Here is a 115,343-nt window from a genome sequence, read left to right on the forward strand (position 1 = left end):
GCGCCGGCCCTGGCCGGACCCTGTCGAGGGGTCCGGCCAGGGCCGGCGCATTGGCCCGAGCACGGTCTTCACGGCCGTCAGGCGCGCACCGGCTGACCGATCCCCAGTACGTTGCCCTCGCTGTCACGGAACCAGGCGCCCCGCTCGCCTGTCGCGCCCTTGCCGGGATAGTTCCCCTCGATCTCGGCGACCCCGTCCACGGTGCTCATCCCGGGTACGTCGACGTCCTCGAAGAGGACCCCGCGTGACCTCAGCTCCGCCATGACGGCCTGAAGGTCGTCGACCTCCCAGGCCATCTGGGTGAAGGTGCCGGGTGAGCTCCCCGTGGACCGGAACAGGACGAAGTCCGTCCCTCCGCAGCGGTACAGCAGCCCGCCCGGTCGCTCGTCGACCGGATCGAGACCGAGTTTCTCGTGGTAGAAGCGCCTGGCTCGCCCCAGGTCCTGTGCGGGAAGCCTGGTGGCCACACGGCCGTTGCCGAGCTTGCTCATGCCGTCTCCCGTTGCGTCGTCCGCTCGGATACGACTGCAGTAACGGCGTGCGCGGCACCGAGGCAACGGGGAGACGGCCGGCCCCGGGGACCGGCCGACCGCCGGATGGCCTCACGCCTCACGGCATCGCGTACGGGCGTCCGGCCCCGACGACGCACAGCGGGGCCGGACGCCCCTCGTCACACAGGGGGCAGTTGCGGTGCCGGTGCCGGTGCCGTCGTGGGCTGCCCGGCGGAACGCTGATGCGGAATCGGCAGCTCTCCCTGCTGCACGGAGATGGTCCGGACCGGGGCGGGAACGCTGATGCCCTCGGCACGGAAGCGCCGGTGCAGACGTTTGATGAACTCGTGCTTGATCCGGTACTGGTCGGCGAACTCACCGACCCCGAGGACCACGGTGAATCCGATCCGCGAGTCGCCGAACGTGTGGAAGCGGACCGCCGGTTCATGGTCGGGTACACCGCCCTCGACGTCGTTCATCACGCTCTCGATGACCTCGGTGGTGACCTTTTCCACATGGTCCAGGTCGCTCTCGTAGCCGACACCCACCTGGACCGTGAGCGTCATCTCCTGCTCAGGGCGGTGGTAGTTGGTCATGTTCGTCCCGGACAGCTTGGTGTTCGGGATGATCACCAGGTTGTTGGAGATGTGCCGCACCACGGTGTTGCGCCAGTTGATGTCGACGACGTAGCCCTCCTCCCCGCTGCTCAGCTTGATGTAGTCCCCGGGCTGCACGGTCCGGGACGCGAGGATGTGCACGCCCGCGAACAGGTTGGCGAGGGTGTCCTGCAGTGCGAGCGCCACGGCCAGACCGCCCACGCCGAGGGCGGTGAGCAGCGGGGCGATGGAAACACCCAGGGTTTCCAGCACGACGAGGAAACCCATGGCCAGCACCACGACGCGCGAGATGTTCACGAAGATCGTGGCCGATCCGGCGACACCGGACTTGGACTGCGCCAGGGCCTGCACCAGTCCGGCCACGATCCTGGTGGCCGTGAGGGTCGCGGCCATGATGAGCACGGCCGTGAGCGTCATGCTGACGCGGTGTCCGACCGTGGGATCCAGCGGCAGCACCGAAGCGGCCACCGCCGCCCCACCGGTGACGGCGGCCCACGGGACCAGCGCCCGCAAGGCGTCGACGATGATGTCGTCCCCGCCCCAGCGGGTTCTGCCGGCACGGATGCCGAGCCATTTCAGAACCACCCGCAGCAGCAGGGCTGCTGCGATTCCGGCGGCCAGGGCGATACCGGCGACGATCAGGTCGTGCGGCGTGAGGTCCCGGGTCAACGCGTCCCTCCCGTGGAACGGGGGAGCATGCGCGCGGCGGTGGTTGCCGCTGTGAACCGGTTGTGCTGTCTCGTCACCTTGCCACCTGTGCATTCTGGGAGTGCCGTTGTACGGTCCGCGCCGCCGCGTAAGAATCCGGCGCGGCGCGAGATCTGACATCCTGCCGCACGCGGCGGGCGGTGGTGCGAGTGGGCCATGTCCCCTGCGCGGGCACCCGTTCGGGCGCCGCGCACGGCGTACGGGTACTCCGGGGCGCGCTGTCGGCACGCACGCGGGTGACACCACGAGTAGGCCCACCCGCCCCGGGTAACGGGGGGTGCATGCCGCGTTCGTGGCGGTCGTGACGAGTGATCGCCGCGCGCCACCACGTCCAGCACGACGGCCACGGCAAGGAGCGGATATGAGCATCCGATTGGAAACGCTGCTTGATCAGGTCCAGGAAAGGGGCCGCTACACCCTGCGGCAGGAGGCCGCACGGGCCACCGAGATCGTCCTGGACGTGCTCGGAGCACATCTCGTGGGCGATGACCGTCGTGATCTCGCCCGTCTGCTGCCGCAGCGGTGCGGCCCGTTGCTGACCGTCGGGGAGCCCGCCAGCGAGCCACTGACGCCGCGCGGGTTCATCGAAGCGGTCGCGGCGCGTGACCACGGTGACTTCGGCGAAGCCCGACGGGCCGTCACCGCTGTGCTCGGCATCATCGCCGAGACGGCGGACGACGCACTGCTGCGGCGTATCCTCACCCAGCTTCCGCCGGGCCACGCAGGGCTGTTCGGCCGGATGGAGCCGGTCTGACCCGCGACGCCCGACAACGACGCCGGGGCCCGTGCACCGACGGAAGCGCGACCTGCTTCCACCGGCGCACGGGCCCCGGCCCGCTGCGGTCGTCAGTCGGCTGCCGGCCGGTACACCGTCAGCGCCTCGTCGAGCTTGTCGATCATCAGTGACGAGGGCGCCGGTACGACCTCGCCGTCGTACGCCATGCGGGTGCCCTCGGGGAGGTCCGAGAGGAACAGCCGTCGTGAGCGCGCCGAGGCATAGAGCCTGGTCCTGGCGAGTCCACCGGCCACGGCGGTGGCCAGCAGCCGGGTACGGGCGAAGCGTCCACCGTGGGCGATGCGGACATCGAGCAGACCGTCGGACAGATCGTGGCGGCGTGCCGGAGCCATGCCGAAACTGCGGTAGGCGCCGTTGCCGGCGAACAGCAACCAGATCGACCGGGGTTTCCCGTTCACCCGGGCACGCAACGGCCGTGTCGTGCGCAGCACCCGGAGCACGGAGACGAGCGCGGCCGGCGGGCCGCCGATACGTGGTGACCAGCGTTCCCGCGTCCGGACGAGCTCCGGGTAGATCCCGATGCTGAAGGTGTTCAGGAAGTACCGGGGCTCCTCGGCTCCCGGCCGGAGAATCCGGCGTTCGGGGAACCGTCCGTCCGCGTCGGTGAGCGGCCTGACCCGTCCCACGTCGGCCCGGATGGCGCTGCCCGCCTCCACGGCCGCGCACGCCGCCGCGATGGTGTCGGCGCCGAGGTCGGCGGCGAAGTGGTTGAAGGTGCCGCCCGGGAGCACGGCGAGCGGGACGTCGAACCGGAGTGCGCAGGCGGCGGCCGCGTTCACCGTGCCGTCACCGCCGCACACGCCCAGGGCGCCACCGTTCTTCGCGGCCGTCCGTGCGGCTTCGGCGAGCACCTCGGGCAGCGGGCCCGCGTCCGGCTCGTAGACCACCACATCGGCCTGGGGAAGCGCCGCCCTCAGCTGCCGCACCGGATCGATCAGCTGGGGCTGGGCCCCGGACGACGGATTGACGACCACGGTCAGACCTTTGCCCTCGGGCAGAGCGGGGGCATCGGCCCGGGGTCTGCCGGGTGCCGGGAGCTGGGAGCGTGACGGGACCATCCCCCGCACCGCGTACGCCGCCCCCACCCCGAGCGCCGTGCCGACCAGCACATCGCTCGGGAAGTGGACACCGGTGTAGACGCGCGAGAACGCCACCGAGGCGGCGACCGGCACCAGCACGGCTCCCCAGCCACGCGACTCCATGGCGACACCGGTGGTGAACGCGGCGGCCGAGGCGGCGTGCCCGGACGGAAAAGAGCTGGTGATGGGCTGGTGCGGCAGATGCCGGATGAACGGGACGTCGTCGAGGAGGGGGCGGGCGCGCCGCACCGCACCCTTGGCCAGGGTGTTGACCGTCGCGGAGGCCAGAGCGAGGGACGCGGCCCCGCGTACCGCGGCCCGCCGGCCCCGGACGCCGCCGAGCGCCCAGATCCCGGCGCCGATGCCGAACCACAGCAGCCCGTGGTTGGCACTCCGGCTCAGTCGGGGCAGCACGGGCTCCGCTCCCGGCCAGCGCCGCGAGGCGACCAGGCCGAAGAGCGCCAGGTCCTTTCCGTGGAGGAACCGTCGGACCTTTCGCACCCGGAGAGTGTTCATGGGCTCCCCTATACCCAGGCCGTCGCATTCCCATCATGCCTGTTCATCCCGTCGCACGGACGGTCCGGCGGCCGCTCGCAGATGCGGTGCATCCGGGAGCGGCCCAGGCGCCGAATCATGAGCAGAGGCAGAGGCAGAGGCAGAGGCAGTGACAGCCGCGGAACCCGCCGCGGAACCAGGAAGAGTGGCCGACAATGGGGAAAGCAGACGGCACACACACGACGGTGACGCGGATCGGAGGAATCCATGACCGGCCGGCAGACCCCGCAGGACACCCGGCGCCCGCACTGCCTGGTGACAGGCGCGTCGGGCTACATCGGAGGAAGGCTGGTGCCCGAGCTGCTGGCGGCCGGGCAGCGCGTGCGCTGTTTCGCCCGCTCGCCGGACAAGTTGCGCGACCACCCCTGGGCGAACGGCACGGAGGTGGTGCGCGGGGACGTCACCGACCCGGACGCGGTCGGCAGGGCCCTGGAAGGCATCGACGTGGCCTACTACCTGGTGCATGCGCTGCGCTCCGGACGCGGCTTCGAGGAGACGGACCGCGCGGCTGCCCGGATCTTCGCGGAGCGCGCCCGTGCCGCCGGCGTACGGCGCATCGTCTACCTGGGCGGACTGACCCCCGCGGACGTGCCCGCGGCGGAGCTGTCACCCCATCTGCGCTCGCGTGCCGAGGTGGGCGAGATCTTCCTCCGCTCCGCCGTGCCCGCGACCGTGCTCCGCGCGGCGGTCATCATCGGGTCCGGTTCGGCGTCGTTCGAGATGCTGCGCTACCTCACCGAGCGGCTGCCGGTCATGGTCACCCCGAGCTGGGTCGGCACCCGAGTCCAGCCGGTCGCCGTGCGGGACGTGCTGCGCTGTCTCGTGGGAAGTGCGCGGATGCCCGACGAGGTCAACCGGGCCTTCGACATCGGTGGACCCGACATCATGACGTACGAGGAGATGATGCGGCGGTATGCGGTGGCGGCCCGGCTGCCCCAGCGCCTCATCCTGCGCGTACCGGTGCTGACACCACGTCTGTCCAGCCACTGGATCGGCCTGGTCACCCCCGTCCCCCGGTCGCTCGCCCGGCCGCTGGCCGAGTCGCTGCGCCACGAGGTGGTCTGCCGCGAACACGACATCGCGCGCTTCGTCCCCGATCCGCCCGGGGCCCCGATCGGCTTCGACGAGGCCCTCCGACTCGCCTTGCGGCGGGTGCGCGACGCACAGGTCACCACACGCTGGTCCTCCGCCGCCCTGCCCGGTGCCCCGAGCGACCCCCTGCCCACAGACCCCCACTGGGCCGGGGGCAGCCTCTACACCGACCGGCGCGCCCTTACCGTCGACGCCTCGTCACAAGCCTTGTGGCAGGTGATCGAAGGCATCGGCGGAGACAACGGCTGGTACTCCTTCCCGCTCGCGTGGGCCCTTCGCGGCTGGCTCGACCGGCTGGTCGGCGGCGATGGACTGCGCCGCGGGCGACGGGACGCGAACCGGCTGCGGGTGGGGGACTCCCTGGACTTCTGGCGGGTGGAGGAGGTCGACCCCGGCCGGATGCTGCGGCTGCGCGCGGAGATGAGACTGCCCGGACTCGCCTGGCTCGAGATGTACGCGGAGGACGACGGGGCCGGCCGGTCGCGCTACCGGCAGCGCGCGCTGTTCCACCCGCACGGTCTGCTCGGCCACGCCTACTGGTGGAGCGTGTCCCCTTTTCACGCCGCCGTGTTCGGCGGAATGGCTCGCAACATCGCCCAGGCCGCACACCACGCCGACGCCGCGGCGAAGACGCCTGCGGACCGTGCCGCTGCCACCGCACCCGCCCGGGCGCCCCGGGCGGGCTGAGAGCGCATCCGGCCGGCCCGTACGGCCGGAAGTACCGCATGAACACCTCTGCCAGAACCTCCCGGGAGTGGCCCCATGACCGCTGCGGTCGTCCTCTTCACCTCCGACCTGCGTCTGCACGACCACCCGCCGCTGCGCGCGGCCCTCTCCTCGTGCGACGAGGTGGTGCCGCTGTTCGTACGCGACCGCCGTATCGAGGTCCTGGGCTTCTGCGCACCCAACAGGGACGCGTTCCTCGCCGACTGCCTCGGGGATCTCGACCGAGGGCTGCGGGAGCGGGGCGGCAGGCTCGTCGTGCGCTCGGGAGACGTCGTCGACGAGGTGTGCGCCGTGGCGTACGAGGCGGACGCCGGCGATGTGCACATGGCCGCCGGCGCCAGTGGCTACGCCCAGGACCGCGAGGAGCGTCTGCGCAGGGCCCTGGAGGCGGAGGGAATCCGGCTCCACATCCACGAGGCGGTGGCCGCCGCCGTCGGCCCCGGCGCCGTCGTCCCCGCCGGCTCGGACCACTTCGCGGTCTTCACACCGTACTTCCGCCGCTGGTCGCAGCAGGAGATCCGGGGCACGCTCGGCGCACCGCGGGCGGTGCGCGTACCCGGCTCCGTCCGTTCGGGGCCCGTTCCTTCCCGCAAGGACGTCGCGGGGGTATCGGCCGGACTGGCCCGCGGCGGGGAGAACGAGGCGCGCAAGCGGCTGAACGCATGGCTGCGCAGCCCGATCCGGCGATACGCCGAGCTGCACGACGACCTCGCGGGTGACGCCACCTCGCGGCTCTCGCCGCATCTGCACTTCGGCACGCTGTCACCGGCCGAACTCGTCCACCGCGCACGATCGGCCGATGCAGACGGCGAAGGGGCGCAGGCGTTCGTACGACAGCTGTGCTGGCGGGACTTCCACCAGCAGGTACTCGCCGCACGGCCCTGGGCCGCCCGCCTCGACTACCGGACCCGCAACGACCGGTGGCGCCAGGGCCGCGATGCGGAGGAGGAGACCGAGGCGTGGAAGACCGGACGCACTGGATACCCCGTCATCGACGCGGCCATGCGCCAACTGCGGCACGAAGGGTGGATGCACAACCGGGGACGCCTGCTGACCGCGAGCTTCCTCACCAAGACCCTGTACGTCGACTGGCGCGTCGGCGCCGGGCACTTCCTCGCGCTGCTGGCCGACGGTGACCTCGCCAACAACCAGCTCAACTGGCAGTGGGTGGCCGGCACGGGCACGGACACCCGCCCGAACCGCGTACTCAACCCGGTCCGCCAGGCCAGGCGCTACGACCCGGACGGCACCTACGTACGCCTCTGGGTGCCCGAACTCGCGGGCATCGAGGGCCCCGCCGTGCACGAGCCCTGGAAGCTGCCGGGGTGCGAGCGCGCGCGATACGACTACCCCGAGCCGCTGGTCGCTCTCGCCGACGGTCTCGGGAGGTTCCGGAAGGGCCGGGGCACACCGGCTGACCCGGTCGTGGCCGTTCGTCGCAGCGCCGCGGAAGCCCCTGCGGGCCGCGTACGCACCTCGTGCAGCGATCGCGCGTCGTAAAATGACCGGGTGACCGCCGACCGGCCATCCGGTAGTCCCACCGCGGGCGCCGCCCCCGCCGCTCTGAGCACCGGGGCCGTGGCCAGGCGGCTCGGGGTCGCGCCGACCACACTCCGCTCGTGGGAGCGTCGCTATGCGATCGGTCCCGCGACCCGTGAGAGCGGGCGCCACCGACGCTGGACCCCCGAGGACATCGCACGGCTCGAAGAGATGTGCCGGCTCACCGCCCGGGGTGTCCCGCCGGCCGAGGCCGCACGCGCCGCTCTGCACGGCGCCGCGCCGGGTCACCAGCCTCGGCCGCCCCGGCAGCCGGAGCGACCCGAGGGGCCGGAGGGACGTCATGATCCCCGCGGGTCCCGCGGGCCGCGACAACCTTCCCCGGAGCGGACGTCCGGCCCGGACGCGGTGGCGCGGAAGCAGTCGCGTGGCCTCGGCCGGGCGGCCGTCAGGCTCGACGCGCCCGCCGTCGCGGAACTCCTCGAAGCCGCGCTCGCCGAGCACGGCCTCGTCACCGCCTGGGAGGAGGTCGTCGCGCCGGCGCTGCACGCCGCAGGGCGCACCTGGGCGTCCTCGGGGGAGCGGTACGTGGAGGTCGAGCACCTGCTGTCCTGGCACGTCGTCTCGGCACTCCACCGTGTCCGTACGGTCGCGCCGACGAGGGGTGCGCCGCCGGTGCTGCTCGCCTGCGTCCCCGGCGAACAGCACAGCCTTCCCATGGAGGCGCTGGCCGCCGCGCTCGGCGAGCGCGGTCTGCCCGTCCGGATGTTCGGAGCGGCACTGCCGGCCGAGGCGATGTACGAAGCCGTTCGCCGGCTCGGGCCGTCCGCGGTGGTGCTCTGGGCCCAGTCGAGGTCGACCGCGGACCGGGCGCTCGTCCACTTCATCGCGGGGACGGAATGGGGGCTGCGGGGCGCTCGGACCCGTCCCGCACTCCTCCTCGCGGGTCCGGGCTGGTCCGGCGCGCCCTGTCCGGGGACGGAACGGCTGCACGGTCTGCGTTCGGCGGTCGAGGCGATCACGTCACTGCACAGGCGCCGGGCCCCCGTCCCCGAGCCCGACGCCGAAACGCCGGCCGCCGCGGGAGGCTCAGAGGCCGCCGGGCCCGTCGGTCAGTGACCGCCGGACGGCACGCATGGCCCGGCGCATATGGCTCTTCACCGTCCCGAGCGGGAGACCGGTCCGCTCGGCGATCTGGGTCTGGGTGAGATCGCCGTAGAACGCGAGCCGGAGGACCCGCTGCTGCGGCGAGGGAAGGCGTGCCAGTGCGCCGAGGAGCAGCACCCGGTCCACCACCCCTTCGGGATCCCCGCCCGGGTCCCGGGCGACGGACGGGGCCGCACGGAGGGCACCGGCCGCGGCCAACAGATCGGCGCGCCGGGCCCGGGCCGCGAGCGCGTCGGCGATCTTGTGGCGGGTGATGCCGACGATCCAGCCCGGGAGACCGCCACGGCCCCTTCGGTACCCGTGCCGGCCCCGCCAGGCGGAGAAGAACACCTGCTGGGCCACGTCTTCCGCCTCCCGCTCGTCGTCCAGTGCCCGCCTGGCGAGCGAGAGGACCAAGGGGCCCAATCGGCGGTAGACCGCCTCCAGGCACTGCTCGTCACCGGCGACGAATCCGGTGGCGAGCCGTTCCTCGGCACGGTCGTCCGCACGCTCGCCGTCGCCCGTGTCGGGAAGGACGGCCGGTGCCGTACGGGATCCGACAAGGACCATGGCGCGGCTCCCCCGTACCGGGTTCGGCGGACCGGGGCCCGCGGGCGGTTCGGGCGCATCGGGTGTGTGCGCCCCAGCCCGCCCAGCGTCACCGGAGGCACGCCGCGCCCGCAACGTGCAGCGATTCTGCGTCGTATACGGGCGGCCACCCGGTGCGCGGAGCCGTGGTGAGCGGGCACTTACATCACCGCGCACGAGCCCGCCGGGTTCGTGCGTATATCACCTGAACGGCCCACGTCGGCTGTTGCCCGGCTCCGCCGTTCGCTATCCCTGAGCGTATGGCCGGTACTCCATCCGGAGCACCGGCGCTGCGGACGCCCGGCGCTCCGTCGGCGGACCGGGCGGTGCCGGTCACCGAAGCCGGTGACGGCCGCGACCTCACCGCATCGCCCCCGATCTCGTCACCTCCGGAAGTGAGACCAGAGGATGAAGACAGCCAACAACGCCTTGCGGCACCGGAACGGCTTCCGGGTGCCCGAACTGATGGCCGATCCGCTGACCAACCGTGGAACCGCCTTCACCGCGGGGGAACGCGACCGCTACGGGCTCGTCGGACGCTTCCCCGACGCCGTCCTCACCCTGGAACAACAGGCGCGCCGCGCCTGGGAGCAACTGCGGAGCCAGCCCGGGGACCTCGCCAAGAACGTGTACCTGGAGCAGCTGCACGACCACAACGAGGTCCTCTACTACCGGCTGCTGGCGGACCACCTCACCGAACTGCTTCCGATCGTCTACGACCCCACGGTGGGCGAGGCCATCAAGCGTTACTGCCACGAGTTCCGCCAGCCCCGCGGCGTCTACCTCTCCATAGACCGGCCCGAAGACGTCCGCCGCTCCTTCGAAGCACTGGGACTGTCCGCGGACGACGTCGATCTGGTCGTGGTCACGGACGCCGAGGAGATCCTCGGCATCGGCGACTGGGGCGTCGACGGGGTGCAGATCTGCGTCGGCAAGCTCGCCGTCTACACCGCCGCCGCCGGCATCCACCCCGATCGCTGCATCCCCGTCGTGCTCGACGTCGGCACCGACAACGAGCACCTCCTCAACGCCCCGCTGTACCTGGGCGCACGCCACAGCCGGGTACGCGGACAGCGCTACGACGACTTCGTCGCGACGTACATGGACACCGTGCGTGAGCTCTACCCGCACGCCCTGCTGCACTTCGAGGACTTCGGCCCGGGCAACGCGCGCCGCATCCTGGAGCAGTACGCCACCGAGGCCCGGATCTTCAACGACGACATGCAGGGCACCGGTGCCATCTCCCTGGCCGCCGTGGTCTCCGCGCTCAAGGCGCTGCAACAGCCCTTCCGTGACCAGCGTGTCGTGGTCTTCGGCGCGGGTACCGCGGGTGTCGGCATCGCCGACCAGCTGCGCGACGCGATGGTGCGCGACGGACTGAGCGCCGAAGAGGCGACCGGGCGGATCTGGCTGGTCGACAAGCAGGGTCTGCTCCTGGACGACATGAAGGACCTGCGTGACTACCAGCAGGGCTATGCGCGGCCTGCCGCGGAGGCCGCCGCCTTCGCACCCTCCGGCGGCGGGCCGGTCGGACTCCTGGAGACCGTGCGCGGGGCGAAACCGACCATTCTGGTGGGCACGTCGACGGCGCACGGCGCCTTCACGGAGGACGTGGTGCGGGAGATGGCCGCACATGTGGAGCGGCCCGTCATCCTCCCGCTGTCCAACCCGACCGAGCGGATCGAGGCGATGCCGGCGGATCTGATCGCGTGGACCGACGGCAAGGTGCTGTGCGCCACTGGCATCCCCGTCGATCCGGTGCGCCACAACGGCACCGAGTACGCCATCGGTCAGGCCAACAACGCCCTGTTGTATCCCGGTCTCGGCCTCGGCACCGTCGTGGCCCGCGCCGACCACGTGACCCCGGGCATGCTGCTCGCCGCTGCCGAGGCGGTCGCGGGCCAGGCCGACGCGAGCGGGACGGGCGCGGCCCTGCTGCCCCCCGTCGCGGATCTGAGGGCTTCCTCCGCGACGGTGGCCGTGGCGGTGGTGGAGGCCGCCCGGCGTGATGGCGTTGCGCGTGCACAGATCGACGACGTGGTGCAGGCAGTACAGGACGCGATGTGGATGCCCGAGTACGTACAGCTTCCGGAGGGCGCGCGACGATGACCGCCACCGAACGGGCCGGGGCCGTCGCCGACGCCCCCGCCGTCCTGAAGCTGACCGTCGGCATCGACGCCACCGGCACCCGCCGCGAGAGCGACTCCATGGGCGAGGTGAACGTCCCCGCCGACCGCTACTGGGGCGCGCAGACCCAGCGTTCGCTGGAACACTTCGCGATCGGCGACGACCGGATGCCCAAGGCCGTCTACCACGCCTACGGGTACGTCAAGAAGGCGGCCGCGCAGGTCAACGGCCGTGCCGGGCGGCTGCCACGATGGCAGGCGGAGCTGATCGCGCAGGTCGCCGACGAGGTGATCTCGGGCGCGCTGGACGCCGACTTCCCGCTGTACGTGTGGCAGACCGGTTCCGGCACCCAGTCGAACATGAACGTCAACGAGGTGATCGGCAACCGGGCGATCCAGCTGGTCGGCGGAGTGCTCGGCTCCAAGGCTCCCATCCACCCCAACGACCACGTCAACATGGGCCAGTCGTCCAACGACACCTTCCCCACGGCGATGCACATCGCCGCCGTCCTCGCGCTCCACGACCATCTGCTGCCCGAGCTGCGCCGGCTGGCCGGCACCCTCGAGCGGAAGGCACGGGAGTGGGCGGACATCCCCAAGACGGGACGCACCCATCTGCAGGATGCGGTGCCGCTGACAGTGGGTCAGGAATGGTCGGGGTACGCGGCGCAGACGCGTGACGCGATCGTCCGTGTCGAGGCGGTCCTGCCCGGACTTCACCAACTGGCCGTCGGCGGTACGGCCGTCGGTACGGGCCTCAACGCTCCGCCCGGGTTCGCCGATGAGGTGGCGGAGCGTATCGCGGAACTGACCGGACACCCCTTCGTCACCGCCCCCAACAAGTTCGCGGCGCAAGGCGGGCTCGACGCCATGGTCGCGGCCTCCGCCGGGCTGCGCGCGGTCGCCGTTCCGCTGATGAAGATCGCCAACGATGTGCGCTGGCTCGCCTCGGGACCGCGCTGCGGCCTGGGCGAGCTGAAGCTGCCGGCCAACGAGCCGGGCAGCTCGATCATGCCGGGCAAGGTGAACCCCACCCAGTGCGAGGCGATGGTGATGGTCTGCATCCAGGTCCTCGCCGACGACGGCGGCGTTGCCTTCGCGGGCAGCCAGGGCAACTTCGAGCTCAACGCGATGCGCCCGATCGTCATCAACAACTTCCTTCACTCGGCGCGCATCCTCGCCGACGCCTGCGGGAAGCTCCGGACGTTCTGCATCGAGGGCACCGAGCTGCACCGCGAACAGATCGACGCCTTCGTCGACCGTTCGCTGATGCTGGTGACCGCCCTTTCCCCGACGCTCGGATACGACAAGGCCAGTGCCATCGCCCACAAGGCCGACGACGAGGGCACGACGCTGCGGGAGGCCGCCCTGGCCACCGGCTGGATCTCCGCCGGCGACTTCGACAGGATCGTCGACCCCCGGGCGATGACGGGCCGCGGCGCAGGCACCGCGGCCCATGGCCCGGACGGTGCGCACGGCCCGGACGGTGCACACGGTCCGAATGGTGCGCACGGCTCGAAGGATTCCGGCTCGAAGGATTCCGGCGCGGGGAGATGACGCGGAGAGACGCCGTCGCGGTGCGGGCGACCGCGTCGCGATGAGGAGGACGTCCTTTGCCAGGAGCCGGTTCGGGCGAACGGCGGTCCGCGGGCACGAGGTCGTGCCGGCGGACCGCCGGACGTCGTACGCCGTGAAGCGGAACTCACATGGAGCGGAGTTGCGTTGGAGGGTGGTGCACATGATGGGATGAAGCGATGCGACCCCCCACACGCATTTCCGCGCGTCCCCCCAACCCGTATGAGGAACTCGCTCAACTAGCTGATCCAAAGACCGAGTTGGACGAGTACCCAGCACGCAACCGCCGAATGCGGCCCGCCGCACCCGGACTGCGCTCGGACGACGATCATCAGGAGTGGACGCCCCCCGACCACCGCGGCCGCAGCCGGCTCGCGGCCCTGCCCGTGATGCTCAAACTGGCTGTCGCCGTGGTGGTGTGCGGCCTTCTGTTCGTGGTCTGCGACCGGCTGTCGGTGGCCTACGCCGAGGACAAGGCGGCGGAGAAGATCCAGCACTCGCTCGGTGGGGGAGCCCGGCCCGACGTCGACATCGCGGGCTTCCCGTTCCTGACCCAGGTCCTGCGCCAGAGGATCGACAGAGCCGACGTGACGGTCCCGGACGTGGCCGCCGACAAGATCTCGATCGCCGAGGTGCACGCCACGGCGGAGGACGTCCGCATCGTCGGGGATCTTCCGACCTCGATCGAAGGCGCGGTCGTCGACCGCATGGACGGGGACGTCCTGCTTTCCTTCGACGATCTCAATCGTGAACTCGGCGCCTCCCGGGTCCGCTTCACCGAGACCGGCTCCGGTGGGATCCGTATCGCCGGATCGATGCCGGTGGCCGGCCGCGAGGTGAGCCTGCGGGCGGAGGCCCACATCCGGCAGCACGGCGACCGTGCCGTGTCCACCACGGTCGAGAACATGAGTCTCGATGTGCCCGGACTGTTCACGTACCGGCCCGGAAAGGATCCGAAGCGCGCGGGCCTGCGCCTGCACGCCGAAGCCGCGGAGCGCATCAGCCGCGAGGCGGCCCGCGCCAAGTCCCTGCTCGCGCTGCCCGCGGTGGTCGAGCGCCTCGGAATCCCCGCGGCGCAGATCGACCGCGCTGTGCGCAGTGAGAAGAAACTGAACGAACTCACCGGCTCGCCGCGCTTCCTCCGGCAGTTGATGAAGGTCAACCTCGTCGATCTCGTCGTCGACCACCCCTGGTTGCTGGAAAAGGCGGGCATCGACCCCGAACTGATCGGATCACTGCTGAAGCTGAGGCCGCCGCAGTTGTCCGACAGGCTGTCGCTCTCGTTCGAGTTGCCGAAGGTCTCGACGGGTGACATACGGCTGCGCGACATCGTGGTGGAACCCCAGGGCATCCGGGCGGATCTGACGGGGACCGGGCTCACCTTCGGACGGCCCGACCGATCCGGCAAGAGCCACGCCCGCTGACGTCGTTCGCCGTTTCTCCCGGTGTGATGGCGATTCCGGGAGGAACGGCGGCAGATAGGCACATAGGTTGCTCCGATCATCATTTCGCAACCTGTCCCTCCGCACCTTCCGTGCCCCCGTGTGGCGGGGAAGGAGATGGCGGGCACACGTAACTCCCGCGCGGTAAATCGGCCGTTCGGCTGATAGTTCCGCTGCGATCGAATGGACGTGAATGCGCAGAGTCATGAGCCGTCACGGCTTGTGATGTATTTTGCGCAGCCCTTTCACCGTCCTGTGATCATTCCAGGGAGTTCGCCATGTCCGCATTCAGACCCCCTGGGGGATCCCCAGCAGAGGCCCGGAAAGCGTGGACATCCGCTTCCCGGGCACGTCGTTGCTGGGCCGGTGTGCTCGGAGCCCTGCTGGTGCTGGGACCTGCGCCCTCGCTGTCCCTGGCGACCGAGCGAAGCGCCGGCGTCGCCGGTGTGGCCACGGGCGGCAGTACGGCACAGGCGAAGGGCCACGGCGGTACCGGGTCGGCCAAGGCGGCGGCCCTGCCCCTGGACTGTACCGGCGACAGGATCTACGCCCTCCAGAACGGTGCCAGTGCCTCGGACTTCGGCACCCTGCTGTCGCTCGACGCGAGCACCCTCGCGGGACCGACGCCGACGGTGACCGCGACGGTGGTCAGCAAGATCCCCTCGGGGGGAATGACCAACGCACTCGGCATCCTCCCGGGCGGCACCGGCGCCTATGTCGTCAACCGGACGGGCGGCGCCTCCTCCATCGTCGTCCACGGCTATGACGCGGCGAGCGACACCTGGACCAGCTACAGCGGCACGACACCCGGCAACGGAGTGGTCGTCGTCGCCGGCGCGGTCGACCCGGCCAGCGGCATCTACTACTACGCCGCCCTCAATCCCTCCTCGGCTCCGGGCAAGGTCAAGGTCTACGGCTTCAACACCGTGACCCACACGGCGATCCAGGGTGTGATCGCCACCTTCGACCTGCCCATCAGCAGTACGTCGGGCGCCAACGGCGACATCGCCTTCGACGCCGCCGGCAACCTCTACATCGTCACGTCCGCCAACGGGGTCAACGACGCCGCGATCGGTGTCGTCGACGGACCCCTTCCCCAGACCGGCTCCGCCACGGGCGTCGCACTGCCCGTCACGGTTCTGGCGGACATCGACAATCCCCAGCAGCGCCAGTACAACGGGATCGCCTTCGACAACGGTGGGAAGCTGTTCATCGAGTACAGCACCGGCACCACGACGTTCCTGCAGGCGGTCAACCCGAACAACGGGCAGCTCATCGGTCAGCCGAAGCGCCTGTCGGATCAGGCGTTCGTCTCCGTGGACCTCGGTGCCTGCTCGACCAACCCGACGCTGACGCTCCAGAAGAACATCGTCGGGCGGTTCATGGAATCGACCACGTCCAACGACCAGTTCGAACTGTCGATCGACGGCGGTGGCATCAGCGCAGGCAACACCGCCACCACGACAGGGAACACGACCGGCGTCCAGCCGGAGAAGGTCGGACCGGTCATCGGCGTGGCGAACACCACGTACACCCTCGCCGAGACCGCGGCGTCGGGCGGCGACCTCGACAACTACACCACGACGTACGACTGTGTCGACACGGCCAACGGCAATGCTCCGGTGACCTCCGGTGCCACCACGTCCTTCACACTGCACTTCCCCGCCGCCGAGTCGGGGCGCAGCAGCCCGCGCATCCTCTGCACCTTCACCAACACCCCCGACGACCCCGACCCGTCACTGTCGCTGACGAAGTCGGCCGGTCCGGAATCGGTGACGGCCGACGGGCAGCCGGTGACGTACACACATGTGGTGACGAACACCGGGAACGTGACGCTCACCGGTGTGACGGTGGCCGAGACGGCGTTCTCGGGTACCGGGACGGACCCGGAAGTCTCATGCCCGAGCACCTCCCTCGCCCCGGGTGCGTCGATGGAGTGCCGGGCGACGTATGCGGTGACGCAGACCGATGTGAACGAGGGAGAGATCGAGAACACCGCGACGGCGACCGGCACTCCGCCGTCGGGCCCCGCGGTGACGGCGACGGCGGAGGAGACGGTCACCGCCGACCAGCAGCCGTCGCTGTCGCTGGCCAAGACGGTGGTCGGGGACGGTGGTGTGTTCCGTGCCGGTGAGGTGCTGACGTACTCGTACCTGGTGACCAACACCGGCAATGTGACGGTGTCGAACGTGTCCGCGAACGATGTCTCCTTCTCCGGCACGGGACCCGAGCCGGAGATCTCCTGCCCGCCGGGACCTCTCGCTCCCGGTGACGCGGTGACCTGTACGGCGACCTACACGGTGACACCGGACGACGTGGTGGCCGGGGAGATCACCAACACAGCGGTCGCGACGGGCACCCCGCCCTCCGGCCAGACGGTGACGTCGAACCAGTCGTCCGCCGTGTTCACCCCGCAGCGCAGACCGGAACTGAGGCTGGTGAAGACGGCTTCGCCGACCGTGGTGACACAGGCGGACCAGCGCGTCGACTACACGCTGGTCGTCAGCAACACCGGCAATCTCCCGCTGAGCCAGGTGAGCGTGACCGACATCGCCTTCTCGGGCACGGGGACGGCTCCGGTGGTCTCGTGTCCGGCCACCGCACTCGGCCTCGGCGAGTCGATGACGTGCACGGCCTCGTACCTCGTGACACAGACCGACATGAACACGGGCACCGTGACCAACACGGCCCGCGCGACCGGCACTCCACCGGGGGGTCCCGCGGTGACGTCCACGTCGAGCGAGACGGTGACCGCCGACCGGGATCCCTCGCTGTCGTTGGAGAAGTCGGCCGATCCGGAAACGGTGACGGCCGAGGGGCAACGGGTGACGTACACGCATGTGGTGACCAACACCGGGAACGTGACGCTCACCGGTGTGACGGTGGCCGAGACGGCGTTCTCGGGTACCGGGACGGACCCGGAGGTGTCGTGTCCGGGCACGTCCCTCGCCCCGGGTGCGTCGATGACGTGCACGGCGACCTATGTGGTGACGCAGGCCGACGTGAACGAGGGGGAGGTGCGGAACACGGCCCGCGCCACCGGCACCCCGCCCTCCGGTCCCGCCGTCACTGCGACGTCGGGCGCGACGGTGACCGCGGCGCAGACCCCCGCGATCGCGCTGGTGAAGACGGTGGTCGGGGACGGCGGGGTGTTCCGCTCCGGTGAGGTGCTGACCTACTCGTACCGTGTGAGCAACACCGGCAATGTGACACTGTCCGCGCTGAACGTGGCGGACGTCGTCTTCTCCGGATCGGGTCAGCCGCCCGAGGTGTCGTGCCCGGCAACGACCCTCGCGCCAGGTGACTCGATGGTCTGCACGGCGACCTACACCGTCACCCAGCAGGACGTCGACGCCGGTTCGATCGACAACACGGCCCGTGCCAGCGGGACTCCGCCGAGCGGCACTGCGGTGTCGGTGCAGTCGTCGGCCGTGTTCACACCCGTCGTCAACCCCGCCCTGGCGCTGGCGAAGACGGCGACCCCGGTCACCGTGACCGCGGTCGGTCAGGTGGTGTCGTACGACTTCGTGGTCACGAACACCGGCAATGTGACGCTGTCCGGCGTCAGCGTGAACGAGACCGCGTTCTCGGGTACGGGCCAGGCGCCCCAGGTCTCGTGCCCGAACACGTCCCTCGTCCCCGGCGCGTCGCTCACCTGCACGGCGTCGTACGCCGTCACCCAGGCCGACTTCAACGCCGGCTCCGTGACGAACACCGCCCGCGCGACGGCCAGTCCGCCCACCGGACCCGCCGTGGCCACACCGCCGTCCACCGCGACCGTCACCGCCCGGCAGGCCCCGGCCCTCTCCGTGGTGAAGGCGGCATCGCCCACCACGGTGACCGCGGCCGGTCAGCAGATCGACTACACGCTGGTCGTCACCAACACCGGGAACGTGACGCTCACGGACGTCCGGGTGGACGAAACCGCGTTCACGGGAACGGGCCCGGATCCCAACATCGTGTGTCCCGCGGGCCCTCTCGCCCCCGGCCGGTCGAAGACCTGCACGGCCACGTACACGGTGACGCAGGCGGACATGAACGCCGGAGCCGTGACGAACGGTGCCATCGCCACCGGGACGCCCCCTTCCGGCCCCGCGGTGACGGCGACCACGGAGGAGACGGTGACGGCGCTTCCGGATCCCGCGCTGTCGCTGGTGAAGACGGTGGCCGGGGATGGCGGTGTGTTCCGTGCCGGTGAGGTGCTGACGTATTCGTACCGCGTGACCAACACCGGCAATGTGACCGTGTCCGGTGTCTCCGCGACCGACCTCTCCTTCTCGGGTACGGGACCCGAGCCGGTGATCTCCTGCCCGTCCGGGCCCCTCGCTCCGGGCGCTGCGCTCACGTGCACGGCGACCTACACGGTGACACCGCAGGACGTGGCGGCGGTGCAGATCATTAACACCGCCGTCGCCAGGGGCACGTCCGCCTCCGGCCAGGGGGTGGAGTCCAACGAGTCGTCCGCGGTGTTCACCCCGCGGCGCAACCCGGAGCTGAGGCTGGTGAAGTCGGCTTCGCCCGCCGTGGTCACCGAGGCGGGCCAGCGCGTCGACTACCGGCTCGTCGTCACCAACACCGGCAATCTGGCACTGTCGGACGTGGGCGTGGCCGAGATCGCGTTCTCGGGGACGGGAACGGCTCCGGTGGTGTCGTGTCCGGGCACGTCCCTCGCCCCGGGTACGTCGATGACCTGCACGGCGTCGTACGTGGTGACACAGGCCGATGTGAACGAGGGATCGATCGCGAACGCGGCCCGTGCGACGGGCACTCCGCCCGGTGGGACGGCGGTGACCTCCACGTCGAACGAGACCGTGACCGTGCAGCAGGCCCCGTCGCTGTCGCTGGCGAAGACGGTCACGCCGGCCACGGTGACCGCCGTCGGCCAGCGCGTCACCTACCGCTTCGTCGTGACCAACACCGGCAATGTGACCCTGACCGGGGTCGGCGTCGTCGAGCCCTCGTTCACCGGAACCGGAACCCGGCCGGAGGCGACGTGTCCGAGCACGTCGCTGGCCCCCGGCGCCTCGCTGACCTGTACGGCGACCTATACGGTGACCGCGGCCGACATCGCCGCAGGGGCCGTGTCCAACGGAGCCACCGTCACCGGCAGACCGCCCACCGGTCCGCCGGTGACGGCGACGTCGGTCACGACGTTCACCGCCACCGTCGTCCCCGTCACGGCGATCACCCTCGTCAAGACGGCGTCGCCCACCAAGGCCACCCGCCCGGGCACGCGCGTCGAGTACCGCTTCGTGGTCACCAACACCGGCACGGTGGGGCTCTCGCGGGTGCGGGTGGACGAGACCTCGTTCACCGGCGCCGGCACCCCACCGGTGGTGTCGTGCCCCGGCACCACACTCGCCCCCGGTGAGTCGATGACCTGCACGGCGGCCTACACCGTCGGGAAGGGCGACATCCGGGCCGGCAAGGTGAAGAACACCGCCACGGCGACCGGTACGGCGCCTGACGGCCGCACGGTACAGGCCATTTCCGGAGCGACGGTGTCGACGGCCCACCACGGGGGAGGGCACCGTCCGAAGCCACCGCACGGGGGAGGGCACCGTCCCAAGCCGCCACACGGCGGTGGGCACCGTCCCAAGCCCCCGCACGGCGGTGGTTCGCACCCGTCGTCTCCACACGGAAGTGGTTCCCACTCGTCGTCTCCACACGGCGGACACCGGCCGCGGACCGGTAGTTGACCCGGTGCCCGGCCGGGAACGGCGGTGACCCCGCCGCCGGCCGGGCGGACCGGTGCCGGTACGACGCACCCATCGGACTGGCCCCGAACCTTCACGTTCGGGGCTGGTGGGCTTCTGATGGATCTCCGCGGCGTCGCGACGCCCGGCACTCACTCTCGCCGCACCGGCCGAAAACCCAAGTACGTCCAGTACGAGGGCTTCCAACCGGCACCCCGAGAGCACGCACCGGACGCCGCTCCTTCCTCCACGGAGATCCATCAGAAACCCCCCAGTCCCATGTCGGATTCGGCTCCCACCCGCGCGCGAACCCCGGGAAACGCACTCGGCGGGGCCGGTTGCCCGAATTCCCTCCGCTCCGAGTGGTTTTGCCGTCGGGAGAGTGCCCGTTTCCCCGACAGGCGTCACGCTCAGGTCATTTGTGAGGGGTGGGGTGCAGACGAGTGTGGTGGGGGAGTACTGTGCGCGGCACCAACCCCGTTGTTACACATGTTGCGTGGAGGATTGATGAAGGTACCCACCCGTGCGTGGAAGCGCTCGGGCGCTCTCATAGCGGGCACGGCCGCCGGGCTCGTCGGCGCGGGGCTGTTCGCCGCCCCGGCTTCGGCTCACACTCCCGTGTGGACGGTGACCTGCTCCGAGGTCACCGTCGATCTGAAGGCGTACAAGGACTACGTCACCAACACGGTGACCATCACGGTCGACGGCAAGGACCTGCTGCCCACCACGAAGTTCGGGCGGCAGTTCCACCAGGAGCTCAAGCTGCCCGACCACAAGTCCGACGTGAAGGTGCGCCTCGTCGTGAAGGCGGGTGACGGCGACCAGTTCTCGCGCGACGAGACCAAGACCGCTCCGCCCTGTGAGACACCGAAGCCCTCCGAGCCCCCGAAGCCCTCGGTGCCTCCGAAGCCTTCCGACACCCCGAAGCCGTCGGACACCCCGAAGCCCTCGGTGCCTCCGAAGCCTTCGGACAAGCCGGAGCCGCCCAGCTCCGCCGCGCCCGTTCCGTCGCCCAGCGCGACGAAGCCGGGTGGCCTCGCCGAGACCGGTGGGTCCAGCACCACGCCCGTGATCGCCGGCGCCGCTGCCCTCGCGGTCCTGGCCGGTGGCGGCATCCTGGTGGCGACCCGCAAGCGGCGCGCCGCGCGCGACTGACCGCTTGAGGCCGTATGTGCCCTGTGGCCCTCGGGCCGCAGGGCACATCGCCGTTTCGGGAGGCGGCGGGCATTTCAGCGCGCGAGCGCCAGCATCCCGAGCCGCCGCCAGTCCAGCCGGGGCCGGACCCTGGGCACACCGGGCCGGTGACGCGGCACCCGTACGCGCAGAGCTCCCGGTCTGATCGTGCAGCGCACGGGAGTCGGCAGGGTGAGCGCCTCACCGTCCAGGCCCACGTCGACCTCGGGGGCATCGGCATCCACGACCACCTCAGGGGCCGCGGCCACGGTCAGACCGGGTGCCCGCTCACCGCGCAGCAGATCCGCGGCCTGCGCCCCGCTGTCGACCCTGACGCACACCAGACCCAGTACGCCGCCGTCCAGCCGGTCCCGGCGGCCGAGTGAGGCCATGTCGCCCATCCGGTACGGGTTGTTGCTCACCAGAGCCGCCTGCGGGGCCTCGACGGTGTCCTGGGCCGCCCGGACGGTCAGCCGGGGACCGGCCCGGTGTGTCAGCACATCGGGGAACAAGTCGAGCGTGGTGCGCACCTTGTCGTCGCGGTACGCGTCACTCTGCACCACTGCGGCATAGGCACCGAACGACGCGTTGTTGACGAACACCCGGTCCCCGATGCGGCCGAGGTCCACCCGGAGCTCGACGCCGTCCGTCAGGGCGTCCAGTGCGGCGGCGGGATCCTCCCGGTCGAGCCCGAGATCCAGTGCGAAGTGGTTCCGGGTTCCGGCGGGGACGACCAGGAACGGGATGCCGTGCTCCGCCGCGACGCCCGCCACCAGCGCCTGGGTGCCGTCCCCGCCCGCCACCCCGAGCAGATCCGCTCCCTCGGCCACGGCCTGGCGCGCAAGAGCGGCCACATCGACCGGATGTGCCGGATCCAGCAGGACGATCCGGGCGCCGGCCCCCTCCGCCTTCTCCTTCAGCCCGAACCGCTCCACCTTGCCGCCGCCCGATCGGGGGTTCATGATCAGGAACGGTCGCTCGGGCCGGGGCGCATCGGAGACGGGCTGCTTCCCGGGCCCGGCCTCCATGGCCAGCGCCTCCCACCCGGCCGTCGCGGCGAGAGCCCCGAGCGCCAGACAGACCACCAGCAGCCACAGCAGACCCGAGGCAAGCCCCAGCCAGATCACCACCACCGGCGCGGCGACGGCCAGCACCGCGGCGCAGACCCGCACCACACCCCGGCGGGTCAGCGCCCACCACAGGGCGGCCGCCGTCACCGCCGTCCCCACCACCACGACGGCCACGAGCGCGATGCCCCTCAGGCCGGAGACCAGGACGAAGAGAGCCACCGCCGCGAGCGCGGCCACGATCGCGAACCGCGCGGCCCAGCGCTGCGCACGCATCCGCCTGCCGTCGCCGTGGCCCATGGCACCTCCGTGCTCGCCCGGTCCGGCTCCGGCTCTGACCGGACCGGATCCCAAGGCCATTGCACTACGGCGCGCCGCACGGCGCCTCCGCTGCACCTATGTCGTCCACCCCGTGCCACACGCCTGCACCTGCCGGCTCCGAGCCGGTCGGCAGGTCATTGCCGGTGTGCGCCGGTGAGTCGCACACACTCGGTGACCACGTCGCGCAGATTGCCGGTCCGCTCCATGAGCGCGCGCTGGACGGTCGCCCCGTTGCCCCTGCGCAGAAGCCCGTCCAGCGCTTCCTGCGCGGGATCGGCGTCCCCGGAGGCGTCCAGGGCCTCCCCGACATGGTGGAACAGGGCGCGTACCACCGATTCCGCCGGAGCGGGCCGCATCGTCAGCGGGTGGAGCAGCCGGTCTCCGAGGCCGTACCGTGCCGCCTGCCAGGCGCCGAGCCTGAGCAGTGAGATCTCGTGCCTCGGCGGAGGGTCCCCGGCCTGCCACTGGCGAGAGGCGGTCTCCACCAGCCCACGGACGAGGACGGCGAGAAGCACCGTCGCGTCCGGGTCCAGACACACGTCCGAGACCCTGATCTCGACCGTGGGGTACCGGTGCGACAGCCGGGCATCGAAATAGATCATGCCTTCGTCCCGGAGCACTCCGGTGCCGATCATGTCCCGCACCTGTTCGTGGTACCGGTCGGCCGACCCGAAGACCTTCGCGGGCCCGGCGGACGGCCACCGGCCCCACACCTGGCTGCGGTAGCTCGCGTACGCGCTGTCCCTTCCCTGCCAGAAGGGCGAGTTGGCGCTCAGGGCCAGCAGTACGGACAGCCAGGGCCGGATCCGGTCCAGGACGGCGACGCCCTCCTCGTCCGAGGCGACCGAGACATGGACGTGGCACCCGCAGGTGAGCTGCTCGTGCAGCGTGAGGCCGAAGCGCTCCGCCATCCACTGGTACCGCTCGTCCCGGGCCACAGTGGGGCTGACGGGCAAAGGAGACGTCGCAAGAGCGGCAACGGCCACCCCCGTCTCCTCGGCATGCCGCGACGCCTCGGCACGGCGCCGCCGGATCTCGACCGCCAGATCCTCCATCCGGGTCTGCGGCCGGGTGGCGAACTCCAGCTGCTGACGCTGCAGTTCCGCTTCGAGGACCGGGTCCTCCTGCGTACCCTCGTGCGATGCCGCGGCCAGCACGGCCGCCGACACGGCCCGGGGCTCACCGGTCTCCGCGTCCACCAGGAGGAGTTCCTCCTCCACACCCACGCTACGCACGGCCTGCACCTCTCGTCCGTGCACCCGCTCCGGGGCGTCCGGCGCCGATGGGCTGCGTGCCCATCAGCGCATCCATGGTCCACTCTCCAGCAAACCTCCGCCCACTTCCACGAGCCCGGCGACGGGCGGCGGAGGGGTGTGGGGGCCTCGCGGGGAGGAGCTGCCGGCGTCGCCCCGGATCGCGCGGCCCCCGGCAGCTCCCAGACGCACGTCTCGCGTCCGCTGAAAGCATCCTGAACACCCTGCGCACCACCATGCTCACCGAGCACTGAGCCGGCAGTCCTCCGCATGCGAGAGGCCCTGGGCCAGGAGTGGCGGTGGTATGCCTCCGGGGTGATGCTGGACCTGCCGGCTCCTTGCGGTTGGGGCCGGACCGGACGGGCGCCACGACAGCCGATGGACCCCACGGTGACAGACAGGAAGCCCGGCGAGAAGCCGGGTAGGTGTGGGAGTTGCGGGTGGGTCCTCGGAAGAGGGCCCACCCGCACGCGCATGGCCCGAGGACCGTCCCCGCGCACGTCGGTGCGAGGCGAAGTGCCGCAGGCCACGCAGGGCCACGACACAGGTCACGCAGCCAGGAAACCGGCCATGAACCAGGAAGAGCTCGACAGCGCCGCCGCCGCACTGCCCCCCGACCACACCCAGGCGATCCTGGAGACGACCAAGTACGTCGGCGAATGCGTCCTGCTCTCCGGCACCGTCTCCACGGACGAGCAGCGGAACGAGATCCTGCGGGTCGTACGGGAGGAACTCGCCGGAACACCCGTGCTGTCCGACCTGCTCGTCGTCTCGGCGAGTGCCCCCGACCACCCGGGGGAGCTTCCGTGATCCGGGTGGCGGCGGTCGGAGACATCCACCTCGGCGAGGACAGCCACGGTCTGCTGCGGCCCGCCTTCGACACCCTGGGCGCGTGCGCGGACGTCCTGCTGCTCGCCGGCGACCTCACCCGCCACGGAACCGTCGCCGAGGTGACCGGGCTGCCGGTGCCCGTCGTGGGTGTGCTGGGAAATCACGATTACCACAGCGATCAGGAGGCCGAGGTGACGGCCGCACTGCAGGCGGCCGGCGTCACCGTTCTCGAGGGTGACTCCACCGAACTCGACATCCGCGGTACCAGGGTCGGAATCGCGGGCACCAAGGGGTTCGGCGGCGGTTACGCCGGCCGCAGCGGCAGTGAGTTCGGCGAGCCGGAGATGAAGGCGTTCATCCGTCACACCCGCCACTGCGCGGCGGGTCTGCGCAGGTCGCTCGAAGAGCTTGCCGCGGGTGGCAGCACGGTGCGCATCGCGCTGACCCACTTCTCCCCGGTGCCGGACACCCTCGCCGGCGAACCGCCGGAGATCTATCCGTTCCTCGGCAGCTACCTGCTGGCTGAAGCCGTGGACGAGGCGGGTGCCGACCTGGCGGTCCACGGTCACGCTCACCGGGGAGTGGAGCACGGGATGACGGCCGGCGGAGTGCGCGTACGCAATGTGGCCCAGCCCGTGATCGGCAGGGCGTTCGCCGTCTACCACCTCGCCGCGCCCTGACGGGCACGGAGGAGCCGCCGCCCGCGCGGGCACCGAGTGCCGCCGTCCGCCCGGGCGTCCGATGGCGATCATGCCGGGCCGCTGGGATCATGGTCGCGTCAGTGCACCGGAAAGACGGGACCGTACGACGGTAGAAGCCATGGCCGACGACGCCCAGCCGGATCCGAGCGGCGATCCGTTGCTGGCCACGAAGTTCGCGGTAGCCGCCGTGCCGCCCGCCTTCGTGGCCAGAAAGCGCCTCCTGGACCGGCTCTCCGAGGGGACCGGGGGCCCGCTCACCGTGATCACCGGCCCGGCCGGTGCCGGAAAGACGACCCTCGCCGCTTCCTGGCACCAGGCCAAGCGCGCGCCGGGACCCGTCGTCTGGCTCACCGTCGAGAGCGATGACAACGCCCCCGGTGTGTTCTGGACGTACGTCCTCGGCGCGTTCCGCTACCACCGGGTGAGGTTGCCCGACATCGGCACCCCTTCCAGTACCGGCGCGGTGGACCGCTCCCTCATCGTCCGGCTCGCGTCCGCGCTGGCGCAGCTTCCCCAGCCCGTCGTCCTGGTCCTCGACGGGCTCGAACGCGCCACCGACCGCCAGGTGGCGGCCGATCTCGAGTTCGTCCTGGCCCATGCGGGCCCCGCCCTGAGGCTCGTCCTCATCGGACGGGTCGATCCGGTGCTGCCGCTGCACCGCTACCGCGCCGAGGGCCGGATCTGCGAGATCCGCCGGTCGGAACTGGCGTTCACCCCGCGCGAGACCGCGCAGCTGCTGCGCCACCACGGGCTGACGCCCTCGCACGAGAGCATCGGCGCACTCACGGAGCGGACCGAGGGCTGGGCCGCGGGTCTGCGGCTGTGCGCGCTCGCGATGCAGCGGGCCGAGGACGCCGAGCACTTCGCCCAGTCCTTCGCCGCCTCGCAGAACGCGGTCGCCGACTATCTGATGGCCGAGGTCCTGGACGCCCAGCCGGCCGCGGTCCAGGACCTTCTGGTGCGGACCAGCATCCTCTCGCACATCCATCCGGGGCTCGCCGACGCCCTCACGGGCCGCGGTGACGGAGCGGCCGTACTCGCCCGACTCGCCCGCGAGAACGCGTTCGTCGAGCCGATCGCCGACACGGACTGGTACCGCAGTCATCCCCTGTTCGCCGAGGTGCTCCGTGCCCATCTGCGCAGCCGCGACCCCGGGCTCGGCCCGGACCTGCACCGCCGCGCGGCACAGTGGTACGCCGGCGACGACCGGCTGACCGATGCGCTCGAACACGCCGTGACAGCCGGGGAATGGGACTATGCCGCCACGCTCCTCGTCGACCGGCTCGCGATCGGACGCCTGATCACCGGCCCGGACAGCCACGGTCTCGAGCGGCTGTTCCGGTCCATGCCCGAGGATGTCCCGGGCGCCGCTCCCGCACTCGTCGCCGCAGCCGCGGCACTCGCCCGGCACGACACCGAGGAGAGCCGCAGACGTCTTCGCCGTGCGGACGAGTCCACCCGGCACGGTGCCACTCCCGAAGAGGGGCTCGGCCGTGCGCTGCTGCGTCTCCTCACCGACGCGGGCAGGTGCACGGGCGATGCCGGGGACGTCGACGGCGGCGTGCGTGCGTGCATGGCGCAGATGCCCGACGCCCGGCTGGAGCAGCGCCCGGAGATCGAGGCCCTGTGCCGTTACGGCAGGGCTCAGGCGCTGCTCTCCGCGGGCCACCGTGCCGAGGCCCGGGACGCCTTCGCATCGGCGCTGGAAGCGTCGGCCGACGAGCGCACCACCACCGTGCGGTACCACGCCCTGGGCGCACTCGCCCTGACCGAGGCCGTCGACGGCATGCTGTGCGAGGCGGAGGCGCACGCGCGCGAAGGCCTGCGGACGGCCGAGGAAGCAGCCGTACCTGTCGACTGCCGCACCGGACTCTGCGATCTCGCACTGGCCGCCGTCGCGTCGGACCGCGGCGACCTCCTGGGAGCCCAGCGGCACATCGACGCCGCGGCGCACTCCCGGTGCACCGCACACGATCCGCTGGGAGCCGCCGAGATCGCGGTGCTGCGCGCCCGTCTGGCCCTCGCCCAGGGCCGTACCGCGCACGCGCTGGACGCGCTGGACGGCGCGCACTCGTCCGTCACACCGAACGGCAACCACAACGACGCACCGCACAACGGCACAGCCCGTAGGCGCGCCTCACACAACGGCACCCCGCCCGTCTGTGCCGAGGCCGAGCGCAGGGTCGCCGTGGCACGCTGCGCCGTCCATCTCGCCCGTGGCGACCCGCCGTCGGCGCTTGCCGCACTGAACGGCACGGCCCGCGACGGCTCCGCGTACACCCTCGCGTCGGCGGCCGCCCATCTGGCGGCCGGTGACACCGCGCGGGCACGCCGACTGCTGGCACCCCTCGGCAACGGCGCGGCCCCCTGCCCCGCCGACCGTGTCCGTGCCCGGCTTCTGCAGGCTCACGCCGCCGTACGGGACGAGGCGACGGGACACGCCGTGGTCCTTCTCGGCCAGGCACTCGAGGCCGCCCGTCCGCAACGCCTGCGCGCACCCTTCACCGAGTCCGGGCCCTGGCTGCGGCATCTGCTCGCACAGACCCCGGAACTCGTCGCCGAACACCCCTGGCTGACCGAGCGCCCTGATGACGTCGACGGCCGCCCGGTGATCGTCGAGCACCTCAGCCGACGGGAGCTCGACGTCCTGCGGTACGTGGCGCAGATGATGTCGACACAGGAGATCGCCGCCGAGATGTTCCTGTCGGTCAACACCGTCAAGACCCATCTGAAGAGCATCTACCGGAAGCTGTCCGTCTCCCGCCGCAGCGAGGCGGTACGGCGCGCCCGGGAGGCCGACCTGCTGTGACGCCCCCGGACGGCGGATCACCTCGTCCGGGTGATGCGCCGTGATCCGCGGGCGGGCCAGCATGTGGTTCCAGAGGTTCCCGAGGTTCCCGAGGCACGAAGGGGCCATGGCCCACGGGGAAGTGTCGGTATGCGATACGAGTTCCGCGTCTCCGGTCATCTGTCCACGGCGGTCGCCGGTGCTTTTCCCGAGCTGGAAGAGGCGACGGTGCCGGAGGAAACGGTCCTGTACGGACCGGTCACGGACGAGGCCCATCTGTACGGGCTCCTCGCCCGCTTCCAGGATCTCGGCCTGCACGTGGTGGAGATGCGCAGGCTCCCCGACTGAGCGCGCTGCGTCGAGCCTTCCCCACGGGGCGGTGTCCGGGTCCGGCTTCAGGGCCTCTCCGCGTTGGGCCCGGCCTCGCGCAGGCGGGGGCCGCGAGCCGCCGTCCGCTCGAACCAGGACCCGTACCGGTCACTGAGCCGGACCGCCGACAGCCCGTGCAGCAGCACGCTCAGCGCCACCGTCAGAGCGACCACCTCCAGCAGGGTGCGCGCGGCGGGGACGTGCTCCTTCACGGCGAGCAGACCGAAGACCAGTGAGGGAAGTCCGCGGGCCCCGAACCAGGCGGCATAGGCCACCGTCGGAAGCCGCAGCCCGCTTCCCACCAGGGCGATGGCGGCGGTCAGCGGACGCACCACGATGACGCAGAGCACCGCGTACACCACCACCCGCCAGTTGAGATGCTGCAGCGCGGGTCCGAGCATGACGGCGCCGAACGCCAGGAAGCTCATCGCCGCCAGCAGGGACGCCACGGCCTCGGTGAACCGGCCCACCTGGTCGACGCTGTGCACGCCGCTGCCCGTACCCTCGCGTGCCGTTCCGCGCCTCAGCAGTGCGGCGAAGGTGAACCCGGCGACCCAGGCCGCGACGAAGCCGCTGCCACCCGTGGCCGCGGCCAGTGTGTACGACGCCAGGGCGACGGCCAGCACCACGGCCTGGCCCCACTCCCGGCTCACCCAGTCGGCCACCCAGGCCCTGTGGAGCAGCATTCCGGTCACGGCGCCCACGGCGAGTCCGAGTGCGCCGCTGAGGACCAGCGAACGCCAGAACACTCCCACCAAGCCGTGCTGAGACGACAACGTCCCCGAGATGGCGGCGAGGAAGAGCAGGAAGAACGGCAGGACGACTCCGTCGTTGAGCCCGGTCTCGACCGTGAGGCCGTGCCGCACGAGCGGAGGCACCCGCCGGTTGGTGACGGCGGCCTTGCACACGGGGATGTCGGTGGGGGCGAGGATCACCGCGATCAGCGCGGGCTCCCAGCCGCTCAGTCCGGGCAGAAACAGCAGCGCCAGCGCCCAGCTCGCGCCGATCGCCAGCAGCAGCCCGATCGTCACCAGGCGTACGGCCAGCAGCCGGCCGAGATGCAGATCCCGCCCGCGCAGTTCGAAGGAGTCGGTGAACAGGACCAGCGTCAGCGCCGCTTCCACGAGGACGAGGACGGGTCCCGCGTCCCGCTGCGGATGGAGGATGCCGAGTCCGACCGGCCCGATGAACACCCCGCATGCGGTGAAGACGATCGGCGCGGTGACCGAGGCGCGGGCGAGCCTCCCGGAAGCCAGCGCATAGCCCGCGGTGACGGCTGCCACCGCGACCCCGGTCCACGCGGCTCCGCCGCTCATGTGCGCTCCGCGCTGCCCGCATCCGTGGGGCGCGTACCCCCCGGGAGACACACCGTCGCGTCCGCCATACGTCACCCACCACTACCCAAGGCATCACGGCCCGCCCATCGTGGTCGACGCCGGCGGACGCGGTGGGCACCGACACGGCCCGCTCACCCACGGGAGGCGCGAGTGCGCTCTGTCCGGTGCCCTCCGCCCGTCGGCGGTTCGCCCGCGACCGGCTGCGCGCCCCGTGCCAGCGCCCGCCACGCCACCGGTGGCGCCCGCCACGCTCGTGCCTTCCGCGCCGAATCACCCCTGCCGGGTGAGGGCCACGCCGCCGGGCCGTCCCACACTGGCGGCGAGCGGACGCCCGGCGTCCGACGAGAACGGCAGGAGGACGGCGATGGACGGCACTGTCTACCTCGCGTACGACTATCCGGTGCTGGGCGCGTTCTGGACCGTGATGTGGATCTTCCTCTGGGTCATGTGGCTGGTGATCCTCTTCCGGGTCATCGTGGACATCTTCCGCGACCACGAGATGAACGGCTGGATCAAGGCCCTGTGGCTGCTGTTCGTGCTGATCATCCCGTTCCTGGGCGTGCTGATCTACGTGATCGTGCGCGGCGAGGGCATGGGCAAGCGCGAGATCCAGCACGCCCAGGACCAGCAGGAGGCCTTCAACGCCTACGTCCGGCGGACGGCGCAGGGCACCGAGGGCACCACGGCCGAGCTGACCAGGCTCTCCGAGATGAAGGCCAGGGGAGACCTCTCCGAGGACGAGTTCCAGAAAGCCAAGCAGAAGCTGCTGGGCTGACCCGGGTGGCGGCCTTGGTACCCCGGGCCGCCACCGCGGGCTCCCGCCCGGGGCACCGGGGCACCGGGCGAGCGGCGTCCGGGCGCTGCGCGGAGGGACCGGATGTGATCCGATCGCCTGACACGATCATGTACGGTCCCGTCCGTGAACAGACACATAGCGTTCGAGAGGCTGCACAACTTCCGTGACCTGGGCGGTTATTGCACCGAGGACGGCAGCTCCACCGTCCGCTGGGGTGTGCTCTACCGTGCGGACTCCCTCGGCAAGCTCGCCGACGCGGGGGAGGCGGACCGGGAGCGGTTCGCGGCGCTCGGTGTCCGTACGGTCATCGATCTGCGTTATCCGTGGGAGATCGAGGCCAAGGGCCGCGTCCCCGGGTATCCCGGGCTCGACTACCACAACCTCAGCATTGAGCACCGGCCGTACGACCAGGCCGCGTTGGGGCCGGAGGTGGAGCCCGGACCGTATCTCGCCGAGCGGTACGGGGAAGTCGCCGAGGACGGGGTCGAGGAGATCCGCGACGCCCTCGAACTCATCGCCACGGGGAGCGGCCCCGATGCCCCGCTGGTCTTCCACTGCGCATCAGGCAAGGACCGCACCGGCCTGATCGCCGCCCTCGTGCTCCGTCTCGTCGGGGTGTCCGAGGAGGACGTCGTCGCCGACTTCGCCCTCACCGAGCTCGCGACCGCCCGTCTCCTGGCGGACTGGCACTCCGCCAACCCCGGCCGCGAGCCGCGCTGGCCCGGCTACGGGAGGGCGCCTGCCGATGTCATGCGGCTGTTCCTCGCGGCCCTGAGCGGCACCTACGGCTCCCTGCGGGCCTACGCGGCCGAGCGGCTGGGTGTCGACGACGTCCTTGTGTCCGCGCTCCGCGCGCGGCTGCTGCAGCCGGCGGGCTCGGCGGTCGCGGCGGCCTCGGCAGGAGAAGACACCGCCTGAGCGCCGTTGCGGCGCGCTGAATCGCGTCGGCGCGCCGCCGGCGCGGTGAGGGCGCGCGCCCGGCTTCGAGCCCGAGCGGGCCCCTCTCTGCTGATAGAATAGGCGCGTTGGCCTTCGGCGCCCCAACGGGTGCGTCCGGAGGCTTTTTTCATGCCTTCCGACACGTCCGCGTCCAGCACGCTTCCCGTCACCGGTTACCGTGACCTGCTCCTCAACCATCGTGAGTTCGCCGGGTTGTACGTCAGTTTCACCCTGACGGTCGCCGCGAGCACCTGGTCGGGCTTCGCGCTCGGCACGCTGGTCGCTCACCAGACCCGGTCCCCGTTCCTGACAGCCGTGAGCATGTACGGCGCCACGTTCGCGACGGTGCTCGGTGCGTTGACGCTGATGTCGGTCGCGGATGGAAGCCGTCCTCGCCGGACCCTCGTCGCGCTCCAGTGCGTCTCGCTCGTGGGTGTTGCCGCACAGGCGGTTCCGGGGCTGCCGCTGGCTGCCCGGTTCGGTCTGCTCCTGGTGCTCGGGTTCTTCCAGTCCCTGGGGACCGGAACGCGGATGGGGCTGCTCGCCGAGGTGGTGCCGACCTCTGCGTATGCGCTGGCACGTTCGCTGATGAACATCACCTCGGGCGGCATGGCCATCCTCGGCTACGCCACCGGCGCCGTACTTCTGCGGTACCTGAGCCCGGCAGGGGTCTTCGTCGCCGCGACGGCCCTGACCGGAGTCGGATTGATCGTTGTGGTGGTGACCGTGAGGGAACGTTCGATCCGTCTGACCCGTCGCCCCGGACTGCGCCAGACCCGGACAACGAACATCGCGCTCTTCTCCCACTCCGGCCAACGCGCGCTGCTGCTGAACCTGTGGGTTCCCAACGGCCTGATCGTCGGCTGCGAGGCTCTGTTCATCTCCTACGCCCCAGATCACGCCGGTGTCTTCCTGGCCACCGGATCGGCAGGCATGCTCCTCGGTGACCTGGCTGTCGGACGCCTGCTCAACGCCGACCAGCGACGCCGCTGTGCATTCGCGCTGCGACTGCTGCTCGCCATCCCTTACCTGCTGTTCGCCATCCATCCACCCGTGCCGGTGGCGACAGTCGCGGTGTTCATCGCCAGTGCCGGGTTCGCCGCCACCCTGCCGCTCCAGGAGCAGCTACTCGCGCTGACCCCCGATCCGGTCCGTGGCCAGGTCCAGGGAGTTGAGTCGGCCGGCCGGATGACGTGGCAGGGGATCGGAGCCGCGATCGCCGGCGGCGTTGCCCAGCACTTCACCCCCGGCACGGCCATCACCGCTGTGGCCGCGATCTCCGTCGCCGTCACTGTCTTCTCCCGGCCCTTCGTGGTCAGCGCCCGAGCCGTCCCGGCCGGGCTCCACACCGGCACCGCTGCCGCCGGACCGTCCGCATCATCCTGACCGCAGATCAGGCGCCTTCCTGGTGGTCGGTGCCCACGCGGTCAGGCCGGCGCACACCATCAGGACGACGGTCGGCACCGCGGCCCACCCGGGAGCTGTCTTCAGCAAGGCCGCGGAGACGGCCGCACCCACGATCATCGCGCCGAACCTCATCGGAATCCATGCGCTCGGGTGCGCCGAGCCCACTCCCTTCACGATGTAGGTGGCCAGGGTGCCGGTCAGATAGGTGGTGGGCGCGGCCGTACTGCCCGCAGCCACCATGGCCGCGGACTGAACACCCATGGCCAGAGCAGCCGCGAACTGCAGCATGCCTCGTGTGATCCCGTACGGCGACCCACCGGCGGCAGCCCAGACTCCCGCGATGACGGCGAGCACAACCGTCTCCGCGGCAAGGCAGTGCAGCACTCGTGACGGCCAGTGCGTGGTGGAGTGGCTGCAGCTCCGGGTGAACCACGCGGCCCCCGCGACGCCCACGCCGTAGCCGGCCAACGCCACCAGCGCCGCGGTGACATGCATGACCTGACTCTGCCCGAGGGCCATACCCAGCAGGGCGAGATTGCTCGTCATCACCCCGGCGAAGACACGGTCCAGGCCGAGGAAGGAGATGGTCTCCAACGCCCCGGAGGCCGCTACCAGCAAGGTGACCGCGATGTGCATCCGCAGTGTCGGCTCGGACGGTGGCTGTAGGCGCTGTTCCATTGTCTTTCCGATGGGCTCAATGGTGGTTCGTCATGTTAACTCCGGATTCCAGCGATTCGGGCGATTCGGGGCAGGGGTGGCGGTGTCCATACGCGGTCGCACCCGGTGGGATCGCGCCCCGGCCGTGTGGCGCGCGCCCACCCGAACGGACCAGCCCGGAGCGCACCGCCGTGCGTACCGCGCTGCAATGGACGGGTGACGGCGATCCCGGTCGCCCCGGCAGGGGTGACCGCCACGACACCCGACGACTGTCTCGCACGCAACGAATGGATCTGCGGTGCCTATCTGACCAGCCGCCGCGAGATCCTCGAGGCCGCGGTGGTGCAGCACCTCCAGCTGACCCTGGCCTCGGTCGCCCTGGCGCTGCTGCTCGCCGTGCCGCTCGCCGTCGCGGCCCGGCGCTGGCGCCACGCCGCCGGACCGGTCCTCGGCGTGACGACGATCCTCTACACCATTCCGTCGCTGGCCATGTTCTCGCTGCTGCTCCCGCTGTACGGGCTGTCCGCGTCACTCGTCGTCGCGGGACTCGTCCTCTACTCGCTCACCCTGCTCGTACGCAATATCCTCGCCGGGCTGCGCGCCGTGCCCGAGGAGACCCGCCAGGCGGCCCGGGGGATGGGGTACGGACCCGTGCGGTTGCTCCTCACCGTCGAGCTGCCTCTCGCCGTCCCCGCCGCCATGGCGGGACTGCGGATCGCGACGGTCTCCGCCGTCTCGCTGGTCACCATCGGAGCGATCGTCGGCTTCGGCGGTCTCGGCAACCTCATCTACTCCGGGATGAACACCTACTTCAAGGCCCAGGTGCTCACCGCTTCGGTGCTCTGCGTGCTCATCGCCGTCGTCGCGGACCTGGTGCTGCTCGGTGTGCAGCGGCTGCTGACCCCCTGGATGGCACGGTCGGGGAGGTCCGGGGCATGACCCGGTACGGACGGGCCGCGTGAACGTCATCGCCCAGACCTGGGACTGGCTCACCACCTCCGCCAACTGGTCGGGGGCGAACGGGGTCTGGGTGCGGCTCGGCCAGCACCTCTTCCTCACCGCCGTCTGCCTGCTGATCAGCTGTGCGATCGCGCTGCCCGTCGCCCTCGTCCTCGGACACCTCGGCAAGGGCGGCGCGCTCGCCGTCAACATCTCCAACGTCGGACGCGCCGTCCCCACCTTCGCCGTCCTGGTCATCCTGCTGCTCAGCCCGATCGGCAGCTGGGGAGACTGGCCGACGATCGTGGCGCTGGTCCTCTTCGCCGTGCCGCCGCTGCTCACCAATGCCTATGTGGGCATGCGCGGCGTCGACCGGGACATCGTCAGGGCGGCGCAGGGCATGGGCATGACCGGTCCTCAGATGCTGCTGCGCGTGGAGCTTCCTCTGGCGACCCCGCTGATCCTCACCGGCGTACGGATCGCCGCCGTCCAGCTCGTGGCCACCGCGACGATCGCGGCACTGGCGGGCGGAGGAGGTCTGGGCCGGATCATCACCGCCGGCTTCAACCTCGCTTCGACTCCACAGGTCGTCGCGGGCGCCGTGCTCGTCGCCCTGTTCGCACTGATCGTCGAGACGGTCTTCGAGGTCGTGGAGCGGCTGGCTCCCTACCGGGCACGGGAGCGAGCGGGATGAGAGGGTGTGCCCGTGCCCTGGCCGTCGCCGCTGTCCTCGCCGTGGCCGGCTGTACCACCGGTCCCTCGCTCGAGAAGGGGAGCGCGGTGACCGGATCGCCCGGCGACAGCAAGCATCTGACCATCGGGTCCGCCGGATTCACCGAGAGCGATCTGCTGGCCCGGATGTACTCCCTGCTCCTCGAGCGCGCCGGCTACCACACCGAGATCATCTCCGTGAACAACCGGGAGATCTACGAGCCCGCGCTGGAGAACGGTCAGATCGACGTCGTGCCGGAGTACGCCGCGACGTTCGCGGACTGGCTGGGCGCCAAGGCCAACGGGCCGAAGGCGGCGCCGGCCGGTTCGCCCGACCTCGAAAGGACCATGGCCGCGCTGCGTTCCCTCGCGGGTCCACGCGGGCTGAGCGTCCTCGACCCGGGCCAGGCCGTCGACCAGAACGCCTTCGCCGTCACCCGGGAGTACGCGCGGCGGCACCACCTCAGAACACTCAGCGACCTGGGACGATCCGGACTGCCCGTGCGCCTGGCCGCCGGTGACGAATGCGTCCAGCGGCCCTACTGCGCCCCGGGGTTGAAGAAGACGTACGGAATCGACATCACGGGCGTCGACCCCAAGGGCGTCGGCACCACCCAGGCCAAACAGGCCGTCCAGTCGGGACAGGACCAGATGGTGCTGACCACGACCACCGACGCGACGCTGGACGACTTCGGTCTGGTGCTGCTCGCCGACGACAAGCACTTGCAGAACGCCGACTACATCGTCCCGGTCGTCAATCGCGCCCGCGCCGGCAGCCCCGGCGTCACCAAGGCCCTCGACCGGCTGAACTCCGTGCTCACCACGAAGGACCTCGCCAGGCTCAACGAGGAGGTGGACGGCCGGCGCAGGCTGCCCGATGACGTCGCCAGGGAGTACCTGGAGTCGAAGGGACTGCTGCCACGCTGATCGCTACGTGCCGGACCGACCCGCGCCGGACCGACCCGCGCCGGACCGACCCGCGCCGGACGGACCCGCACCGGACCGACCCGGACCGACTCGCACCGGACCGGCCGGCGCAGAACCGCCGGTGTCGTTCAGGCGTCCGACACCGAGTCGAAGTCCACCTGGCCGCGTGCCACGCCTCGTGCGTCCGCGTCCACCGATCGGCGCAGCGCCTCGTGCAGCTTGGCCGGTGTCAGCACTCCCGCGAACCGGGTGCCGTCCACCACCGCGACCCACCCCGCGTCGTGCTGCAGCATCTCGCTGAACGCCTGCTTCAGCGGCGCGCCGAGCGGCACCCAGGCCTCCATCCTGCGCGCCAGTGCGGCGACCGTGCCCCCGCCCTCTGCCGTGGACAGGGCGTCCGCCGCGACCCAGCCGTGCAACTCGCCCGAGGGACCGAGCACCACGGCCCAGCGCGCGTCCTCGTCCCGCAGCCTGACGGCCGCCTCCCGGGCCGGCTCGTCCAGACGTGCCACGGGCGGCTGCTCCAGATCGTCCGTCTCGATCACCGTCACCGACAGCCGCTTGAGACCGCGGTCGGTGCCGACGAACCGGGCCACGTAGTCGGTTGCCGGCGCTCCGAGCACGGCTCCCGGGGTGTCGAACTGTTCGATGCGGCCCTGACCGTAGACGGCGATGCGGTCACCCATCCGCACCGCCTCCTCGATGTCATGGGTGACCAGCAGAACCGTCTTGCGCACCGTCTCCTGGAGGCTCAGGAACTCGCTCTGCAGCCGCTCCCGGACAACGGGGTCGACGGCTCCGAACGGCTCGTCCATCAGCAGGACCGGGGGATCCGCGGCGAGCGCCCGTGCCACGCCGACGCGCTGGCGCTGGCCGCCCGACAGCTGAGCCGGGTAGCGAGGGCCGTAGGTCTTCGGGTTGAGCCCGACCAGGTCGAGGAGCTCAGCCGCGCGGGCGCGGGCCCTGGCCTTCTTCCAGCCGATGAGGGACGGCACGGTCGCGGTGTTGTCGAGGACCGTGCGGTGCGGGAACAGCCCGACCTGCTGGATGACATGGCCGATGCGACGGCGCAGCCGGACCGGGTCCACCCGGGAGATGTCCTCGCCGCCGACCAGAATGCGTCCGGACGTCGGTTCGATCAGCCGGTTCACCATCATCATCGTGGTCGTCTTGCCGCAGCCCGACGGGCCCACAAGAGTGACCAGCTCACCCTCCGCGACCTCGAACGAGAGGCCGTCGACGGCGGTCGTGCCGTCCGGGTAGACCTTGCTGACCTCCTCGAACCGGATCATGCGTCCACGCTAAGGGCTGTCCCGCAGGCGCGCCGCGACCGGGGCGCACACGGCCCATGACGGCACCGGCGCGGACGGCGACGGCCGCAGCCGGCCACGCGCCCAGCCGATTGGGCCGGTCCCGGACGACCGCCGCCCGGCCGTGTGGTGCACTGGGTCCTGTCCGGGCCCGAGAAGTTCGCCCGGACAGGACCCAGGTGGGCGGGGGCGCATCAGCAGGGACTCAGAGCGGGAGCATTCATTGACCAGCTACCGGCAGCCGGGCCTCGTCCTCACGGACCGCCACTTCACCGTCCCCCTCGATCACGAGGACCCGTCAGGCGAGCAGATCCGTCTCTACGGCCGCGAGGTCGCCTCCAGCACCAGGGCGGGCGCGGAGCTGCCCTGGCTGGTGTACCTCGAAGGCGGCCCCGGCTTCGGAGTACGGCGCTTCCACGGCAAGCAGGCATGGCTCGGCCGCGCCGTCCAGGAGTTCCGGGTCCTGCTGCTCGACCAGCGCGGCACGGGACTGTCCACGCCCGCCAACCGTCAGACCCTGCCGCTGCGCGGCGGCCCCGAGGCACAGGCGGACTATCTCGCGCACTTCCGCGCCGACAGCATCGTCCGCGACTGCGAGGCCGTCCGGCGCCAGCTCACCGGGGGCGCCCGCTGGACGGTACTCGGCCAGAGCTTCGGCGGCTTCTGCGCCACACGCTATCTGTCGACGGCGCCCGAGGGCCTGCGGACGGTGCTGATCACGGGCGGGCTGCCCTCGCTGGACGCCCGCGCCGACGACGTCTACCGCGCCGCCTATCCCCGGATGCAGCACAAGACCGAGGCCCACTACACCCGCTATCCGCAGGACGTCGAGCGCGCCCGCCGCATCGCCGCGCATCTGGCCGAGCACCGGCCCGTGCTCCCCGGCGGATACACCCTCACACCCGAGGCCTTCCAGTCGCTGGGCATCCAGCTCGGCACCGCGGACGGCAGCCACCAGCTGCACTATCTGCTCGAGAACGCGTTCGTCGACGGGGCCCGCGGGGAGGAGCTCTCCGACTCCTTCCAGGAAGGGGTGTTCGCGGTCCTGTCCTATGCCGCCCACCCTCTGTACGCCGTACTCCACGAGGCCATCTACGCCCAGGGGCAGGCCCCCACCGACTGGGCGGCGGAGCGGGTGCGCGCCGAGTTCCCGCAGTTCGACGTGGCGAAGACGCTCGCGGGGGACGCTCCGCTGCTCTTCACGGGTGAGTCCGTGCATCCCTGGCACTTCGAGACCGACCCCGCCCTGCGCCCCCTGCGCCAGGCGGCCGAGCTGCTCGCGGCCCGCACCGACTGGCCCGCCCTGTACGACCCCGAGCGCCTGGCGGCCAACGAGGTGCCCGTCGCGGCGGCCGTCTACCACGACGACATGTACGTCGACACGATCCATTCGCTGGCCACCGCGCGGGCCGTTCGCGGGCTGCGCACCTGGGTCACCGACGAGTACGAGCACGACGGTGTCCGCAGCTCCGGCGCCCGTGTCCTGGACCGCCTGCTCGCACTCGTACGGGACGAGATCTGAGAGGAGCCGCCAACCGCGGCACCCGGCGGACGGGGGCCCGGACGGACTGCGGGCAGGATCCGCGAACGCCCGGCCCGCGAACGCCCCGCCGTGAACCGGGCGCACCGTCCGCCTCCCGGCTACCCTCCGCATATGACCGGTTCTCAGCTCGCAGCGATGCCCGACGACTGGACCCGTGCGCTCGCCGTCGTCGCCCACCCAGACGATCTCGAGTACGGCTGTTCCGCGGCCGTCGCCGGCTGGACGGACGACGGCAAGGAGGTCACGTATCTGCTCGCGAGCCGTGGTGAGGCCGGTATCGACAGCATCGAGCCCGCGGTCTGCGGTCCCCTGCGCGAACGGGAGCAGCGGGCGAGTGCCGCGGTCGTGGGAGTGGCCGCGGTGGAGTTCCTCGACCACCGCGACGGTGTCATCGAGTACGGAACGGCGCTGCGCCGTGACATCGCCGCTGCGATCCGGCGCCACCGCCCCGAACTCGTCATCACCCTCAACCACCGGGACACCTGGGGTCCCGCGGTCGGCGGCAACTGGAACTCCCCGGACCACCGCGCCGTCGGGCGGGCCACTCTCGACGCGGCCGCCGACGCCGGGAACCGGTGGATCTTCCCCGAACTCCTCACCGACCACGGCCTCGAGCCGTGGAACGGAGTGCGCTGGGTCGCGATCGCGGGCTCCGCAACGCCCACCCACGCGGTGGACGCGACCGCCGGACTGGAGCGTGCCGTACGGTCGCTGATGGAGCACCACACCTACATCGAGGTCCTGACGGACGAGACGCCGGAGCTCTACTGCCGTAACTTCCTTACCGAGAGCGTCCGTTCACTGGCCGACCGGTTCGGCGGCAGGCCGGCCGTGGGCTTCGAGGTCTTCGGCCGCTGAGTATCCGTTCCCGGCTGATCCCCCCGGCTCAGGGCGTCAGATACGAGTGGAAGACGCCCTCCGGGTCGTACTGGGCCCTGAGGGCCTGGAGCCGGCGCCAGTCCTCGGGGGTGAACGAGCGCTCGGCGCGGTCCGGGGCGGCGGTGAGATCGGCCTCGGCGATGTAGTGCCCCGTGCCGAGCGGCTTGACGGTACTCATCGCCTCGCGCAGCCAGCGGATGTTGGCCGCGTCCTCCTCGGCGTCGTCCCAGACGGCGTAGGGGACGACATAGCTCTCGCCGAGCACCGAGAACGCCATGTCGCGCAGCAGATCCTCGCGGTGCGACACCGGGACGACGGGTGCGAGGACGAGTGACTTCTCGGAGGGGGCGCTGTCGATCGCGCTACCGAGCTTGGCCAGCAGTGTCCCGAGACTCGCATCCGACCACAGGGTGTCGGCCACATAGCGGTGCTGCGCGGGCCAGGTGCCGGCTGAGACCTCGTACAGGCCGTCGGACGACGTCGGCTTCTCGTTCTCCCGGAAGAGCGCACGATCGGCGAAGGGGCAGTCCCGGAGCGGCCGGAGAGCCTCGATGGCCCGCTCGGCCGATTCCGCGAAGGCCGTGGCCGCCGCGACGACCACTTTGGGCCGCGGCTGCTCCTGTGTCATGTGGGGGGCGGCGGTAGCCAGCACCAGGGCCAGTTCCACCGTCGGTTCGAGTTCCCCCGCCTTCTCCACGGCCCAGTCCGACACGGCCTCGGCATCCGCGACGGGAAAGGCGAGCGTGGTCGACATGATCGACTCCGGACGCCGGTACAGATCCAGGTGGAACGCGGTGGCGATGGCGAAGAATCCGGGTCCGGCTCCTCGCGCGGCCCAGAACAGATCGGGATGCTCCGTCTCGTTGCACCGGAGCACCTGGCCCTGTGCCGTCACCACGTCGACCTCGCGGACGCTCCGGCAAGCCGGGCCCATGGCACCGGAATTCCACCCGAGCCCACCACTGAGGAGATATCCGCCGACCGCCACCGAACCGCAATGGCCGGTGGGGAAGGCCAGGCCCCGCGCGGCGAGTTGGGGAGCGAGTTCGCTTCCGGTGACCGCGGGCTGCACCGTCGCCCGGGCCGCGTCGTTGTCGATGTCGTACCGACGGAGCCGGGACAGGTCGATGAGCATGCCGCCGTCGCGCACGGGTGAACCGAACCAGCTGTGTCCGCCCGACCGTACCGCGATGCGCAGTCCGCGGGAGCGGGCCAGCCCCACGGCCTCGGCGACGTCGTCCGCCGATGCGGCCTGGACGATGACCTCCGGGAAGCGTCCGGGCTTGAGTGCGTTCCACACCATGCCTGCCCTGACCGCTTCGTAGTCCGCGTCGCCCCGCTGGAGGACCCTTCCCGCGATGCTTCGGACGGACCCGTGTCTGCTCATCGTGGACTCCAGGAGTTGCACGAGCTGCGGCTGCCGATCAAGCTGAATTCCGGGTGCGCGGTACTCACCGGGGCCTCACCGGGCGCGATGGGGAGACGGGATCATTCTACCGGCCCCGTCGTACGTGCGCGGCCCGAGGGAAAGCGTCCTGGAGCATGCCCAACGACACCATGAAAGCCTTTGTACTCAGGCGGGTGGGCGAGGTTGGCGTCATCGGGAAACCCGTCCCCGAACCCGGACCCAATGACGCGGTCGTGCGTACCACCGCGGCCATGGTGTGTACGTCCGACGTGCACACCACGAAGGGAGCGATGCCGGTCGCACCCGATGTCACCCTGGGGCACGAGGCGGTCGGGGTCGTCCACGCACTGGGTTCCGCGGTCGAGGGCCTCGTCAGGGGCGAGCGGGTCGCGGTGGGTGGTGTGACGCCGTGTTTTCAGTGCGACTACTGCCAGCGGGGTTTCTCCTCGCAGTGCCGCGGCAGGATGATGGGTGGTGCCGTGTTCACCGTCCAGGCCGACGGGAACATGGCGGAGTACTTTCTCGTCCGCAACGCGCAGGCCAATCTGGCGCCGATCCCGGCGGAGCTCAGTGATCACCAGGCGTTGTACGCGACGGACATGCTGTCGACCGGATTCGTCGCCGCCGAGCACGCGGAACTCGAGATCGGGGAGACCGTGGCGATTTTCGCCCAGGGCGCGGTGGGACTCTCGGCGACGATCGGCTGCCGTCTGCGCGGCGCCGGCCTCGTCATCGCCGTGGAGTCGCTGCCGCGGCGTCAGGAGCTGGCGAGGCACTTCGGCGCGGACGTCGTCGTCGACCACACCCGGGACGATCCTGTACGGCGCATTCTCCAACTGACCGGCGGCGAAGGGGTGGACGCCGCGATCGAGGCGCTCGGTACTCCGCAGACCTGGGAGGCGAGCTTCCGGGTCACCAAGCCCGGGGGACGTGTCTCCAACGTCGGATATCACGGTGAGGTCCCCGAACCGCTGGAGATCCCGTTGGAGCCCTTCGGATACGGGATGTCCGACAAGCAGGTCTACGCCGGGCTGAACCGCGGGGGGCGGGAGCGACTGCTGCGGATCTTCCGGCTGATGGAGCACGGCAAGGTGGATCCCACGCCGATGACCACGCACGAGTTCGGCTTCGGCGAGATCGAGCGGGCCTTCCGGATGATGGAGGCGAGGAAGGACGGGATCATCAAGCCGCTGATCCTTTTCGACTGCTGATCCGTTTCGACTGGTGCCCAGGTCAACCGGAGTGGCGTGCTGGTGTGACGTGAGTGCCGGGAAGGGGCGACGGATGTGCCGGGTGTCGAGCGGTTCAGGCCGCGCCGGGGACCACACTGAAGACGGCGACCAGAACCAGGTAGCACACCACCACGATGGCCGCTCCCGCCATGTGGACGCGTGGCGACTTCGCACGGCTGGGCAGCAGCCAGAAAGCGAAGAGCCGGTTGACCAGGGGCATCAGCAGCCACGTCAGAATGCTGACACTCAGCACGTTGCTGAGGAACAGGGCCGCGTACCCGGGTATGCCCAGAGCCTTGAACCATACGCCGGCGGTCAGGTTCAGGATCACCACCGTCGGATACAGGGCCAGGACGACCGACATGGCCTGCTTCCAGTTGGGCGGGACCCCCTCGTCCGCGCCCTCACCGAAGCGGAACCAACCCCCGAACGCCGACCCGATCTTGCGTACGTCGTAGGAGCCGAAGTAGGCGCTCCCTTCATCGAGGAGCTTCGCCCGGGCCTCGGATTCGAGCCAGGTGTCGAGGTGTTGGCGCGTGTCGAAGCGGAAGGCCACCACCCAGTGGTCCTGGACGCCTTCGATCGGTTTGAACAACTCCGATCCCATGAAGCCGGGAAACTTCTCCTGCGCCTTCATGATCTTGTCCTGCCAGCGCACGAAGTCCCTCTCCCGCCCCGGCAGCACCTCGTGAGAGATCACGGCGGTGTAGACGTCCTGGACGGGCCTCCCGCCCGTGAGCACCTCCTGGGTCGGAGGTCCGTCGAACAACTGGCTTCCCTCGGCGAGGAGTTGTTTGCGGGCGCTCGAGTCCAGCCAGGCGGTCAGCTGGTCGACGTCCGCGAATCGGAAGACGACGACCCACTCGTTCTCGTCCTCGGAGCCCGGTGGATACACCTCCGTGCCCTGAAAGCCCTGGAAACCCCGCACGACGTGGTCGGTCTTCTCCTGCCAGCGCTTGTAGTCGTCGTCCCGTCCAGCCCGGATCTTCTGGGACGTGACGACCGTGGCGCTGCCGTCGGGGCCCCGGATTGCGCGGCTACTCATACGGAGTAGTCTAGAACTAAAGGGAGTTATCGGACAAATGGGGGGGATTCGCTGCGGTTGCGGGGCTCCGGACAGCAAGCGGGAGGATCTGAGATGGGACACACCGAATTCATGGCGGAAGCGTGCCGACTGGCCACCGAGTCGGTGGAGCACGGCTGGGGCGGCCCGTTCGGAGCCGTGATCACCCGGAACGGCGACATCGTCGCTCGTGGTCAGAACCGTGTTCTCCTGACGGGTGACCCCACGGCGCACGCCGAGGTGGAGACCATTCGCAACGCGGTCCAGCGCCTGAACCCCGAAGCTCCCTCCATTTCGGAGGAGCATCAGAACGAGAGCACGCTCGAGTATGTGCCGCGCCCGGACGGATCTCCCGACCCGGTGCCCGAGCGCGCCCGGATGCTCCAGGGGTGCTCGATCTACATCAGTGGTGCGCCGTGCCCGATGTGTATGAGTGCCATCTACTGGTCGCGGATCGACAACGTGTACTTCAGCAGTGATCTGACGGCCACTCGGGAGATCGGCTTCGATGACGTCTTCCAGTACGAGGACTTCGGAAAGCCGCTGGAAGAGCGGCGCATCCACATCGAGCAGATCCACCCGGAGCTGGGCGCCAAGGCCTACGCTGCGTGGATGGGCAAGGCCGACCGTCACTCGTACTGAGGGCTGACGCTCTCGCGGAGACCACCACCCGGGAGAGCGGTCATCGGCCCGGACAGGGCCTGGTCGCCGACCGCTGTGAGACGGTCCCGTCGTGCCGCCGTTGCGGCAGCGGCGGGACCGTTTCGTCTGCGCCGGCCCAACCGGTTCCGCGGGACCGGCCGGGCTGAGGCGCCTGGGGTCTCCGGCGTGCCGTCAACGGCCGGCCGGTACCCCCGCGGCCCGCATGGTCGAAGGACTGGCCGGACAGGTGGTTCCCCTAAGGCAAGCGACCGCTTAGTATGCGACCCGGTACGGTACCGGTCGAGTCTTTGTGGAGGACCTCAATGCAGGCATGGCGAGTCCACCGGAACGGTGAGCCGAGCGAGGTGATGCGGCTCGACGAGGCCACCCGCCCGGAGCCGGGGGAGGGGCAGCTCCTGCTGAAGGTGCGTGCCGCGAACATCAACTTCCCCGACGCGCTGCTCTGCCGCGGCCAGTACCAGATCACCCCTCCGCTGCCGTTCACCGCGGGAGTGGAGTTCTGCGGTGAGACCGAGGACGGGAGGCGGGTCATCGCGACCGCCGCACTGCCCCACGGAGGCTTCGCCGAGTACGCCGTCGCCCATGCGGCGGCCGTGCTGCCCGCGCCGGACGCACTCGACGACGCCGAGGCCGCAGCCCTGCACATCGGCTACCAGACGGGGTGGTTCGGACTCCACCGCCGCGCGCACCTCCAGGAGGGCGAGACCCTGCTCGTGCACGCCGCGGCAGGCGGTGTCGGCAGCGCCGCGGTCCAGCTCGGCAAAGCCGCGGGAGCCAGGGTCATCGGTGTCGTCGGCGGACCGGAAAAGGCCCTCGTGGCACGGGAGCTGGGCTGTGACGTCGTCATCGACCGGCGCACCGACGACATCGTGAGCGCCGTGAAGGAAGCGACGGGCGGCCGCGGCGCCGATGTCGTCTACGACCCCGTCGGCGGCGACGCGTTCGCCAAGTCCGCGAAGTGCGTGGCCTTCGAAGGCCGCGTCCTGGTCGTCGGCTTCGCGAGCGGCGCCATCCCCAGCCCCGCACTGAACCACGCGCTCGTCAAGAACTACTCCATCGTCGGCCTGCACTGGGGCCTGTACAACCACAAGGACCCCGGGGCCGTACTGCGCTGTCACGAAACCCTCAGCGAATACGCGGCCAAGGGCCTGATCAAGCCCCTCATCAGCGAGCGTGTCCCCTTCGCCGAAGCGGCCGCGGCGGTGCAGCGGGTCGCCGACGGGGCCACGACCGGCCGGCTCGTCGTGCTCCCGGAAGGAGCCGAATCATGACCGACGCCGCGGAACTGCGGGCACGTACACGCGAGTTGCTCGCCGCGAAGCCACCCGCCGACACCGGCTCCGCCGAATTCCTCGCCGCCCGCTTCGACGCCGGCCTCGCCTGGGTGCACTACCCGCCCGGGCTCGGCGGGCTCGGCGCGCCGCGCGCCCTCCAGGCCGTCGTCGACGCCGAACTGGAGGTGGCGGGAGCCCCCGACAACAACCCCCGGCGGATCATGATCGGTCTCGGCATGGCCGCGCCCACGATCCTGGCCTACGGCACCGAGGAGCAGAAACGGCGCTTCCTGCGCCCGCTGTGGACCGGCGAAGAGGTGTGGTGCCAGCTGTTCAGCGAGCCCGGCGCCGGCTCCGACCTGGCCGCACTGGGCACCCGTGCCGTCCGCGACGGCGACGACTGGGTGGTGTCGGGCCAGAAAGTGTGGACTTCCGTCGCCCATGTCGCCCGCTGGGCCATCCTGATCGCCCGCACCGACCCAGAGGCCCCCAAACACCGCGGCATCACCTACTTCATCTGCGACATGACCGACCCCGGGGTCGAGGTCAGGCCCCTGCGGCAGATCACCGGCGAGGCCGAGTTCAACGAGGTCTTCCTCACCGACGTGCGCATCCCCGACGCGCACCGCCTCGGCCCCGTCGGGGACGGCTGGAAGGTCGCCCAGACGACCCTGATGAACGAGCGCTTCACGATCGGTGGCATGCGGTTGCCACGCGAGGGCGGCTTGATCGGCCTGCCCGCCGCCACCTGGCGGGCCCGCCCCGAGCTGCGCACCCACGAACTGCACCAGCGACTGCTCACCCTGTGGGTGGAGGCCGAGGTCGCCCGCCTCACCGGCGAGCGCCTGCGCCAGCAACTCGTCGCCGGACAGCCCGGCCCCGAAGCCTCCGGAACGAAGCTCGTCTTCGCCCGCCTCAACCAGGAGATCAGCGCTCTGGAGGTCGAGCTTCGCGGCGAGGAGGGCCTGCTGTACGACGACTGGACGATGCGCCGCCCCGAACTCGTCGACTTCATGGGCCGTGACAGCGGCTACCGCTATCTGCGCGCCAAGGGCAACTCCATCGAGGGCGGTACGAGCGAGGTGCTCCTCAACATCGTTGCCGAGCGGGTCCTCGGACTGCCCGCCGAACCGCGCACCGACAAGGACATCGCCTGGAAGGACCTCGCACGATGAGCACAGCGAGCACCCAGCCGGACCTGCTGTACTGCGAGGCCGAGGACGATCTGCGCGCCGCCGTGCGCGCCCTGCTCACCAACCGAACGGATCCCGCAGCGCTGCTCGCCCGCATCGAGAGCGGCAGCCCGTACGACCCCGCGCTGTGGAAGTCCCTCGCCGAGGGCATCGGGGCCGCGGGGCTGCTCGTACCGGAGAAGCTCGGCGGACAGGGCGCGAGCCACCGGGAGGCCGCGGTGGTGCTGGAGGAGCTCGGGCGCACGGTGACCCCGGCTCCGTATCTCAGCAGCGCGGTCATCGCCACCGAGACCCTGCTCGCCCTCGTCGCCCTCGGGGGAGAGTCCGGGCGGACCGGTGAAGTCGCCGAGCTGCTCGGCGGGATGGCCGCCGGCCGCACCGTCACGGTCCTGGCGCTGCCGCTCTCCACGGCCCCCGGCGCCGAGCCGCCCGGTGGTCCGGCGGTCACCGCGGTCGCCGACGCGCTGATCGCCGACGTCCTGCTGATGTACAGGACCGACGGGCTGTACGCGGTGAAGAGGGCGGACGCGGAGATCACCCCGGGGGTCGCGCTCGACCTCACCCGTCCGCTGGCCACCGTCAGTGCCCCGGGTACGGCGGGCATCCGGCTCGCCGACGCGGGGACGGCACAGGAGGCCGTGCGCCGCGGCATGCTCGCCGGAGCCGGGCTGCTGGCGTCCGAGCAACTGGGCATCGCCGAATGGTGTCTGGAGGAGACCGTCCGGTACACCGGCGAGCGCTACCAGTTCAATCGCCCCGTCGGCTCCTTCCAGGCGCTCAAGCACCGTATGGCGCAGCTGTGGCTGGAGGTGGTGAACGCCCGTGCCGCGGCCCGCGCCGCGGCCGACGCGCTCGCCACCGGCAGTGACGACGCCGCGCTCTCGGCATCCGTCGCCCAGGCCTACTGCTCCAGGGTCGCCGTGCACGCCGCCGAGGAGTGTGTGCAGTTGCACGCAGGTATCGGTATGACCTGGGAGCACCCTGCGCATCTGTATCTGAAGCGGGCCAAGGCCGACGAACTCGCCCTCGGAACACCGGGCCGGCACAAGGAGGTGCTGGCGGCACTCGTCAACCTGCCGGCCCCCGGGTAGCCGGGGCCCCGTCCCGCCCGTTCCCGCCGGCGCCGCGACGGGGTGAAACGAAAGGCCACCGGGGCCACCGCCGCCGCCGCGACGACCGAAGGGAACTCCGGACGTCATCGCGGCGGCCCGGTGCAAGGTGGACGAACGCCACCGTCCTCGTCGGTGTATGGCCCAACCACGGCTCGGCCCGGCCGTGTTACCGGGCAGTCCGTGCAGCCGCCGGTGGACATCACGAACGGCAAGGGCGCTGCCTCAACGATGCCCGCGAGCCGCCGTCGAGTGACGACGCAGGTCAATTCCCCTGCCGACGACCACCCGTTCGGCGGCCGCGCCAGTCGGCCGTCCGGCGCCTCCACTCCGCCACACTGGCCGCCGAACGCCGCAATTCCGTTGCGGCGGACGAAGGAGGTTGAGGTATGGCCGTGTCCGTCTCAGTCGTGCTGCTGCTGCTCGTTCTCGCGGTGATCTATCTGCGCAACGGCGGCCTGAAGGTCTCACACGCACTCGTCTGCGCCCTGCTCGGATTCTTCCTGGCAGGCACGAGCATGGCGCCGACCATCCACAACGGGGTGACGGCCACGGCCGATGTGGTGAGCCGGCTCAATCCCTGAGCCGCGGCGGGAGCCAGGTCCCGGGCGCCAAGTCCCGGGCGGCACCGTCCGGTCAGGTGCGATCGGGCGGAAGGCCCGCGGGCGGTCCCGTGAGCCGTGACGGTGGTGCGGCACAACCGGCCCCGCTCGCCTGCAGGTCCGGCCGGCCCCTGGCACCCGCCCGAGATCCGGTCCGGTCGGCCGTGGCCCGGTGCTGCCGGCCGCACACGAAGCCTGTGGGAAACCCTCCGCATCCGCATGGACAGTTCACGCAGAGACTTCTAGCGTCGGACGGCGGCGCGACCGACGCCCTTCCACCGAGGAGCCGCCGTGACCCCCCGAGCTCTCGCCCGCACGCTCGCCCTCGCACTGGCCCTGTCCGTATGCACGACCGCGGTTCCCACCCCCGCGTACGCCGACGACATCCCCAAGGCTCCCGGACACCGCCTGGTGAGCGCATACGAAGGAGCCGCGGTCACCGCATCGCCCCTGCCGGGCACACCTCCGGCCCAGCACCCCCACCTGGCCCCCAACGGCCGCAGCGGGATGCACGCCGACGCGGCGGGCAGCGGCACCCACCCCTACCCCGGTCCGCTGGGAGCCGAGCCCTCCGTCACCAGCGAGCGGATCGCTCCGCTGGGCGGCGAATGCGCCACCGCGACCTTCGACACGGGGGGCCGCCTCATCACCGTCTGCGGCACGTTCTCCGGGTTCCTGCTGAAACTCCTCGACCCGCGCACGCTCGCCACCCTCGCCGAGTACCGGCTGCCACAGCGCCCCTCCACCGTCGAGGCCCTCACCCACCTCGACTTCTCCAAGATCTTCAAGGACACCTCGGGCGGCGCCTACTTCTACCTCGACGAGCGGGACCGGGTCGTCCTCGCCGACTCGCGCCGGCACGTCCTGCGCATCGCCCACGCGCGGGGCGAGGACGGCAGTTGGCGGTTCGCCGTCGAAGACGACTGGGACCTCACCGCACACGTCCCGCACGACTGTGCGAGCTGGGCCAACCCCTTCCCGAGCGGCGTCTGCGATCCGGTCACCTCCGTCATGCCCGACTGGCAGGGCCGCATCTGGTGGGTGACCCGGCTCGGCCGCGTCGGCACCGTCGACCCCCGGACCTCCGTCGTACGTACGGTGCGGCTCGCCGGGGAGGAGATCCAGAACTCCTTCTCGGTCGCCGAGGACGGCGTCTGGATCGTCTCGGACCATGCCCTCTACGGCTTCCGTGCCGATGCCGACGGCACGCCCCGGGTGTGGTGGCGCGAGACGTACGACCGCGGCACCGGCACGAAACCGGGCTCCGTGAACCAGGGGTCGGGCACCACACCGGACCTCTTCGGTGATGGCGACGACTACGTCGCCATCACCGACAACGCCGACGAGCGGATGCACGTCCTCGTCTACCGCAGGGGCGCGGACGTCCCGGCAGGCCGGCGCCTGGTCTGCAAGATCCCGGTCTTCGGCGCCGGCGCCTCCACCACCGACAACTCGATGATCAGCTGGGGCAACAGCCTCGTCGTCGAGAACAACTACGGCTACGAGAACCCGTCCTCGGTCCTCTTCGGCCGCAGCGTCGTCGGTGGTGCCACCCGCATCGACGTACGCCACGACGGCAGCGGCTGCGACACCGTGTGGCAGAGCGACGTCCGCTCACCCTCCACCGTCCCCAAGCTCTCCACGGTGAGCGGACTGCTGTACTTCTACGAGAAGCGGCCCAAGAGGCTCGGCATCGACGCCTGGTATCTGACCGCCGTCGACTTCCGCACCGGAGAGCGCCGCTGGAGCCGGCTCACCGGGACGGGCCCGCTGTACGACAACAACTGGGCGCCGATCACCCTCGGGCCCGACGGCACGGCCTACGCCGGTGTCTTCAACGGCATCGTGGCCGTCCGGGACAGCCACGACTGACCCGTCGGGCGGGACACACGCGATTCCCGGGGCACGAAGCCCCGGGAATCACGCCGCATCCCTCAGCTCATCTCGGGCATCTCACCCTCGGTCGTCGTGTCGTCGATGACCGCGACGGCGGCGCCCTGCGGGTCGACGAGCGCCGCGAAGCGCCCGAACGGGGTGGTCATCGGTCCGAACACCAGCTTCCCGCCGAGCTTCTGGGCCGTGGCGACCGCGGCGTCGCAGTCCGCGACGGTGAAGTACACCTGGACGTAGGACGGGACCTCCGGGGGGAAGTCCTGGTCGGTCATCTTCATCCGGCCCAGGAGGGGCGCGCCCTCGCCCAGATCGAAGATCTTGTAGTCCATCTGCTCGTCCTGCATGGTCTTCACGCCGTAGCCGAAGACCGCGGGGAAGAAGGCGTCGGCCTTCTCCGGCTCGCGTGTGAAGACCTCGGCCCAGCAGTAGGCGCCCGGCTCGGCGACCGCTTCGAAGCCGGTGTGGGTACCCCCCTGCCAGACGCCGAACGTGACGCCGCCGGGGTCCTGGGCGAGGCACATCGTCCCGAACTCGCCGACCTGCATCGGCTCCATCAGGACCGTGCCGCCGTTCCGGCGGATCTTCTCGGCGGTCGCGGCGGCATCCGGCGATGCCAGATACAGGCACCACTGCGAGTGGCCCTCCTGCCCGGACATGGGCGGTACGACGGCGGCGACCGCCTTGCCGTTCGCGTAGGCCTGTGTGTAGTTGCCGTACTCCGACGAGGACTCGCCGAACGTCCAGCCCAGGACTTCGGCGTAGAAGGTCTTCGCGCCCTCCAGATCGGAGAACATCGCGTCGGCCCAGATCGGCTTGCCTTCGGGTTCTGCAGCCATGACTGACTCTCTTCGCTGTCTGCGGTGTGCTGTCTCGTGCCCGGATCGGTGACCGGCCCCCGCACCGGCGCACGGCTGCCGGACCGGCGGCTGTGACGGGGACCACGCTAGTCAGGATGGAGCCGTCCCGCGCGACGACACCGCGAATCAGTGCCGGGCGACCCGCGAGGCGCTGGAGAACACCCCGATGCCGTTCGGGACCGGGCGCTGCGAGCCGCCGCTGGGATGGTTGCGGACCGTGACCTTCGCGGCTCCAGGTCTGCGGGTCACCAGCGTCGACGAGCCGCCGCCGTCCAGATTGAACGCGTCCTCGGCCCCGTTGCCCCGCATCACCGCCGCCACCTCGGCCACGGTCAGACCGGTCCGGAACTCCGGTGAGCCGTCCAGTGCGAGCAGCAGCAGCCTGTGTCCGTCGTCCGTGATCCCGGCTGCCGTGCGCACCGCCGACGTGGAATCGTCCAGACCCGGAAGGGGTCTGCCGTGGCGCAGTACGGGATAGCCGCCCACAGCGAAGCGGTACGGGATGCGCGAGCGGGCGTCGACGAGCCGGTGCCGCACCAGGACGCGGTCGCCCACGGACAACTTGCGCAGCTCGTCGGCACCTGCCTCCCGGCCGACGAGCACCTCGGTGTCCGGAGCGATCACACCGCGCCCCGGTGCCGGGGCCACGGCCACCACCCGGCCCCCGCGCACCGTCACCTCATAGGTGCGGGTGCTGCACGGCGCCGCGCGGTCGGCATCGGTACCGCAGGTCGCACGGACCCGTGAAACGGCGCCCCAGTCCGAGGTGAACGAGCCCACCGAGCCGACCGGAAGCGCGTACTGGTTCAGCCCTCCCAGCGGGACGCGGCCCGAGGGCGTCGACACACTGCCCTCCAGGGCGAGCCGGCCGAACCGTGCCGTGCCGTCGGCGTCCACGCCCAGCACCTCGCGCGCCGATGTGCCCCGCGGCAGCGCCGGGCCGAAGCGCTGGCCGTCCGGTACGGCGGCCTTCAGCTCGTGGCCTGCTGCGATGGCGGGGCCCACGGGAGCGCTCGTCGCCTCGACCCCGGGATGCTGGGTCTCCGCGATGTCGAAGAAGTCCCCGTTGACTCCGGCGGCCGCTTTCCTGGCGTTGGCGAGTGAGGACAGCGGCGCCCGCGCGCCCACCACGCCCGGGTACAGCAGACCGACGGAGACCCGTGGGTCGCGCAGATCCACCGTCAGCAGATGAGCGCGCGCGGGGCCTTTCGCCGCGGCGATGTCGAACTGCCGGTAGGTGACCCCCGGCGCGATCGGCGCCCGGACGGGTACCTTCGCGGGGGCGGGAGCGGCGGTCGCCGGAGCGCCCCCCGCCAGCCCCGTCGCGACCACGGTGCTCCCGGCGAACACCATCCTGAGCACAATACGAATACGAGCATGACGTGTCGTCACTGAGCCCCCAGGCATCCGGCCAACTCTCCGTATTCACCGAAGAGTCGACCAGACGCGGGAGTCTACGAACCGACCAGCCGGGAACGGATGAGGAAACGCACCCCTTCCGGCGCTTCCAGCGAGAATCCGCTGCCGCGGCCCTCGACCACGTCGACGATAAGGCGCGTGTGCCGCCACACCTCGTACTGGCTCGCCGACATCCAGAAACACACCGGCTCAGCCACTCCTTCGATGGACAGAGCGGCCAGCAGTACGTCGGATCCGCCGGTCCTGAACTCGCCCTCCGGATAGCACATCGGGGCACTGCCGTCACAGCAGCCGCCGGACTGGTGAAACATCAACGGGCCGTGCAGTTGACGTAGTCGGCGCACCAGCTCGGCCGCCGCAGGTGTGAACTCGACGATTCCTGAATCAACAAGTGCGCCTGAAGCAGTCTGGATTGCATCATTCGAAGAGGTATTTGGACAATTCTCGCCCGGAGTTGACCTCGATGACATGAGGAGCCCCCTCTGCTGAATGGACCGACGGTTCCAGTCTCCCTACGACGCAGGCGAGTTGTCCTGTGTCTCGCGAACGGTTATGCGGCCGTGGGGACTTACCATCCCGTGGATGGAGCCGCGTCTACGGGACAGGCACTAGTCAACCCGGCGCAACGTTGCACGCTGGTTGCACCGACGGGGCGTCGCAGATTCACTCGTGAACGGAGCGCTCGCCCGCGGGCGGGATCTCGTCAGGGGCCGGGGTGCGATGCCCGCGCGCCGAGCTGCGGAAGGCGATCGGTGTCAGACCGGTGCGCTGGTGGAAGTACTTCGTGAAGTGCGTGGCGCTGGAGAAACCGAGCTGGGCCGCGATACGGGCCGCGGACAACTCGCCGTGTGCGAGCAGGCGCTTGGCCTCCAGGACGACCCGGCGGTCGATGAACTCCTTGGCCCCGATGCCGGCGGCGGCGAGCGTCGCCCGGGAGAGCGTACGTGCGGAGTAGCCCAGAGCCTGCGCATAGTCCTCGAGGCGGCGGGTGCGGGCGAAGTCGCGCTCGACCGCGTCACGGAACCTCGCGTACGCCGATCCCGCCTCCGGTGCGGGACCGTCGGGCGGCGACGTCAGATGCGCGAGACGCAGAAGGAGGACGTCCAGCAGATGACGCAGCACCGCGACATGGACGTCGAGCGGCATCCGCAGCGCCGTGCGGAACTCGAGCTCCAGTTGGCGGACGGCACCGCTCAGTGCGGCGGCATCACCCCCGTGCGGGGTCCGCACGACCGAACCGTACGGGTCGTCGAGCCCGGCGGCGGCCGCGGTGGCCGGATCCGGGAAGTCCCGTTCGAACAGGATCAGGGTCCCGGCGGCCTGGGTGATGTCGCCCCACATATGCACCTGACCGGGTCTGATCCACAGCCAGGCCCCGGGCCCGAGCACATACTCGGCGAAGTCCACGGTCTGGCGCAGACTGCCGTCGCCGAGAAGGAGCAGGACGTGGAAATCGTGCCGGTTGGGCCCCGCCAGCTGTTCGGCGCCGACGCGGGAGCGCAGTTCCGCGAGCGTCAGGACCTCCACCCCCGCCGGGGTGCCGATGGGTGGAGAGAAGGTGAGCTCAGGGATCATTCATGAGCTCCTTGTCGGTTTTTCACCAGACCGTGTCGCCAGCCTATCAGCGGGGTGGCCCGGATCCTGCTCTAGCCTGCGGCGGAACGCGGCCGGGGACAGTCGCTCGAGGCGTGAGCCCGGTGCGTTTCCGTACGGCCCATTCGGTGATCACAGGAAGGGACTCCGTCCCATGTCGGCAAAACTGGACAACGCGCTCGGGCTCTATCTGGGCGGAATTCGCGACGGCGCCCTCCGCGAGGCCCTCGACAGATCCATCGGTGATCGTTACATCCAGCACAGCACCGGAGTCGCGGACGGCAAGGAGGGATTCCTCGCCTTCTTCGAGCCGTTCCTCGAACGCAATCCTCAGCGGGACATCGAGGTCGTCCGTGCCGTCGAGGACGGGCCGTACGTCTTTCTCCACGTGGCCCAGACCCTCGGCGGAACGACCCGATGGGTGACCGCCGATCTCTTCGACACCGACGACAACGACCGCATCGTCGAGCACTGGGACACCATCGCCCCTGGCGGGCTCACCACACCCTCCGGCCACACCAAGACGGACGGAGCCACGCGGATCACGGATCTCGAGCGAACCGCTGAGAACAAGGCCAGGGTCGCCGAGTTCATCGCCGTGGTTCTGCAGGGCGGCCACATCGCGAGGATGGGTGACTACCTTTCTCCCGACCTCGTGCAGCACAGTCCGCACATCGCCGACGGCGTCGACGGTCTCAGGGCCTACCTGACGGGCCTCGCCGCGGAGGGGAAGGCCCTGACCTATCGCACGGTGCACCGGCTGATCGGCCAGGGTAACTTCGTGGTGACGCTCAGCGAAGTCGCCCTGGGTGGGACGCCCCTGGCCGTGTTCGACGTCTTCCGGCTCGAGAACGGTCGCATCGTCGAACACTGGGACAACCCCGAACCGGTTCCCGGTCCGGCCGAGGCCAACAACAGCGGAAAATTCTGACCGGGCGCGGCATCCGCGCGGCACCCCGTGCGCCCGCGCACCGGTGGATGATCGACTTCCTGTCCGATTGTGACCTCACCGGTTCGGAAATCGGCCTCGTGCGGCGCGGTGGCCCCGGCAACGGTGGAGGGGACGGCGGACGACGGGTCCGCCGCACCCCGCACCATGGGATACGCGCATCATGAACAACAAGGATCTGGTCCTGACGGCCGTGTCGGAGCTCTTCGGGGACAGGGACCCCTCGTCCGTGGACCGCTGGGTCTCACCCGCCTACCGGCAGCACAGCGCCCTCGCCGCCGACGGCCGCGAAGCCCTGCGTGAGCTGGTCGGCTCGCTGCCGGCGGACTTCCGCTACGAGCCCGTCCGCGCCATCGCCGACGGAGACCTCGTCGCCCTGCACGGGATCTATCACGGCTTCGGCCCCGGGCCGCAGGTCGCCTTCGACCTCTACCGGGTGGAGGACGGCAGGCTCGCCGAGCACTGGGACGCTCTCGCTCCCGTCGTCGAGGTGACCGTCAGCGGCCGTACCCAGACGGACGGCCCGACCGAGCCGGGCGACCCGGAACGCACCGAAGCCAACCGCGAGTTGATCGCCGAGTACGCCGAGAAGGTGCTCAAGGGGGCGGACTACTCGCTCTCCGCCGTGTTCACCTCCAGCGAGACCTATCTCCAGCACAACCCCGAGGCGGGCGACGGGCTGGACGGATTCGGGGTGGCCGCGGCCCGCTGGGCCGAGGAGGGCAAGCAGGTGGTGTACCGGACGATCCACCGCGTCATGGCGGAAGGGGACTTCGCGCTGGTGCAGGCGGAGGGCGAGTTCGGCGGTCCGGTCGCCTACTACGACCTGTTCCGCATCGCCGACGGCAGGATCGTCGAGCACTGGGACGTGATCGCCCCGATCCCCGGCCGACTGCCGCACGACAACGGTCTTTTCTGACGGACCGGCGCACGACACGACACGGCGCGGGGCGGCGGGGCCGGCGAGCGGCTGCCTCCGCCCCGCATGCCCCGCATCCCCCTGCATTCCCCCCCGCATTCCCCCCGCATCCAACGGAAAGCAGAGGACCGATGGCCACACCCATGACCGAGGCGCAATGGCATGCCTTCGTGAGCGAGGGCACCAGGACCGCGAAGATCGCCACCACCCGGGCCGACGGACGGCCGCATGTCGCGCCCGTCTGGTTCCTGCTGGACGGCGGCGACTTCGTGTTCACCACGAGCAAGGGCTCCGTCAAGGGCCGGGCGCTGATGCGTGACGAGCGGCTGGCCCTGTGCGTGGAGGACGACCTGCCGCCGTTCTCCTTCGTCGTCGCCGATGGCGCGGCGCTGATCAGCGCCGCCGGGGCGGAGGTGCGCGCATGGGCGACGCGGATCGCCGCCCGTTACGTCGGCGGGGAGCGCGCGGCGGAGTACGGGGTACGCAACAGTGCACCGGGGATCGTCCTGGTGCGGGTGTCGGTGCGCGGCGTCCGGGCGGTCTGCGGTGTGGCCGACTGAGAGCGGTCTACGGCGGTGCCGACCGACAGAAGACGGCCGCGATGCGACCGATGTGTATGTCCGTGGTGCACCGGTGGTCCGCTCCTGAGCCCGGTCATAGCGGCTGGAATGTGCCATTCCGACAACAGATGATCGAGAACTGGGGGTTTTCGGCCATACTGTGATCGGGTGCCTCCCGTGCGTAATCGGTCAGTTCCGTCAGGTGATCAGTCGCGGCACCCCTGTCCGCAGATGGGCCGGATGAGTGTCATTCATCCGGACGTAGTCCCTGTCTGACGAAAAATTTTCCAACCTGACGCCAAACAGGCAAAGGAATCGACCGAAAGTGACCAGTGGCTTTTGACGGCAGATCTGCCGTTCCCTGAGTGTCGTTCACATGCCCGTAACACCCCGAGCCGCCACCGGCGGCCCGTTGCGCATGCCCGCCTTCCGTCTCCTGCTCGCCGGAGCAGCCACAGGACAGCTCGGAGCCCAAGTCACCCTGGTGGCGCTGCCGCTCGTCGCCGTGCTCGAACTCGACGCGTCAGCCTTCCAGGTGGGGCTGCTCACTGCCGCCGAAACCGCAGCGTTCCTGCTCATCGGGTTGCCCGCCGGGGCGTGGACCGACCGGATGCGCAAGCTGCCCCTGATGATCCGGGCCGACCTCGTGCGCGCCGCGACCATGGCGAGCATTCCGCTCGCCGCCGTGGCCGGTGTCCTGACGATGACCCAGCTCTACGTCGTCGCCCTCATCACCGGCGCGGCCACGGTCTTCTTCGATGTGGCCCATCAGAGCTTCCTGCCCCAACTGCTGCCCAGGGAACAGCTCATGGCGGGCAACGGGGCGCTGGAGACGGTCCGTTCATCGGCGCAGGTGACGGGCCCCGGACTAGGCGGCGGGCTCGTCCAGCTGGCCGGAGCCCACCTCGCCATCGTGGCCGACGCGATCGGCTACGCCCTGTCCGCACTGTTCCTGATCGCCATCAGACGGCCCGAGAGCCGCCCCCGGCCGGAACCGGGTACCTCCCTGCGGGGGGACATCGCCGAGGGCGTGCGCTTTGTCGTCGGACACCCGATGCTGCGCATCATCGCCCTCACCACCGGCCTCGGTAACCTCTTCGCCGCCGTGCTGATGGCCACCCAGACCGTGTTCCTGGTGCGTGTGCTGGGACTGGCGCCCGGTGCGATCGGCCTGGTGCTGTCCGCATCCGCCGTCGGCGGACTCGCCGGTGCGCTGTGTGCCGGCACGCTCGCCTCGCGTCTCGGGCAGGCCCGCACGATCTGGCTGTCCCTGCTCGTCACCGGCCCGTTCGCACTGCTGTGGCCGCTGGCCGGACACGGAGCGGCAGGCGCCGCCCTGTTCGCGGCCGGCTCCGGCGTCGTCTTCTTCGGTGCCGTCGTCTACAACGTCGCCCAGGTGAGCTTCCGTCAGGCGCTGTGCCCGCCCAGGTTGCTCGGACGGATGAACGCCACCCTGCGCTTCCTCATGTGGGGGACTCTGCCCCTCGGCGGACTGCTCGGCGGAGCCCTGGCCGACGCCTTCGGACCGCGCACCGCACTGGCCTGCTGCGCCGCCGGTTTCCTGGTCGTACCCCTGCCGCTGCTCCTGTCCCCGCTGCGCGGAATGCGCGACCTGCCGGCGACCGCGCACACCGCCGAAGACACCACCGGAACCGCCGCTGCCGTCACGGAGGACCGGCCCACTCCGGTGAGCTGAGCCCCGCAGAACCGCGCAGCCGAACGCTCCGTCCAACCCCTGCCCGGACCCGGTACGGCAGGACCGCGACAACCGCGGTCCGCCACATCGCCGAGGCCCGGACGTTCAGGGCCCGCCCCCGGCGGGCTTCCCCGGCCGCCGCACCGCGCCCGGCCACGACAGAAAGGTCCATGTGCCCAGCATCACGAGCCAGTACCTGGCCCGCTACCGGCGACTCGGAGCCGGCGAAGGCGCCGACGCCCCGCTTCCCGTCACGGGGGCCCAGCGCCGCTTCGTCCTGGTGCGCTCCCTGGACTCCGCCGGCCGGCCCGACCTGGTACCGATGTTCTTCGCCTTCCCGCGCGGCACCTTGGACCCGTTACGTCTCAAGGCCGCCGCCGACCGCCTCGCCGCCCTGCACCCCGTGCTGCGGGCCGAGCCGGCCGTCGTGCGCGGCACGCCCGTGCTGCTCCCACGGCAGCCCGGCGTCCCCCTGGTCCGGGTGCCTTTGGCTCCCGGTGAGGGCACCGTGTCCGCGTTACGCCGGACGCTCGCCGACTGGAACCCGCAGGGCTCGCCGTTACGGATGTTCCTGGCGCAGGACGACGCCGTCGACGGCGAGGAGGTCCTCGCCGTCGTCCTGGACCACGCCGCCTGCGACGGCCGGTCACTGGAGCGTCTCGTCGGGGATCTCGAAGCCGCCTACGCCGGGAACGCAGCTGCCGAACGTCCGAGCCCGGGTGAAACCGCCGCCGAACTGGCCGCCTACCGGGAAGCCGTACTCCTCCAACTGGAGGCCGAGGACCGCGCCTCCTCGCCCGACGCGATGGCCTACTGGGGCGAACGGCTGCGCACCACACGCGAACTGGCGCCCCTGCCGCGGCCGGACCGCCCGGCCCCCGGGACACTGCCGAGCGGCTCGGCCGAACTGCGGCTGTCATCCGCCGCCCCCTCAGTGCCCTTCCCCGATCTGCTGGACGCCTGCCGGGCCGCCGCGCGAACCCTCTACGGGCCCGGGCACGTCATACCGCTCGGCTATCCATGGGGCGGTCGCCCGCCCGGCGCCGCGCCGGTGCTCGGCTGCTTCCTCAACACCGTGGTCTTCCCGGCCGAGACCGTCGAGACCTCCACCGCGGACCCGACAGCGCTCGCGTGGTGGGACGACCTGGACCGGGCCGACACCCCCTTCGACGCCGTCGTGCACGCCGCCCGGGCCGCGGGATCCGGCTGGACCGGCCGCCTCGACGGCCTGCTCACCGTGGACGACGCGGAACGGCGCCCGCTGCTGCGCCTCGGCGGTGTCACGGGCCGCGAGATCCACATCGACGGCAGAGCCGTACGCGGCCCTTTCGCCGTCTCCGTCACCCAGGGGACCGAGCTGCGCCTGCGCATGGTGTGGGACCGCGCCGTCCTCGACGACGAAACCGCCGAACGCGCCTTCACCGCACTGGCCGACGCGGTCGGGGAACCGGCCGGCACACCCGGCTGAGCCGTTCGCGCAGGTGTACCGCGCCCGACGGCCCGTACACCGCGACGACCCCACGCATCACCGACAGCCGGGCCCTGCCGCGCGATCCGCGGACGGCCCGCGCACCACAGCCGGACACGACGCTGCCCGGCATCGACACAACCGACCCGACAACCCCAGGGATCGCCCATGCTCCCCCTCTCCTCCTCGCAGGAGATCGTCTGGCTGCACGAGCAAGTGCAACCGGGCAGCCGCGCCTACAACTTCACCGGCGCGCTCGACCTGTACGGCACCCTCGACACGGATGCCCTGCGCCATGGACTCACCGCCACGCTCGACCGGCACCCCGGTCTGCGACTCGAACTCGTCGCCGTCGAAGGGGCGATGCCCGCACAGCGGGTCGCCGGTCCCTGCGCGCCCCGGCTGCACACGGTCGACCTGAGCGGCGAAGAGGACCCCGAGGCGGAGTTCGCACGGTTACTGCGCACTGAGGCCGAGACACCGCTCGACACCTTCCAGGCGCCGTTACTGCGCTGGACCCTGGTCCGGCTCGCGGAGGACCACCACCGTCTCATCCACGTCGAGCACCACCTCATCCACGACGGCCACTCCTTCGCGATCCTGCTCGACGACGTCTTCCGTGTGTACCGGGGCCATGTGCTCGGCGAGCCGGTCACCCTGCCGCCCGCGTCCTCCTACGCCGACCACATCCGCGCCCAGGCCGAGACCCCGTTCGCACCGGAGAGCCTCGACTTCTGGACCGGTGAACTCCGCGACGTCGCCCATGACATGCCACTGCCCGGACTGACCCGGCCCGGCGCACGGCGCAGGCACCACGGCGGACAGCTGCGCCAGTCGATCGGTGCCGACCTCGCCGTGCGGCTGCGCGAACACGCCCGCGCCCGGGGACTGACCCCCTTCGCCACCCTGCTCGGTCTCTTCGCCGAGCTGCTGCGCCGGCACAGCGGCCGCACACAGATGGTCGTCGGCACCGCCGTCGGCAACCGCCCGCGCGGCTTCGAGGACGCGGTCGGGATGTTCGTCAACACCATCCCGCTGCCGCTCCGGCTCGACCCCACCGCTCCGGCCGAGGACACCATGGACGAGGTGACCGACACCCTCATCCGGGCCCTCCCGCATCAGGACGTACCCGTCCAGGAGCTCACCCGGGCCCTCGGCATGCACACCTCGGGCGCCGACAACCCGCTTTTCAGCGTGATGTTCAGCGCCCACGACGCGCCGCTGCCCGAAATCGACGTCCCCGGACTGGAGATCACCCTCTTCGAGGGGTTCAACACCGGCACCACCCGGTTCGACCTGGACGTCGTACTGCTGCCGGACGACAGGCGGGGCGTCACCACCCGCCACGGCGCAGCCGGTATGACCCTCGTCTGGGACTACGACGCCGACCTGTTCGGCGAGGATGTGACCAGGCTGCTCGCCGGACGGTTGCTGGACCTGGTGCGGGCCTACCTCGACGACCCGGGCACCGCACTCGCCGACCTCGCGCCCGTACACCCCGAGGAGAGCCGCCCCGCTGCCCTGCCGGCGCGGCCGGAACACGACCCGCTCGACCCGGCGGCCTGGCAGGATCCGGCCCTGCCCGCGCTGCTCATCGGTGCCCGCCGCATCACCTACGGCGAACTGAACGCCCGGGTCGAGGCGCTCGCGGGGCGCCTGCGCGACGCCGGGGTGACGGCGGGCCTGCCCGTGGCCGCCGTACTGCCCCGTGGGCTCGACTCGGTGACCACCCTGCTGGCCTGTCTGCGCACCGGAGCGGTGTACTGCCCGGTCTCGCCGTCCGACCCTGAGGCCCGCATCGACACGCTGCTGACACGGCTCGCCCCGGCGCTGGTCCTGACCTCGGCCGGCAGCCCGGTGACGATCCCGGACGGCCTTCCCACGGCCACCGTCGACGCCCCTGTGCTGCCCCCGGCGGGCGAGAGCGCCCCGGTACCGGGCGCCACGTACATCATCCACACCTCGGGCTCCACGGGCGTCCCCAAGCCGGTCGCGGTCGGCCGCGCGGCACTCGAGCACCATCTGACCGCAGCCGCCGAGCGGTTCGGCCTCGCACCCGGCGACCGGGTCCTGCTGTTCGCCCAGCCCTCCTTCGACGTGGCGCTCGAGGAGGTCCTGCCGTCGCTGTACGCCGGGGCCTGCCTCGTGGTTCCCGAGCACGAGGTGCCCACCGGCGCCGAACTGACCGGACTGTTCCACGCGGCCCGCGTCACCGTCGCCAACATCCCCACCAGCTACTTCCTCGCCGTCCGCGAGGACATGCGGCCCGCGCTGCGGGACGGCACCTGGGCGCCGCGGCTGCTGGTGCTCGGCGGGGAGCGGCTGCCCGCCGACGTCCTGCGGGACTTCATGGCCGACACCGACGCCACCGTGCTCAATGTGTACGGCGTCACCGAGGCCGCCATCAGCTCGACCGTCCACGAGATCAGCCGCGACGCGCTCGCCGACGGGGCCGAGATCCCGCTCGGCACCGAACTGCCCGGTGAGCGGGTGCACATCCTGGACTCCGGGCACCGCCCGCTGCCGTCCGGCGCGGTCGGCGAACTCGCCATCGCGGGACCGGGCCTCGCCGAAGGCTACGCCGGCAACCCCGACGCCACGGCCGCCCGCTTCGTGACCGTCGACGCACTCGGCGGCGAGCGGGTCTACCTCACCGGTGACCTCGGCTACCGCGGCCTCGACGGACTGCTGTACTTCCTGGGCCGCCGCGACAACCAGATCAAACTGCGCGGCCACCGCATCGAGCTGGAAGAAGTCGAGGCCGCGGCGTCCTCGGCGCTCGGCGGACGCTCCTGCGCGGTCGTCCTGGACCGGGAAGCACCCGGCGGCCCCCGGCTCGTAGGCTTCCAGGAGGCCCCGGCGGGCGCGGACGCCCAGGGGGCGTGGGACGAACAGGCACTGCACACCGAGCTGAGCCGACGGCTGCCCGGCGCCCTCGTACCGGCACGCTGGGCACGGCTGGACAGCATGCCCACCCTGGCCGGGGGCAAGCCCGACCGGGTGGCGCTCGCCCGCAGGGCCGCCGCGCTCGAGCCCGCCGAGCCCACCGAGCCCGCCGAAAACGCAGCGTACGACGGCACGGCGAACGACACGCAGTCCGTCCCCGCCGATCCGATGACCGCCCTGCTCAGCGAAGGCTGGCGCGAAGTGCTCGGCCACAACCGCTTCGACGAGACCTCGCACTTCTTCAGGACCGGCGGCCACTCCCTGCTCGCGGCCCAGCTCGCCGCCTGGCTCGAACCGCGGCTCGGTCAGCGCCCGCCGCTGCGGCTGCTCTTCCAGAACCCGGTACTCGCCGACCAGGCCGGAGCCCTCGCGGCCACCGCCACCACCTCGACGGAGTCGTGATGACCCAGACCCTGAACTCCCCGGCCGACCGGACGACCGCCGAAAGCCCCCGGACCGACGCGGACACCGCGCTCAGCGTCGCCCGGGGCGCCGCCCCCGCCGCCTCCGGAGTGCTCTCCCTCTTCGAGGAGTGGGTCCGCCGCACCCCCGACGCCCCCGCGGTGATCGACGGCGGCCACAGCTGGACCTACCGGGACCTCGATACCGCCGCCGCGCGGGTCGTCGCCGCGCTCGGCGACCGCGTACGTCCCGGAGATCTGGTGGGCGTCTGCCTCGACCGCTCGGCCGCACTCGTGGTGACCGCGATCGCCCTCGCCCGCATGGGCGCCGTCTATCTGCCGCTCGGCCCCCGCCCCGGACAGCGGCGCACCGACGCCGTCACGGAAGACCTGGGCGTCGTCTGCCTGATCGGCGACCCGCAGATCCTGCCGGACCGGCACCGCAGCGCCGAGCACGTCGCCCTCGCGCTGCCCGCCGAGGGCGCCAACACCGGCGGCACGGCGGTGGCCGCCTTCGCCGCCCCGGGCCCCGGCGCACGCCAGGCTCCCGGCGAGGCGTTCTACGCCGTGCTGACCTCCGGCTCCACCGGGCGCCCCAAGGCCGTCGCCGTCGCCGAAGGCGCACTCGGCACGCTGCTCGACTGGTACCGCCACGAAACCGGGCTCGCCCCCGGCGACCGGCAGTCCCTCCTCATCGGCGTCGCCTTCGACCCCCATCTGATGGAGCTGTGGGCAGGGCTCACCTCCGGCGCCGCGCTCGTACCCGCCCCCGACGACGTCCGCTGGGACAGCGCCGTGCTCACCGACTGGTGGCGCGACGCCGGGGTCACCGTGTCCGTCGGTGCCACCCCGATGATCGAACCGCTGATGGACCGTCCCTGGCCGCAGGACCTGCCCCTGCGCCATCTCATCGTGGGCGGGGACCGGATGAGGCGCCGGCCCGGCGGTGACGTCACCGCCACCGTCCACAACGCCTACGGCCCGGCCGAGGCCACCGTCGTCACCACCACCTTCGCGATGCCGGGCACGGACCCGACGGCGGACGCACAGACCCCGCCGCCCATCGGCGCTCCCATACCGGGCGTGACGGTCGTCGTCACCGACACCGAGGGCCGTGTCGTCCCTCGCGGCGAGGACGGCGAACTCCGCATCGGCGGCACCTGCCTGGCACTCGGCTATCTGGACCCGGAGCTCACCGCCCGCCGCTTCAGCGCCCCGCCCGCCGACGTGGAACTGCCGGGTGCCGACCGGCTCTACCGCACCGGCGACCGGGTGCGGATGAGGCCCGACGGCCTGCTGGAGTTCCTCGGCCGGCTCGACGACCAGGTCAAGATCAGCGGCGTTCGCGTCGAACCGGCCGAAGTGGAAGCCGCGTTCGAGCAGGACCCCGCGGTACACAGCGCGGTCGTCACCGCGCTCCGCACCCCCGACGGCGCGACCCGTCTGGTGGCCCATGTACGTCCGGCGGCCGGGGTCGTCTGCGACACTGCGGCGCTGCTGGCGGCGGTACGGGCCTGGCTGCCCGAGCAGGCCGTGCCCTCCGACGTCCGGATCGTCGACGGCTACCCCCTCGACGCCAACGGAAAGGTCGACCGGGCCGAGCTGAGCCGCCTGGCCACCGCCGAACCCGCGGCCCCCGCCGCCCACGGCGACCTGCCCGCCGGTGCCACGCCCGACGAGCTGCTCGTGCTGCGTGCCGTACGCGACCTCCTGGGCCGCCCCGGTATCGCACTCACCGACAACTTCACCGACTCCGGCGGCACCTCCGTCCAGGCAGCCCGGCTGCTGACGGCCATCGAGGAGGAGACCGGCGTACGCCTGCGCGCACCCCATCTGCTCCGCCAGCCCGACCTGCGGGCCATGGCCGCCCTCATCGACTGGGTCCGCACCGGCGCACCGCGGCCGGGAGCCTGAATGACCCTCACCGACCCGCACACCCACGCCACCCGTAAGGACGGCCCCGTGCCCACCTCCGACGCCCGGACCACCGAGGCCGGGACCCCGTCCGTGCCCGGCGGGGGACTGCCCGCCCTGGTGGCCCGGCACGCCGCGGCCACCCCGGACGCACTGGCTGTCGCCGACGGCGACACCACCCTCACCTACGCCCAGCTCGACCACTCCGCCCGCGCCCTCGCCGCCCATCTGCGCGACAACGGTGTGGCCCGCGGCGACCGGGTGGCCCTGCTGATGCCCCGCTCGGCACGCACCGTCGTGGCCCAGCTGGCGCTGTGGTGGGCGGGCGCCGTCTGCGTACCGCTGGACCCGGCACACCCCCGCCCGCGCACCGAGGCCATGAGCGCCGACGCCCAGGTGACACTGACGATCGGCGACCGCAAGCTGCTGGAGTCCGCTGCCCCGGCCGGACCCGCCCTGCCGCTGCCCGACGAGCCGCTGCTCACCGGTGACGCACCGGCCGGGTCCGAGGCCGAGCCGGATCCGACGGCGTTCATCCTGTTCACCTCGGGCTCCACCGGCCGGCCCAAGGGCGTGGCCGTCCCGCACGGCGCCGTGATGGAGCTGGTCACACCCACCGGCTATGTGACCCTCACCTCGCGCGACCGCGTGCTGTTCCACTCGCCCACGACGTTCGACGCCTCGACGTTCGAAGTGTGGGGAGCGCTCGCGGCCGGTGCCGCCGTGGTCGTGTGCACCGTCGAACGGCCCTCGTTCGAGGACCTCACCCGGCATGTGGAACGGCACGGCGTCACCGTCGCCTTCCTCACCACCGCGCTCTTCCATCAGCTCGCCGCCCGCCGGTCCCGGCTGTTCTCGCTCCTGCGCGGCGTCGTCGTCGGCGGTGAGGCCCTCGCGGCCCAGCACGCCCGCACCGTCGTGCGCGCCTTCCCCTGGCTCGAACTCGTCAACGGCTACGGCCCGACCGAGACGACCACCTTCGCCACGGCCCACCGCGTCACCGACGCCGACTGCGACGGGCCGGTACCCATCGGCCTGCCCATCGCCGGCGCGACCGCACACGTCCTGGACGAGGAGGGCCGGCCGGTCGACGAAGGACAGCGCGGTGAACTGTGGGTCGGCGGCAGCCGGCTGGCCCACGGCTACGTCGGGCAGCCGGAGCTCACGGCAGAGCGGTTCGTTCAGCACCCCGGACTCGGACGGCTCTACCGCACGGGTGACGTGGTGTCCCAGCGGCCCGGCGGCGTACTCGACTACCACGGCCGCACCGACGACCAGGTCAAGGTACGCGGCTTCCGCATCGAACCGGGCGAGGTCGAACACGCGCTGCGCGAACAGCACGACGTCGACGACGCGGCGGTCACCGTGCACCGGCCCACCGACGACGACGCCCGGCTCGTCGCCTTCGTCGTCGCCGCACCCGGTCCGGTGCCCCGGGCGGACTCCCTGCGCGAGCGGCTCTCCGCCGTGCTGCCCGCCCATCTGGTCCCGGACTCCGTGACCGTGGTCGAACGACTGCCGCTCACCACCGCCGGCAAGGTCGACCGGCGTGCACTCACCGCCCTCGTCGGAACGGGCGCGGCCGACGCGCCCGCGGCGCCGATGACCCCGCTGGAACAGGCGGTCGCCGACGTCTGGAGCAGGGCGCTGGGCACCGAGGTCACCCGGCCCGACGCCGACTTCATCGCTCTCGGCGGCCACTCGCTGCTCGCGCTCGTCGTCACCGACGACCTCCGCGAGGACCTCGGTGTGGAACTGGCGCTCGCCGACTTCTTCGGCGCCCCCACGGTCGCAGGACAGGCCGCGTTGGTCGAGCGCGCTCTCCTCACCGTGCACGACGATCTGCGCCCCGACACCCTGGAGCACACCGATGGCCACTGACACCTCAGCGCACCGGGCCCGCCAGGAAGAACTGCTGCGACGGGCACGCGGCCGTGTCTCCGCGCCCGGCGCACCAGCACCAGCGCCGCCGGTGGCCGTCTCAGGCCCGTCCACAGCCGTCACCGGGGCAGCGGAGCACGGTCCCGCACCGCTCTCGCACGCCCAGCGCCGTATGTGGCTCATGGACCGGCTCGGCCATGCGGGCGCCTCCTACAGCGTGCCCTTCGCGACCCGGCTGCGGGGCCCGCTCGACCTGGCCGCGCTCACCACCGCACTGACCACGCTCGTGAGCCGGCACGAGATCCTGCGCACGCGCTACGGACAGCGGGACGGCGAGCCCTGCCAGGAGACCCTGGACGCGCCCGCGGCGGTCACCGTGCCCGTCGTGGACACCGACGCGGAGAGCGCCGCCGCCCTGCTCGCCGACGAGGCACGCCGCCCCTTCGACCTGTCCGCGGGAGAGGTGCTGCGCGCCCTGGTCCTGCGCCACGGCGAGCAGGACCACACGGTGCTGCTGACGTTCCATCACATCGCCATCGACGGGGGCTCGCTGGACACCGTCGCCCGCGAACTGACCGCGCTCTACACCGCTGCCGTCCACAAGACCGAACCGGCGTTGCCCCCCGCGCCGCCGCAGTACGCCGACTTCGCACGAAGCGAGCACACGGCGGCCGGCCGCTCCGACGAGGACCTGCGCCACTGGGCCGGACGCCTGGCGGGAGCCGGGGCCCCGCGGCTCCCGCGTCCCACCAGTGCCCCGGGGGTCGCGGGCTTCCGGCCCGCCGGCACCCACACCGTCCCGCTCACCGACCGGGTGCCCGGGGCGCTGCGCGACCTGGGCGGTGAGCACCGCGCCACCGTGTTCACGGTGGCGCTCGCGGCCTCGTTCGCCGCGCTGCACCATCTCACCGGAGACGACGATCTGGTCATCGGGGTCGCGAGCACCCACCGCCGGGGCGCGGCCATGCGCGACCTGGTCGGCCTCTGCGTCAACACCCTTCCGGTGCGGGCGGACCTGTCCGGAGACCCGGCGTTCACCGTGCTCGTCGAACGGGTGCGGGGCGCGCTACTGGATGCCCAGCAGTACCGGCATGTGCCCTTCGACCTCGTCCTGGAGCGCCTCGGTGCCGCCGCGCGCGGCACCGACGGCACCGCACTGGTCCGGGTGACCGCCGATGTCCTCGGCGAACCGGCGACGCTCCAACTGCCCGGCACAGCGGGGGAGTACGTCGAAGTCGGCGTCGGGGAAGCCAAGTTCGACCTCTCCTTCGGCCTGGACACACAGAAGCCGGCCGCCGTTGTGCAGTACGCCAGGACCGCGCTGGACGACGGCGCCGTGGCCGCACTCGGAGCGGGGTTCGCGGCCCTGCTCGAGGCGGTGGCGGCCGATCCACGGCTGAGGCTTTCACAACTGCCGTGCGTCACAACCGTGGACGGTGACGGCGGTAGCGACCGGAACGAGCAGAGCGGTCGGACCGGCCCGGAGGGTCACCGCGGCGAGGACGGGCGGAGCGCCGACCCGGACCACGACGGCACCCTGTCCTCACAGGGCGGACCGCACCCGGCCGAGGCGGCACTGCGGGCCCACCCCCGGGTCGTCGACGCCACCGTGGCCGAACCAGCCGGCGGACCCGTGCTCGCGTACGCCGTACTGCGTGACGGCGTGGGCCCGACACCGTACGAGCTGCGCTCGCACCTGCGGACGGTCCTGGCTCCCCATGTGGTGCCCGCGGCCGTCACCCTGCTGGACGCCCTGCCGCGCACGGCCGACGGCGGCATCGACGAGGGCCGTCTGCCCGCGATGCCGGCACCCTCCGCACCGGCCGGCCCGCGGGCGGAAGCCGTCACCGAGGGCTTCGCCGCCCTGCTGGGCCGGACACCGTCACCGGATGACGACTTCTTCGCCCTGGGGGGCCACTCGCTGGTGGCCGTCCAGCTCGCCGAAAGGCTGCGATCAGCGCTGCAACTGCCGCTGACCGGGCTGGACATCCTCCAGGCGCGTACGCCGCGGGCGCTCACCGCGCTGCTGGACGCCCGCGAGCAGGAGCGGGCCGCGGCCAGGTCCGCTCCCGTCCCCGCCCGGCCGCGGACCGTCCGCCCGGGCACCGTCCTCGTCACCGGGGGAACCGGCGGGGTCGGCGCGTTCGTCCTCCGCGAACTGGTCGCTCAGGGACGCCCGGTGCTCGCCCTGGCCCGCCCCGAGTCCGCCCATCTCGTCGCCGGGGACGGCGTGGACGTCATCGAGGGCGACCTCGCCGACCCGGCGGTGCTGCGCGAGGCGGTGGCCGCCGCGGACGCCGTCATCCACGCCGCCTGTACGTTCACCCGGCCCGATGTGGACCTCGCGGCGATGGAAGCCATGATCGAGGGCTGGCGGCGCGGGCCGTTCGTCTTCGTCAGCAGCGTCGACGCCTACGGGCACCCCGACGGCGACCGGGTCGCCGAGGAATCGGCCTCCCGGGAACCGCTCAGCCCCTACGGGCGCGGCAAGCTCGACTGCGAGGCACTGCTGCTGCGAGCGGCAGGAACCGAAGGCCGGGGCGGGGCGAGCGCCGTACGGTCGCCGATCGTGTGGGGGGCGCACGACCGGCTGCGCGACCAGCTGCGCTGGGGAGCCACCGGACTGCTCTACCAGGCCGCCCGCGAGGGACGGCCGATCGAACTGCCGCGCCCGGGCACTGGGGGACACCCCTGGTACGGGGCGGCATGGGTGCACGCAGCGGCCCTGGCCCGGGCGGTGACGAGCTGTCTGGACACACCGGTGCACGGCGTCGCCAACGCCGTCAGCGGCCATGTGTCCTGGCAGGAGCTCGCCACCGATCTGACCGCCCTGCTGGGCAGCGAGAGCGTCGTCCAGGAGACCGGCCGGGTCCACCAGGACCTCGACCACCGCTGGCACTACGACAGCCACCGGCTGGCCGCCGCGCTTCGGGCACAGCCGGGCGAGGACCGCCGATCGGTGCTCGCCGCGATGATCGGCGGCGGGGCGGAGAAGGCCTCCTGACTCCCCGAGCGCCTCTCCCCGGCAGATGAGGCGCAGCGCTCGGCACGATACGGCGCGGTGCGCGGCGGCCCTGCGGGCCACCGTGCGCCGCGCCGTCGTTTCCTCTGTCTCAGGGCTACGGGAAACCTCGGGAAACCCCTGGTCACAGGCTTGTCCGAGGCGCCACGGTGGGTCGGGCCGGGCGACGGTGGCTTGTCGCCATCGCCCGGCGCACACCAGCGGTCCGCTGGTTCCCCTCAGCCGTGGAGCACGGCTGACGGGGAGCGGGCCGGTACCCCTTACGGAGGAACGACACCCATGACCATCCTCAGACGTGCCCACGCGGCAGCGGCGGCCGCCCTGCTGATCGCCGGTGGCCTCACCTTCCTCGGGCCGGCCGGAACGGCATCGGCCGCCGCGTCGGACTGCGAGGGCGGCCGCAACGGCTTCATCGACATCTCGGACGAGGCGTACGACACCGCCGCCCGCCAGGTCACCCTGTGGGGCGAGGGCATCAACATCAGCCTTCAGTACGGCAACATCCGCGGGGTCCAGCGCGGTTGGGCCCGCATCGCCGGCGACGTCAAGGCCGGAAACCAGGTCTGGATGGACGTCAGCTCGGACGGTGGAGCGCACTGGCTCCAGTGCGGGCCCTTCACCTCCCGCAACGGTGAGAACAAGACCAGCGCGGCCCAGCGCACCAGCGGCAGCGCCAACGTGAAGTTCCGCGCTTGCGGATCCACCCGCTCCGGCATCCACTGCACCGACTGGTGGTAGCCGTCCGGCCCCGCGGGCGGCCCGGAAGACCGGGAAAACACCGTCGACAGCGGGGGTTTCCCCACCACGGTGCCAAGAGGCAACAGGCAGAACCTGGTTGGGAGTCGCAAGTCACGGCACAGTGATGCCCGGCGCCGGGGTCTGCTCCCTGTACGAGGGAGGGGGAGCAGACCCGGTGCGGGAGCGTCCGGGTGTGCCCCGGACGCCGGGCAGGAAGACCGACGGAACGACAAAGGGCGGTGCGAACACCGTCCGTGACGCGGCGCCATCTGCCGCTAGGGGGGAATCCGCATGAGAGAAAGACGCCCGGGGACGCCGGCAAGGCATCCCGGAATGCGGGCGAGACGCGTGGGGGCGAGAGCAAGACGCCTGGGGACGAGAGCAGGGCGTCTGGCGAGAGGACTGGTCACCGCGCTGGTGACCGCCCTCCTCGTCGTCCTGGTCCCGGCGTCCGCCGACGCCGCCGGGACCGGGGAGCAGAACTGGTGCAGCCTCCAGGGCATCGGTTCGCCGGAGGCCCAGCGCGCCGCCGACGCCGCCTGCGCCGAGTGGCGCAACCGCACGGTGTACACCTGGGGCGGTGGCCACGGCCCGGTGCCCGGCCAGACCTACGGCACGCTCGACTTCCGGCACCTCGACGAGACCTGGAACGATCCGAAGACGCGAGGCTTCGACTGCTCCGGCTTCGTCCGCTGGGCCTGGTACCGGGCACTCGGCCGCGACCTCCTCGGCGACGGCACGGCCCTGTCGATGTACGAGAACGCCGGGCCCGGGCGCTACCAGCAGATCCACGGCCGGTCGGGGGGCAAGCCGGCTGTCGACGACCTGGAGCCCGGCGACCTGGTCTTCACGGCAGTCGGCGGCGCCGTCCAGGACATCAGCCATGTGATGCTCTACCTCGGCAGCGGCTATGTCGTGGAGGCGTATCAGTCGCAGCTCCCGATCCGCGTCATCGACATCGGGTCCCGCATCAGCAACAACCGTCTGGTCGGGGCGGTCCGTCTGCCCCAGGGCAGCCCGTTCACCGAACCTCCGGGCTACGACGGCACGCTCCAGGCGACCTGGGGCACGTCGGTGGCGGTGCGTCAGCACCCGAACCGTTCGGCTGCGGTCGTGACCCGACTGTCCGGATCCGACCTGGTGTACGCGAAGTGCCAGCAGCACGCGGACCGGGTGACCGCCGAGGGCTACACCAACGACGCCTGGACGTATCTGTCCAACCGAGGGGGCTGGATCAGCAACATCTACCTCAGGGGTCCCGCCTGGCTGCCCGATGTGCCCACCTGCACCGGATCCGCCTACGACCCGGACATCGGGGCGGGCGGCGGCGGTGACGTCACCCAGGGCGGGGCGTACGGCACCTGGGGCACCGGCGTGGCGATCCGCTCGGAGCCGTCCACGACCACCGGCACCACCGTCGCGCGGCTGTCGGGGCCGACCCAGGTCGCCGTCAGCTGCCAGACGCACGCCCAGACCGTGACCTCCGAGGGCTACACCAACGACGCCTGGTCCTATCTGCCGCAGTACGGCGGCTGGATCACCAACATCTATATGAAGGGTGACGCCTGGCTCGCCGGTGTGCCGGCCTGCGACGGCAAGGGCACCTCCACTCCGGTCGGCGCCAGTGGCCACAGCACCTGGGGCACCGGCGTGGCGATCCACAGCTACCCGTCCACGGACTCGGCCGTCGTGGCCAGGCTGTCCGGACCGACCCCGGTGGCGGTCTCCTGCCAGAAGCGCGCGCAGACCGTGACCTCCGAGGGCTACACCAACGACGCCTGGTCCTATCTGCCGCAGTACCAGGGCTGGATCACCAACATCTACATGAAGGGCGACGCCTGGCTGTCCGGCGTCCCCCGCTGCGGCGGCGGTGCGCCGGGAGCCATCTGAGCCCGCGGTGAGCCGGCGGGGAGTGCCGGCCGATCCGGTCGAGCGACGATTCCGCCGACGATCCCCGTGACCGCATCCGGTCACGGGGGTCGTCGGCATGTGCCCGGCCTGCCAAACGAAAGACCCTGGGGGTTTCTGATGGATCTCCGTGGAGGAAGGAGCGGCGTCCGGTGCGTGCTCTCGGAGGGCCGGCTGGGAGCCCTCGTACTGGACGTACTTGGGCTTTCGGCCGGTGCGGCGAGAGTGAGTGCCGGGCGTCGCGACGCCGCGGAGATCCGTCAGAAGCCCCCTAAGTGTCAGAACCCGGCCAGGACTTCGGAGGCGGCGCGTTCGCCCGAGCGCACGGCACCCTCCATCAGCCCGTGCATCAGGGTCGCCGTCTCCGAGCTCGCCCAGTGGATCCTGCCCACCGGCTCGCGCAGCGCGCTTCCGTAGCTCGTCAGCGCGCCGGGCGGGAAGTGCCCGATCATCCCGCCGAGCGACCACGGCTCGGCGGACCAGTCGGTCTCCAGATACCCCGTGGGGTGCAGGGCGCCGGGACCGAAACGCTCGGCGAGCGCGTTCAGCCAGATGTCCTTCCTCTCCTTGGGGTGCAGAGCGCCGATCCGTACGGCCCCGGGGCCGAAGGCGTAGCTGCTGAGCACACCGGGCCGCCCCGACGGGGGTGTCTGGTCGATGGTGACCGGTACGGCAGAGCGGGGCGCGTGCGACTGGCCGGACAGCCGCTGCGAGCGCCAGAAGGGCTCGGGATACACCGTGTGGACGCGGATGATCGACCCGGGGACCATACGTCGCAGCAGATTGCTGTGAGCGGCCGGCAGCGCGGGGTCGAAGACGATGCGGCCGGCCAGCGCAGGCGGGGTCGCCACGATCACCCGGCGCGCCCGCACGTCGAGCGCGTCGGTACGGACCCGCACATCGGCGCTGTTGTGGGTGATCTGCCGTACGGGGCTCGACAGACGTACCGCGTCACCAAGCCGCTCGGCCATCCGCCGGGCCAACTCGGGGGAGCCGCCCTCCAGGAGGTGCGTTTCGGTCGTGCCCGCGTCCGTGTAGTAGCCGAATCCGGCACGGCCGCCGCCACGTGCGAGGACGAGCGCGCCCAGCAGGGAGACCTCGGCCGGGTCGACACAGAACATCAGGCTCATCGCCGACTTGAGGAGGGTGTACGCCGTGCTCGAGGGGACGTTGACCGGATCGGACAGCCACTGCCCGAGCGTGCGCGTGTCCAGGGCACGGGCGTTCCTCGCCTGCCAGGGGGCGTCCACCGGAAGGCGCCGCGCCATCATGTTCAGACGCAGCAGGGCCACGCCCAGCGAGGCGAGCGCCGCGGGTCCCGCGTGGGGGATGCCTCCGCGGAAGCGGTGGTTGACACCGTCCAGGCACACGAGCTGATCGCCTGCCTCGTACTGCGGATAGGCCCGCATCCCGAACTCCTCGGCGAGTTCGAACATGCGCTTTTGGCCCTTGCCCAGCCAGGTGCCGCCCGCGGACAGCACGGTGCCGTCGGACGACTCCCGGTTCCACACGCGCCCGCCCACCCGGTCCCGGGCCTCGAGCACCACCACGTCGTGGTGTTCCCGCGCCAGGTGCAGCGCGGCTGCCAGTCCCGCGAAGCCCGCTCCGACGACGCACACGTCGGTATTCACCCGTTCCGCCTTTTGCATGGCGCACCTCCACGGCGAGCCTGACCCGCCGGACACCTGCCCGCCCGGCGAGTGAGGCGTCCGCGTGCGTTCGGCATCCGTTCGGGTGACAGGGGGATGGCCAGGCCGGCCGTTTCCCGGACCGCTCCATCGAGTCGGGCCGGGTTCCCTCGTGCGTCAGCCGGGCATGCCGGCATCCTCCACGAGGTCCCTCAGCCGTCCGGTGAACGCGTCGGGCTCGGTGGTGAAGTAGAAGTGGCCGCCCTGGAACACGTGTACCGCCGCCCCCGCGGTGGTGTGCTGGGCCCAGGCCTCGGCGCCGTCGCGGGACACGCCGGTGTCGCTGTCGGGGAGGAAGACCGAGACGGGGCAGTCGAGCCGGGCCCCGGCTCCGGCCCGGTAGGTCTCGATCACCTGCAGGTCGGCGCGGATGGCCGGCATGATCAGCTGAGCCAGCTCCTCGTCCTCGCACAGCCTCTGGTCCGTGCCCCCGAGGTCCATGATGGCGGCGAGCACGCTGTCGTCGTCCAGGAAGCGGTACCCCGAGTCCACGCGCCGCGAAGGCGCCACGCTCGCGGAGGCGATCAGCCGCCGAGGCCCGCGGCCGGTGTCCCGCTCCATGCGCAGTGCCGTCTCGAAGGCGGCGATCGCGCCCATGCTGTGCCCGAAGAAGTACGGTCGCGGCCCGAGGAGCGGCCGCAGCGCTTCGTGTACCGCGTCCGCCAGGGTGTCCATGGAGGTGACCGGCTCGTCGGCCAGCCTGGTCTCCCGTGCCGGATACTGCACCACCAGCACCTCGATCCCGGGGCTCAGAGCCGCCGACAGCGAGTAGTAGTAGCTTGCCGAGCCGCCCGCGTGCGGAAAGCACACGAGCTGGCGTTCCGCCCCCGGCGCCGGATGGAAAACCCGGATCCAGTCATTCCGGTTCCGTTGTGGCGTCTTCATGAGCTCCCCTACGGATCGTCTGCCGGACCGAGCTTTTCATACCAAGATCCGATACCGCCCGCGGCGCGATGCCGTACCCCTGGGGCGTCGCCGGTGACCGTCGCCTCGTACGGCCGCGCCCCGTCGCAGGTCACCCTGCGAAGCAGTCGATGCCGCGCCAGCCGGAGTGCGTACGGCACGGTGCCCGACCGAGCGCCGTGTGGTGACCGGGAGTGATCGGCCCCGGGAAGCCCGCACCCTCATCGGCCGGGCCCCACCGCACCGAACCACCACCAGACGGGCGTATGAGCGGCCCGATTGGTTGCGCACGGTCAGTATCAGGCGGACTCTGGACCTGATGAAGCAGGCCGGTGAGGGCGTGATGAACTACGCGAGGAAGGCGACCGGGGACATCGACTTCCGTGGGCCGCTGGACGTCACGAAGGCCGCCACCTGCGTACTCGACGCCGCGGACACGGTGATCGGCTGGAGCCCCGCGGCGCAGGACCTTCTCGGCTATCCACCCGACGAGATCATCGGCCGGCACGTCGCCACCTTCCTTCCAGCCACGGACTCCCGATCGGACGCACGCGCCGTCGACGGGCAGATCCCGGCCCTCCCACGGCGCCACGTACGCGCCGCCGTGCACCGGGACGGTCACCGTCTGCACCTCGTCACCGCGGTCTGCCACCTCTGCGGCACCGGGGCGGCGCGACGGATCCTCGTGGCCGCCGAGCACGCGCCGCTGCGGGAGTGGGAGTCCCAGCTGTCGATGCTGCAGGGCCTGGCCACGCAGTCACCCGTGGGTCTCGCCATATACGACACCGACCTCCGCCTCGTCTGGTGCAACGCCATCTCCGAGGAAGAGCTCGGCCGGCCACTCGACGAGGCCCGGGGCGAACTCGCCGACGAGCTGTATCCCATCGGAAGATTCGTCACCCCCGGCTACCCGGACTCGCTGGACGCGGTCATGCGCCAGGTGCTGGAGACCGGCGAACCCGTTCTCGACCTGCACTTCCAGGGAGAACAGCCCAGCGAGCCCGGCAGGGAGCACGTCTGGTCCTGTTCCTACTACCGCCTGCAGGGCACGGACGGCCAGGTGTTCGGGCTCTGCGAGGACGCCTTCGACATCACCGACCGCTACCGGGCCCAGCAGCAGCTGAACCTGCTCGTCGAGGCGGGCCGACGGGTGGGTACGACGCTCGACGTCATCGTCACGGCCGACGAACTGGCCGCGGTGGCGGTACCGGGGTTCGCCGACCTCGTCGAAGTCGACCTCGCCCCTGCGGTCCTGGACGGCGAGGTCCCGGATGTCGCCGGCCCCGCGGGCATCGAACTGATGCGCACCGCCTCCCGCTCGGCGGCCGCCGGCGACACCATGGACACCGCGGTGGTCCGCAGCCGGCCGCCGAGCCCGGTGGACTATCCGAAGGGCTCACCCCAGCACCGCAGCCTCTCCTCGGGCGGGCTCGTGCTCGATGACGACACCCTGGTCGTGCCGCTGCGCGCCGGGGGCAGCGCCCTGGGACTGGTCACCTTCGTACGCCGCCGCGGAACGGACCTCTTCGACAGCGGTGCGGTCGCACTCGCCGACGAACTGGTCACCCGTGCCGCGGTGTCCCTCGACAACGCCCGCCGCTACACCCGGGAACGCTCCGCGGCCCTGGCCCTCCAACGCCAGCTGCTGCCACGGCACCTGCCGCCGAACACGGCCGTCGACGTGGCCCATCGGTATCTGCCGACGGACGATCTGAGCGGCGTCGGGGGCGACTGGTTCGACGTCATCCCGCTCTCGGGCACCCGCGTCGGGCTCGTGGTCGGGGACGTCGTGGGGCACGGTCTCCACGCGGCCGCCACCATGGGCCGTCTGCGCACCACGGTGCGCGCGCTCGCCCCCACGGACCTGCCGCCCGAGGAACTCCTCAAACGGCTGGACGACCTGGTCGGACAGTCGGCCGCCGACTCGGGCGACGACGGCGCCGCACACGCCGGGGACGACGACGTGGCCATGGGCGCCACCTGCCTCTACGCGGTCTACGACCCGGTGTCGCGGCGCTGCACGATGGCGCGCGCGGGGCATCTGCCGCCCGCCATCGTGGAGCCCGGAGGACGCGTCGGCTTCCCGGATCTGCCGGCCGGGCCGCCTCTGGGACTCGGTGGGCTGCCCTTCGAGTCCCTCGAACTCGAGCTGCCCGTGGGGAGCCTGATCGCCCTCTTCACGGACGGCCTGGTCGAGGCGCGCGACCGTGACATCGACAAGGGGCTGGAGATCCTCGGCCGGGTGCTCGGCGAAGGCGGGGGCACGGACTCCCTGGAGGACCTGTGCGACCGCGCGATCTCCGAACTGCTCCCGGGCGGCACGACCACCGACGACACCGCCCTCCTCCTGGTGCGCACCCGTGAACTCGACACCTGCAGGATCGCCACCTGGAACCTGCCGGCCGAGCCGGTCGCCCCGGGCCGCGCCCGTGAGCTGATCGCCGAACGATTGCGCGCCTGGGAGCTCGAAGAGCTGGTGTTCCCCACCGAACTCATCGCCAGCGAACTCGTCACCAACGCGGTCAGGCACGCGGAGGGTCCCCTGCACCTGCGGCTCATCCTCGACCGGACCCTGGTGTGCGAGGTCGCGGACGCCGGGCACACCGCACCCCATCTGCGACACAGCGCGGACGACGACGAGGGCGGGCGTGGACTGTTCATCGTCGCCCAGCTCGTGCTGCGGTGGGGCACCCGGTACAGCGACTGGGGCAAGACGATCTGGACCGAGCAGGCGCTGCCCCGCTCCGGCGGATGACCTCGGTCCGCTCGGGCGGTCCTCTCGGCCCCGCTGCGGGCGCGTACCCGCCGGCTCACCCTGCCATGCTGTGCACAGCCGCCGCCGACGAACTGCGAGGAACCATGCCGCCGCACACCGGCCTCGACGTCCGCCCCCTGGCCCATGGCGACCGGTCCGCCTGGGATCCGCTGTGGCAGGCCTATCTGGACTTCTACGAACACTCCCTGCCGCCCGAGGTCACCGATCTGACGTGGTCCCGCTTCGGCGACCCCGCGGAGCCGATGGGCGCGCTGGGGGCATGGACGGACGGTGAACTGGTCGGCATCTGCCACTACGTCGTGCACCGTTCGACCTGGGCGGCAGGTCCCTACTGCTATCTGGAGGACCTGTTCACTGCGCCCACCGCCCGCGGCGGAGGAGTGGGGAGGGCACTGATCGAGGCGACGGCCGCAGCGGCGCGCGAGGCGGGGGCGGAGAAGCTCTACTGGCAGACACACGCCGACAACAGCGCGGCGCGAGCCCTCTACGACCGGGTGGCCAGGCACGAGGGCTTTCTCGTGTACGAACGTCCGCTGGTCTGAACCTCCGTGGAACCGGCAGCCGTCAAGTACCCGTAAGCACTGGGCCGTGCCGTGCCGGCCGGTGACCTCGCCGGGTTCCTGCCCCCGCGCGTGCGTGATCTCCCGGTGCGGAACGTCGAGCAGGGTGCCCTGAATCACCCCTTACCGACCCCGCTTTGGAGGTTCGGCCAGGCGAAGCTGCCCAGGGCCGCCTGATCTTCGGAGAAGCCTACGATGTTCGCCGAGTCCCGGTGTGGCGTTGGATATGCGCCACACAGGACGAAGACCGGACGGCGAACCCGTGAGGCTTCGACCCCCCATGCGACTGGCTGAAACCAGGGTGCGTCGGCGTCGCCGCGCCAGGGATAACCAGAGATTCCTCTCAATACCTACCTTTCGAAGGGCAAGGCGGAGATGGCACGAGTCGCCCCGCTTTCCGCGTCCGGAAAGCAGAGCGAGCACCCGGTCGACGAGGTGCTCCCGCTCCCCAAACTGGCGCTGTACGGCTTCCAGCATGTCCTGGCGTTCTACGCCGGAGCCGTGATCGTCCCGATCATCGTCGGCGGGGCCCTCGGCCTCAGCCGTGACGAGCTCGTCTATCTGATCAACGCGGACCTGTTCACCTGCGGCATCGCCTCGATCATCCAGGCCTTCGGTATCGGCCGGATCGGCTCGCGCCTGCCCCTGATCCAGGGGGTGACGTTCACGGCGGTGTCCCCGATGATCGCGATCGGCCTGGGGGCCGGCGGCGGTACGGCGGCACTGCTGGTCGTCTACGGCGCGGTGATCACCGCGGGCCTTGCCACCTTCGCCTTCGCATGGCTCCCCGCCCGGGCCTTCAGGGCGGTGCTGAGGCTCTTCCCGCCGGTGGTCACCGGCACGGTGATCACCGTCCTCGGGCTGGTCCTCATCCCGGTGGGACTGAACGACGCGGCAGGCGGTCTGGGCAGCCCGCACTTCGGCGATCCCAAGAACTTCGCCTACGCGGGCGGCACGATCGTCTTCATCCTGGCGCTCATGAAGTTCGGCCGCCCGTTCCTGTCCAGCATCGCGATCCTGCTCGGGCTGGTGGCCGGCACGGCCGTCGCCTATCTGCTCGGGGACGCGACCTTCGGCGACGTGGGCAAGGCGGACTGGCTGGGCGTCACCACGCCGTTCCACTTCGGCGTTCCGCGGTTCGAGTGGTTCCCCATCCTGCTGATGCTGATCGTCATGGTGATCACCATGGTCGAGACCACCGGGGACACGTACGCGATCGGGGACATCGTCGGCAAGAAGATCGACGGTGAGACCGTGGCCCGGGCCCTCAGGGCCGACGGTGCCGCGACGGCCCTGGGCGGCGTGCTCAACTCGTTCCCCTATGTGGCCTTCGCCGAGAATGTCGGCCTGGTTCGGATGACGAAGGTGAAGAGCCGCTTCGTGGTCGTTGCGGCCGGCGTCTTCATGATCGTCTTGGGGCTGCTGCCGAAGGCCGCCGCCGCGGTCGCCTCGGTGCCGCACCCCGTTCTGGGCGGCGCCGCGACCGTGATGTTCGCGATGGTCGCCCTCGCGGGTATCCAGACCCTGGCCAAGGCGGACCTCAAGGACGAGAAGAACGCCTTGGTGGTGGGCGTCTCACTGGCCATGGCACTGCTGCCGTCCACCGTTCCGGTGCTGTTCAAGGACCATATGAGCGCGGACCTGTCCTCGTTGCTCAACAGCGGTGTGACGCTGGGTGCGACCACCGCGGTCCTGCTGAACCTGGTCCTGGGCGGGCTCGGCCCGAAGGAGGCCGACAACGGGCCGGAGCCGGCCGCTGCTTCGACCGGTGACCCGGCGTCCGGCACCGACCCGGTCGAGAGTCTTCCCGCTCCGGCCGCGATGGAGGCCGAGGCCGCGCCCGACGGTGACGGTGCGGGGGTGCCCGGGAGCCCGGTCGCACCTGACGGGTCGACGCAATCGGCCCCGACGTCGTAGACCTCGTGAGATGAGCCCCGGCCGTCCGGCCGGGGCTCATCTGCGCGCCGGGCTCCCGGCCTCGACCGCGGTCGAGATCAAGAGCCCGCGGAAGGGTCCCGGGGCACGCCCTTGATGCCGGAAACACCGAGGAGGGGAGCATCATGGAGGGAGAGGGGGCATGGCGGCAGCACTCCAGCGGAGGGTGATCAGATGCCAGGAACCCGGCCTCGTTCGCGCTACGCACCGGATCGGGGACTCACCACCCGCATGGTGACGACGATGTTCCTCATCGGGCTGCTGTACGTCGTCTTCGTCGGCGTTCTGCTCGCCCTGCTGCGCGACGCGTGGGTGATCGTCCTCGTGATCGCGGGCGGCCTGTTCATCGCGCAGTTCTGGTTCAGCGACCGGATCGCCGCCCACGCCATGGGCGCCCGGGAGGTCACCCCCGAAGAGGCACCCGAGCTGCACGGGGTGGTGGATCGCGTCTGCGCCCTCGCGGACATGCCCAAGCCCCGCGTGGCGATCGCCGACAGTGACGTCCCGAACGCCTTCGCCACGGGGCGCAATGAGAAGACCGCTCTGATCTGCGCCAGCACCGGGCTTCTGCGGCGCCTGGAGCCGGACGAACTGGAGGGCGTCCTCGCCCACGAGCTGTCGCATGTCGCCCACCGCGATGTCGCCGTGATGACCATCGCCTCCTTCCTCGGCGTCCTGTCGGGCGTGATGATCCGTGTCTGGCTCTACAGCGGGCTCAGCCGCAACAGCCGCGATGCCAACACCGCCATCGCGGTACTGGTGATCCCCCTGGTCAGCGCGGTGGTCTATGTGATCAGCTTTCTGCTGACCCGGCTGCTCTCGCGCTACCGCGAGCTCTCCGCCGACCGCGCCGCGGCGCTGCTCACAGGCCGGCCTTCGACGCTTGCCTCCGCCCTCGTGAAGGTGACCGGCGACATGGCCAGGATCCCGACGCGGGACCTGCGGAAGGCGGAGCCGTTCAACGCCTTCTGGTTCGCGCCCGCATTCCCCTCCGGGGCGAGCCTGAGCCGGCTGCTGTCCTCGCATCCGACGCTCGAGCAGCGCCTGGACCAGCTGAGCAGGATCTCGCGGGAGCTGGACCGGCCATGAGCCAACCGCCGGGAACCGCTCACGGACGGCACGGCGGGCGGGACGCAGAGGTGGCCCATGGGCTTCCTTGACGCCATCCTCGGCCGCAGCAAGCCGGTACGACCGGACCTCGACCGGCTCTTCGGTCTGCCCGCCGCCGCGATCACCCTCCAGGCGGGTGCCGGATTCACACCCACCGGCAGCGGTTCGGTGTGCTTCGCCGGTGTCGAGGGGGGCACCTTCGCAAGGATCCGGGAGGACGTACGGGAGCTGCTCGACGCCGACAGCGGCAGGGGCGGGGCGCCCGTCGCATTCGAACAGGACGCGTACGGATACACCTGGCTCGTCACCCGCCGACCCGCCGACGACATCGTCTCGCTCGTGAACGACCTGCATGCCGTCAACACCGCGCTCGAGGGGTCCGGCTTCGGCCCCCAGCTGCTGTGCACCGTGTCCGGCTTCCACGACGCCCCAGGGGGCCGTGTGCTCGCCCTGGTCTACCTCTACAAGCGCGGTTCCTTCTACCCCTTCGCGCCGCTTCCCGGAGCGGACGAGAAGCGGGACAACGCGCTGGAACTTCAGGTCAGGGCGCTGCTCGCGGACGATCTGCGGATCGAGCCCGACCTGGACCGCTGGTTCCCGGTGTGGGGTGCGCCGGGGCTCGACGGGTAGGAGCCGCCATCACGGCAGCCGGCCTCACGCGCAGCGGCCGCGGCGCAGGCTCGCCGGATCAGGTGAGCCCCGTCTCATCACGACACCGCCCTCTTGTCTATGCAACAAGTTGCATAGATGATCGTCGCCATGGCGCTCGACCACGCGATCCTCGTCTCCCTGCTGGAGAAACCAGGCTCGGGCTATGAGCTGGCCCGGCGGTTCGAGCGGTCCATCGGGTACTTCTGGACCGCCACCCATCAGCAGATCTACCGCGTCCTCAAGCGCATGGAGGGCGACGGGCTGCTCGACGTCCGCGATGTGCCGCAGCAGGGCAGGCCGGACAAGAAGGAGTACTCGGTCGCCGAACCCGGTCGCGCCGAACTCTCCCGGTGGCTGCACGAGCCGATCGAACCGGAGAGCGTCCGGCACGACCTCGCCGTGAAGATCCGTGGCGCGGCCTTCGACGACCCCGCGGCACTGATCCGCGAGGTCGAGCGGCACCGCCGGACGCACCGCGACCGGCTCGCGCACTATCTCTCCGGCGAGGTACGCGACTTCACCGGGCCCGGCGCCCCCGCGCCGCTCGACGCGGGCCGCGAACTGCAGCACGTCGTGCTGCGCGGCGGCATCGCGTACGAACGGATGACGATCGCCTGGCTCGACGACGTACTCGCCACCCTGCACCGCCTCGGTGCCTCGCACCGGCCCGGCTGACACCGCTTCCCCGGCCCCACCAGCTCCCCACAACTCCACAACCACCCCCGACACCCCGGAAGGCGAACCTCCATGGCCGACCCGCTGCTGTTCAACCCCCGCACCTACGACCCGGCGCACTTCGACCCCGAGACCCGCAGGCTGCTGCGCGCCACGGTCGACTGGTTCGAGGAGCGCGGCAAGCGCAAGCTGATAGAGGACTACCGCTCCCGCGCCTGGCTCGCCGACTTCCTCGACTTCTCCGCCAAGGAGGGGCTCTTCGCAACGTTCCTCACACCGGCCTCCGACGCGGGGAACCCGGACCAGCGGTGGGACACCGCCCGGATCGCGGCCCTCAACGAGATCTTCGGCTTCTACGGGCTCGACTACTGGTACGCCTGGCAGGTGACCATCCTCGGTCTCGGCCCCGTCTGGCAGAGCGACAACGCCGCGGCCCGTGCCCGTGCGGCCGAACTCCTCACCCAGGGCGAGGTGTTCGCCTTCGGCCTGTCGGAGAAGACCCACGGCGCCGACATCTACTCGACCGACATGCTGCTCGAGCCCGACGGCAACGGCGGCTTCCTGGCCGGCGGTTCCAAGTACTACATCGGCAACGGCAACGCCGCGGGGCTCGTCTCCGTCTTCGGCCGCCGCACCGACGTCGAGGGGCCCGACGGCTACGTCTTCTTCGCGGCCGACAGCCGCCACGCGGCGTACCACCTGGTGAAGAACGTCGTCGACTCCTCCAAGTACGTCAGCGAGTTCCGCCTCGAGAACTACCCGGTCGCGCCCGAGGACATCCTGCACAGCGGCCGCGCCGCCTTCGACGCCGCGCTGAACACCGTCAACGTCGGCAAGTTCAACCTCTGCACCGCCTCGATCGGCATCTGTGAGCACGCGATGTACGAGGCCGTCACCCACGCGCACAACCGCATCCTCTACGGCCGCCCGGTGACCGCCTTCCCGCATGTGCGCCGTGAACTGGCCGACGCCTACGTCCGCCTCGTCGGTATGAAGCTGTTCAGCGACCGGGCCGTGGACTACTTCCGTTCCGCGGGCCCCGAAGACCGCCGCTACCTGCTCTTCAACCCGATGACGAAGATGAAGGTGACGACCGAGGGCGAGAAGGTCATCGACCTGATGTGGGACGTCATCGCGGCCAAGGGCTTCGAGAAGGACACCTACTTCGCGCAGGCCGCCTCCGAGATCCGGGGGCTGCCCAAGCTGGAGGGCACGGTCCACGTCAACCTCGCGCTGATCCTCAAGTTCATGCGCAACCACCTGCTGAACCCCGCCGACTACGCGCCCGTACCGACCCGGCTGGACGCGGCCGACGACGAGTTCCTCTTCCGCCAGGGTCCGGCCCGCGGGCTCGGTTCGGTGCGCTTCCACGACTGGCGCCCCGCCTACGACGGGTACGCGCATGTGCCGAACGTCGCCCGCTTCCGCGAGCAGGCCGATGCCCTCTGCGAGTTCGTCACGACCGCCGCGCCCGACGAGGAGCAGAGCCGTGACCTGGATCTGCTGCTCGCGGTCGGCCAGCTCTTCGCGCTGGTGGTGCACGGACAGCTGATCCTGGAGCAGGCCCGTGTCACCGGGCTGGACGAGGACGTGCTGGACGAGCTGTTCGCCGTCCTGGTCCGCGACTTCTCGGCGTACGCGGTCGAACTGCACGGCAAGGACTCGGCCACCGCGGAGCAGCAGCGCTGGGCGCTCGGCGCCGTTCGCCGCCCCGTGGTCGACGATGCCCGTTCGGCGCGTGTCTGGGAGCGGGTCGAGGCGCTGTCCGGGGCGTACGAGATGGCGCCGTAACGGCGCCGTCCGGGTGGCCGCCGAGGCGTCGGCGGCCACCCGGCCCCCGGACGCTTTGCGGGTTACGCTGGGATCTTGGGGGAGCGGTGCGGTCGCGCGGTGGTGCGGCCGTGGTCCCGAGAGGAGACCCCGATGCGCACCTCCCTCATCCAGCTCCGAGTGGACGCCACGGAGACCGCCGAGGACCGTCGCACCCGGGCGGCCCGCATGGTGCGCGAGCGGGCGGGCGACGACCTCGTCGTACTGCCGGAACTGTGGACGGCGGGTGCGTGGGCGTACGGCGCGTGGGAGCGCGACGCCGAGCCGCTGGACGGGCCGACCGCGCAGCTGATGTCCGGGGCGGCCCGCGCGGCCGGAGTGTGGCTGCACGCCGGATCCGTCGTGGAGCGGGGCGACGACGGCACGCTGTACAACACCGCCCTGGTCTTCGACCGGGCCGGAGACCTCCGCGGGTACTACCGCAAGATCCACCGCTATGGATTCGACACCGGTGAGGCCGCGCTGATGGGCGGGGGCGACGCCGTCGTCACCGTCCCCGCGGACTTCGGCACGCTCGGTCTGGCCATCTGCTACGACCTGCGCTTCCCGGAGCTGTTCCGGGCCCTCCTGGACGCGGGGGCCGATCTGCTGGCCGTGCCCGCCGCCTGGCCGGCGGGACGACTGGAGCATCTGGGACTCCTCGCCAGGACCAGGGCGGTCGAGGAGCAGGCCTTCGTACTCGTCTGCGTCGCGGCCGGCGAGCACGGCGGCGTCCGCCAGGCAGGTCACAGCATGGTCGTGCATCCGTGGGGTGATGTGCTGGCGGAGGCGGGGGAGTCGGAGCAGGTGGTGACGGCCGAGTTCGCCATGGGTGAGGTCACCCGGGTCCGCTCCGAACTCCCCGTGCTGCGCGACCGGGTCCTCGGCTTCGCCGCACCGGCGCCCCACCTCTGACGGTCCGGGGGGCGGTGCGCGCCGGGGTCCGGGGACGGCGGGTCGCGGGGACCGCAAGGGCGATGCCCACCCAGGGCCGGCCGTCCCGCGCGAGAAAAACGGGAATTATGTGTACAAGTCGTCAGCTTTTTCGGTCAGGCGGGTACCGACTGAATGATCAAAATGGCGTGGGGTTAGCATATGAGCACCGCCTAGCTCGAAAGATAAATCTGTGACTGTCAACGAGGACTCGTTCACAAACTGGAAGAACCGCGAGGAGATCGCGGAGTCGATGATCCCGGTCATCGGGAAGCTGCACCGCGAGCGGGACGTCACCGTCCTGCTGCACAGCCGCTCCCTGGTGAACAAGTCGGTGGTCAGCATTCTCAAGACCCACCGGTTCGCCCGGCAGATTGCCGGTGAAGAGCTCACGGTCACCGAGACGATGCCGTTCCTCCAGGCTCTGACCACGCTGGATCTCGGCCCTTCCCAGATCGACATCGGCATGCTCGCCGCGACGTACAAGACGGACGACCGCGGTCTCTCGGTGGAGGAGTTCACCGCCGAGGCCGTCGCGGGCGCCACCGGCCCCAACAAGATCGAGCGCAGTGAGCCGCGCGACGTCGTGCTCTACGGCTTCGGCCGTATCGGCCGCCTCGTCGCCCGCCTGCTCATCGAGAAGTCCGGCTCCGGCAACGGCCTGCGGCTGCGCGCGATCGTCGTCCGCCAGGGCGGCGAGCAGGACATCGTCAAGCGCGCCTCGCTGCTGCGCCGTGACTCGATCCACGGCCAGTTCCAGGGCACGATCACCGTTGACGAGGCGAGCAGCACCATCGTCGCCAACGGCAACGAGATCAAGGTGATCTACGCGGGCGACCCGTCGGAGGTCGACTACACGGCGTACGGCATCAAGAACGCCATCCTCATCGACAACACCGGCAAGTGGCGCGACCGCGAGGGCCTGTCGAAGCACCTGCGCCCCGGCATCGACAAGGTCGTCCTGACCGCGCCGGGCAAGGGCGACGTCCCCAACATCGTGCACGGCGTCAACCACGACATGATCAAGCCGGACGAGCAGATCCTGTCCTGCGCCTCCTGCACCACCAACGCGATCGTGCCGCCGCTGAAGGCGATGGCGGACGAGTACGGCGTGCTGCGCGGCCACGTGGAGACCGTCCACTCGTTCACCAACGACCAGAACCTGCTGGACAACTACCACAAGGCCGACCGCCGCGGCCGCTCCGCGCCGCTCAACATGGTCATCACCGAGACCGGTGCGGCCTCCGCGGTCGCCAAGGCGCTGCCCGACCTCAAGGCCCCGATCACCGGCAGCTCGATCCGTGTCCCGGTGCCGGACGTCTCGATCGCGATCCTCAGCCTGCGGCTCGGGCGCGAGGCCACCCGCGAGGAGGTCCTCGACTACCTCCGCAAGGTCTCGCTGACCTCGCCGCTGAAGCGCCAGATCGACTTCATCAGCGCCCCGGACGCGGTCTCCAGCGACTTCATCGGCTCGCGCCACGCCTCGATCGTCGACGCCGGTGCCACCAAGGTCGACGGGGACAGCGCGATCCTCTACCTCTGGTACGACAACGAGTTCGGCTACTCCTGCCAGGTCATCCGGGTCGTCCAGCACGTCTCGGGCGTCGAGTACCCGACGTACCCGGTTCCGGTGGGCTGATCCCGGGCCGGCACGACGATCGGCCGTCCCGGGGACGGGCGGCGGCAGTGGGGCGGTGACCGATCCCTCAGGGGTGTCGGTCACCGCCCCACTGCGTCTGCCCACGGGCCAGCCCCCGGGCGGAGCCATGGCCGGCGCGGCCCGTCGGCGATGCCCGGATCCCTGTGAGCCGGTCAGGGGACCTCGCGTGCGGTTCGGCGCACACCGGCCCTTCCTTCTCCACGGTCGTGGTCAGAATGCCGGACGAGCCCGGTGACTCCGGGCGCCGGCGATCGCGGACAGCGTGGAAGGAGAGGCGAGATGGGCAACGAGACCCTGATGCGGCAGATCCTCGACTACGGGAGTCGGGCCGATCCGTATCCCCTGTACGCCGAGCTCCGCAAGACGCCGGTGTCCAGGCAGGACGACGGCACCTACGCCGTCAGTACCTACCCCGAACTCCTGGCCCTGCTCCACGACCCCCGTCTCACCTCCACCCACGCCGACCAGGAGGCGGCCGGGGGAGGGAAGTTCCCGCCGAGCTTCATCGGCATGGACCCGCCCGAGCACGACCGCGTCCGCCGGCTCGCCATGAGGCAGTTCGGCCCGCCGAACTCGCCCCGCCGCATCGTGGACATGCGGGGCGATCTCGAGGCCACGGTGGCGAGGCTGATCGGCGCCTTCCCCGAGGAGGGCGGTGAGATCGACCTCGTCGACACCTTCTCCTACCCCTTCCCGGTGACGGCCATCTGCCGGCTCCTCGGCGTACCGCACGAGGACGAACCGCGCTTTCGGGCCTGGGCCGACAAGCTCGTCGCCGCCATCGACCCGAGGCCTGGCGAGGATCCGGCCATCAGACTCCAGGAAGGCGCCGAGACCAGAAAGGAACTCGCCTTCTACATCAACGACCTGATCGAGAAGGGCGCCGGGAAGTCCGAAGACGGCATGCTGTTCAGCCTGGCAGGGGACCACGCGGCGGAGGGCGGGCCCCTGAGCCGACTGGAACTGGTGGTCACCGCCGTCCTGCTGCTCATCGCCGGCCACGAGACCACGGTCAACCTCATCACCAACGGGATGCTCACCCTGCTGCGGCGGCCGGATCAGTGGGAGCGGCTGCGCCGGGAGCCCGAACTGGCGCCCCGGCTGGTCGAGGAACTGCTTCGCTTCGAGCCTCCGGTGCAGATCATCCCGAGGCGGGGCGCGCTGACGGACATCCATATCGGGGACGTGACGATCCCCGAGGGATCGGTGGTGGCGCTGGTGCTGGCGTCGGGGAACAGGGACCCGCAGCGCTTCCGGGACCCGGACCGGTTCGATCCCGACCGCCCGGACATCGAGCACCTCGGCTTCGGCAGTGGCGTCCACAGCTGCTTCGGTGCGCCGCTGGCCCGGCTGGAGGCGCAGATCGCGCTGACCGAACTGGTCCGCAGGCTCGGCAACGCACGACTGCTCGAGGACCCCCCGCCGTATCGCCAGAGCGCCGTGCTGCGCGGACCACGGCACCTGCCCATCGCCTTCGACCGGGTGCTGCCCTGACCCGTCCCCGGTGACGTCCGGTTCATCGGACTTCACCGAGCCGTCCGCCCCGGCCGAGGGGGAGTCCTGCCCAGGGCTCCTGCCGGCGGCAGGGCTCGCCCTCCGGGCGGTGTGATCTACGTCGCTCCGGGTAAACCGTCGGCCGCTCCGGGGCGTAGACATGGCAGCACCGAACCCGCAGGAGCCGATGTTGCCCCCTTTGACCAAGATGAGCCCGCGCCGAGCCATGTCGCGGCGTCAGTACGGCGACGGCGTGCCACACGCCGAAGACCCCCTGTGGCCCGCCCCGCCGCTGCCGGCGCCCCGGGCCGCGCCGTCGTCGGCCGGCACTCCCCGAGACCGCTGCCGGACGGGCCGCGGCAGAGCTGCCGCGCGCGATGCGGGTCTGGTCGCCGCCGTCTACGCGTCGACCACGCTGGTCCAGCTGACACTGCTCGCCCTGATGCGCGGCACCGGCGGCTCGGGCCTGCGGGACCTGCTGCTCTCGTGGGACGCCCGGCACTACGTGTCCATCGCCGAGGACGGCTATCCCACTGGATTCACGTACCGGGACGGCGAGTTGACGGGGAACAATCTCGCGTTCTTTCCGCTGCACCCCTTGCTGGTCCGGGCGACGAGCGCCCTCACCGGACTCGAGGCCGGTACGGCGGCGATAGCCGTCACCCAACTCGTCCTGGTGGCGGGGCTGTACGCCCTGCACGCGCTGCTCGTCCGGCTGTACGGACGCCGTACCGCCCTGTGCGCGGTCGTGCTGGTCGTGGGCGCCCAGCCGATGGCGGTCATACTCCGAAGTGCCTACAGCGAGTCGCTGTTCCTCGCGCTCGCGGTGGCGGCGCTGCTGGCCGCACACCGCCGTGCGTGGATCTGGGCGGGTACGGCGGCCCTGCTCGCCGGGCTGACCCGGCCCGCAGCCGCGGCCGTCGCCCTCGCGGTGGCGGTCGCCGCCGTCCTCCACGTACGGCAGAGCGCGAAGGAGGGGCGCAGTGCCGGATGGCGGCCGTTCGTCGCCGTCGTCCTGGCCTGTACGGGCACACCGGTGTATCTGCTGTGGGTCGGCGACAGGCTGGGCCGCCTCGACGGCTGGTTCGTGATCCAGAGCGCGGGCTGGGGGACCGAATGGGACAACGGCGCCGCCTTCGTGTCCTTCCTCGGACACGTCTTCCTGGAGGACGAGGGCTGGGTGCCGCTCAGCACCGCGTTCCTGCTCCTCGCGGCGATCGGCGCGACGGTGCTCGCCGCCCGGCAGAAGGTGTGGCCGCCGCTGTTCGTCCAGGGCGCGGCGATCCTCGTGCTCACGCTGGGGCAGAGCAACTACTACCACTCCAAGCTGCGGTTGCTCGTCCCCGCGATCGTTTTCCTGATCCCGGCGGCCCGTGCGCTGGCCCGTGCCGGGACCGGTAAGGCGGCGGTCGTGCTCACCGTGTCGGTACTTTTCGGCTCCTGGTACGGAGCCCACATGCTGACCGTGTGGAAGTACGCGATCTGAGGACCGGTACCGGGAAGCCGATCGCGACGGCATGCCCCGTCCCGAGGGCTGGGGGGTTTCTGATGGGTCTCCGTGAACGCCGCGGAGACCCGTCAGAAGCTCCCTACGCTCCGTCCCGGTGCCGCCGCGGCAGCGTCACCCGGAACACGGTGTGCCCCGGGCGGCTGCGGAGCTCGACACGGCCGCCGTGCGCCGCGGTCACGGCATGGGTGATCGCCAGACCCAGACCGGTGCCGCCCGCGCTCCTCGACCGCCCGCCGTCGGACCGTACGAACCGCTCGAAGATCTCCGACTGGAGCTCCGGTGGGACGCCCGGGCCGTCGTCCTCCACGACCAGCTCGACCTCGTCCGCAACGCCTTTCGCGTCGCTTTCCATGTCGTCGAGACGGACCGTGACGGTGGTGCCCGGGGGAGTGTGGATGCGGGCGTTGGCGAGAAGATTGGTCAGCACTTGCTGCAGCCCCCGCCCGTCACCGCGTACCGCCACCGGCTCCTCGGGCAGCTCCAGCGCCCAGCGGTGCTCCCGCCCCGCGGCACGGGCGTCGCTCACCGCGTCCAGCACCAGCATGGTGAGGTCCACGGTCTCGTCCGCGAGCGGCCTGCCCGCGTCCAGTCTGGCGAGCAGCAGCAGATCGTCGACGAGTTCCCCCATCCGCACCGACTCGCACCGGACCCGGTCGAGCGAGTGACGCACCTTGGCCGGCACCGGGTCCGGATGCCGCAGGGCCAGCTCCGCGTGTCCGCGTATCGACGCGACGGGAGTGCGCAGTTCGTGGCTGGCGTCGGCTGCGAACCTGCGCAGCCGCTCCTCGCTCGCGTCTCGGCGGGCGAGCGAGTCCTCGACGTGCCGGAGCATCCGGTTGAACGCGTCCCCGACCTGGCCCACCTCGGTACGCGGATCGGTGTCGGGAACCCGCGGTGGCATCGCCACCGTGCCCCCGGCGAGGGGCAGCTGGGCCACCCGGGAGGCCGTGGCGGCCACCCTGCGCAGCGGACGCAGCGAGAGCCGCACCCATGCCGCCCCGGCGACGCCGGTGACGAGCAGCGCCGTGCCGAACACGATGGCCTCGACGAGCCGGAGCCGCTCCACGGTGTCCTCCACCGGCTCCAGTGGCAGCCCGGTGATCAGTACGTCGCCCGCGGGCCCGCGTACGCCGATCACCCGGTAGTCCGAGAGGGCGGACAGCCGGATGCTGCGGCCTCTGCCGTCGTCGGGTACGCCCACCAGCGCACGGCGATCGGCGGCGGTGAGGGACACCGGGCTCTGCGTCCGGTCCCCGACCACGGCGGCCTGGGTGACCGCGCCGCGCAGCACACAGGCGCCGAAAGTGCCGATGGCCTGCCCCCGGGTGTCGGGGCCGCCGGCGCCGTCCTGCTTCAGCGCCGGGTCCAGGCTCGCGGGGAAGTGGTTGCCCACCGCCGTGAGCTGCTGGTCCAGACGCCGGACCAGGAAGCCTTCGAGCGCGGTGGTCGTCGCCAGGCCCACGGCGCCGCAGCAGAGCGCGAGCAGAACGACGAGCCCGATCGTCAGCCGGGCCCGCAGGCTGCGGACCGCGAGAGCCGCGAAGGGGTTCGCGGGCATCAGGACAGCTCCTGCTTGAGCACGTATCCGACGCCGCGCACGGTATGGATCAGAGGGCTGTGCCCTGCGTCGATCTTCTTGCGGAGATAGCTGATGTACAGCTCGACGACATGGGCCTTTCCGCCGAAGTCGTAGCTCCACACACGGTCGAGGATCTGTGTCTTGCTCAGCACCCGCCGGGGATTGCGCATCAGGAAACGCAGCAGCTCGAACTCGGTCGGTGTGAGATCCACCGGCCTGCCGCCGCGCGAGACCTCACGGACGTCCTCGTCCATCACGAGATCTCCGATGGCCAGCAGGGTCGCCTCGTCGGTCGAGCGGGTCATCCCGGCCCGGCGCAGCAACCCGCGCAGCCGGGCGATGACCTCTTCGAGGCTGAAGGGCTTGGTCACGTAGTCGTCACCGCCGGCGGTGATCCCGGCGATGCGGTCCTCTACGGCGTCGCGGGCCGTGAGGAAGAGCACACACACGCCGGGGGCGTGGGCACGCAGCCGTCGCAGGACATCGAGGCCGTTGAGGTCGGGCAGCATCATGTCCAGTACGACGGCGTCCGGCCGGAAGTCACGGGCGGTGGCGACGGCCTCCTCGCCCGTACCGGCGGTGAGCACGTCCCACCCTTCGTAGCGGAGCGCACCGGCGAGGACCTCGGTCAGATCGTGCTCGTCGTCCACGACGAGCACGCGTACACGCGATCCGTCGGGGCGGTGCAGGCCGGCTGGCGAGGGCGGGGCGGGGTCCGGATTTCTCATGGCCCCGGCAGTATCGCCCTCCATCTTCTGAATTTCCTATGAGTCCGCTCTGCGGACTCCTCCCGAGGCCCGTTTCAGAGGAAACACAGAGCTTGCGCTGCCACGGTTGCCGGACCCCGGGCCCTGCACGGCCCGGGAACCGGACGGACATCCGCCGAGAGGAGCCCCATGACCACCGTTCAGCATTTCAGCGGCAGGCACGGCCACCACGGCAGCGGCCTGCCTGTGTCGTGGCACGCGCCCCCCAGGCCCTGGCGGCCCTGGCGCTCTCCCGCAGCGGGTCTGCTGCTCGCCGTCCACGTCGGTGCCGCAGCCGTGGTCGCCCTGTGGTGGCGCAACACGGAAACCGTCACGGGCACGGGCGACTGGCTGACCGGCGCCGCCCGGATCACCGGACTGCTCGCGGGCTACGCGTGCGCCGTGCTGCTCGCCCTGATGGCCCGTGTGCCGGTGATCGACCGCAGCGTGGGAAGCGACCGGCTGGCACGCTGGCACGCGATGGGCGGGCGCTACACCGTCTCGCTCGCGATCGCCCACACGTTCCTCGTCATCTGGGGGTACTCGGTCACATCCGGGACCGGCGTCGTCGACCAGACCACCACGCTGGTCTTCGCGAACGGGGACATGCTCATGGCGACGGGTGGCATGCTGCTGCTCGTCCTGGTGGGAGTGGTGTCCGCCCGGGCCGCCCGACGGCGCATGTCCTACGAGACATGGCACTACCTGCACTTCCTCACCTATCTCGCGGTCTTCCTCGCCTTCTTCCACCAGCTTTCGAGCGGTGCGGAGTTCGTGGACGACCCGGTGGCGCGGACCGTCTGGTTCGCGCTGTACCTCGGGGTGGCGGGGCTGTTGCTCTGGTACCGCTTCGTCACCCCGGTCCGGCGGGCGATGCGCCACCGCCTCCAGGTGACGGAGGTGCACCCGGAGGCCCCCGGAGTGGTGTCCGTCTACATCACCGGCAAGCATCTGCACGCCCTGGGCGCACGTCCCGGACAGTTCTTCCGGTGGCGCTTCCTCAGCGCGGGTATGTGGTGGACGGCCAACCCGTATTCGCTCTCCGCACCCGTCGACGACCGCCATCTGCGGATCACCGTCAAGGCGTCCGGCGGCCACAGTGCGGCACTGGCCCGGATCACACCGGGCACCCGGGTGTGGGCGGAAGGGCCGTACGGCGCTTTCACCCCCTCCCGCCGGACCGGCAACAAGGTGCTGCTGCTCGCGGGCGGAGTCGGCATCACCCCGCTCCGTGCCCTGTTCGAGACCCTGCCGGGCGAAGTGACGCTCGTGTACTACGCCCGCAGCGCCCGGGATCTGGCGCTGCGGTACGAGCTCGACGAGATAGCGGAGGCACGCGGCGCGACCGTGCACTACGTCGTCAACGGACCGCAGGGGCCTTCACTCCCGCTGACCGGCGCAGCCCTCGGCGCCACGATGCCCGATCTTCCCGCCCACGACGTCTATCTGTGCGGCCCGCCGGGGATGACCGCCGCCGCCAAGACCGCGCTGCGCGACGCCGGTGTCCCGTGGCACCGCATCCACCACGAGTCGTTCGCCTTCTGACGCCCGGCCGACCCGCTCCTCGGGATCACCCACGGTCCACCCGGACCCCTCGCCCCGGATCACCGGGAGCCCTGACCGCAAGGAGAGAGAGTTCATGATCCGAGCTGCCGCCGCCACCGCGGCGACCGCCGCGGGGATCGTCCTGCTGCTGTCGCTCAAACCGCAGGACGAGGCTTCGGCGGGCGCCACCGCCGCTCCACCACCGGCGTCCGTCCCCACCAGCGAGCCGTCGCCGAGCGGCAGCGCATCCCCCGGGCGCCAGGCCGGCGTGTCCGGCTCGTTCACCGGGGACACCGTGGAGACCCGGCAGGGTCCCGTCCAGGTGCGCATCACCATGGCCGCAGGACGGCTCACCGCCGTGCAGGTCCTCCAGGGCGTCCACGACGAGGGTCCGAGCGCCCGTGCCGTGCCGCGACTCACCGAGCGGGCCCTCGCGGCCCAGAGCGCCGAGATCGACGCCGTCTCCGGTGCCACGTACACCAGCAAGGGCTATATCTCCTCGCTGCAGAGCGCACTGGACCAGGCGCATGTCTGAGGGGCCGGGCGGGCTGCATCACGTCGAGCATGTGATGGGCACGGTGTTCTCCTTCGACGTACGAGGAGAACACGCACCCGGAGCCGTGGCCGCGTTCGCCGATGCCGTGGAGTGGCTGCACCGTATGGACGCGGTGTTCTCGACCTACCGCCAAGGCAGCCAGATCAGCCGACTGGACCGGGGAGATATCACGCTGTCCGCGTGCGACCCCGAGGTGCGTCAGGTGCTGGATCTGTGCGAGGAGGCCGCCGGGGCCTGCGGCGGCTGGTTCACGGCGTATCCGAACGGTCGCCTCGACCCCTCGGCGATGGTCAAGGGCTGGGCGGTCGAACGGGTCTCGCAGTCGCTGTACGAAGCGGGCGCCCGCGATCACATGGTGAACGGGGGCGGTGACATCCAGTGCCGGGGCGAGGCCGCTCCCGGCCGGCCCTGGCGGATCGGGATCGCCCACCCCCTGCGCCGTGACGCGCTCGCCGTCCGCGTCGAAGGCCGCGACCTGGCCGTCGCCACCTCGGGCACCGCCGAGCGCGGCCATCACATCGTCGACCCCGTCACGGGAGGAGCCGCGACGGCCCTCGCCTCGATCACCCTGGTGGGAAGGCACCTCACCGATGTCGACTCCCTGTCCACGGCCGCGTTCGCCATGGGGGACGCCGCCAGGGCCTGGGCCGGCTCGCTGGGGGAGATCGAGGCGTACGCGATCACGGCCGCCGGCAGTGCCTGGTGGACCCCCGGTTTCGCCGCGTACAGCCCGGGCCTGCCGCACCGCCCGGAGGATGTGCGGCAGGGGCGGGCGGCACCCGCGGCCTGGTCCCTACCCGGAAGCGGCGCTCACAACGGAGGGCACCACTTCCGGCTCAGGACGACGGGCGACGACCGGTGGAACGCCGGTGCGCACAACGAGAGGCCTCAGGACACGCAGGCGCCGTCAGGCCTCAGGAAACCCGCTTGATCGTCCAGGTGTTGGGGTCGTGGCTGGGCACGGCCGCGTACTGGCAGGCACCGCTGTAGAAGGACCTCACCGGCACCCATCCCGCAGGGGGCCAGGTGGAGGCGCAGGCATTGACGGTGGTGCCGACGGGCATGCCGTCGACCTGCTGGATCTTCTTCATGTTGGGGTTGAACGTGACGCCGCACTGCCAGCTGTTCCACCACTGCACGTCGACAAAGCCGGACGGTGTCAAGGAGCTCCCGCACATGGTCGTGGTGTCGCCGGGGGCGGCCGAGGCCGATGGTGCGGTGAGCCCGAGGCACGCGGCAGCGGTCAGCAAGGCCAGTGAAGCCGAACGGAGACGGACCACGGTGGTTCCTCCCAAGTCATCGATGGATTCACGCGAACTCCACGATCGTTGTCGTTCCTTCACGTGCGGCAGTAGTCGCTAATCGGACGAAGATCAACCTGACCGAAACGGATGCGCGCAGGCGGCCGTCGGGACGGCGCCCGGCCCGCCGGATCCCGCAGGCTCGACGAAGCCCGCCGGACTACCGCGCCGAGCAGCGGAAACGTGACCTCGGCCAGGTCGGTTCCGCTTTGCGTCCGGGACGGCCGTAGGGGTTGCGTCAAGACGGCGCATTGACGCGTCAGGGAGGCGTTAACGGCGGCCGTGCCCTGGCCGAAAGGCGGTTTCCTCGAACCGTCCGAAGTCCGATCTCTCCCAGGAATTCACGATGGCCGACGTGGCCTTCGGCGCCACACTCGCGGTGTTCGCACTGGTGGCTCTGATCGCCAAGGGGGCGGCGAAGCTGTGACCGCCGAGAACATCATCGGCCTGATCGTGGCCGCCGCCCTGCTGGGCTACCTCGTCATCGCCCTCGTCAAGCCGGAGAGGTTCTGACAGTGACATCGGTCGCTTCCGCTCCGGGCGGCATGAGCCCCTTCGTCGCGGCTGTCCTGCAGCTGCTCGCGCTGGTCGCCGCCCTCGCGCTGATCCAGGACGGGCCGAGCGAGCCTGACGGCGGTCGCGCATCGGGCGGGAGCCGGTGGCCGGGGTTCCAACCCCGGCCACCGGCTCCCGCCGGCCGCATCCAGAGCTCCGGAGCGAGGCGTGTCGGCCCGACAACGTGTCGCCCCGACAGTGCGGCGGCGAGACTCAGTTGGACAGCAGACCGCCGGTGTAGGGGTCCTCGGCGAGCATCCGCCATGAGTGGGCCGGGGTCCTGAACGCCTCGGGGTCCACGGCCTCGACCATCGTGTCGACCCGGCTGCTCAGCAGGGCGAACGGGTCGAAGACCCGCCAGGTTCCCGTGGCCGCGCCGTCGCCCCAGCGGTGCCACTCCTTGCGCAGCCGTTCGTAGATCCAGCACGCGTACAGCAGCGCCGACAGATCCCGGTTCAGATACGCGGCGGGCTCATCCTCCCCGTACCACTCCGGCAGCTCCAGCCGTCCGGTGGCACCGTCGAGGGCGACCCTGAGGTCGTGCGGCCACCACCCGACGGCGATGAAATCACGCTGATAGCCCCGGCCGGTGCCGGTGCCGGTGCCGGTGCCGGTGCCGGTGAAGGTGTCGGGGTGTGTCTCCGCCATCGTGCGCAACGGCTCGTCAGCGACGCCGAACAGCTCGCAGCCGAGCGGCAGTCCGGCCTCCGCGAGCAGTTGTCTGGTCGGCTCGTGGGTGAGCTGGGCGGGCAGTTCGTCTGGTCGGTAGCGGCGCACGCGGCCGTCCCCGTCCATCCGCGCGAGGTCCTGTACCAGGTCCGGGCCGAAGGCGTACACGAGTCCGTCCGCCGGGCCCAGCCGGGCACCCCAGGCCAGGGACCGCACCAGCAAGCAGGTATGCCAGTGCGCGGGAGCGGTATCGCCGCCGAACAGCCCCGGATCGGCGGTGCGCAGCCGCCCCACGGCGACCTCGATCACATCTGCCATCACATCGGGCCCACGGCGCCCGTCGTACGCGTCGCGGCGCCGTGCGGACTCCGACACCCACTCGCAGGTGGCGAGCAGCTCCGCCAGGGCGGACAGCGAAGAGGCGAGCGGGTCGTGGACCGGTTCTGCCTCCGCCGGATCAGGCGCACTCCATCCTGCGAGCAGCACCGCGCCGGTCGCGCCGTCGAGTACCACCCGGCTGCCGCAGTAGTCGGTCGTACCGAGCACGAACAGCCGTCCGTCGCCGGCCACTCGGCCGGTGTGTGTGGTGAGGGGGTCCAGCGTGCCCCCGCGCAGAACGGCGAAGTCCAGGTCGGCGGCGGTCTCGGGGAGCCCGCGCCCGACCAGGAACTCCCGGCTCGGCCCGTGGGTCAGAAGCTCTGGCAGCGCTTCCGCCGCCAGCCGGCAACCGCGGTCCGCCGTCGGTCCGGTGTCCATGCTGTCCCTTCCCGGGATGATCGAGACGACAGTATGACGCCATGGCGAACACGGGAGCGACGGATGAGAGGGCCATGCCCCAGGGCGCGGTGTCCGTCGGGCAGATGCCCGAGTCGTGCCGTGGCCGCGAACGACGCCGCACCACCAGCCGTACTGGCAGCCATGCTCACCGGCGACGGGCTGCCCCACGTGCGCCAGGTGCTCAGCTCTGCGCCTTCCAGTGGCTCAGGGCCTGCCGGACCATGGCAGTGAAGCGATGGTCAATGCCGGGAAGCCGAGTCGCGTCCGCCAGCAGATCGGCCAGGGCCTCCGCGGCGAAGGCGGCGTCTCCGGCCTCGCCACGGCGCATGGCCAGGCCCAACCGGCATCCGAGGGTGCGCAGATTCTCCGGTCCGTAGACGCGCAGCAGACGCTCCAGCAGGTCGGCTTGGACGGCTGCGGCTGCCGCCGGGTTCTCCGCCTGGGCATGCTCACGGGCTACATCGGCGAGGGTGCCCAGGGTGTCCGGGTGGTTGGGTCCGAGGACGCGTTCCCGGTCAGTCGCGAGTTGCCGGAAGTCTGATAGAGCTTCCGTCGTGTGGCCGGCCTGGCTGCGCAGGTAGGCGAGGTTGCCCAGGACGACCAGTGTGAGCGTGTGGTCGGGGCCCAGGACCCGCAGGGTGTCCTCGCGAAGTTGCACGTGGGCAACCAGGGCGCCGTCCGTGTCGCCTGCCGTCCCTCTCCACCGCGCCCACTTCGCTCGAGTGTTCAGTACGTCCGGGTGGTCGGGGCCCAGAACCCTTTGCTGAGCCGCGTGGAACTCCTCGAACGCGGCTGCGGCCCCGGGCGCGTCCTCGGCCTCGACCCTCGTGACGGCCACGTTGCCATAGGTGACAAGAGTGTGCGGGTGGTCAGGGCCCAGCACGCGGATCACGCTGTGGAGGAGCTCTGAGTAGGTGTCGGCTGCAGTCGCTGGGTCACCTGCCTCGCCCTGGTAGCGGGCCAGGTGGGCCCAGACGTTCAAGGTGTCGGGGTGATCAGGTCCCAGCGCGTGCCGCCGCCGTTCCAGGAGCTCGGCGTAGACGGCAGCGGCTCCAGCCGCATCCCCTGCTTGCCCTCGCCAATGTCCCAGTCCATTCAGGGTGTTCAGCGTCAGGGGGTGGTTGGGATCGAGTGCCCGCTCTTGGTCGTCCAGCAACTCGGCCATGGCGGCGGCGGCTCCGGCGGCGTCTCCGGCCTCTCCGCACCACTGTGCGAGGTTGGCTCGGACCGCGAACGTGTCCGGGTGGTCGGGCCCCGAGATGCGTTCCCTGTCGCTGAGCAGCTCCCGCAACTCGGCAATGGCGCCGGCATGGTCCCCGGCGCGCCCTCGCAGGAGAGCAAGGTTGTTGCGTGTGGTGAGGGTGCTCGGATGGTCTGGACCTAGCACGCGCTGCCGGTCGGCCAGCACCTCGGTCAAGACTGCCGTGGCACCGTCCAGGTCTCCTGTCTCCGCTTGCCAGAGCGCAAGGTTGCCCCGGTTGGTCAGTGTCTCCGGATGATCGGGGCCCAGCACGCGATCGGACTGCCGCAGGAGTTCGGCGGAAGCGGCGATTGCCCCGGCCGCGTCGCCGGACTCCCCGCGCCAGCGCACATGCCTAGCCCAGGCTCTGATGGTTTCGGGGTGGTCGGGGCCCAGCATGCGCCGCCGATCCTCCAGTACCTCGGCGAAGGCGGCGGCGGCTCCTGCCGTGTCTCCGGCATCTCCGCGAAATCGGGCCATGTTGGCCCTCACTGTCAGTGTCTCTGGGGCATCCGGACCCAATACGCGGAAATGATCGTCAAGCAGTTCCTCAAGGGCGACAGCAGCTCCGGCGGTGTCTCCGGACTCTCCCTGCCAGCGGGCCCGGATCGACCGCAACACGAGGGTGTCCCGGTTGTCGGAGCCCCACACGCTCGGTGCGTCCTCCAACAGGCGTCCGGCCTCAGCCATCGCCCCAGCCACATCCCCTGCCTCCCCTCTCCACCGGACGGCGTGGACACGTGCTGCAAGAGTTTCGGAATGGTCGGGCCCCCGATAATGGGCAGCTGTGTCCGCCAAGTCGGCGAAGTGCTTAGCCGCGGCGGCGACGTGACCGGATTCGCCGAGACTGATGCCGACATGGCTCAGTAGCCCGAGACCGGCGCCGCCGTCGCTCCATAGGGCGTCGCCGGCGCATCTGCAGAGAGCAGTGGCGTTGGCGCGCAGACTCTCGGCAAGTGCGGTGTCCTTCTCGACATCAGGCCAGACGCTCAGCAGCACCTTTGCCACCAATCGGGCCGTGGGGTCCTGTAGATCTGCAGGTGTGGACTCGCGGACCGAGCGCTGGATGAGACCGTGGACGCGTACCGCCTGGTGCGGGATCTCGGGAGTGTGCTCGACGAGGCTCAGGCGGTGCAGGACGCGCAAGGCATCGTACGCGTCGTCCTCACTCGTCTGCTGAGGGCCGGGGCCGACCCCGGAGGCTGCTGGGCGATGGATGTCGAGGTAGCTGAGCACACCGGGGGAGGACAGGACGCTGGCTGGAATGCCGTTGGGGTCGAGCCACCCGGCGATCTCCAGCATGGGGCTGGCCAGGCCCACGGGCCGCAGCTGGTCTGCCCGCTCGATGGACAGGGACCAGGCGGCGGCCACGGTGGTGGCTTGGTCATCCGGCAGCCCGCTCGGGTCCGGCATGACATCGGTCAGAAGACGGGCGCGGTCCGAGAGCCGCCGTCGGTAGGAAGCGCAGTTGATCCCAGTGTCGACGATGTACGCCGCGGCCTGTGACAGGGCCAGCGGCAGATAGCCCAGGTCCTCGGCGATACCCCGCATCTCATCCAGTTGGTCGGCCAGACCGTGAGCGGCGAGAGACTCGGTCAGGTAGGCAACCGCCTCATCGAGGGTGAACAGCCCGACCTGCAGCACGTTCCCTCGCCCGGTCAAAGCCGCGTCGCGGCGGCGCGTGGTGACCACGGTCCGGCCCCGCGGGTTGTCGTCCGGCGGCCACAGCTCACGCAGATCGCCGGGGTCCGCGACATCGTCCAGGACGACGAGCCACCGGCATGCCGCACGCGGCGCCGGCGGGGGCGCAGGCGCGAGCCAGGCGAGGAAGGACCGCGCGGCGTCTTCTGGAGATGCTGGATCCGCACCACACAGCTCGACGCCGGCTTGCGCGTATCCGGAGATGACGGCGGAGCGGCTGCTCGCCGTGATCCATACGAGGACGTCCAGACTCCCGGCCGTCCAGGCGCTGTGTGCGTAGTCGGCAGCGAGTTGCGTCTTGCCGACGCCTCCCATGCCGGTGAGCATCTGGGAGAGCACGGTGGTGCCCCCGCCTTCCGCTGCCGCGAGGAGTCGCTCGACTTGGCCGCGGCGCTGAAAGCACTGCGCCCGGCGGGGCACGACACCGACACGATGGGGCCACGTGGCAGGCTTGCGTGGCGCGCTCTGACGCACCACGGTCAGGCTTTCCACGTTCAATTCGTGGATGTAGCCGGCGTTGGCGAATGCACCTTCGGAAGCGGTTGCGTTACCCGTCCCGGACACCTCAATGCGGGCAATCGCTTCCGGGTTGGTCCCCCATAAGGGGCCGCGGTATCCGGTCACGGCTGTTCCTCCGGATTCCGCCTTCGCGTCACCGGTGCCTTCGACCTTGACATCCGGATCGTCGCTCCGCGTCCTGGCAGCGTCTCGCTCGTCGCGATTCGCGGCAGAACCGTCCTGGTGCTTGCGCCGCTTCGCCATAGGTGCTTCCCCGCCCCCTCCGCCCAATGTCCCAGCAGATCAGCTCTCGTCGCTTCCGCTGACGGCCCTGCTCCCCTCACCGGTGGCTGTGGCTTTCCCGGTGTCCCGAGTTGTCGCCGACCAGCGCCGCCGCCCTCCGCGGAGTCTGGAGCCGGACACGGCCGTGCCACCGTGGGAGGCTTCCGCATCCCCGGTCCGCTCGACTACGTCTTGAGACCGGTTGTCCCGTCCCGAAAGCAGGGCCCAAAGGAGTGCTCCGATGCCCACCGCCGCCTGGACCGAGGCGCCGACGAGCTGACCGGTGTCGGGGCTCTCCAGCAACCACACCAGCGGTGTCGAGACGATCCCCACCGCCGCCAGCACGATGACGGTGAACTTCCGTCCCCGTGTCACGCCACCCACACCTCCCCCACGGTTCGGCCGACTCGGCCGACTCGGCAGCCCGGCACATAATCGTTTGTGCCCGCCTGGCAGCGTCCGATGCAGAAGTTATGGGGCGACTTCAGTCGGAACAATCGCTTCGTCGTTGTGAGCCCCAGGAATGACAAGATCTGTGCAAATCTGACCACTTGGTGCGCTTGGCGATGCGTGTCATGTCATCTCCGGCGGCCAGCGCTTGCAACTGCATGAGCTCGGACCCGGCTCGACGTCCAGGATGATCACGTCGTAGTTCCCGCGGATCGGCTCGATCGCGGCCGCGTACATCCCCATCCATGCCGCCCGCGTCAAGGGCCGAAAGCCCCGCTGCAACCCCGCCAGGGGCAGGGCAGACCGACTCCCCGTGCTCAGCTCCGGGACACGGACGAAGGTGGGGGCCCGACCGGTCAGGGCGTGGGCGAGGCCTTCGTGAGCGACATCCGTTCTCGGACTGTCCTGGACCCGCAGTCCCATGTCACACCCTGCTCGGCTCTGGCCGGCGTGAAGGGGCAGGCAACTGCCAGCACGTCACCGACCGGGAAGGCCCCGGCACCCATCATTTGGCCAGGGTAGATGGATCCCTTTGCGGTTCTCGCGGGCCTACCAGAGAGCGAACGACTCCGGACTTGGGGGCCGTGTGCGGCGCTCAGGGGCCAACTGCAACGTGGATGTGGCTGAGCGCTTCGGTTGGCCCGAGGGGCCAACCGAAGCGCTTGCACACACCTGCCCAGGGGGTTGCCCCTTCGTCAGCCGTGCTCGAGCTCCACCGGGAGCCACAGTTCGGCGTCGGCCTCGGTCTTCTCCTGTCGCAGACGGGTGCGCAGGATCTCAGGTCCGGTGCGGCTGCGGTACGGGTTCGACGGGAACCACTCGGTGAAGACGTCCCGCCACAGTTCCTGGATGGCCTGCGGCGCCGGCCCGGAGGTGGTGAAGACCGCCCAGGTGCCGGCCGGGACGGCCAACGTGGTCATGCCCTCGGGAGCGGCCACGGAGGTGATCACTCCGTGGTAGTAGTCGAGTTCGGTGCCCTCGGCGCGGCTGGGGTCCAGGTCGTCGCAGACAGCGACGATGCCGTGCGGCTCCTGGTCCGAAAGCTTCTCCAGACGCTCCAGGGCCTGCGGGTCGATCCCGCGCACAAAGTCCATGATCGCCTGGTTCTGCCCCGTGTGCACCAGCGGTACCCGGGTCTTGAGTCCGACGACCGTGAAGTCCGCCTTGTCCACAACGCGGAATCGCATACTGCTGTTCCCTTCGATGGTGAGGCGGAAGGCTATCCGGGGCTGGGAGCTGAGCGCGGCGCCGGTACGCCGGGCCTCGCCTGGTCCGATGCCGTGCATGGCACGGAACGCCCGCGCGAACGCTTCGCCGGAGCCGTAGCCGTAGCGCACCGCGATCTCCAGCAGCGTCGCCCGCCCCGCGAGTACTTCGGCGCCCGCGAGGGTGAGCCGACGGCGCCGGATGTACTCCGACAGCGGCATCCCGGCGAGTGCGGAGAACATCCGGCGCAGGTGGTACTCCGAGGTGGCCGCGATGCGTGCCAGCCCATCCAACTCGATGTCCTGGTCGAGATGGCGCTCGATGTGCTCCATGGCCTGGTTCAGCCGCTCCAGCATGCCCGGTTCCTTCCTCTTGACGATCACCACGCTAGGCAGCACCCACCATGCCGGACCCGACATCTTGTGCCCGATGAAGTCGGGTGACCGAGACAGCCCGGAAGGTTAAGCGGCAGTGGCCGACCTGACTCACTCCCCTCGAAGAGCAGCAGCCGGGTCGACACTTCCCAACGAGCCACGCCCGGCGCTCAGGTGGGCCAACTCAACCGCTCAGAGGCCAGCTGAAGGACTCAGACAAAACTGTCACTGAGCGCCACAGTTGGCGGGGATCGCCGACTGTGGCGCTCAGGAGTTTGGGCCGGTGGCGCAGGGCCGTGACGACGGTGAGGAGCCCCGTAGACGTCGCTGCGGTGGTTATGAGGCGGTCTGTGGCTGTGCGCCGAGAGAAGTCCATGTGCCAGTTGGTGATCCAAGTCTGTCCGTTGTCGAGAGAGAACGCCTGCTCCCAGTGGGCACGGTCGGTGGTGAGGCCAGACCAGATGAAGCGCGCCTTGACCTTGCGGCCGTCGTGCTGGTCGTCGCCGTGGAAGACTGCGGTCAAGGCCCTCGAAAGCCCGGTGGACGACCAATCATCTCAACCGAGCAGGCTGGAAGACGCGACGCAGCCTGCACGCTCCAGTCCGGAGCGACGACACGCTGGTGCTCGTGACAACGAGGCGCAGTACACGGCTCGGCGAACCCGCGATGGCCCATCGACCTTGCCGATCGTCGCCGGTGGACCGTCCACTACTGGTCTGCCGACGGGGGCTGCTCGAACATCTGGAGCACACCGCCGACGGAGAAGCACAGCGCGCCGGTGAGAGTTCCCCAGTTGGCGATGCCCGCGTTCACCAGGCTGCCGGTGCTCGGCACGGTGAAGTCGGCCAGTGCCGAGATCATGAACAGTACGGATCCGGTCTGGTTGACCGCCACGATCCACCAGCCGAGTTCGTCCGCCTGGATGCCCGGGTGGCCGTGGCACACCTCTTCCAGGGCGAGGTGTCCGGAGATGAGGAAGAGCAGGCAACCCACCATGTCCGGAGCCCAGATCAGCCGGTTGGTCTGCTGGGCGGAGAGCCCGTGGAGGAACGAGTCCAGCAGGTTGAGGCCGAACACCAGGGTCCCCGCGAACAGGACGAACGTACTGAGCCAGTCGATCCGCATCGGCTCGTACGTCCACCAGCGCCAGTCGCGTGTCTCCAGCGCGTCCGCACTGCCGCCCAGCGTGGGCGCGTTGATCGTCTGGAGCAGGGAGGCGTAACCGCCCGCGTTGAAGAACAGGCCGCCCGCGAAGTAGACCGAGGCGCTCGTCGTCGGGCTGCCGCCGCCGAGGGCGATCGCCGCGCCGATCGCGAACAGCGCTCCGCCGAGCGTGAAGGCCACCGCCGCCGTGGCGTTGAGGGCCCGCAGCCTGCCGAGGGCCATCGTGTCCGCAGGCCGCGCGACCCCCGCTGCGCCCTCGGCGGCCTTGACCGTCAACGTGCCGCGTTTGCGCGCCGCCCGCGACTCCCACACCGCGACGCCGCCCTCGGCGGGCCGCCAGGTCAGCCTGGTGGTGAACGGCCCCGCCCCTTCGGCCCGCTTCTCGGTGTGACCCATGCCCACAGCGTAGGAGCCCGGTGCTGCGCGGGGCGGTGAGCGGCCAACCGACACGCGCTGACCCGCACGCGTCGGGGAGGGAGCAGGATGAGGGGCATGGGCGAGGCAGACCGGTGGCCCTTCCGGAGGGTGAGGTGGGCGGAGTAGGCCGTGCCCGTGCTGCGGTAGGGCCGGGCCCACGAGGTGCGGCGGAGCCGGCTCCCTAGGGTAGGAGCTCGCCACGGCCGGCAGCCCCCCAGGCCGTACAGGGCTCTGCCCCGTACCGCCATGGAACTGCTGATCGTCCATGCGGAAAGGGTGCGGCGGGCACTCGTGTGAGTGCCCGCCGCATTCGGGACTGACGGTATACCAACGGCCAACTGACGATATGTCAGTAGCTGTCTCCGTCATGGAACATCACGGACGAAGCATCCCGGACAGCGTGTTCTTTGCCTTCCGGGTCCCGTGCCTGCGTGGGAATGTCATTGCTTCTGGGAGCCGACCTCCAGGTATTGCTGGTACACCTGGCGAGAAAGCGCCGCATACGCATGCAGATTGCGGGCGCATTCCCGGACCTCGGTGCTCCCCTCCGCGATCATCTTCTCCGCACGAAGCAGAAGTCTGTCCAGATAGGAGAAGACGTCGACTTTCGGGGGGTCGAAGGTTCCGTATTCGACCAGGTTCTTCACCGACAGGAGGTACTCGTCGGATACCAGCAGATCGGTGCGGAGATCCCTGGTCTCCTCGTCGACCCCCTTCGGGGGGCGCATGAGTTGTTCCCACAGGCTGTAGGAATCCATGAATTCCATCTCCGCCGCACCTCTCCTAGTGATCGTCGTGGTACCAGAAGCTGACGAGCTTGCCGTCCTTGAGGATTCCGCCGGGGCCTCCGCCCGGGGTCGTGTACTTGACCCCCTTCGTTCCGTCGGCCAGGTCCACCAGTCTCGCGTTCATTCGCTGCTTCTTGGGATTCGAGTCGAGCCATGCCTTGGCATCGGCCTGGTATTCCGCTTCACTCTTGCCGAGTGCCTTGGCGTGCTTCTCGTAGTGGTACTTGAAGCTGTCGGCGAGGGTGCGGTTGGGGGACATCCAGACGGATTCGAGTTCCGCGTCGCACGGCGTCTCGTTGTGAACGAGGAGCGGAGTCCTGTCTGCCAGCACATAGTACGTGTGCAGCTCGTCGACCGTCAGGTTGTGGACCCGCATCGGCCGGGTCCAGGCGCGAACGCCGACCAGTTCCCTGAGCTCACCCTCGGGAGTGCGCAGCCGGTCACCGGTCCTCAGGTCCCGCGCGGCGAGCCACTCGTGCCGGTTGTCGACCCAGAACGTGTGCCCGTCCGTGGCCGTGATGGTGCCGGTGGCGCTCCCGGCCGCGCCGTCGGTGTCGACGGTGAGATCCCGCAGGTTCTTCCGGCCCTCGCCGACGATCAGGTGGGTGACCGCACGGCCCTCGGTCCTGCCGGCCACGGGGTCGGTCGCCAGAACCCGCTCGCCGACCCGGATGTCCTCGATCGGCTTCCGCGTGCCGTCGGCCATGAGGACCAAAGTGCCCGGTGCGAAGCTGTTCTTGGTCTTCTCCCCGATTTTGCACGCCGTGCCGACGCCCTCGAGGATCTTCTCGGACTTCTTGATCAGATTCTTCGCCGCAGCGGATTTCTCGAGGAAGTCGTCAATGCCACCGACGATGCGGCTGAGGGCCTTGGCGATCGCCGGCGTCTCCTTGATGATCTTGAGCGCCTTGCCCCAGGGAAGGCTGCCCACCACCGCCCAGAAGCAGCTCTCGAAATCGCCTTCGGCGAAGCACTTCTTGATGTCCTCGAAGAGGAGGTCGACGATGATCTCGCCGCCGTTCTCGACGAGGAAGTCGACGAGACCCTTCTCCGCCAGCTGGCGGGCCTTCTCGTAGTCCTCCCGCGAGATACCGGCGCGCTCCAGCGCGTCGAGCTCGGCTTCGCTCAGCTTGCGGGTCTCGCCCTTGCTCCCGGCCTCCTTGGCCGCGGCCTCCCGTGCCTTGCGCTCCTGCTCGCGCTCGTACTCCTCGGCCTTCTTCGCCGCCTCGTCCGCCTCGCGGGCGTACGTGTTGGCGTTCTTCGCCGCGGCCTCGGCCGACTTGGCGTGGCCCTCGGCCGACTCCGCGAACTTGTCCGCGTCCGCGGCGTCCTTCTCCGCCTGGGCGGCAGCGCCCTGGGCGACGCTGGCCTCGCGCTCCGCCAGGTCGGCCGCGCTGTTCGCGGCCACCGCGTGGTTTTCGGCCTCGGCGGCGGCGCCCCGGGCACGGGCCGCCTCCGCCTCCGCCTGGTTGGCGGCGTTGCGGGCCGCGGTCGCGTCCGCGTAGGCCTGGTTGGCGGCCTGGCGGGCGAGCTTCGCGTCGGCCTGGGCCTGCGCGTCCGCGTCGTTGGCACGGGCCGCGGCCGCGCGGGCCTTGGCACCTTCCTCGGCGGCCTGCGCCGCCGACTTCATGGCGGCGGCAGCCGAGCGTGCGGCGTTCGCGGACGAACGCGCCGCGTCCGCGGCGGCCTTGAAGGCCGGAGCGACCTGGGCGTTGGCGCGCTTGGCCGCGGCCTCGGCGGCTTCGGCTGCCTTCACGGCCTCCGCCGCCTTCGCCTCGGCCGAAGCGACCTGCTCCTCACCCATCTCCTGCGCCGCCGCTGCGACCGCGGCGGCGAAGTCGGCGTCGACGTCCTTGCCGGCGAACGGCGCCGTCAGTTCGATGGCCGTGTTGGCCGGTTCGGCGATCCCGGCGGCCGTGCTGCGGGCCGCGGCCGACGCCTTGACCGCGACGGCGGCCTGAACCCGCGCCATGGCCGCCTCGCGGACGGCGCCCTGTGCCTCCTCCTTGGTGCGGTTCGCGGCCAGGAGTGAGTTGTTCGCCTCCATGGCGGCGAGACCGGCGAGACGGGCGGCCTCGTGCGCGGCGATGCCGGCGCGGGCCTCCTGGGCCGTCGCCTCCGCCGCCTTCTGGTTGGCGCGCTGGGCAGCCGCATGGGTCAGGGCCGCCTCCGCCTCCGCGCGGTTCGCCGCGGCGTTGGCGGCGGCAGCAGCGGCCTCGGCCTTGTTCGCCGCCGCGTTCGCACGCGCGGCGTGCGCGGTGGCCTCGGCCGCCGCGGCCCGCGCACGGGCGGCAGCACCCGCGGCCTCCGTAGCGGCGGAACGCGACCTGATCGCGGCTCCGCTCGCCGTGTCGGCGGCGCTACGGGCCTGACCGGCGGCCACACCGGCCGCGTCGGCGTCGGCGCGCGCCGCATCCGCGGCGGACCGGGCCACAGCCGCGTCGATCGTGCCACGGCCGGAGGCCGCGATCGCCTCGGTCGCACGGGCACGGGCCTGCTGTGCCTGGTGCCGCTGCTCGGCCGCGCGCGCGGCGTTGCGGGCGTTGCGGGCGTTGACCTCCTCGGCCCCCGCCTTGCGGTCCGCCTCGGCGGCGATGCCGTCCTGACGCGCGGCGTCCGCGCGTGCTGACGCCGCTGTGGCGGCAGCCGCCTGCGCCTGCGCACGGGCGGCGGTTGCCGTGCGGGCCTCGGCCTCGGCGCGCGCACGCGCCGCCGCGGCGTTGTCCCGCTCGCGCTCGGCCCGGGCCCTGGCCGCCGCGGCGAGATCCCTTTCCCGCTCGGCGATCTTGCGCTGCTCGGCCGCGATCTGGGCCTGGCGCTGTGCCTCGACGCGGGCTTCGCGGGTCTTGCGGGCGTGCTCCCACGCCTCGCGTTCGGCCTGCTCGGCCGCCAGGCGCGCCTGCTTGGCACGCGCCGCGGCGGTCGCGGCGATCTTCGCCTGCTTGTCCGCGGCCTCCGCCAGCCGGGCCGCCGCCCTGGCGTGCTCCTCGGCGTTCTCGCGCCACTTCTTGGCCTGCTGCTCATGCAACTCGGCCTGGTTCTTGGCGTTCAGGCCGGCGGCGTCTGCGGCGGTGGCGTCCACCGCGTGCTGTGCCGTCCGGGCGGCCTTCACCGCGGCGTCGGACGCGGCCGCGATACCCGTGGCGACGTCGGACCACTGGGCGCCGTGCTCCAGACCGGTCTCCACCAGCACGTCGGCCTGCACCTTGGCCTGCGCGGCCGCGACCTGTGCCGCCTTGGCGGCGTCTTCGGCGTACCCGACCTGACGTGCGACCTCGGCCTTGACCCGGGCGTAGTCGGAGAGACGCTTGCCGGCCCGGTCGGCCGCCAGCATCCGGTCCGCCTCGCGCGCGGCCGATGCCGCCGACGACATGGCGTTGGAGGCGCTCTTCAGCGCCTTCACCGCGTCGCCGTGCGCGGCGATCAGCTTGGTGCGGGCCTCGGCGGCGACGGCCGCCTTGCGGGCCAGCTCACGCAGTTTCTCCGCGGCCTCCTGGGCCTCCTTCTGCGCCTTCTCGTGCGCGGCCCGGTCGTCGGCGTCCTGCCGCGCGGCGGCCTGGTAGCCCTTCTCCAGAAACTCCGCGATCACCGCGTCGCTCTTGGAGTCCAGCGCGGCCTGCGCCGCCCGCTTCACCGCGGGGCCGCCCACCGACGCCAGCATCTCGACGCGCTTGCGGTTCTCCTCCGCGCGCTTGGCGGCGTTCTGCTTGTCCGCCTCGTCACGCTGCTTGGCGATGCCGGCGCCGAAGGCCAGGAAGTCGGCGCGGTCCTGCGCCGTACCCTTGAGGACCCGCTCGACCTCGGCGTTGAAGAACGGGCCTCCGGTGCCGCGCAGCTTCTCGATCTGCCCGCGGTTCGCGACGTCGGCACCGGCACGCTTGTCCTTGGCACGCTGGCGGGCCTCGGCCTCGCCGTGTTCCAGGAACTGCCGTATCGCGTTCGGGTCCTTGCTCGCGAGAGCCGCCTTGGCGGCCTCCCGAACCTCTTCCTCCTCGTCGAACTCCGCGAAGTCCTCGACCAGTTGCCGGTCCCGCTCGTCGCTGATGCGGTCGAGCTCGGACTTCGCGGCCGGTGCGTCACCACTCGGCTTCGGCTTCAGCGCCGCGGCGAGCTGGTCCAGTGACTGAAGCGTCCGCGTCAGCGACGCCTTCTCGCCGGGTACGGCGGTCGCGGCAGCGGCCTCACCGGTGGCGGTGCCCAGCACCGCCAGGACGACCGCGGCCGACACGGCCTTCCGTACGTTTCCGGCCACGCCTGCGCGCAGCCTTCCGGCTCTGGGCCGGAACCTTCCCCACACGGGAAACCCCCTAGAAGAATGGATCAAGAAACCCCGCCCACGCCTGGTGGGCGGGGCGGTCGTATGCCGTTCGGCCGGCCCCGGTCACGGGCCGGCCGAACCCCTCGGGACCAGCCGCGGGTCAGCCGGGATCAGCCCCGGGTGCGGCTCTCGCCGTCCTGGGCGCGGTCGAACATGGTCTTCCAGAACGCCGCGGCGTCCTGCGCTCCGGCCAGCTCCCCGGCCCAGGCGTTCCGATTGCCCTCGGCGGTGCCCGAAATGGCCTTCCACAGCTGCTCCGCCGACTCCTGGGACAGCAGCGCGACCGCCCGCCAGTTCTCCGCCTGGGCCGCCGCGGCGGCCTGCTCGGCCCGCCATGCGCGCTGCGCCGCGTCCGCGTGCTCGGACACCGCCTTCCACGCCCGCTCCGCCTCGGCGCGGGCGGCAGCCGCGTCCGCCGCGCCCTGCACGGCCGCCTCGGCCGCCGTGGCCTCCCTGATCAGACGGGTCAGCGTGTGGTGCCGCATCGTTTCCGCGTCGGCGACACGCGTCCGGTACGCCTCCAGGTCCAGCGCCGCGCCGGTCGCCCAGCCGTAGCCGAAGAACTCGGCCACGTCCGCGTCCGTGGCCCCCGGCCGCAGCGCCCACTGCGCCGCGACCCGTACCTGTTCGCCCGGATCCCGCTCACCCAGGCCGTGTACGAAGTCCCGGTCCTTGGCGGCGACTTCCAGCCGCTGCCGCTCACCGGCCTCACGCGCCGCACGGTCGCGCCGCTGCGCCTCGGCGTACCCCGTCCTCACGAATGCCGCCTGCTCGGCGACGCTCCCCTTCAGCGCCCGCGCCGCGGCCGCCCGCACCTCGGGGGAGAACTCCACCGTGTGCGTGGCGACCACCCGCTCGCAGTACGCCTTGTTCCGGGCACGCGTATCCCGTGCACGCTGCTTCGCGTAGTCGAAACCGCCGCCGGGCGCGAGCCACTCGACGAGCGCCTCGTCGCCCCGGGAACTCCGCAGCGCGTTCCACGCCGACGTCCGTACCTCGGCGGCCGGGTGCGTCTTGGCCATCGATGTCACCCGGCGGCGCGCCTCCTCGATGGCCGCTGCCAGCTCGGGCGACAGCGCCTGCTCCGGCTCACCGGCCGCGACGACGGGCACCGACGGCGCCGCGGAAGCCGGTGCGGCAGCCGCGGCACGGGCGTCCGCCCACGCCGGCGCCACACCCACCACCGCGATCGCGCCGGCCAGCACGCCGACCGCCACCGTTCGCGCGCCCCACCACTGACGACTCAACTCACAACCCCCTGAGACAAGAAGAACGTGTTCACAGCCGCGGAGGGGCAGGGCCGTAGGTCCTGTCCGGGCCCGAGAAGATCGCCCGCGCAGGACGGCCCTGCCCCTCCCGGTACTCAAAGGACGCGCCCAAGCGCCCCGTTCGGCAGGCTTACGCGACCGGCTTGACCTGCCACAGCTGGGCCTCGGTCCGGTTGCAGGTGTACAGCTGCGTGTTGACGCCGTTGTCCTTCTTGGCGCCGGGGACGTCCAGGCACATCCCGTCGGCGTGCATGGGCTGCAGCTCGTACAGCTTGCGGACGGGGTCGACGAGCATCATCTGCCAGCGCTGGTGCTCCCCCTCCCCGCAAGCCCACTGCTGGACGACGGCACCGGGCTTGGTGCCCTGCCGCTCCACTTCGAGGCACTTGCCGCTGAGGACGGAGCGCAGCTCGAAGCTGCCGCCCGGCTTGGCGACGGCGTTCCACTTCTGGGCGGGGGTGCCGTTGCAGGTGTACTGCTGGACGTCGATGCCGTTCGTGGTCTTGGCACCTTCGACGTCCAGGCACTTGCCGCTGTGGGCGGCCGTGAGCTGGACGACCGTCTGCGGCGTCGCGGCGCGGAACCTGGCCTCCGACGCCTTGGCGACAGCGACCGCGGCAGCCTCGTGCGCCGCGGTGGCGGGGTCCTCGTCCCCGGCGGCGCGGCGGGCCTTCTCGGCGGCGATGCGGGCCGCTTCGGCCGCGGTACGGGAGTCGGTGCCCTCGTCGGCCTGCACGATGGTCGCGGTGCCTGCCAGTACGGCGACGGTGGCGCCTACGGCCAGGGCGGCCCGGATGATCCTGGACATGATGGGATCGGTTTCCTCTCGCGTGTTTCGGGTGCTCAGGCGGCCGTGACCGGCTCGATACGCCACTTCTGCGCGGCCGTGCCGTTGCACGCCCACAGCCGCGAGCTCGCGCCGTCTTCCTTGCTCGCGGACGCGATGTCCAGGCAGCGGGTCATGTTCTGCGGCGTGTGGGCGGGCCGCAGTTCGTACAGCTCCTTGGCGATGTCGACCGTGACCAGACGCCAGTTCTGGTGCTTCCCCTGACCGCACCAGTACTGCTGGACGACCGAACCGGTCGTGGTGCCCGAGGCCTGCACCTCGACGCACTTGCCGCTGTGCTTGGCCCGCAGCTCGAAGGTGCCCGCACCGGTGGGCACCATGTCGAACTGCTGGTTCGCGGCGTCGTCGGCGCACGCCGACTGGACGGCGTCGGTGCCGTTGCGCAGGCTGGCCTTGGCGATCGTGAGGCACTTGCCGCTGTGCTCGACCTTGAGCCGTACGGCCGTGGGCAGCGGGGCCGCGGCGGCGGACGGGGTGGGAGGGGTGGCCGGTTCGTCGGCGACGGCGACGGTCACGCCGCCGGCGAGCACGGCGACACTGGCCCCGGCGGCCAGGACGGATCGGATGATCCGGGACATGGGGTGCTTCCGTTCTTCTCAGGCCTGCAGGATCTGCGGGATCCGCGGGTTCTGTGGGTTCTGCGGGAACCGTGGGAACCGCGGGTTCTGTGGGAAAGGGCTCTGCGGGCGGCGGTCAGCGCGCGAGCGGGGCGACGATCTTCCAGGAGACGTCCTGGGCGAAGTCCCTCTCCGCGTCGAAGCGGTTCTTGGCGGTCTTGTCCGCCGCGTACAGGTCGCCCCGGTGCTGTCGCAGGAAACGGCCGGGCTGGCTCGCCGACTCGAAGGACGTACCGGAGCCGCTCAGGCCCTTCTTGGCACACCAGCTGGCGTCCTTGCGGAACTGCGTGCTGTTGTCGCTCGCGGCCATCCGGACCCGGAGGTCCTTCTGGGCCAGGTAGTGGCCGGGCTTGCGGGTGGACTCGAAGGAGTAGCAGCCGGGCCGGCCGCCCAGCGCGGGCACGACGACCCAGGTGGCGTCCTCACGGTCGGCCTGCTTGGAGGCGGTGGACACGGGGGCGAGGAACGTCTCGCCGGCGTCGACGTCGGACTGCCGGACGAAGAAACCGGCCGGCTTGCCGTTCGCCTGCTGCAGCGACTGCCGCTTGGCCCGGTACTGGCTGTCCTCCTTGAGGAACTGCGCGACTGCCTCGTCGCTGCCTGCCAGTGCCTTCTTCGCGGCCGCGACCAGGTTCGGGTTCATCCCGGTCTTCTCGGCGGCGGCCTGGATCTGCAGCGCGAGCCGGCGGTTCGCCTCCGCGATCTTCTTGCGGCGCGCCTCGTCGTCCTTCTTGTACGCCTCTTCGGCGCCGGTGTGGATGAACCGCTTCCAGGCGGCCGGGTCGGCGTCGAGCACCGCGCGCTGCGCGGCCGCGTACAGCTCGCTCTCCCTGGTGTCCGCCGGTGCGGCGCGCAGCAGTTCGCGGATGAAGTTGTCGTCGCTGAGCGCCAGCATGGCCTCGGACGGACTGATGCGGAACAGAGCGGCCGCGTTGGTGCGGGCTGCCAGCTCCCTGCGGCGCTCGGCCTCCGCGCGGTTCCTCTCCTCGAGCTCCTTGAGCTCGTTGGCCACATCGCGCTGGTGGGCCTCGCGGGCACCGTTGGCGATGAACGCCTGCCATGCCGCCGCGTCGCCGGCCAGAGCCGTCGCGGCGGCGGCACGGACCTCGGGACCTGCCGCTTCGTGCCGCATCACGGCGCGGATGAAGTTGTCGTCGCTCAGGTCGAGCAGATCGGGGCTGTTCGGGATGCCGACCGCGATCAGCGCCTGCGACTTGACGAGCCGGGCCGCACGGGCGGCGTCGGCCTTGTCCTTCTCGCGCTGCTTGTCGACGGCGTACGCCTCGTGGATGCCGGTCACGATGAACTGGACGTGGTCCTCGGCCGCCTCGCTCATCATGGCGGCCTCGGCGGCCAGCCGCACCGCATCGAAGGCCTCCCCGCCGTCCCGGGCCTTCTGCCAGATGGCGTGGATGAAGTCGTCGTCGCTGAGCAGCAGGACGTCCGGGCTCGGGTCGAGGCGCACGACGGCAGCGGCGTCCACGCGCTGCTTGTCGGTGGTCCCGATCCCGGCGTCCGCTGCCGCGGAGCGTGATGGAGTGGCGACGGCGGTCATCGGCGCGGCCACGGCGCTGACGGAGGCCAGAGTGGTGGCGGTCACGAGCCCGCGCGTGACGGCCCTCCGCATCCGAGCGGAGTTCGAGTGGCTCTTCTTCATTCTGCTTTCGGTTCCCCCTGCTAGGTCCCGCACGCAGTTCCCGATGGGTGCGGGGTGGTCGGAGGCGCAGTCTTGAAGATCACGAAAGGGCAGTCAAAGTGGAGTTGGCCGTTCCTGCCCCATCAGTCGCTTTTTTGAGTCTCCAATGATTGATTTGACGCCAATCTTTGACTGAAAGACGACTTGTGGCGGCTGATGGAGAGTCGTCAGTGCCTTGGAGTGAGCGCTACTGCGGGGAGGGTGACCATCCGGCGGGTCGCGGCGCGCGAAGTCCTGTCCGCGCCTGTCGGCCCA

General features: G+C 71.1%; 85 protein-coding genes. 54 read left to right on the forward strand and 31 right to left on the reverse strand.

The features are described from left to right. Positions 1-77: 77 nt before the first annotated feature. Both ACTWOL_RS33530 and ACTWOL_RS33535 read right to left on the reverse strand, forming a co-directional pair. Positions 78-491, reverse strand: a complete 414-nt coding sequence (locus tag ACTWOL_RS33530; protein WP_474300641.1) for a VOC family protein — start codon at positions 489-491, stop codon at positions 78-80. 179 nt (positions 492-670) lie between these two features. Next, positions 671-1,777, reverse strand: coding sequence for a mechanosensitive ion channel family protein (locus ACTWOL_RS33535; RefSeq protein WP_474300642.1), 1,107 nt, complete (start codon positions 1,775-1,777; stop codon positions 671-673). A gap of 400 nt (positions 1,778-2,177) precedes the next feature. Here ACTWOL_RS33535 and ACTWOL_RS33540 point away from each other — a divergent pair, with 400 nt between their 5' ends. Then, a complete protein-coding gene (locus ACTWOL_RS33540) occupies positions 2,178-2,570 on the forward strand; it encodes a DUF2267 domain-containing protein (protein WP_474300643.1) in 393 nt (130 codons plus the stop codon). A 92-nt stretch (positions 2,571-2,662) separates the two neighbouring features. On the opposite strand, the gene ACTWOL_RS33545 is transcribed toward ACTWOL_RS33540, so the two are convergent. Then, entirely contained in the window at positions 2,663-4,192 is a 1,530-nt protein-coding gene (locus tag ACTWOL_RS33545) for a phosphatase PAP2 family protein (protein ID WP_474300644.1), read from the reverse strand. 261 nt (positions 4,193-4,453) lie between these two features. Between ACTWOL_RS33545 and ACTWOL_RS33550 the strand changes: the two genes are divergently transcribed. From ACTWOL_RS33550 to ACTWOL_RS33560, 3 genes are all read left to right on the forward strand, one after another. Further along, positions 4,454-6,025: an SDR family oxidoreductase gene (locus ACTWOL_RS33550; protein WP_474300645.1), complete on the forward strand. Its 1,572-nt coding sequence runs from the start codon at positions 4,454-4,456 to the stop codon at positions 6,023-6,025. Positions 6,026-6,100: 75 nt separating this feature from the next. Then, positions 6,101-7,564, forward strand: coding sequence for a cryptochrome/photolyase family protein (locus tag ACTWOL_RS33555; RefSeq protein WP_474300646.1), 1,464 nt, complete (start codon positions 6,101-6,103; stop codon positions 7,562-7,564). A gap of 9 nt (positions 7,565-7,573) precedes the next feature. Then, positions 7,574-8,680 carry a MerR family transcriptional regulator gene (locus ACTWOL_RS33560; protein ID WP_474300647.1) on the forward strand — a complete coding sequence of 369 codons (1,107 nt, stop codon included), beginning with the start codon at positions 7,574-7,576 and terminating at the stop codon, positions 8,678-8,680. Here ACTWOL_RS33560 and ACTWOL_RS33565 read toward each other — a convergent pair. After that, positions 8,651-9,277, reverse strand: coding sequence for an RNA polymerase sigma factor (locus tag ACTWOL_RS33565; RefSeq protein ID WP_474300648.1), 627 nt, complete (start codon positions 9,275-9,277; stop codon positions 8,651-8,653). The two genes, ACTWOL_RS33560 and ACTWOL_RS33565, sit on opposite strands and share 30 nt — an antisense overlap. A gap of 426 nt (positions 9,278-9,703) precedes the next feature. On the opposite strand from ACTWOL_RS33565, the gene ACTWOL_RS33570 reads away from it, so the two are divergent. From ACTWOL_RS33570 to ACTWOL_RS33590, 5 genes are all read left to right on the forward strand, one after another. Continuing rightward, positions 9,704-11,404, forward strand: coding sequence for an NAD-dependent malic enzyme (locus ACTWOL_RS33570; RefSeq protein ID WP_474300649.1), 1,701 nt, complete (start codon positions 9,704-9,706; stop codon positions 11,402-11,404). After that, positions 11,401-12,978, forward strand: a complete 1,578-nt coding sequence (fumC, locus tag ACTWOL_RS33575) for a class II fumarate hydratase (protein ID WP_474300650.1) — start codon at positions 11,401-11,403, stop codon at positions 12,976-12,978. The genes ACTWOL_RS33570 and fumC overlap by 4 nt, the downstream gene beginning before the upstream one ends. Before the next feature lie 278 nt (positions 12,979-13,256). After that, on the forward strand, positions 13,257-14,420 hold the full coding sequence (locus ACTWOL_RS33580; protein ID WP_474300651.1) for an LmeA family phospholipid-binding protein: 1,164 nt from the start codon (positions 13,257-13,259) through the stop codon (positions 14,418-14,420). Between the two features lie 404 nt (positions 14,421-14,824). Then, positions 14,825-20,137 carry a DUF7507 domain-containing protein gene (locus tag ACTWOL_RS33585; protein WP_474300652.1) on the forward strand — a complete coding sequence of 1,771 codons (5,313 nt, stop codon included), beginning with the start codon at positions 14,825-14,827 and terminating at the stop codon, positions 20,135-20,137. A gap of 504 nt (positions 20,138-20,641) precedes the next feature. Next, positions 20,642-21,289, forward strand: coding sequence for an LAETG motif-containing sortase-dependent surface protein (locus ACTWOL_RS33590; RefSeq protein ID WP_474300653.1), 648 nt, complete (start codon positions 20,642-20,644; stop codon positions 21,287-21,289). 74 nt (positions 21,290-21,363) lie between these two features. On the opposite strand, the gene ACTWOL_RS33595 is transcribed toward ACTWOL_RS33590, so the two are convergent. Then, positions 21,364-22,674, reverse strand: coding sequence for a diacylglycerol/lipid kinase family protein (locus tag ACTWOL_RS33595; RefSeq protein WP_474300654.1), 1,311 nt, complete (start codon positions 22,672-22,674; stop codon positions 21,364-21,366). A 155-nt stretch (positions 22,675-22,829) separates the two neighbouring features. Next, a complete protein-coding gene (locus tag ACTWOL_RS33600; protein ID WP_474300655.1) occupies positions 22,830-23,930 on the reverse strand; it encodes a glutamate--cysteine ligase 2 in 1,101 nt (366 codons plus the stop codon). A 588-nt stretch (positions 23,931-24,518) separates the two neighbouring features. Here ACTWOL_RS33600 and ACTWOL_RS33605 point away from each other — a divergent pair. The 4 genes from ACTWOL_RS33605 (at position 24,519) to ACTWOL_RS33620 (ending at position 28,616) form a co-directional block, all read left to right on the forward strand. Then, positions 24,519-24,758 carry a hypothetical protein gene (locus ACTWOL_RS33605; protein ID WP_474300656.1) on the forward strand — a complete coding sequence of 80 codons (240 nt, stop codon included), beginning with the start codon at positions 24,519-24,521 and terminating at the stop codon, positions 24,756-24,758. Further along, entirely contained in the window at positions 24,755-25,459 is a 705-nt protein-coding gene (locus ACTWOL_RS33610) for a metallophosphoesterase family protein (RefSeq protein WP_474300657.1), read from the forward strand. Before ACTWOL_RS33605 ends, ACTWOL_RS33610 begins: the two co-directional genes overlap by 4 nt. A gap of 139 nt (positions 25,460-25,598) precedes the next feature. Next, positions 25,599-28,289, forward strand: a complete 2,691-nt coding sequence (locus tag ACTWOL_RS33615; protein ID WP_474300658.1) for a winged helix-turn-helix domain-containing protein — start codon at positions 25,599-25,601, stop codon at positions 28,287-28,289. 129 nt (positions 28,290-28,418) lie between these two features. After that, positions 28,419-28,616, forward strand: coding sequence for a hypothetical protein (locus ACTWOL_RS33620; RefSeq protein WP_474300659.1), 198 nt, complete (start codon positions 28,419-28,421; stop codon positions 28,614-28,616). A gap of 47 nt (positions 28,617-28,663) precedes the next feature. Here ACTWOL_RS33620 and ACTWOL_RS33625 read toward each other — a convergent pair whose 3' ends face one another. After that, positions 28,664-29,953 (reverse strand): cation:proton antiporter, encoded by a 1,290-nt coding sequence (locus ACTWOL_RS33625; RefSeq protein WP_474300660.1) that lies wholly within the window; start codon positions 29,951-29,953, stop codon positions 28,664-28,666. A 385-nt stretch (positions 29,954-30,338) separates the two neighbouring features. Between ACTWOL_RS33625 and ACTWOL_RS33630 the strand changes: the two genes are divergently transcribed. From ACTWOL_RS33630 to ACTWOL_RS33640, 3 genes are all read left to right on the forward strand, one after another. Further along, positions 30,339-30,749, forward strand: a complete 411-nt coding sequence (locus tag ACTWOL_RS33630; protein WP_474300661.1) for an SHOCT domain-containing protein — start codon at positions 30,339-30,341, stop codon at positions 30,747-30,749. A 144-nt stretch (positions 30,750-30,893) separates the two neighbouring features. Continuing rightward, positions 30,894-31,688: a tyrosine-protein phosphatase gene (locus ACTWOL_RS33635; protein WP_474300662.1), complete on the forward strand. Its 795-nt coding sequence runs from the start codon at positions 30,894-30,896 to the stop codon at positions 31,686-31,688. A 150-nt stretch (positions 31,689-31,838) separates the two neighbouring features. Continuing rightward, positions 31,839-33,095, forward strand: coding sequence for an MFS transporter (locus ACTWOL_RS33640; RefSeq protein ID WP_474300663.1), 1,257 nt, complete (start codon positions 31,839-31,841; stop codon positions 33,093-33,095). On the opposite strand, the gene ACTWOL_RS33645 is transcribed toward ACTWOL_RS33640, so the two are convergent. Then, positions 33,087-33,794 (reverse strand): YoaK family protein, encoded by a 708-nt coding sequence (locus tag ACTWOL_RS33645; RefSeq protein WP_474300664.1) that lies wholly within the window; start codon positions 33,792-33,794, stop codon positions 33,087-33,089. The two genes, ACTWOL_RS33640 and ACTWOL_RS33645, sit on opposite strands and share 9 nt — an antisense overlap. A gap of 204 nt (positions 33,795-33,998) precedes the next feature. Here ACTWOL_RS33645 and ACTWOL_RS33650 point away from each other — a divergent pair, with 204 nt between their 5' ends. From ACTWOL_RS33650 to ACTWOL_RS33660, 3 genes are read left to right on the forward strand one after another with little or no spacing between them, the layout of a single operon-like run. Next, positions 33,999-34,712 (forward strand): ABC transporter permease, encoded by a 714-nt coding sequence (locus tag ACTWOL_RS33650; RefSeq protein ID WP_474301307.1) that lies wholly within the window; start codon positions 33,999-34,001, stop codon positions 34,710-34,712. Positions 34,713-34,731: 19 nt separating this feature from the next. Then, positions 34,732-35,406, forward strand: a complete 675-nt coding sequence (locus tag ACTWOL_RS33655; protein WP_474300665.1) for an ABC transporter permease — start codon at positions 34,732-34,734, stop codon at positions 35,404-35,406. Beyond that, positions 35,403-36,350 carry an ABC transporter substrate-binding protein gene (locus ACTWOL_RS33660; protein WP_474300666.1) on the forward strand — a complete coding sequence of 316 codons (948 nt, stop codon included), beginning with the start codon at positions 35,403-35,405 and terminating at the stop codon, positions 36,348-36,350. Before ACTWOL_RS33655 ends, ACTWOL_RS33660 begins: the two co-directional genes overlap by 4 nt. A 128-nt stretch (positions 36,351-36,478) precedes the next feature. On the opposite strand, the gene ACTWOL_RS33665 is transcribed toward ACTWOL_RS33660, so the two are convergent. Then, positions 36,479-37,642 carry a betaine/proline/choline family ABC transporter ATP-binding protein gene (locus tag ACTWOL_RS33665; RefSeq protein WP_474300667.1) on the reverse strand — a complete coding sequence of 388 codons (1,164 nt, stop codon included), beginning with the start codon at positions 37,640-37,642 and terminating at the stop codon, positions 36,479-36,481. 241 nt (positions 37,643-37,883) lie between these two features. Between ACTWOL_RS33665 and ACTWOL_RS33670 the strand changes: the two genes are divergently transcribed. Then, positions 37,884-39,182 (forward strand): alpha/beta fold hydrolase, encoded by a 1,299-nt coding sequence (locus ACTWOL_RS33670; RefSeq protein ID WP_474300668.1) that lies wholly within the window; start codon positions 37,884-37,886, stop codon positions 39,180-39,182. A gap of 132 nt (positions 39,183-39,314) precedes the next feature. Beyond that, a complete protein-coding gene (locus tag ACTWOL_RS33675) occupies positions 39,315-40,061 on the forward strand; it encodes a PIG-L deacetylase family protein (RefSeq protein ID WP_474300669.1) in 747 nt (248 codons plus the stop codon). 28 nt (positions 40,062-40,089) lie between these two features. On the opposite strand, the gene ACTWOL_RS33680 is transcribed toward ACTWOL_RS33675, so the two are convergent. Next, the gene (locus ACTWOL_RS33680) at positions 40,090-41,469 is read right to left on the reverse strand and encodes an FAD-binding oxidoreductase (protein ID WP_474300670.1); all 1,380 of its coding nucleotides are present in this window, start codon (positions 41,467-41,469) and stop codon (positions 40,090-40,092) included. A gap of 170 nt (positions 41,470-41,639) precedes the next feature. Here ACTWOL_RS33680 and ACTWOL_RS33685 point away from each other — a divergent pair, with 170 nt between their 5' ends. Further along, entirely contained in the window at positions 41,640-42,701 is a 1,062-nt protein-coding gene (locus ACTWOL_RS33685) for a zinc-binding dehydrogenase (RefSeq protein WP_474301308.1), read from the forward strand. A gap of 94 nt (positions 42,702-42,795) precedes the next feature. Here ACTWOL_RS33685 and ACTWOL_RS33690 read toward each other — a convergent pair whose 3' ends face one another. Continuing rightward, complete coding sequence (locus ACTWOL_RS33690; RefSeq protein WP_474300671.1) at positions 42,796-43,767, reverse strand: antibiotic biosynthesis monooxygenase; 972 nt, start codon at positions 43,765-43,767, stop codon at positions 42,796-42,798. 93 nt (positions 43,768-43,860) lie between these two features. Here ACTWOL_RS33690 and ACTWOL_RS33695 point away from each other — a divergent pair, with 93 nt between their 5' ends. The 6 genes from ACTWOL_RS33695 to ACTWOL_RS33720 all read left to right on the forward strand — a co-directional run bounded on the left by ACTWOL_RS33695 (position 43,861) and on the right by ACTWOL_RS33720 (position 50,498). Then, a complete protein-coding gene (locus ACTWOL_RS33695) occupies positions 43,861-44,427 on the forward strand; it encodes a nucleoside deaminase (RefSeq protein WP_474300672.1) in 567 nt (188 codons plus the stop codon). Positions 44,428-44,750: 323 nt separating this feature from the next. Continuing rightward, on the forward strand, positions 44,751-45,719 hold the full coding sequence (locus tag ACTWOL_RS33700; protein WP_474300673.1) for an NADPH:quinone oxidoreductase family protein: 969 nt from the start codon (positions 44,751-44,753) through the stop codon (positions 45,717-45,719). Next, positions 45,716-46,897 (forward strand): acyl-CoA dehydrogenase family protein, encoded by a 1,182-nt coding sequence (locus ACTWOL_RS33705; protein ID WP_474300674.1) that lies wholly within the window; start codon positions 45,716-45,718, stop codon positions 46,895-46,897. Before ACTWOL_RS33700 ends, ACTWOL_RS33705 begins: the two co-directional genes overlap by 4 nt. After that, entirely contained in the window at positions 46,894-48,006 is a 1,113-nt protein-coding gene (locus ACTWOL_RS33710; RefSeq protein ID WP_474300675.1) for an acyl-CoA dehydrogenase family protein, read from the forward strand. The genes ACTWOL_RS33705 and ACTWOL_RS33710 overlap by 4 nt, the downstream gene beginning before the upstream one ends. A 407-nt stretch (positions 48,007-48,413) precedes the next feature. Next, entirely contained in the window at positions 48,414-48,608 is a 195-nt protein-coding gene (locus ACTWOL_RS33715; RefSeq protein ID WP_474300676.1) for a hypothetical protein, read from the forward strand. 309 nt (positions 48,609-48,917) lie between these two features. Then, positions 48,918-50,498, forward strand: coding sequence for a hypothetical protein (locus ACTWOL_RS33720; RefSeq protein ID WP_474300677.1), 1,581 nt, complete (start codon positions 48,918-48,920; stop codon positions 50,496-50,498). A gap of 62 nt (positions 50,499-50,560) precedes the next feature. On the opposite strand, the gene ACTWOL_RS33725 is transcribed toward ACTWOL_RS33720, so the two are convergent. From ACTWOL_RS33725 to ACTWOL_RS33740, 4 genes are all read right to left on the reverse strand, one after another. Further along, positions 50,561-51,355 carry a VOC family protein gene (locus ACTWOL_RS33725; RefSeq protein WP_474300678.1) on the reverse strand — a complete coding sequence of 265 codons (795 nt, stop codon included), beginning with the start codon at positions 51,353-51,355 and terminating at the stop codon, positions 50,561-50,563. Between the two features lie 147 nt (positions 51,356-51,502). Next, the gene (locus ACTWOL_RS33730; RefSeq protein ID WP_474300679.1) at positions 51,503-52,729 is read right to left on the reverse strand and encodes a phosphodiester glycosidase family protein; all 1,227 of its coding nucleotides are present in this window, start codon (positions 52,727-52,729) and stop codon (positions 51,503-51,505) included. Between the two features lie 101 nt (positions 52,730-52,830). Then, positions 52,831-53,208 (reverse strand): DUF779 domain-containing protein, encoded by a 378-nt coding sequence (locus ACTWOL_RS33735; RefSeq protein WP_474301309.1) that lies wholly within the window; start codon positions 53,206-53,208, stop codon positions 52,831-52,833. Between the two features lie 250 nt (positions 53,209-53,458). After that, complete coding sequence (locus ACTWOL_RS33740) at positions 53,459-54,370, reverse strand: helix-turn-helix transcriptional regulator (protein WP_474300680.1); 912 nt, start codon at positions 54,368-54,370, stop codon at positions 53,459-53,461. Between the two features lie 172 nt (positions 54,371-54,542). On the opposite strand from ACTWOL_RS33740, the gene ACTWOL_RS33745 reads away from it, so the two are divergent. The 11 genes from ACTWOL_RS33745 (at position 54,543) to ACTWOL_RS33795 (ending at position 72,772) form a co-directional block, all read left to right on the forward strand. Beyond that, positions 54,543-55,319 carry a nuclear transport factor 2 family protein gene (locus tag ACTWOL_RS33745; protein ID WP_474300681.1) on the forward strand — a complete coding sequence of 259 codons (777 nt, stop codon included), beginning with the start codon at positions 54,543-54,545 and terminating at the stop codon, positions 55,317-55,319. A gap of 181 nt (positions 55,320-55,500) precedes the next feature. Further along, entirely contained in the window at positions 55,501-56,256 is a 756-nt protein-coding gene (locus ACTWOL_RS33750) for a nuclear transport factor 2 family protein (RefSeq protein WP_474300682.1), read from the forward strand. Between the two features lie 131 nt (positions 56,257-56,387). Then, a complete protein-coding gene (locus ACTWOL_RS33755; protein ID WP_474300683.1) occupies positions 56,388-56,816 on the forward strand; it encodes a PPOX class F420-dependent oxidoreductase in 429 nt (142 codons plus the stop codon). Between the two features lie 376 nt (positions 56,817-57,192). Next, positions 57,193-58,512, forward strand: a complete 1,320-nt coding sequence (locus tag ACTWOL_RS33760; protein ID WP_474300684.1) for an MFS transporter — start codon at positions 57,193-57,195, stop codon at positions 58,510-58,512. Positions 58,513-58,684: 172 nt separating this feature from the next. Next, a complete protein-coding gene (locus tag ACTWOL_RS33765) occupies positions 58,685-59,980 on the forward strand; it encodes a hypothetical protein (protein ID WP_474300685.1) in 1,296 nt (431 codons plus the stop codon). A 168-nt stretch (positions 59,981-60,148) separates the two neighbouring features. Then, complete coding sequence (locus ACTWOL_RS33770) at positions 60,149-63,328, forward strand: non-ribosomal peptide synthetase (protein WP_474300686.1); 3,180 nt, start codon at positions 60,149-60,151, stop codon at positions 63,326-63,328. Beyond that, entirely contained in the window at positions 63,328-65,241 is a 1,914-nt protein-coding gene (locus tag ACTWOL_RS33775) for a non-ribosomal peptide synthetase (RefSeq protein ID WP_474300687.1), read from the forward strand. Before ACTWOL_RS33770 ends, ACTWOL_RS33775 begins: the two co-directional genes overlap by 1 nt. After that, on the forward strand, positions 65,242-67,122 hold the full coding sequence (locus ACTWOL_RS33780) for an amino acid adenylation domain-containing protein (protein ID WP_474300688.1): 1,881 nt from the start codon (positions 65,242-65,244) through the stop codon (positions 67,120-67,122). After that, the gene (locus tag ACTWOL_RS33785; protein WP_474300689.1) at positions 67,112-70,126 is read left to right on the forward strand and encodes a condensation domain-containing protein; all 3,015 of its coding nucleotides are present in this window, start codon (positions 67,112-67,114) and stop codon (positions 70,124-70,126) included. The genes ACTWOL_RS33780 and ACTWOL_RS33785 overlap by 11 nt, the downstream gene beginning before the upstream one ends. A gap of 297 nt (positions 70,127-70,423) precedes the next feature. After that, complete coding sequence (locus ACTWOL_RS33790; RefSeq protein WP_474300690.1) at positions 70,424-70,882, forward strand: hypothetical protein; 459 nt, start codon at positions 70,424-70,426, stop codon at positions 70,880-70,882. Positions 70,883-71,299: 417 nt separating this feature from the next. Continuing rightward, positions 71,300-72,772 carry an NlpC/P60 family protein gene (locus ACTWOL_RS33795; RefSeq protein ID WP_474300691.1) on the forward strand — a complete coding sequence of 491 codons (1,473 nt, stop codon included), beginning with the start codon at positions 71,300-71,302 and terminating at the stop codon, positions 72,770-72,772. A 296-nt stretch (positions 72,773-73,068) separates the two neighbouring features. Here the strand turns inward: ACTWOL_RS33795 and ACTWOL_RS33800 are convergent, their stop codons facing one another. Together ACTWOL_RS33800 and ACTWOL_RS33805 are read right to left on the reverse strand one after the other, a co-directional pair. After that, entirely contained in the window at positions 73,069-74,421 is a 1,353-nt protein-coding gene (locus ACTWOL_RS33800) for a flavin monoamine oxidase family protein (protein WP_474300692.1), read from the reverse strand. A gap of 174 nt (positions 74,422-74,595) precedes the next feature. Beyond that, positions 74,596-75,288, reverse strand: coding sequence for a thioesterase II family protein (locus ACTWOL_RS33805; RefSeq protein WP_474300693.1), 693 nt, complete (start codon positions 75,286-75,288; stop codon positions 74,596-74,598). A gap of 412 nt (positions 75,289-75,700) precedes the next feature. Between ACTWOL_RS33805 and ACTWOL_RS33810 the strand changes: the two genes are divergently transcribed. From ACTWOL_RS33810 to ACTWOL_RS33860, 11 genes are all read left to right on the forward strand, one after another. Next, positions 75,701-78,136, forward strand: coding sequence for a SpoIIE family protein phosphatase (locus tag ACTWOL_RS33810; RefSeq protein WP_474300695.1), 2,436 nt, complete (start codon positions 75,701-75,703; stop codon positions 78,134-78,136). 104 nt (positions 78,137-78,240) lie between these two features. Further along, entirely contained in the window at positions 78,241-78,699 is a 459-nt protein-coding gene (locus ACTWOL_RS33815) for a GNAT family N-acetyltransferase (RefSeq protein ID WP_474300696.1), read from the forward strand. A 393-nt stretch (positions 78,700-79,092) separates the two neighbouring features. Continuing rightward, positions 79,093-80,634, forward strand: a complete 1,542-nt coding sequence (locus ACTWOL_RS33820; protein WP_474300697.1) for a nucleobase:cation symporter-2 family protein — start codon at positions 79,093-79,095, stop codon at positions 80,632-80,634. Positions 80,635-80,826: 192 nt separating this feature from the next. After that, positions 80,827-81,741 (forward strand): zinc metalloprotease HtpX, encoded by a 915-nt coding sequence (gene htpX / locus ACTWOL_RS33825; protein ID WP_474300698.1) that lies wholly within the window; start codon positions 80,827-80,829, stop codon positions 81,739-81,741. Between the two features lie 57 nt (positions 81,742-81,798). Next, positions 81,799-82,392, forward strand: coding sequence for a PspA-associated protein PspAB (gene pspAB, locus ACTWOL_RS33830; protein WP_474300699.1), 594 nt, complete (start codon positions 81,799-81,801; stop codon positions 82,390-82,392). 117 nt (positions 82,393-82,509) lie between these two features. Beyond that, the gene (locus ACTWOL_RS33835; RefSeq protein WP_474300700.1) at positions 82,510-83,088 is read left to right on the forward strand and encodes a PadR family transcriptional regulator; all 579 of its coding nucleotides are present in this window, start codon (positions 82,510-82,512) and stop codon (positions 83,086-83,088) included. A 72-nt stretch (positions 83,089-83,160) separates the two neighbouring features. Next, positions 83,161-84,879 carry an acyl-CoA dehydrogenase family protein gene (locus ACTWOL_RS33840; RefSeq protein ID WP_474300701.1) on the forward strand — a complete coding sequence of 573 codons (1,719 nt, stop codon included), beginning with the start codon at positions 83,161-83,163 and terminating at the stop codon, positions 84,877-84,879. A 132-nt stretch (positions 84,880-85,011) separates the two neighbouring features. After that, a complete protein-coding gene (locus ACTWOL_RS33845; protein ID WP_474300702.1) occupies positions 85,012-85,812 on the forward strand; it encodes a nitrilase-related carbon-nitrogen hydrolase in 801 nt (266 codons plus the stop codon). 211 nt (positions 85,813-86,023) lie between these two features. Further along, positions 86,024-87,469: a glyceraldehyde-3-phosphate dehydrogenase gene (locus tag ACTWOL_RS33850; protein WP_474300703.1), complete on the forward strand. Its 1,446-nt coding sequence runs from the start codon at positions 86,024-86,026 to the stop codon at positions 87,467-87,469. A gap of 300 nt (positions 87,470-87,769) precedes the next feature. Continuing rightward, a complete protein-coding gene (locus ACTWOL_RS33855) occupies positions 87,770-88,984 on the forward strand; it encodes a cytochrome P450 (RefSeq protein WP_474300704.1) in 1,215 nt (404 codons plus the stop codon). A 253-nt stretch (positions 88,985-89,237) separates the two neighbouring features. Then, positions 89,238-90,470, forward strand: a complete 1,233-nt coding sequence (locus ACTWOL_RS33860; RefSeq protein WP_474300705.1) for a mannosyltransferase family protein — start codon at positions 89,238-89,240, stop codon at positions 90,468-90,470. A 103-nt stretch (positions 90,471-90,573) separates the two neighbouring features. On the opposite strand, the gene ACTWOL_RS33865 is transcribed toward ACTWOL_RS33860, so the two are convergent. Together ACTWOL_RS33865 and ACTWOL_RS33870 are read right to left on the reverse strand one after the other, a co-directional pair. Beyond that, positions 90,574-92,052 (reverse strand): sensor histidine kinase, encoded by a 1,479-nt coding sequence (locus ACTWOL_RS33865; protein WP_474300706.1) that lies wholly within the window; start codon positions 92,050-92,052, stop codon positions 90,574-90,576. After that, positions 92,052-92,801: a response regulator transcription factor gene (locus ACTWOL_RS33870; protein WP_474300707.1), complete on the reverse strand. Its 750-nt coding sequence runs from the start codon at positions 92,799-92,801 to the stop codon at positions 92,052-92,054. Before ACTWOL_RS33870 ends, ACTWOL_RS33865 begins: the two co-directional genes overlap by 1 nt. A gap of 168 nt (positions 92,802-92,969) precedes the next feature. Between ACTWOL_RS33870 and ACTWOL_RS33875 the strand changes: the two genes are divergently transcribed. The 3 genes from ACTWOL_RS33875 (at position 92,970) to ACTWOL_RS33885 (ending at position 95,851) form a co-directional block, all read left to right on the forward strand. After that, positions 92,970-94,364 (forward strand): ferredoxin reductase family protein, encoded by a 1,395-nt coding sequence (locus ACTWOL_RS33875; RefSeq protein ID WP_474300708.1) that lies wholly within the window; start codon positions 92,970-92,972, stop codon positions 94,362-94,364. Positions 94,365-94,458: 94 nt separating this feature from the next. Then, the gene (locus ACTWOL_RS33880) at positions 94,459-94,899 is read left to right on the forward strand and encodes an FMN-binding protein (RefSeq protein ID WP_474300709.1); all 441 of its coding nucleotides are present in this window, start codon (positions 94,459-94,461) and stop codon (positions 94,897-94,899) included. Further along, entirely contained in the window at positions 94,892-95,851 is a 960-nt protein-coding gene (locus tag ACTWOL_RS33885; RefSeq protein WP_474300710.1) for an FAD:protein FMN transferase, read from the forward strand. The genes ACTWOL_RS33880 and ACTWOL_RS33885 overlap by 8 nt, the downstream gene beginning before the upstream one ends. Here the strand turns inward: ACTWOL_RS33885 and ACTWOL_RS33890 are convergent. Then, positions 95,835-96,200: a hypothetical protein gene (locus ACTWOL_RS33890; protein WP_474300711.1), complete on the reverse strand. Its 366-nt coding sequence runs from the start codon at positions 96,198-96,200 to the stop codon at positions 95,835-95,837. The two genes, ACTWOL_RS33885 and ACTWOL_RS33890, sit on opposite strands and share 17 nt — an antisense overlap. 444 nt (positions 96,201-96,644) lie before the next feature. On the opposite strand from ACTWOL_RS33890, the gene kdpF reads away from it, so the two are divergent. Further along, positions 96,645-96,734: a K(+)-transporting ATPase subunit F gene (kdpF, locus tag ACTWOL_RS33895; protein WP_474300712.1), complete on the forward strand. Its 90-nt coding sequence runs from the start codon at positions 96,645-96,647 to the stop codon at positions 96,732-96,734. A 255-nt stretch (positions 96,735-96,989) separates the two neighbouring features. On the opposite strand, the gene ACTWOL_RS33900 is transcribed toward kdpF, so the two are convergent. From ACTWOL_RS33900 to ACTWOL_RS33950, 11 genes are all read right to left on the reverse strand, one after another. Next, positions 96,990-98,201 (reverse strand): SUKH-4 family immunity protein, encoded by a 1,212-nt coding sequence (locus ACTWOL_RS33900; RefSeq protein WP_474300713.1) that lies wholly within the window; start codon positions 98,199-98,201, stop codon positions 96,990-96,992. A 202-nt stretch (positions 98,202-98,403) separates the two neighbouring features. Then, positions 98,404-101,655, reverse strand: a complete 3,252-nt coding sequence (locus tag ACTWOL_RS33905) for a tetratricopeptide repeat protein (RefSeq protein ID WP_474300714.1) — start codon at positions 101,653-101,655, stop codon at positions 98,404-98,406. 309 nt (positions 101,656-101,964) lie between these two features. After that, positions 101,965-102,318, reverse strand: a complete 354-nt coding sequence (locus ACTWOL_RS33910) for a hypothetical protein (RefSeq protein ID WP_474300715.1) — start codon at positions 102,316-102,318, stop codon at positions 101,965-101,967. Between the two features lie 770 nt (positions 102,319-103,088). Beyond that, positions 103,089-103,955 carry an AraC family transcriptional regulator gene (locus ACTWOL_RS33915; protein ID WP_474300716.1) on the reverse strand — a complete coding sequence of 289 codons (867 nt, stop codon included), beginning with the start codon at positions 103,953-103,955 and terminating at the stop codon, positions 103,089-103,091. 726 nt (positions 103,956-104,681) lie between these two features. After that, complete coding sequence (locus ACTWOL_RS33920; protein WP_474300717.1) at positions 104,682-105,533, reverse strand: hypothetical protein; 852 nt, start codon at positions 105,531-105,533, stop codon at positions 104,682-104,684. Between the two features lie 461 nt (positions 105,534-105,994). After that, complete coding sequence (locus tag ACTWOL_RS33925; protein ID WP_474300718.1) at positions 105,995-106,321, reverse strand: hypothetical protein; 327 nt, start codon at positions 106,319-106,321, stop codon at positions 105,995-105,997. A gap of 16 nt (positions 106,322-106,337) precedes the next feature. Beyond that, on the reverse strand, positions 106,338-110,594 hold the full coding sequence (locus ACTWOL_RS33930; protein ID WP_474300719.1) for a Hint domain-containing protein: 4,257 nt from the start codon (positions 110,592-110,594) through the stop codon (positions 106,338-106,340). Between the two features lie 176 nt (positions 110,595-110,770). After that, positions 110,771-111,907 carry a hypothetical protein gene (locus tag ACTWOL_RS33935; protein WP_474300720.1) on the reverse strand — a complete coding sequence of 379 codons (1,137 nt, stop codon included), beginning with the start codon at positions 111,905-111,907 and terminating at the stop codon, positions 110,771-110,773. A gap of 151 nt (positions 111,908-112,058) precedes the next feature. After that, positions 112,059-112,736: an RICIN domain-containing protein gene (locus tag ACTWOL_RS33940; protein WP_474300721.1), complete on the reverse strand. Its 678-nt coding sequence runs from the start codon at positions 112,734-112,736 to the stop codon at positions 112,059-112,061. Positions 112,737-112,771: 35 nt separating this feature from the next. After that, positions 112,772-113,353, reverse strand: a complete 582-nt coding sequence (locus ACTWOL_RS33945; RefSeq protein ID WP_474300722.1) for an RICIN domain-containing protein — start codon at positions 113,351-113,353, stop codon at positions 112,772-112,774. Positions 113,354-113,468: 115 nt separating this feature from the next. Continuing rightward, complete coding sequence (locus ACTWOL_RS33950) at positions 113,469-114,992, reverse strand: AbfB domain-containing protein (protein WP_474300723.1); 1,524 nt, start codon at positions 114,990-114,992, stop codon at positions 113,469-113,471. Positions 114,993-115,343: the final 351 nt, after the last annotated feature.

This window comes from Micromonospora sp. IBHARD003 (assembly GCF_056106285.1).

Excerpts from the sequence above, each read along its gene's own strand:
- ACTWOL_RS33715 (WP_474300676.1), top strand. The coding sequence starts at position 48,414 with ATGGCCGTGTCCGTCTCAGTCGTGCTGCTGCTGCTCGTTCTCGCGGTG.
- ACTWOL_RS33875 (WP_474300708.1), top strand. The coding sequence starts at position 92,970 with ATGACCACCGTTCAGCATTTCAGCGGCAGGCACGGCCACCACGGCAGC.
- ACTWOL_RS33620 (WP_474300659.1), top strand. The coding sequence starts at position 28,419 with ATGCGATACGAGTTCCGCGTCTCCGGTCATCTGTCCACGGCGGTCGCC.
- ACTWOL_RS33640 (WP_474300663.1), top strand. The coding sequence starts at position 31,839 with ATGCCTTCCGACACGTCCGCGTCCAGCACGCTTCCCGTCACCGGTTAC.
- ACTWOL_RS33840 (WP_474300701.1), top strand. The coding sequence starts at position 83,161 with ATGGCCGACCCGCTGCTGTTCAACCCCCGCACCTACGACCCGGCGCAC.
- ACTWOL_RS33790 (WP_474300690.1), top strand. The coding sequence starts at position 70,424 with ATGACCATCCTCAGACGTGCCCACGCGGCAGCGGCGGCCGCCCTGCTG.
- ACTWOL_RS33920 (WP_474300717.1), bottom strand. The coding sequence starts at position 105,533 with ATGGGTCACACCGAGAAGCGGGCCGAAGGGGCGGGGCCGTTCACCACC.
- ACTWOL_RS33945 (WP_474300722.1), bottom strand. The coding sequence starts at position 113,353 with ATGTCCCGGATCATCCGATCCGTCCTGGCCGCCGGGGCCAGTGTCGCC.
- ACTWOL_RS33700 (WP_474300673.1), top strand. The coding sequence starts at position 44,751 with ATGCAGGCATGGCGAGTCCACCGGAACGGTGAGCCGAGCGAGGTGATG.
- ACTWOL_RS33915 (WP_474300716.1), bottom strand. The coding sequence starts at position 103,955 with ATGCTGGAGCGGCTGAACCAGGCCATGGAGCACATCGAGCGCCATCTC.
- ACTWOL_RS33865 (WP_474300706.1), bottom strand. The coding sequence starts at position 92,052 with ATGCCCGCGAACCCCTTCGCGGCTCTCGCGGTCCGCAGCCTGCGGGCC.
- ACTWOL_RS33565 (WP_474300648.1), bottom strand. The coding sequence starts at position 9,277 with ATGGTCCTTGTCGGATCCCGTACGGCACCGGCCGTCCTTCCCGACACG.
- ACTWOL_RS33870 (WP_474300707.1), bottom strand. The coding sequence starts at position 92,801 with ATGAGAAATCCGGACCCCGCCCCGCCCTCGCCAGCCGGCCTGCACCGC.
- ACTWOL_RS33880 (WP_474300709.1), top strand. The coding sequence starts at position 94,459 with ATGATCCGAGCTGCCGCCGCCACCGCGGCGACCGCCGCGGGGATCGTC.
- ACTWOL_RS33940 (WP_474300721.1), bottom strand. The coding sequence starts at position 112,736 with ATGTCCAGGATCATCCGGGCCGCCCTGGCCGTAGGCGCCACCGTCGCC.
- ACTWOL_RS33780 (WP_474300688.1), top strand. The coding sequence starts at position 65,242 with ATGACCCTCACCGACCCGCACACCCACGCCACCCGTAAGGACGGCCCC.
- ACTWOL_RS33760 (WP_474300684.1), top strand. The coding sequence starts at position 57,193 with ATGCCCGTAACACCCCGAGCCGCCACCGGCGGCCCGTTGCGCATGCCC.
- ACTWOL_RS33740 (WP_474300680.1), bottom strand. The coding sequence starts at position 54,370 with ATGATCCCTGAGCTCACCTTCTCTCCACCCATCGGCACCCCGGCGGGG.
- ACTWOL_RS33680 (WP_474300670.1), bottom strand. The coding sequence starts at position 41,469 with ATGAGCAGACACGGGTCCGTCCGAAGCATCGCGGGAAGGGTCCTCCAG.
- ACTWOL_RS33820 (WP_474300697.1), top strand. The coding sequence starts at position 79,093 with ATGGCACGAGTCGCCCCGCTTTCCGCGTCCGGAAAGCAGAGCGAGCAC.
- ACTWOL_RS33925 (WP_474300718.1), bottom strand. The coding sequence starts at position 106,321 with ATGGAATTCATGGATTCCTACAGCCTGTGGGAACAACTCATGCGCCCC.
- ACTWOL_RS33605 (WP_474300656.1), top strand. The coding sequence starts at position 24,519 with ATGAACCAGGAAGAGCTCGACAGCGCCGCCGCCGCACTGCCCCCCGAC.
- pspAB (WP_474300699.1), top strand. The coding sequence starts at position 81,799 with ATGGGCTTCCTTGACGCCATCCTCGGCCGCAGCAAGCCGGTACGACCG.
- ACTWOL_RS33695 (WP_474300672.1), top strand. The coding sequence starts at position 43,861 with ATGGGACACACCGAATTCATGGCGGAAGCGTGCCGACTGGCCACCGAG.
- ACTWOL_RS33540 (WP_474300643.1), top strand. The coding sequence starts at position 2,178 with ATGAGCATCCGATTGGAAACGCTGCTTGATCAGGTCCAGGAAAGGGGC.
- ACTWOL_RS33625 (WP_474300660.1), bottom strand. The coding sequence starts at position 29,953 with ATGAGCGGCGGAGCCGCGTGGACCGGGGTCGCGGTGGCAGCCGTCACC.
- ACTWOL_RS33730 (WP_474300679.1), bottom strand. The coding sequence starts at position 52,729 with ATGGTGTTCGCCGGGAGCACCGTGGTCGCGACGGGGCTGGCGGGGGGC.
- ACTWOL_RS33785 (WP_474300689.1), top strand. The coding sequence starts at position 67,112 with ATGGCCACTGACACCTCAGCGCACCGGGCCCGCCAGGAAGAACTGCTG.
- ACTWOL_RS33815 (WP_474300696.1), top strand. The coding sequence starts at position 78,241 with ATGCCGCCGCACACCGGCCTCGACGTCCGCCCCCTGGCCCATGGCGAC.
- ACTWOL_RS33555 (WP_474300646.1), top strand. The coding sequence starts at position 6,101 with ATGACCGCTGCGGTCGTCCTCTTCACCTCCGACCTGCGTCTGCACGAC.
- ACTWOL_RS33530 (WP_474300641.1), bottom strand. The coding sequence starts at position 491 with ATGAGCAAGCTCGGCAACGGCCGTGTGGCCACCAGGCTTCCCGCACAG.
- ACTWOL_RS33615 (WP_474300658.1), top strand. The coding sequence starts at position 25,599 with ATGGCCGACGACGCCCAGCCGGATCCGAGCGGCGATCCGTTGCTGGCC.
- ACTWOL_RS33690 (WP_474300671.1), bottom strand. The coding sequence starts at position 43,767 with ATGAGTAGCCGCGCAATCCGGGGCCCCGACGGCAGCGCCACGGTCGTC.
- ACTWOL_RS33755 (WP_474300683.1), top strand. The coding sequence starts at position 56,388 with ATGGCCACACCCATGACCGAGGCGCAATGGCATGCCTTCGTGAGCGAG.
- ACTWOL_RS33710 (WP_474300675.1), top strand. The coding sequence starts at position 46,894 with ATGAGCACAGCGAGCACCCAGCCGGACCTGCTGTACTGCGAGGCCGAG.
- ACTWOL_RS33885 (WP_474300710.1), top strand. The coding sequence starts at position 94,892 with ATGTCTGAGGGGCCGGGCGGGCTGCATCACGTCGAGCATGTGATGGGC.
- ACTWOL_RS33775 (WP_474300687.1), top strand. The coding sequence starts at position 63,328 with ATGACCCAGACCCTGAACTCCCCGGCCGACCGGACGACCGCCGAAAGC.
- ACTWOL_RS33835 (WP_474300700.1), top strand. The coding sequence starts at position 82,510 with ATGATCGTCGCCATGGCGCTCGACCACGCGATCCTCGTCTCCCTGCTG.
- ACTWOL_RS33630 (WP_474300661.1), top strand. The coding sequence starts at position 30,339 with ATGGACGGCACTGTCTACCTCGCGTACGACTATCCGGTGCTGGGCGCG.
- ACTWOL_RS33845 (WP_474300702.1), top strand. The coding sequence starts at position 85,012 with ATGCGCACCTCCCTCATCCAGCTCCGAGTGGACGCCACGGAGACCGCC.
- ACTWOL_RS33590 (WP_474300653.1), top strand. The coding sequence starts at position 20,642 with ATGAAGGTACCCACCCGTGCGTGGAAGCGCTCGGGCGCTCTCATAGCG.
- ACTWOL_RS33725 (WP_474300678.1), bottom strand. The coding sequence starts at position 51,355 with ATGGCTGCAGAACCCGAAGGCAAGCCGATCTGGGCCGACGCGATGTTC.
- ACTWOL_RS33770 (WP_474300686.1), top strand. The coding sequence starts at position 60,149 with ATGCTCCCCCTCTCCTCCTCGCAGGAGATCGTCTGGCTGCACGAGCAA.
- ACTWOL_RS33705 (WP_474300674.1), top strand. The coding sequence starts at position 45,716 with ATGACCGACGCCGCGGAACTGCGGGCACGTACACGCGAGTTGCTCGCC.
- ACTWOL_RS33750 (WP_474300682.1), top strand. The coding sequence starts at position 55,501 with ATGAACAACAAGGATCTGGTCCTGACGGCCGTGTCGGAGCTCTTCGGG.
- ACTWOL_RS33665 (WP_474300667.1), bottom strand. The coding sequence starts at position 37,642 with ATGATCCGGTTCGAGGAGGTCAGCAAGGTCTACCCGGACGGCACGACC.
- ACTWOL_RS33685 (WP_474301308.1), top strand. The coding sequence starts at position 41,640 with ATGAAAGCCTTTGTACTCAGGCGGGTGGGCGAGGTTGGCGTCATCGGG.
- fumC (WP_474300650.1), top strand. The coding sequence starts at position 11,401 with ATGACCGCCACCGAACGGGCCGGGGCCGTCGCCGACGCCCCCGCCGTC.
- ACTWOL_RS33810 (WP_474300695.1), top strand. The coding sequence starts at position 75,701 with ATGAAGCAGGCCGGTGAGGGCGTGATGAACTACGCGAGGAAGGCGACC.
- ACTWOL_RS33595 (WP_474300654.1), bottom strand. The coding sequence starts at position 22,674 with ATGGGCCACGGCGACGGCAGGCGGATGCGTGCGCAGCGCTGGGCCGCG.
- ACTWOL_RS33675 (WP_474300669.1), top strand. The coding sequence starts at position 39,315 with ATGACCGGTTCTCAGCTCGCAGCGATGCCCGACGACTGGACCCGTGCG.
- ACTWOL_RS33660 (WP_474300666.1), top strand. The coding sequence starts at position 35,403 with ATGAGAGGGTGTGCCCGTGCCCTGGCCGTCGCCGCTGTCCTCGCCGTG.
- ACTWOL_RS33900 (WP_474300713.1), bottom strand. The coding sequence starts at position 98,201 with ATGGACACCGGACCGACGGCGGACCGCGGTTGCCGGCTGGCGGCGGAA.
- ACTWOL_RS33745 (WP_474300681.1), top strand. The coding sequence starts at position 54,543 with ATGTCGGCAAAACTGGACAACGCGCTCGGGCTCTATCTGGGCGGAATT.
- ACTWOL_RS33570 (WP_474300649.1), top strand. The coding sequence starts at position 9,704 with ATGAAGACAGCCAACAACGCCTTGCGGCACCGGAACGGCTTCCGGGTG.
- ACTWOL_RS33855 (WP_474300704.1), top strand. The coding sequence starts at position 87,770 with ATGGGCAACGAGACCCTGATGCGGCAGATCCTCGACTACGGGAGTCGG.
- htpX (WP_474300698.1), top strand. The coding sequence starts at position 80,827 with ATGCCAGGAACCCGGCCTCGTTCGCGCTACGCACCGGATCGGGGACTC.
- ACTWOL_RS33550 (WP_474300645.1), top strand. The coding sequence starts at position 4,454 with ATGACCGGCCGGCAGACCCCGCAGGACACCCGGCGCCCGCACTGCCTG.
- ACTWOL_RS33645 (WP_474300664.1), bottom strand. The coding sequence starts at position 33,794 with ATGGAACAGCGCCTACAGCCACCGTCCGAGCCGACACTGCGGATGCAC.